Origin of the sequence: Klebsiella sp. HMSC25G12, from assembly GCF_001807705.1 — a bacterium.
GTDB lineage: Bacteria > Pseudomonadota > Gammaproteobacteria > Enterobacterales > Enterobacteriaceae > Klebsiella > Klebsiella variicola.
In genome coordinates this window covers 52,122-164,426 of record NZ_KV789876.1, presented here as the reverse complement: position 1 = coordinate 164,426, position 112,305 = coordinate 52,122, and the positions used below count along the sequence as shown (strand labels likewise).

The window sequence follows — 112,305 nt, the reverse complement described above, 5'->3', positions numbered from 1 at the left end:
AACCACGGCGTGCTGACCATCGGCCACGTTGGTGCGGATTTCATTACCCTCGCCGCCATGCTGCGCATTCCTGTCTGCATGCACAACGTGGAAGCGGAGAAAATCTACCGCCCCTCCGCCTGGGCTGCGCATGGCATGGATATCGAGGGCCAGGACTACCGCGCCTGCCAGAACTACGGGCCGCTGTATAAGCGTTAACAGGTTGGTTTCGACCGGTGGCGCAGGCTTACCTGGCCTACAGATGCGCGCGGTCTGTAGGCCGGATAAGCGCCGCGCCATCCGGCGAAGTTGTTTCGGGAGTCACTATGAAGCAAGACGTTATCCTGGTCCTCGACTGCGGCGCCACCAACGTGCGGGCGATGGCCGTTGACCGACAGGGAAACATTATCGCCCGCGCCGCAACGGCGAACGCCAGCGACATCGCGGCGGAGAACAGCGACTGGCACCAGTGGTCGCTGGAGGCCATTATGCAGCGCTTTGCCGACTGCTGTCGGCAGATCCATGACCAGCTGGCCTCCTGCACGGTGCGCGGCATCACCGTCACGACCTTTGGCGTCGATGGCGCGCTGGTGGATGAGCAGGGTGCCCTGCTGTATCCGATCATCAGCTGGAAATGCCCGCGCACCGCGGCGGTGATGGAGAATATCAGCCAGTATATGCCAGCACACCAGCTGCAGCAGATTGCCGGCGTCGGCGCCTTTGCGTTCAACACCCTGTATAAGCTGGTGTGGCTGAAAGAGAACCACCCGCAGCTGCTGACGCAGGCCCATGCCTGGCTGTTTATTTCGTCGCTGATCAACCACCGGCTGACCGGGGAGTTCACCACCGACCTCACCATGGCGGGTACCAGCCAGATGCTCGATCTCCGGCAGCGCGATTTCAGCGCGCCAATCCTGCAGGCGACCGGCCTGCCGCGCCGCCTGTTCCCGCGGCTGGTTGAAGCAGGCCAGCCGATCGGCGCCCTGCTGCCGGAGGCCGCTGCGCTGCTGGGCCTTCCCGTCGGGATCCCGGTTATCTCGGCCGGGCACGACACTCAGTTCGCTCTGTTTGGCGCCGGCGCCGGGCAGGATGAGCCGGTGCTCTCCTCCGGGACCTGGGAGATCCTGATGGTGCGCAGCGCCCAGGTCGACACTTCGCTGCTCTGCGACTACAGCGGCTCCACCTGCGAGCTGGACAGCCAGCCGGGCCGCTATAACCCGGGAATGCAGTGGCTGGCCTCCGGCGTGCTCGAATGGGTGCGCAAGCTGTTGTGGAGCGCTGATACGCCGTGGCAGACGCTGATTGCCGAAGCGCAGGCGATCCCGCCCGGCGCCCAGGGCGTCAGGATGCAGTGCGACCTGCTCGCCAGCCAGCACGCCGGCTGGCAGGGCGTCACGCTCAACACCACCCGCGGCCATTTTTACCGCGCCGCGCTGGAGGGGTTAAGCGACCAGCTGGCGCAGCATCTGCAAACCCTGGAAAACATCGGCGGCTTCAGGGCGAAAGAGCTGCTGCTGGTGGGCGGCGGCAGCCGCAACGCGCTGTGGAACCAGATCAAGGCCGACCGGCTTGGAATACCGATCAAAGTTCTCGATGATGCCGAAACCACGGTGGCCGGCGCGGCGATGTTTGGCTGGTATGGCGTGGGCGAGTTCTCTTCGCCGGAACAGGCCAGAGCGCAGGTCGCGTACCGCTACCGCTATTTTTGGCCGCAAACTGAACCTGAATTAACAGAGGAAGCCTGAGATGCTCAAAACCATTTCCCCGCTGATATCGCCGGAGCTGCTGAAAGTGCTGGCCGAAATGGGCCATGGGGATGAAATCATTTTTTCCGATGCCCATTTCCCGGCGCACAGCATGGGGCCACAGGTGATCCGCGCTGATGGCCTGCGGGTCAGCGATCTGCTGCAGGCGATTATCCCGCTGTTCGAGTTAGACAGCTACGCGCCGCCGCTGGTGATGATGGCCGCCGTCGAAGGCGATGCGCTGGACCCGACGGTGGAACAGCGCTATCGGCAGGCGCTCTCGGCGCAGGCCCCCTGCCCGGATATCGTGCGGATTGACCGCTTTGCCTTCTACGACCGGGCGCAAAAAGCCTTTGCGATCGTTATCACAGGAGAGCGAGCTAAGTACGGAAATATCCTTTTAAAAAAAGGAGTCACGCCGTAATCTCATGCCGGAGCGTCTGCCTGATGCAGACGCTCAATCAATGATGGGATGAGAATAAATGAAAGCAGCCCGCCAGCAGGCGATCGTCGATCTCCTGATCAACCACAGCAGCCTGACCACCGAAACCTTGTCAAAACAGCTCAACGTCAGCAGGGAAACCATTCGCCGCGATCTGAGCGAGCTGCAGGCGCAGGGCAAAGTGCTGCGCAACCACGGCCGGGCCAAAGTGATCCATCAGCGCAGCCAGGACAGCGGCGACCCTTTTCACATGCGGCTGAAAAGCCATTACGCGCATAAAGCCGATATCGCCCGCGAAGCGCTGGCCTGGATTGACGAAGGGATGGTGATCGCCCTCGATGCCAGCTCCACTTGCTGGTATCTCGCCCGCCAGCTGCCGGACCGCCCGCTGCACGTCTTTACCAACAGCCAGCCCATCTGCCAGGAGCTGGCCAAACGCGACCAAATCACGCTCACCTGCTCCGGCGGCACTCTGCAGCGGAAATATGGCTGCTACGTGAACCCGGCGCTGATTTCCCAGCTGAAATCGCTGGAGATCGATCTGTTTATTTTTTCCTGCGAAGGCATCGACCCGCAGGGCGCGCTATGGGACTCCAATGCGTTCAATGCCGACTTTAAATCGATCCTGCTTAAGCGCGCGGCGCAGTCGCTACTGCTGATCGACAAAAGCAAGTTCAACCGTTCCGGCGAGGCGAGAATTGGTCATCTGGATGACGTGACGCATATTGTGTCGGATGCGCCGCAGCCTTAAGGGGAAGGCCGGAGGACGCGCACGCGTCTCCGGCCTGAGGGGGAAGGATTAACGCTCGTCGCGACGTCCGCCGACGGCGGCCCACAGGCGACGCACGTGAACGGTCACCTCTTCACGATCGTGATACAGCTGACGCGCCTGGATCTGGGCGTTGATGCCGTGCTCGTCCAGCTGGGCCTGAATATAGGCCAGATTCTGCGACACCTCTTCATAGCGCTTTTTCATCGGCAGCTTGAGGTTGAAGATGGTCTCCCGGCACCAGCCGTTGACCAGCCACTGCGCCATCAGCGCCGCCACCTTCGCCGGTTTCTCCACCATATCGCAGACCATCCACGAGATGTTGTTGCGGTTCGGACGATAGCGGAAGCCATCTTCGCGCAGCCAGGTCACCTGGCCGGTATCCATCAGGCTCTGGGCCATCGGACCGTTATCGACCGAAGAGACCCACATGTTGCGCTTCACCAGCTGATAGGTCCAGCCGCCCGGGCAGGCGCCGAGATCGACGGCATACATGCCGTTCGCCAGGCGCTCGTCCCACTCGTCTGCCGGAATAAAGACGTGGAACGCCTCTTCCAGCTTGAGGGTGGAACGGCTCGGGGCATCGGACGGAAACTTCAGCCGCGGAATGCCCATATAGAACGGTGAGTTGTTGTTGCTGTACGAGTAGCCGGTATAGCAGCAGCCGGGGGCGATAAAGAACACATGCACCACCGGTCGCTTTGGCGTTTCATAGTTGGTCAGCACGCCCGCCTCGCGCAGCGCCGCGCGTAACGGCACCGTGAACTTGCGGCAGAACTTCATCAGCTCTTTGCTTTCGTTGGTATCCGCCACTTCCACACGCAGCTCGCCACCCTTCTCCACCACGCCCTGCAGCATGCCGACGATCGGGGTAATGCGATCCTCCGGCGGCAGGTCGCGCAGCAGTTCGCCGACCACGAACATCTGGCGGGCGAAGATCAGCGAGCTGAACGGCAGATCGCGTACCAGCTTCTCACCGTCGTCTTGCTGATAACCTTCAAAAATCACATAACCAGAGTCTTCTTTGACCCGGGCAAAACCAAACACCTCAAGGCGGGCGGCCTTATCGGTAATTTCTGCTGCGCACTCTTTCTCAAACCCAGGGCGACAATAGAGGACAACCTTATTCATGAACAACGCCCTTACGTTTCAGACGAATTGCACCAATTAACATTAAAACCCAACCGGCGAGGAAGCTTACGCCGCCCACCGGGGTCACGAACGCCCACAGACGTAAATGAGACAGCGCCAGACAATAGAGGCTGCCGCTGAACAGCACGGTCCCTAACGCCAGAAACACGCTGCTCCAGTAGAACCAGATACTGATCCGACGCTGCATCGCCACCGCCAGACCAAAAATCGCCAGGGTATGGAAGGCCTGATACTCCAGGCCGGTATGGATCCAGGCCATCTCCGCCGCGCCGAGCGATTGACTTAATACATGCGCGCCAAAGGCACCCAGAGCCACAAAGATAAAGCCGCTAATCGCGGCGAATATCAGCATAAAACGGCTGGTCATGTTTTTACCCTACAAGTATTTATTGTTCATAACGAAAGCGGAATTTTTCTTGCTCACTTGCCGCTTTCGCCAGGATCCATTGCCGGAAAGCGGCTATTTTACCCAGTTCTGCCTGACTGTCATGGCAAACAAGGTAAAACGCATTCTTACTGACCAGAACATCATTAAACGGACACACCAGACGACCGGCTTCAATTTCGGACTGCGCCATCACGTTGTTGGCCAGCGCCACACCCTGCCCGTGAATGGCCGCCTGCAGCACCATCGCGCTATGGCTGAAAATCGGCCCCTGTTGCACATTAATATGGCTTAGACCAAGCTGGCGGGTATAAGTTTGCCAGTCGCGGCGGGACGCATCGTGAAGCAGCGTATGTTGCGCCAGATCGGCAGGCGTTTTCAATGCTTTGTCGCCGGTGAGCAAGAGCGGGGAACAGACCGGCAGCAGATACTCGGCGTACAATTTTTCCACACGCAGGCCCGGCCAGTTGCCGCGGCCGTAAAAAATCGCCACATCGACATCGTCCGCCAGCTTATCCTCCTGGCGGTCCACCGCCTGGATCCTGACGTCGATTCCCGGATAAGCTGAGTTAAAGCTTGTCAGTCTCGGCACCAGCCACTGGATGGCAAAACTTGGCAATAAACTGACCGTTAATGCCCCTTTGGCGCTGCGCGCCTGCAGTTTACGCGTCGCTTCCGTCAGTTGCGAAAAAATCTCTTTAATATCCTGAAAATAGCTCTGCCCTTCTTCCGTTAACAGCAGCGAACGATTGCGCCGCCGGAACAGCTTAAGGCCCAGAAAATCCTCGAGAGACTTGATTTGATGGCTGACTGCGGCCTGCGTCACAAAAAGCTCATCGGCTGCCCGAGTGAAGCTGAGATGACGTGCGGCTGCATCAAAAACACGTAATGCATTCAGAGGTGGTAATCGCTTCGACATGGTTATTCTGGCTTAGACGTTAACTCAATTTAACAAATAGGAAACAATGATTAACCTATTAGTTTTTTTTATCTGAGCCATTATAAATTGTCCGTTGAGGTTCTACCAGCAAATACCTATAGTGGCGGCACTTCCTGAGCCGGAACGAGAAGCTTTTTTTGGAATGCGTGTTCCATCAAGCTTTTGGCTTACGGTTGTGATGTTGTGTTGTTGTGTTTGCAATTGGTCTGTCTTTGCAGACCCTGGTAGCAAAGCTACCCCTTTTCACTTCCTGTACATTTACCCTGTCTGTCCATAGTGATTTAATGTAGCACCGCAACGCGCGGTGCTTTTTTTTGCCTTTTTACTGCCTTACTCGTCCAGCTCACCCAGCTGTTTCACGTCAGAGCGATTGATCTGCTGTTTGTTGCCCCACGCGTCCTTATACGAGATCATGCCAGTATCATTATCGGTTTGCGGTTTCCCGTCGGTAACGATGGTTCGCCCATCATTGGTATGCATCACATAGTTAGAGGAACAGGCGCTCAGGCCTAAAGTCAGCATACAGGCAGAGATAATCGCAGCGGCCTTAGTCATTTTCATTTTTCTCTCCTTACGGCTATTTATACTATTCGTGACTCGTTAAGTAATAGGTTAAAACACAAACCCAACACTTTTCAGCATAACCCTCTTTGACCCACCTGAAGTCACATTCGGACAATTCCACAGGGCGCAGAGGCCTTGTCACGCCCGGCAAATTGCGCGACGATCGCGGGATTGATACGAGGAATTCCATGAACGCATTCAACCCGGCGCACTTTCGCGCGCAGTTTCCGGCTCTGGCCGATGCCGGCGTCTATCTCGACAGCGCGGCGACCGCGCTCAAACCGCAGGCGGTGATCGACGCCAGCGACCAGTTTTATCGCCTGAGCGCCGGCAACGTCCATCGCAGCCAGTTCGCCGCCGCCCAGCGGCTGACCGAGCGCTATGAGGCGGCCCGCGAACGCGTCGCGGCGTGGCTTAACGCCCCGTCCGGCAAAGATATCGTCTGGACGCGGGGAACCACCGAGGCCATCAATATGGTGGCGCAGAGCTACGTCCGGCCGCGACTGCAGCCTGGCGATGAAATTATCGTTAGCGAAGCCGAGCATCATGCCAACCTCGTGCCCTGGCTGATGGTGGCCGGGCAGACCGGCGCCAGAGTGGTCAAACTGCCGCTTGGCGCCGACCGCCTGCCGGATATCGCCAGCCTCAGCGCGCTCATCACCCCGCGCAGCCGGGTGCTGGCCATCGGCCAGATGTCCAACGTCACCGGCGGCTGCCCGGACCTGGCGCAGGCTATCCGCCTTGCTCACGCCGCCGGGATGGTAGTGATGGTCGATGGCGCCCAGGGCGCGGTGCATTTCCCCGCTGACGTGCAGGCGCTGGATATCGATTTTTACGCCTTTTCCGGCCATAAGCTGTATGGCCCGACCGGGATCGGCGCCCTGTACGGCAAAAGCGAGCTGCTGGCGGCGATGTCGCCCTGGCTCGGCGGCGGGAAAATGATCGCCGAGGTCAGCTTTGACGGCTTTACGCCGCAGCCGGCCCCTTATGGTCTCGAGGCCGGCACGCCGAATGTCGCCGGGGTTATCGGTCTTAGCGCCGCCCTGGAGTGGCTGGCGCAGAGCGATATCGGCCAGGCGGAAAACTGGAGCCGCAGTCTGGCGAGCCTGGCGGAAGAGGCGCTGGCGAAACGGCCGGGCTTCCGCTCTTTCCGCTGCCAGCAATCAAGCCTGCTGGCCTTTGAGTTCGACGGTGTTCATCACAGCGATCTGGTGACGCTGCTGGCGGAGTCCGGCATTGCTCTGCGCGCCGGGCAACACTGCGCCCAACCGCTGCTGGCGGCCTTAGGGGTCAGCGGCACGCTGCGGGCCTCTTTCGCCCCCTACAATACCCAAGACGATGTTGCGGCGCTGGTCCACGCGGTGGATCGCGCTCTGGAAATTCTGGTGGATTAATGACAACTCTGCACCCCTTCGGCACAACCATTACCGACGCCACGCTGCGCCAGACCTTCGCCCCGCTGAACCAGTGGGAGGATAAATATCGTCAGCTGATTTTATTGGGCAAAAAGCTGCCGACGCTGACCGATGAGCGCAAAGCGCAGGCCCGGGAGATTGCCGGGTGTGAAAACCGCGTCTGGCTGGGCTATGAGGAGGATGCCGAGGGCAGGCTGCACTTCTTTGGCGACAGCGAAGGCCGGATTGTGCGCGGTCTGCTGGCGGTGCTGTTGACCGCCGTGGAAGGAAAAACCCGCGCCGGGATCCTGGCGCAGGATCCGCTGGCGCTGTTCGACGAGCTGGGGCTACGCGGCCAGCTCAGCGCCTCGCGCAGCCAGGGCCTCAGCGCCCTCAGCGAGGCGGTGCTCGCCGCCGCCCGCGAGGTTGAGGTTTAAGCTCATCCCGGGGGCGGCGCTTGACGCGCCTTGCCCGGGCTACGGGCTCATGCAGTTTTGTCGCCCGGACAGGTGCGCAGCGCCGCCTCCGGGGAATTGTCCTGTAGACCGGGTAAGGCGCCTGCGCCGCGGCCCGGGATTTACGTCGTCTGCCGCTCCGCCTTCGCCAGCATCTTCTTCAGAGCATGCGATACCGCGACGAAGCCAAAGGTCGCGGTCACCATGGTGGCCGCGCCAAAGCCGGAAGCGCAGTCCATCCGTTTCGGCCCTTCCGCCGTGCTCTTCATCGCGCAGACGCTGCCGTCCGCTTGCGGGTAGACCAGCGCTTCCGTAGAGAAGACGCAGTCCACGCCGAGCTTGCCTTTGCTGTTTTTCACCACCCCAAACTGGCTTTTCAGCCGCTCGCGCAGTTTAGCCGCCAGCGGATCCTGGATGGTCTTCGCCAGGTCAGCGACCTGGATCTGCGTTGGGTCAATCTGACCGCCCGCCCCGCCGGTGGTGACCAGCGGCACTTTGTAGCGGCGACACCAGGCGATAAGCGCCGCTTTCGGCCGGACGCTATCGATCGCGTCGATAACATAGCTAAAGCCGACGCCAAGATATTCCGCCACGTTTTCCGGGGTCACGAAATCATCCACCACCGTCACCCGACACTCCGGGTTGATGAGACGAATACGCTCTGCCATCACTTCCGCTTTCGCCAGCCCGACGTTGCCGCTCAGGGCGTGGATCTGACGATTGGTGTTGGTGACGCAGACATCGTCCATATCGATAAGGGTGATCGCCCCGATGCCGGTTCGCGCCAGCGCTTCCGCCGCCCAGGAACCGACCCCGCCGATCCCGACCACGCAGACGTGGGCCTCGGCAAAACATTGCAGCGCTTTTTCACCATATAAACGTGCCGTACCGCCAAAACGCTGGCGCCAGGCATCGCTGATAACAACAGACATAGAACCTCAGAACAAAATGACAGCGCCCGGAGGCCGCCGTAAACGGCGTCATCCGGGCGCCCTGGTCAACAGGCATGGCCAGGGGAGTTAGCCGCTAAAAACATTCCCCGCGCCCGGGGCGTTTTTCAGCACCCATACGCGGCCATAGTGGTTATACCAGCCGGCACGGTGGCCTGCGTCAGGCCCAATGCCCTGATAGATGTCGAAATGCTGGCCTTTGATGGCCCCGCCGACGTCGAGAGCGACCATCAGGCGCAGTTCGTACTGGCCGTTAAACTTGCCGTTATTATCCAGCAGAGGCACCTCGGCCAGCAAGGTGGTTCCCGGCGGAATAATCGACCGGTCAGAGGCCACCGAGGCGCGGCCGATCAGCGGCACAGCGCTGGCCCCTTTCACCGGCGCGAAAGACTGCGGTTTAAAGAACACGAACGACGGGTTCTGCTCCAGCAGCTCGCGCACTTCCGCTTCGCTGTGCTTTTCACCCCACTCGCGGATCGCCTGCATCGACATATCTTCTTTCTTCACTTCCCCGCGGTCGATCAGCACTTTGCCGATGCTGCGATAGGGCCAGCCGTTTTTCCCGGCATAGCTAAAGAAGTTGAGCGGCGAACCATCGCCAAAGTCGATATAGCCGCTGCCCTGCACGTCCATGATGAAGTTATCCATCAGCGAATTGCTGTACGCCAGCACATAGTTATCGCTCAGCGCGCCGGCATAGATGCTGGCGCGGGACGGCAGCTTACCGCGTTTCGGCGGCATCCGGTAAATGGGGTACTGGAATTCGCCCTGACGGGTGTGGCGCGCCTGCACTACCGGCGTGTAATAGCCGGTAAACTGGACGTTGCCATAGTTGTCGGTGCCCTGCATCTGCCAGGCGTCGATGCCGAACTGGCGCAGCGTGCGGGTGTCGCCGCCGGCGCGCAGCCACTCCTGCAGCGCGTTATAGACGTTGCTCTGGCTATTATAGAGGCGCGGCGAGGCGTTACGAATTTGATTAACCTGCTCGGAGAAGTCGCCAGCGTTGATCGGCGCCCCGACGGCATCCGGCTGGTTTACCAGTGAAAACGGCTGGGTGAACTTGCCATCGCTATATTGCTGACCGCGGTCGGTCGGTTTTGAGGAACAGGCGGCGAGCATAGCCAGCATTGCCCCCGTCGCTACATATTTTGCCCAACGTCCTTTCATGGTGTCTCATCTTTTGCTGCGAAGCCTTAGTGCGTGTTGAAGATAACAAAGCGCCGGGGCTATTGAAATGCGCGATCTCATCGATGGCACAGATTTGTGTAAAAAAACACCACAACGTGGCGTTTTATAAGCCAATTCTTACAAAAATGTCGATTTGGTCGAAAAAAGGTTGCATCATCTCGCTAGCGGAGTATAGTGCGCTTCCACGGACGCGGGGTGGAGCAGCCTGGTAGCTCGTCGGGCTCATAACCCGAAGGTCGTCGGTTCAAATCCGGCCCCCGCAACCAACATCATAAACACCCTCAAGGGTGTTTTTTTGTTTCTGCCGCCGGCAAACCTCTGCCGAAAACGGGAACGGCCATTGCCGCCCCCTCGCCGGCTTACCCCTTCGGTAACACAATATTGCTTGCCGCCAGCATGCCCATGCGATGGTACATCGCGCAGGCTGCCTCGACGATCGGCATCGCCAGCGCCGCGCCGCTGCCTTCTCCCAGACGCATGCCCATATTGAGATACGGTTCGAGGCCCAGGTGCGCCAGCGCGATACGCGCCCCCTTCTCCGCCGAATAGTGGGACGGGATCAGATACGGTTTTACCTCCGGCGCTATCTGGCACGCCGCCAGCGCTGCGGCGTAGGAAAGAAAGCCATCCAGCACCACCGGCAGCCCACAGGCCGCCGCCCCCAGCATCACCCCCGCCATCCCCAGCAGATCGAAACCACCGACTTTGCTCAGCACATCGAGGCCATCCTGCGGGTCGGGCTGATTGACGGCGATAGCCCGCCGCACCACCTCCACCTTGTTGCCAACCTTCGCCAACGGCAGATTGGCGCCAATCCCGACCACCTCCTGCGCATCGCTGCCGGTCAGAACGCTGACGATCGCCGCCGCCGGCGTGGTATTGGCCATCCCCAGCTCGCCGACACCAAACAGAGTAACGCCCTCCTGGGCCAGCGCGCGGGTGTAGCGCATCACCTCCAGCAGCAATTCCTGCCCCTGCTCACGGCTCATCGCCGGGCCGCGGGCAATATTGCCGCAGCCCCGCGCCACCCGCATATTCACCATCCCGGGGAGCGGTTCGCTATCGATACCGACATCAATCACATGCACTTGCGCCCCGGCCTGGGCGGCGAGCACGCAGACGCCGGTGGTGCCGCGGGTCATATTGGCTGCCTGGATGGCGGTGACCGCTTTCGGCGAAATCGCCACCCCTTCGTCCCACACCCCATGGTCGGCGCACATCACCAGCAGCGCCTTTTTCGCCACCTGCGGCTGGCCGCCCAGGCCGGGCATTCCCGCCAGCTGAACCGCCAGCGCCTCCAGACGGCCGAGGCTGCCGGGGGGCTTAAGCAAGCCGTCGATATGGTGTTGTGCCCGCACCATGGCGTCAGCGTCCGGCGCGGGGATCGCCCGCAGAACCGTGTTTAAATTTTCCATACAGAATCCCTGCCAGGGCTGGCCCGGTCAGCCAGCGATTGAGTTATTTGATTTTGACGCCGATGCCGGAGACCACCAGCCAGACCGCATCCGCCGCGGCCGCCAGGCGCTGATTGACCCGCCCGGCGATATCGCGAAAATGCCGCGCCAGGCGGTTCTCCGGCACAATGCCCATCCCCACCTCGTTGGTCACCAGCACGACGTGCGCCGGGCAGCGCTGACAGGCGGCAATCAGCACACCAATTTCGTCATCAATAGCCCGCTCCATGGCGGCGTAATCCCAGCCGTCGGGGTCGCTGTCGCCGCCGAGCGCGAACAGCAGGTTGGTGACCATGGTGGTGATACACTCCAGCAGAATCGCCTCCGCTGGGGCGATATCCGGGGTGATCAGTTCATCAAGCTGCTGCCAGCGCTCGGCGGTGCGCCAGTGGGCGGGCCTGCCGTCGCGATGGTGCTGGATCCTTGCGGCCATCTCGTCGTCAAAGATTTGCGAGGTGGCGATATATAACACCTGCGGCGCATCGGCAATCAGCGCCTCGGCATGGCGGCTTTTGCCGCTGCGCGCGCCGCCGGTAACCAGAGTCAGCATAGGGGCTCCTGATGTTGGCGCATGATGGCGTAAATTTTATCGATGGCGATATGTTCGCGCATGGCGTCCGCCAGCCGATCAAACTGCCGGGTTTTATAGCGGGCATACTCCAGGGCGCTATCCAGCGGCGCCAGCCCTTTGCGCTGGCGCAGGCCGTTGAGCAGCGCCCGGGTAAAGGCATCGCTGTCGAACAGGCCATGGAGATAGGTGCCGAATGCCAGGCCGTCGTCGCTTATCGCCCCGTCCTCTACTGACTGTCCCGCTTTATGCAGTTGCAGCAGCGGCGGGCAGCCTGCCTCGCGGCGCGTCTCGCCCATATGAATTTCGTAGCCACTGACGCGCAGACCTGCCGCGTCGGCTAACCATTCCGGGAGGTTAGTTCCCAGGGTCGCCTGCACCTGGGTGGTGGTTTTGTGCTGGGCGAAGTGGGTCACGGTCTTCAACACCCCCAGTCCGGGCTGGGTGCCAAGGCCAGACTCCACCTCATCGATAATGGTTTCGCCGAGCATCTGATAGCCGCCGCAGATCCCCAACAGCGGCACCTTGCGCTGCCGGGCCTGCTCGACTGCATGCGCCATGCCGCTCTCGCGCAGCCAGCACAGATCGCCGAGGGTATTTTTACTGCCCGGGAGAATGACCAGGTCGGCGTCGGCCAGCGCCTGCGGGTCGCGGACATAGCGCACCCGGACGTCTGGCTGCGCCGCCAGGGCGTTAAAGTCGGTAAAATTGGCGATATGCGGCAGGTGAACCACGGCGATGTCGATGTCGCGCCGGTCGGTGCGATGGTATTTCCCGGCCTGCAGCGCGACGCCGTCCTCATCCTCGAGATCCACGTCAAGCCACGGCATAACGCCCAACACCGGCACCCCGGTCAACGCCTCGATCTGCTCTATCCCGGAGCGCAGGAGCGCCACATCGCCGCGGAATTTATTGATAATCACCCCTTTCACCCGCGCCCGCTCCTGAGGCTGCAGTAGCGCCAGCGTACCGTAAATCGCGGCAAACACCCCGCCGCGGTCGATATCGGCCACCAGGATCACCGGACATTGCGCCATCTCGGCCATGCCCATATTGACGATATCGCGGTCGCGCAGGTTAATCTCCGCCGGACTGCCGGCCCCTTCCAGCACCAGCGCCTCATACTCTCCGGCCAGGCTCTGGTAGACCGCGAGGATCTGCTCGCGCAGGCGCGGCTTGTACTGGTGATAGCTCACCGCGTCCATGCTGGTCGCCACCTGCCCCATCAGGACCACCTGCGCCTGACGGTCGCTGGTGGGCTTGAGCAAAATCGGGTTCATGCGGACATCCGGCGCGATCCCTGCCGCTTCGGCCTGGAAAATCTGCGCCCGGCCCATCTCTTTGCCATCCGGCGTAATGCCGGAGTTCAACGCCATATTCTGTGATTTAAACGGCGCGGTACGCAGCCCATCCTGATGAAAAATGCGGCACAGTCCCGCCACCAGTACGCTTTTCCCCACGTCGGAAGCCGTGCCCTGTAACATCACTGCCAGCGTCATGACGCCTCCTTTATCGCGCCTATCGCGTTGTTGTGCATCCGCTGAAAAAACTCCGCTTCGGTTTTACACAGCGGCAATCCCAGTTCGCTATGAAGTTTCACCAGCCACGGCTGCGTCAATCCCGCCTGGGCCATGATCGCCGCGCAGGCAAATACCTCGCCGGGATCCCCCGCGGCCAGCACTTCGCCGTGACGCAGAACGTAAACGGCGTCGCTCACCTCATAGATCAGATCGATATCGTGGCTGGAGATCACCACGCGCCGCCCCTGCCCGACAATGCGCCGGATGATGGCGATCATCTGCGCCCGCCCCCGGGGATCGAGGCCCGCGGTGGGCTCGTCAAGCAGCAGGTAGCGGGCCTGCAGCACCAGCGCCCCGGCGATCGCCACCCGTTTTTTCTGCCCATGGCTGAGGCACTGGATCGGCTGCTGGCGAAACCCCTGGGCATCGACGAGGGTCAACGCTTCATCCACCCGGCGGGCGATCTCCTCTTCCGCCACCCCGAGGTTGCGCAGACTAAAAGCGATATCGCTGTCGATATCGGTATAGAAGATCTGCTGGTCCGGATCCTGAAACACCGTCGCCACCTGCTGGCGCAACGCCAGCAGACCGCGCTTGCTGTAATTCAGCGCCTCTCCCTGCCACAGCACCGCCCCCTGCTGCGGGCGCAGCAGGCCGCTCAGGTTCATAAACAGCGTCGACTTTCCGCAGCCGTTGGCCCCCACCAGGCCGGTCACCGCGTGGCGGGAAAAATCCAGCGTCAGCCCTTTGAGTACCGGCTCATCCTGATAGCGAAACCAGAGATCGGTTGTGGCAAGCATACTTATCCTTAGAGGTGAAAATCACCCTGGTACAATTTGATATCCAGCGCGGTGCTCATCTGCTGATAGCGCAGGAGGACGCGAGTGAACAGCAGTCCCACCAGCATCGCCAGCGAGCGATAGCCCTGCGGCACGCTACCATAGCCAAAACGCAAAGTTTGCGCGCGGTGAATCGCCATCGCCTCGTCCAACAGAATAAAAATGAAGCGCCAGGTCAGCAGGATCTGCTCCGTCAACAGTCGCGGTACGCGACCGCGCTTGAGCAAGATAATCAGCTGTGGGAAAGGCAGATTAAGCACCAGCCAGAGCGTGGCCGCCATCGCTGCCAGGCTGCGCCAGAAGGTCTCCCCGGCCACGACCAGCCCCGGAGTGGACACTCCTATAGAGAAAGCGCCCAGCCGGATGCTGGCTAACAGCATCTGCGGGTCGCGGCTGACGCTGAACACAATGGTCAGCACGCCGACCAGCAAAAAGCCAAAGGGTAGCGCCATCCAGCGGCACCAGCGCCAGAATGAGACCCGCAGCAGCCAGCAGGTCAGCGCGGCGGTCAGCGCCAGCGTCAGCGCCTGGCCCCACGCCGGCAGCGTAAAGGCCAGCACCATCAGCAGCAGCCAGAGCAGAAACTTACGCTCTGGCGCCACGTGCAACCAGCGGCTCTGGTAGCTGAGTCGGTCAAACCCGGTCATCACGGCGCTGCCTGCCCCTCGCATAGCCGAGAATGTAAAAAATCACCGCCGCGCCCAGCGAGCCCTGCAGGGTAAACAGCAGGCTCTCAATCTCGCCGCTCGCCGGTTCGTACAGCGGCTGGAACCAGGGTTGATAATCCGGCGCCACCACCTGGATCTGGCTCTCCGCTTCGCCGTCCGAACCGCCAAACTCACCGCCATGATTAATAAAAAAGGGCAGGATCATCAGGGCAACCACCATTGCCAACAAGATCAGGGGCTTTTTCATATTAATGTCCCTCCGCGGCGATCAGCCGCCGTTTGGTCAGTTGATCGTAGATCATCACGGTAAGCAATCCTTCCGCGATGGCGATCGGGATCTGCGTCAGGCAGAAGATCCCCATAAACTTCAGGATCGATCCACCTGCCCCGGTGGCCGGATCGGGAAAGGCCACCCCGAGCTGGACGGAGGTGACAAAATAGGTCATCAGATCCGCCAGCATGGCGCAGAGAAAGACCCCGACATCGCGACGGATCCCCGCCCGGCAGGCCAGCTTCCACACCAGATAGCCGACCATCGGGCCGATCACCGCCATCGACATCCCGTTAGCGCCAAGGGTGGTCAGGCCGCCATGCGCCAGCAGCAGCGCCTGGAACAGCAGAACGATCGCCCCCAGCACCGCCACCACGCCCGGCCCGAAGAGGATCACCGCCAGACCAACGCCGGTCGGGTGCGAGCAACTGCCGGTCACCGACGGGATCTTCAGCGCCGAAAGAACAAAAATAAACGCCCCGCACAGGGCCAGGAGCACCTTCTGATTGCTCTCCTCCTGGACGATACGCCGCAGGCGCACCAGGCCGTACCACAGGCAGGGTAAAAACAGCAGCCACCACGCCAGCGCCCACATCGGCGGTAAAAAACCCTCCATGATATGCATGGCGAACGCCTCCTGCGGGACGATGATCAGCAGAACAGCCGCTGCCAGCCCCCCGTACGAAAGCTGCTTCAGCGATTTCACCTGATTCATTACGCCTCCTCCCACTGTTTGTTAACCAGGATGGTCGAGAAATAGGGCAGCGGCTGGTCATCGCTGACCTCGCGCAGACGGCGCCAGCACTGCTCGCCCGGCAGGGTGGCCTCTGACATCATCAGCGCCGCATCCAGCAGCCCCGCCTGCGCCAGCAGCGCCTTAATGCGGGCGAAGCGGCCGTAGACTTTCATCAGCACCAGACTGTCATGCTGGCGCAGCGCCGCGGCAATGTCCGTTTCCGGCGCGGTACAGGAGATCACCGCCAGCGACTGCTGCTCCATAGCCAGCGGGGTTTTCGCCCGCGCGGCAATGGCGGCGAAGGAGGTAACGCCAGGGACAATCTCCAGCCAGTCCGGGCAGCCAATCCGCTGCAGCAGAAAGACCCAGGTGCTGAACAACATGGCGTCGCCGAGGGTGATAAATCCGACCTGCCTGCCCGCCGCCACCTCCTGGGCCAGCGCCGCGGCAACGTCGTTCCACACCGCCTCTTTTTCCGCGCTGTCGGCGCTCATCGGAAAATGGCAGCAGCGGACCTCCGTGTGTGCGCCAAGGTACTCGCGCACGATGGAGAGCGCGAGGCTGTCGCCGCCTTTGCGGCCGGCTGGCGCATACAGCACATCCAGCTGGCCGAGGATCCGCGCCGCACGCACGGTGATCAGATCGGCCGCCCCCGGCCCGGTGCTCAGGGCGTAGAGTTTGCCGCTCATGCTGCTTTCTCCATCGCGTTATTCAGCGCCTGCTGCAGATGGGCAACAAACATTGCCCGCACCGCCGGATTTTCCCCTAACCCGTTCAGCCACGGCGTGGCAGGAATACCGGCGGCATTAAAGCGGGTTTTCCACGAATCGTCTTCGTCGGAGGCCATATCATTAATGGCATGATCGCCGGCCACCAGCATCAGGGGCATCAGATGCACGCCGGTCACGCCCTGGCGGGAGAGTTCGTTAATGACGATGTCCACTTCGGGATAGCTTTCCACCGCCCCCACCCGCGCCGGAAAACCCTGCACCGCCATCATATGATCCAGACAAGCGTAGGCCGCGAAGGCGTGGTGGCTGGCGCCGTGCCCCATAAACACCACTCGCTCCGTCGCCGCCAGCGGCGGCATCTGCTGGCGCAGGGCCTGCATCAGCTGAACATAATCGCCATGACCGCTCAGCAGCGGCACGCCCAGCGTCAGGCGCTGAAAGCGCGGGCGCAGGCTCTGCACTTCGCGAACGATCTTCTCGTACTCGTCGCCGTTGATAATGTGCAGGGACTGGATCGCCACATCCTGGTACCCCTGCTCAGCCAGCTTTTGCAGGGCCTGCAGCGGGGTATCGATATGGATACCGTCGCGCTGCCGCAGTTTGCGAATAATCATCCCCGAGGTGAAGGCGCGGAACAGCGTGCGATCCGGACAGCTGGCGGCAAGATCGCGCTCGCAGGCGGTAATGTTCTTCTCGCGGGTGTCGTGATAGCTGGTGCCGAAGCTCACCACCAGAAGTGCTTTTTTCATATCCTGTTCCTCAAGTCGCCGACAGCCAGCGCGTCAGCCGCGTAGCGAAATCGGCCTGGCTTTCCAGTAATTCATCGCCCTTCACCAGCGGCGCCGGGCGGGTAATGACGATGCAGGGGATCCCCGCATCAAGACAGGGTTGTACTTTTTCCTGATAGCCCCCTTCCGCGCCCGAGGCTTTCGTGACCACAACATCAGCCCGGCACTGGCGATAAAAGGCGGCGTTAAATTCGGCGCTGAACGGCCCGCAGAGGGCAAAGATTTCCCCGACGCCAAACCCCAGATCGCTACAGTGCTGAACCACCTCCGGCACCGGCAGCACCCGGGCGAGCAGCGTTTTCTCCGCCAGTCCCGCCCGCCAGGCCGCCAGATCTTTGCTGCCGGTGGTCAGCAGGATCCGCTCCCCGAGGCGACGAGCCACCGCGCAGGCCTCGTTCAGATCGCCGACCACGTGAAGTAGCGGATGGCGCAGATCGCTCAGCTGCTCCGGCCTTTGATAGCGGCTGAGCAGGACCCCGACGCTGGCGCAGGCGCGCACAATATTCTGGCTGACCACTTCGGCGTAGGGGTGAGAGGCGTCAATCACCCAGCGGGTGCGCTGCGCCCTGAGCCACTCCGCCATCTGCTGCCACTCCATGCGCCCGCAGCGTATCCGCCCGCGGATATCGCCGGCCAGCCGCTCGCCGGTGGGGGTCGCCACCGACAGGGTGTAGCGCACGCCGGCGGCGTCCAGCTGCTGGCAGATCGCCCGCGCATCGCTGGTGCCCCCGATAACCAGCACGTCGCCGTGGTTCACAGCGCGTAGCCTCGCGGGGTGATCATCAGACCGTTGTCGATGTAAGTCGCTTTGTTGCCGACGATGACCAGACTGGTCATATCCACCGGGGCAAAATCCATCTCTCCGAGGGTGGTCAGCCATTTCTCCTGCTTTTTGCGCCCGGCGGATTTGACTACGCCGACCGGCGTGTCCGGGCTTTTGCTGGCCGCCAGCAACGCAAAGGCGCGCGCCAGATGCCCTTCGCGGCCGCGGCTGCGGGGGTTGTAAAAACAGATAACGAAGTCTGCTTCCCCTGCGGCGACAATGCGTTTTTCAATCACCGGCCACGGCGTCAGCAGATCGCTGAGGCTGATATGGCAGAAATCATGCATCAGCGGCGCGCCGAGCAGCGAGGCGGCGGCGATACTCGCCGTCATCCCTGGGATCAGACGGACCTCAATGTCCAGCTGCTGCTTATTGACCAGCTCCAGCACCAGCCCCGCCATGCCGTAGATGCCGGCGTCGCCGCTGCTGATCAGCGCAACGTTGTTCCCGGCCTGCGCCAGCTCAATGGCGGCCTGGCAGCGTTCAATCTCTTTGCACATGCCGGTTTTGATCACCTGCTTGTCACCGGTAAAGGCTTTTACCAGGTGGGTGTAGGTCTTGTAGCCCACCACAATCTCTGCCGCCTGCAGGGCCTCCACGGCTTCCATGGTCATCATCGCCTGCGAGCCAGGGCCAATTCCGATTACGCTTAACATCAGTGTGTTACTCCCAAAGTAATGGTCACGCCCTGCTCGCGCAGGGTTTCGCCGGACAGGTTTCCCTGACTCAGCAGCCAGGCCACCGGACCGGAGACGCTGCCGACGCCGACCGTCTCCCGGACAAAAGACGAGGCCGGAAAGCGGTGCTCGTGCTCGCGCAGCGCCTCGGCGCTGAAGGTTTCGAACGGCACCCGGCAGCGGTGAGCCAACTGGCGCAACCCCGGCTCGTTTGCCTTCAGGCTCACGCTGCCGATCGCTTTCAGCGCCAGCGGGTCAAGACGCTGAGCGGCAAGCTGGCGATCCAGCAACGTACAGAGCAAGGAACAGGGGGTGTCGCGCCGACAGCCGATGCCCGCCACCACCCGCTGGGGCACCAGCTTCCAGTGAGGTACCAGCAGCGGCAGCAGCGACCGGCGCAGGGTGACGCAGATCAGCGCGTCGAGCGCCGGCAAGCGCGCCAGGTCGCTTACCGGGATAAAGCCGCGTTGGTCGCACCGGCTTAGCGCCTCGGTAAATTCAGCGTCGCACCACAGCCCCACCCGCTTGCCGCTCACCAGCATCTGGTTGACGGTTTTCACCGCCGCGCGAAAATCGGTCATCCGGGCGTTCAGCTGGAAGGCCAACGTGTCGAGGGCGGCCAGCTCGTTGACATCGGTGGCGGTGGTGATCACCGGGTCGGCGTCGAGCATCCCGGCCAGATAGCGGGTCAGCGCATTCGCCCCCCCGGCATGGCCGGAGAGCAGGCTGATGACGTGCCGGGCGCGCTCATCAATCACCACCACCGCCGGGTCGCTGAACTTGTCATTCACCAGCGGGGCCAGCACCCGCACGGCAATCCCGGTGGCGCCGATAAAAATCAGCGCCGAGAAACTGCTGAATGCCTCGCGGGCTGCGCTGGCAAAGCCGCCGTTGAAGGGGATAAACCCCTCTTCCTGCAGCGCTTCGCTGGTGTAGCAGGTGAGCGGCAGCATGGCCGCCAGCCGTTTTGCCAGCCGCACGCCGCCGGGCGTCAGGCAAAACAGGGCAATGGATTCAGGCTTTACGGTATTCATGGCTAAAATCCGCTGCGTACAGTTTTGAGTAGTGATACTCATCGCCGAGGAAGGGACCGACCAGGATCAGCGCCGTTTTGCGGATCCCGGCGTCGCGTACTTTGTCGCCGATGTCCGCGAGGGTACCGCGGACGGTCTGGCTTTCCGGCCAGGTGGCCTTGTAAATCACCGCGACCGGGGTGGTCGCGGGGTAGCCGCCCTCCACCAGCCGCTCCGCCACCCGGTGAATACGTTGCACCGACAGGTAAATCGCCATCGAGGTTTGATGGCTGGCAAAGGCCTCCAGCTGTTCGCGCGCAGGAACCGGCGTGCGCCCTTCCAGACGGGTAATAATCAGACTTTGCGATACCTCAGGCACCGTGTACTCCACCCCCAGCTCGGCCGCCGCGCCGAGGAAAGCGCTGACGCCCGGCACCACCTGCCAGCGGATCCCGCGGCGGGTCAACTCTTCGCCCTGCTCGCGCACCGAGCCGTACAGCGAAACATCGCCCGTCTGCAGACGCACCACCGTTTTTCCCGCCTTCACCCCCGCCTCCATCAGGTCGAGGATCTGCTCCAGATGCAGCGCGGCGCTGTCGTGGCACTCCGCCTGTGGCGGACAGTAGGCCAGCAGCTCGGTGTTGATCAGCGACCCGGCGTAGATCACCACCTGCGCCTGCTGCAGCAGACGGTAGCCTTTGAGAGTAATCAGTTCGCGATCGCCAGGACCGGCGCCGACGAACCACACGCAATGGGGATCAAAAGTCTCAGCCATGGTTTTCTTCCTTCTGACAGGCGATGACAAAAACGGGATTATGGGGTTTGAAATAGTGGCCGCTGCCCAGCGTGGCCAGAGTGGAGACCGCCAGCTGCTGACAGTCCACCTCGCGAATGCGGCACTGCTGCAGGTGCCCCAGGGCGCTATGAAGGTTTTCCTGCAAAATAAAAGTCATCACCAGCCGGCCGCCAGGATGCAGCTGCGCCAGCGACCAGTCGATCAGCGCCGTCAGGTGGCCGCCGCTGCCGCCCATAAAGATCGCGTCGGCTTTGTCGGCGACCGCCAGCGGCGCAACGCCCGCCACGATAGCGATATTGTCGCAGCCAAAGCGCTGCCGGTTGTCCGCCAGCAGGCGCAGCGCGTCGGCCTGACGCTCAATCGCCGTCACCCGCAGCACCGGGTTCTGCAGGGCGGCCTCAATGCTGACGCTGCCGGTGCCCGCGCCGATATCAATCAGGTGGCGCGCCCGGTGCAGCTCCAGCTTCGCCAGCGCCAGCGCGCGCACGGCCTCTTTGGTCATCGGCACCTGGGCGCCGCGCAAAAACAGCTCATCTTTCATCGAGGATCACCACCGCATTCATCTCATATTCGTCCTCCACGGCGCTGACCGGCAGCCAGTGGATCCGCTCGTTTTCCATCGCCAGATTTTCGCCGATCACCATCCAGCGGTGGCCTTTGCCGCGGGCCGTCAGCTGGGCGGCAATCTCCCGCGGACCACAGCGGCCGTCGGTCACCATGGCGACTTTCCGGTGGGCGGCCAGCGCATCGAAGCTCACCGCCCGGCCATGGCTGCTGGTCAGCCACATGTCGTTCATGTCGATGCCCGCCCGGGCGCAGAGGTACTGCACCGCGCTGATGCCGGGGATCACCTGCACCCGTTCCCGGCCAAAGTGGGCAATCAGCCGGGTGCCAATGCCATAGAACAGCGGATCGCCGGAGGCCAGCACCACGACGCGGCGCCCGGCGCGGGCCTCGATCCACGCCAGCAGCGCCGGCATATCAGCCCCCAGCGCAAAGCGCTCGCCGGCGAAGGCGGGAAACTGCCGGAGATGGCGGCTGCCGCCCACCAGCGCCTCGGCGGCGGCGATCGCCTCGCGCGCGGCCGGGGTCAGCCACTGCAGCCCCGCCGGGCCCATCCCCACGACCGTCAACATGCCAGCTCCCGGGCAATCGCCGCCAGCGGACGGCTGCTGCCCAGCACCTGGTTATCAAAAGAAAACAGAACCGCGTCGCAGGCAGGCGGTTGCTGAGTGAAGCGCAGCATCTCAAGAACGCGCTGGCAGATACGCTCAGCCAGATGGTTATAGAGGCGCTGGTATCCCCAGGCGTCGATATGCTCCATTGCCGCTTCGGTGGTGTCGCACTCGCTGACCAGCGTCAGCAGCGGCAGCGGCGCGCCAAGCAGCGCCAGATGGGCGACGAGGGTTTCCATCCGCGCATCGGCGATATGGCTGTGGGTATGAAAGATCCCGGCGGCGATTTTGATCAGTTTGCCGGGGTGGCCGATGAGCACAATCTGGCGGAAACCAAGCCGGACCGCCTCTTCAATCATGTAGCCGACGAAGTTGCTCATGGTGACCACCACCTGCGGGTCGATGCCCATCTGCTCGCGGACAAAGCGCTCGCCGTGGTTGCCCGGCACCAGCACCACGCGCTCCAGCCCGGCGGCGCGTTTTATCTCCAGCTCGAGGGAGAGCGAGCGCTTCCAGCTCTCTTCCGACATCGGGGTGACGATCCCGGTGGTGCCGATAATCGAGATGCCGCCGAGGATCCCCAGCCGCGCGTTATAGGTTTTTTGCGCGCGAAGTACACCTTCCGGGGCAAAGATCTCCACCTGCGCGCCACGGGAAGGGCCAATCGCTTCGCGAACGGCGGTCTCGATGGTGTGCCGCGGAGTACGGTTTATCGCCGGGCTGCCTGTCGGCAGACCGATCCCTTTGCGGGTCACCGTGCCGATGCCCTCGCCGCCCTGCAGGCTAATCTCTCCGCTGTCATTGAGGGTCACCCGGGCAAAAATCAGCATGCCGTGGGTGGCGTCGACATCATCGCCGCCGTCTTTACGGATCGCGGCGACCGCCTGCTGCCCTTCGACGTGCGGAGACTCGACGTTCAGGCACAGGGTGACGCCGGAGGGGGTGACGATCGAGACCTGGTGGATCAGATGCTGGCGCATCACCATCAGCGCCGCCACTTTTGCCGCCGCCGTGGCGCAGGAGCCGGTGGTGTAGCCCTTGCGCAGCGCTTTGCCGTGATGCCACACCGGGGCGTCAAAGGTCTGATCGCTCATTGCGCCTCCCGCAGGTGGTAAAGCAGAGCGTTCACAATCGCTGCCGCCACGTTGCTTCCCCCCTTGCGGCCGAGCGCGGCGATGGCCGGCAGGCCGCTCTCGCTGAGCGCCGCTTTCGACTCCGCGGCGCCGACGAACCCGACCGGCACCCCCACCACGCCGCCGATGGCCGTCTCGCGATGTTCCAGCAGGCGAAACAGTGCGGTTGGCGCATTGCCGAAGACGAACACTTTCTCCCCGGGCTCCTGCACCGCAATATCCACCGCCGCCATCGAGCGGGTCATCCCCCGGCTTTGCGCCTCGCGCACCACCCGTGGGTCGCTGATATAGCAGCGGCATTCGCCGCCAAAGCGGGCCAGCAGGGTTTTGTTGATCCCGGACAACGCCATGGTGGTATCGGTATACAGCGTGCAGGGCCGGCTCAACGCCTCGCTCAGCGCGATCAGGGCATCCGGAGAAAACCACAGAATATCCAGCCAGTCGAAGTCAGCGGTGGTGTGGATCACCCGCTTGATAATCGCCTCGTGCAGCGGGCTGGCGAAACGGTAGTCCGGTCGCGTTTCGGCGATGATCTCGCTGATGATGTCGAAGCTTTTCGCCTCGATCGCCTGCGGTTGTTGGATGTACTGCATCAGGTTCTCCTCAGGCCGCGCCGACCAGCCAGTAGCGCACGCCGATAAATAGCGCCAGCGCCAGGCTTGACGCCACCCACATTAATCGAATGGTTCGGGAAATATCGTCCACCGCGATGTCGCGGACGGCGTCGCCTATCCAGGGCTTTTCAACGCGCTGGCCGAAGTAATCGTTCGGGCCGCCAAGGCGGATCCCCAGCGCGCCGGCGACGGTCGCTTCCGGCCAGGCGCAGTTAGGACTGCTGTGCTGATAACGATCGCGCCAGCCCGTACGCAGCGCCCGGGCGCCATCTTCCCGGCATAGCACTGCGGCAAGGCTGAGCAGCAGCCAGCTCAGCCGGGCGGGAAGGAAGTTGGCTACATCATCAAGACGGGCGCTGACCATGCCGATCGCCCGGTATTTTTCGTGTTTATAGCCGACCATGGAATCGAGGGTGTTGACCGCTTTATAGGCCATGGCCAGCGGCGCGCCGCCCAGCAGCAGGAAAAAGAGCGGCGCGATAATGCCATCCACCGTGTTTTCCGCCACGGTCTCCACCACCGCACGGTTGATCTGCGCTGGCTGGAGCTGAGAGGTATCGCGCCCGACAATCCAGGAGAGCTTATGCCGGCTTTCGGCGAGATCCCCGGCCTGCAGCGGCCGGGCCACCGCCATCGCCGACTGTGCCAGACAGCGTCCCGCCAGCACGGTGAAGATCATCCACACCTCCACCAGCCATCCCAGCCAGGGATGGAGCCTGTGCGCCAGCGCCAGTGCGCCCCAGGCCACGCCCCATGTCAGGCCGGTCACCACCAGCCACATTACCCCGCCGCCGATGCGCAGCGCCCGGTCGCTATGGCAGACGCGCCGCACCACACGCTGGCTGACGGTGATCAGGCGACCTATCCAGCGCACCGGATGCGGCCAGTGCGGCGGATCGCCAATGAGCACATCAAGTATCCAGGCCACACACCAGGCGAGAAGAGTCATTGCGCCCTCCTTGCCGCTCGCAGCCAGTGGTTGAGCATGGTGGGGCGCTGGGCAAAGTGGACATGGAGATAGCTGGCAAAGGCGCTGCCGGACTGCCATCCTCCCGGCCACTGCTGGAGCGTCTTACCGTCTCGCTGTTTACGGCAGGCCAGTACGGCAGGGGTGGCGGGCGAAAAATCGGAGTAATGAAATTCATGGCCGCGCAGCCACTCGCCAGGAGCGGCCAGCAGCGTCTGCTGCTGCGCCTGCGCTTCGCAGTAGCCGAACCGGGTCAGACGCGTCCCCATTCGGCTGTGTCCAGGAATAATATCCACCATGGCGTAGCGCTCGCCGCCGGTGACTTCCAGGGTCGTGCCCAGATACATCAGGCCGCCGCACTCGGCGTAGATCGCCACCCCGCGCCGGTGCGCCGCGCGAAGCTGCGCCAGCATCTCATGGTTGGCGGACAGCCCGGCCGCATGCAGCTCCGGGTAGCCGCCGCCGAGCCAGATCATCTGGCAGGCCGGCAGCTGGCGATCGCGCAGCGGGCTAAAGCGCACCATCTTCACGCCGCAGCGCGCCAGCAGCGCCAGGTTATCGGGGTAATAAAAATTGAAGGCCTCATCGTCGGCGAGGGCCAGCGTCAGTCCTTCGCCGGCGTCGGCGGCAAGCTGTTCCCCCCACTCGCCGGCCGGCATGGCGGCCAGTTCGCTGAGGGCCAGTAGCCGGTCTATGTCGAGGGTGCGCCCCAGCAGGCTGGCAAAATCCCGCCATGCCTGCTGATTGACCACCGACTCGCGGGCGGTCACCAGCCCCAGATGCCGTTCGGGCAGCGCCACGCCTTCCACGCGCGGCACATAGCCGAGCACTGGCACCTGACAGTAGCGCTCAATGGCGCTTTTCAGCAGCTGGAAGTGCGCGTCGCTGTTAACCCGATTGACGATAACGCCAGCGATGTTGAGGGCCGGATCAAAGTGTTGAAAGCCCATCACCGTGGCGGCGACGGAAGTCGACACCGCTTTGCCATCCACCAGCAAAATCACCGGGCAGCCAAGCTGTTTGGCCATGGCCGCGCTGCTGCAGTAGTTGGGGTCGATGCCGTAGCCGTCATACAGGCCCATCACCCCTTCGATAACCGCGATGTCGGCCTGCTGCAGTTGTTCGGCAAACAGCGCGTTGAGTATCGGGGCGGGAAGCATAAAGCTGTCGAGATTGCGGGAGGCGATGCCGCTGATGGCGGTGTGCCAGGCGGTGTCCAGGTAGTCTGGCCCCACTTTACAGGGTTGCACCCGCAAACCGCGCTGTTGGAGCAAGCTGAGCAGGCCAAGCGTAACGGTGGTTTTGCCACAACCGCTGCCGGTACCCGCAAGAATAAACGCACGCCTGGTTGCCATACCCTGTCCTGTTCAGGTGGTCGGGGTATAGCTGCGCGCATGCCTGGTCCTGCGACCACGCACCGCTAAGCCACCCACTTCCCACCGAAGTTGTTGGTCAGTTACCGGCAGGCAGGTCTTCTGGCTTAGCCTCGTTCTCGCCCGCCCTTCCCAATCTTTCGATCAGTGGTTTTTGCGGGGTCGTCAGCATCACAGCAGCGGGGGCTGCGGGGGATTTACACCCCCTTCCCTGACACCAAACTGGTGTCGAACCTGTCGGTTGTATTCGCCGATGCGCCATGCATCCGCGGTTAATGTTTCAAGCTTACTTTTACCGCCTCATCGCCTGCAAAATGACGTCCGCGAGGTGAAGCGGTGTTGTGATATTCATCAGTCTCGTATTAACGGACACTCTATCCCATCACAAAAATAAAAACTGGTGTAGTTTATCCCTCGAATATCACTATTTTGTTGCGCTATGACAATTTATTGCTCTACTGTCGTTTTTTTCATTTTATAATGATGAAGATACTCCGGGATATCAAAAATCGGCAATAGCAAAATATTGTCATTTAAAAAGACTCAGTTTGTGATCCGGCATTAATTTGCTGACGAAATGCCTGCGGCGTTACCTGATAGGTCTGGCGAAACACTTTGCAAAAATAGCTGGTTTGCGAAAAACCTAAATTCCGCGCGATGCTGGCAATGCTCCAGTCGCTGTGGCATAGCAGCTCTTTTGCGCTCGCCATCCGCTGCTGATTGACCCAGGCGTTAAAGCCGATCCCCTGATACTTTTTAAACAGTTTGCTGAAGTAGTACGGGCTGAGATAGACGTGCGCCGCCACGTCCTCCAGACGCAGCTCATCGGAGAGATGCGCGTCGATATAGCGCAGCGCCTTCTTCATTTTGCCATCGTGCGGCGAGGCCGCCCGGCAGGCCTGCGCCGGGTCGTTCTGCGGCGGGTTATCTTTGATAACCACAAAGTTGAGCTGTTTTTTCAGGCAATTCTCGACGATCAGCTTCAGCAGATCCGCCGAAGCGATAACCCGCGAATAGTCCATCTCAGGCACATCGCGAAACGCCTGGACCAGCGCCGGATCGTCCTGCCAGCGGTCATCCACGTTCAGAATATCAACCAGTTCAATATCATTGCTCAGACGCACCTGGCCGCACAGCACGAAGCCAACGAGGTGGCCGGCGATCACCAGCGGGATGGAAAAATCAGTTAACCCCGCGTGACAGCGGTAGATACACAGCTGGTCATTTTTCGAGGCTTCCAGCCCGCCGCAGCGGTCGCTCATGCGACAGCGTCCGCTGTGCTCCGGGTGCTGACGCATGAGTTGGCAAAACGGCGTGAAATTAAACAGTTCAGAAATCTCATCACCGTGAATATTGACGACCACAACCGCCAGACTGGTGGCTTGCGCAAAATCCTGTGCGATTTTATTGATGAGTTCTGAGTTCAGGGTACTCGCAGAAATCATGATAAAACCCCTCAGTTAATTTTTTGTTATAAATAAAACATATTATTCATATTTCCCTTTTTTAGCATCAGATCCCGTCGACGATAAAAAAGTGCATTGACAATAACAAAAGTCTCCCACCCCGGGGAGACTTTTTGAGCGGTTCGTGATATCGGTTCATGAAATAGTTTTGCTATTTCAGTAATACATTTTTCACTGGATGCTAACGCGTATTTTTCTCCTCAACGCAGGTATGGCAGGGAAGATTATTGGCGATGAGAAAACGATAAATTGCGGCGCCGAGGCAGGCGCCCAGCAATGGCGCGATGATGGGCACGATAAAATAGGGAATATCCCTTCCGCCAGTCATCGCGATGTCGCCCCACCCGGCGAGCCAGGCAAATAATTTCGGGCCAAAATCGCGCGCCGGGTTCATCGCAAAACCGGTAAGCGGCCCGGTCGAGGCGCCGATCACCGCTACCAGAATGCCAATCAACAGCGGCGCCAGCGGGCCCTTGGGTACGCCATTGCCATCATCGGTGAGCGCCATGATCATCCCCATCAACATCGAGGTGATCACCACCTCCACCAGCGCCGCATGCCAGATGCTGAGCTCAGGCGCCGGGTAGGTACTGAAGATACTGGCCAGCTGCAGGCTTTCCAGGCTGCCACGCACCATATGATGTACCGTTTCAAATTGTGTAAACAGGGTGCTGTAAAGTATCCAGGCCAACACGGCGCCGCCAAACGCGCCGGCGACCTGGGCCACGATATAGGGCAACACTTTTCTGCCCGGGAAGCAGGCAAACAGCCACAGGGCGACGGTGACGGCGGGGTTCAGATGCCCCCCCGAAATGCCGGCCGTCAGGTACACCGCCAGAGAAATACCCAGTCCCCAGATAATACAGATCTCCCACAGCCCCAGGCTGGCGCCAGCCAGCTTCAGAGCACTCAGGCAGCAGATACCAAAAAACAGAAACAGCCCGGTGCCTAAAAACTCGGCGATACATTGCGCACGTAAAGAACCATTCATTGTGACACCTCTTGACGAAGTTCGTGTCCAGGCCAGCCAACCATCCGCTGGCGCCTTGGGTACGGCGAGGCCCACTATAGAAACCGGCGGCAGCAAAGTGTTGGCATCCTGCGGAAAACGGGCGGCGTAAAGTCGCTGAAGAAGAGCAATTTATTGCTATTTGCTCGCGAATTCATGCAGCAATGGCGGGCGTTCAGGGGATATTTTTATTTCCAACTCAATAATAAAAAATTGCAAAAGCGCAGTGCTTATTTTCCAACAAATATCACACCATGCAAAATCTCGCATAGCAAAAATAATTTAAAAAATCACGCCTGAAAATGTAAATACGGAACAGCATCCGCAAGATAATCACATTAATAACAAAAATAAAAACCAATAAAAACAACAATATAAAACAAATTATGACTATTTATTATTATATAAAAACCACTATTTTTTCGCTCTACACTATCAACTCAGCCATTCTTTTTCGCCGCCCCGCCATATAGTTCCCTCACTGGAACATACCCTGCGAGGTCTTTATGCAACAAGAAGCATTAGGAATGGTAGAAACCAAAGGCTTAACCGCAGCCATAGAGGCCGCTGACGCAATGGTTAAGTCGGCCAATGTTTTATTAGTGGGCTACGAAAGGATCGGTTCAGGCCTGGTGACCGTCATCGTGCGCGGCGACGTGGGAGCCGTAAAAGCCGCCACCGACGCCGGTGCCGCCGCAGCCCGCCACGTGGGTGAGGTGAAAGCCGTACACGTCATTCCCCGCCCCCATACCGATGTTGAAAAAATCTTACCGAAGGGGAATAGCCAATGAGCAGCAATGAGCTGGTTGAACAGATCATGGCGCAAGTCATAGCCCGTGTGGCGACGCCAGAGCAGCAGGCGCTTCCCGATACCCCCCATCCCACAGGAGAAACGGCTATGGCAGAGAAAAGCTGCAGCTTAACGGAATTTGTCGGGACCGCCATTGGCGACACCCTCGGGCTGGTCATCGCCAACGTGGATGCCGCATTGCTGGAAGCCATGAAGCTTGAAAAACGCTATCGCTCTATCGGCATCCTCGGCGCTCGCACCGGCGCCGGGCCGCACATTATGGCCGCCGATGAAGCGGTCAAAGCCACCAACACCGAAGTGGTCAGCATTGAGCTTCCTCGCGACACCAAAGGCGGCGCAGGCCATGGCTCACTGATTGTGCTGGGCGGGAACGATGTTTCCGACGTCAAACGCGGGATTGAGGTCGCGCTGAAAGAGCTGGACCGTACTTTCGGCGATGTCTACGGCAACGAGGCGGGTCATATCGAGCTGCAGTATACCGCGCGCGCCAGCTACGCCCTGGAAAAAGCCTTCGGCGCTCCGCTGGGCCGCGCCTGCGGGATTATCGTCGGCGCGCCGGCGTCCGTTGGCGTGCTGATGGCCGATACCGCGCTGAAATCAGCCAACGTCGAAGTGGTGGCTTACAGCTCACCGGCCCACGGCACCAGCTTCAGCAACGAAGCCATCCTGGTGATTTCCGGCGACTCCGGCGCGGTGCGCCAGGCGGTGATCTCCGCCCGGGAGATCGGCAAAACCGTACTGGGGACGCTGGGCGCCGAACCGAAAAACGATCGCCCCTCCTACATTTAATACCCGCGAGGCTGATTCATGAGATCGAAAAGATTTGAAGCACTGGCGAAACGCCCTGTGAATCAGGATGGTTTCGTTAAGGAGTGGATCGAAGAGGGCTTTATCGCGATGGAAAGCCCTAACGATCCCAAACCCTCTATCCGCATCGTCAACGGCGCGGTGACCGAACTCGACGGCAAACCGGTTGACCAGTTCGACCTGATTGACCACTTTATCGCGCGCTACGGTATTAATCTGGCACGTGCCGAAGAAGTGATGGCCATGGATTCGGTCAAGCTCGCCAATATGCTCTGCGACCCGAACGTTAAACGCAGCGACATCGTGCCGCTCACTACCGCGATGACCCCGGCGAAAATCGTCGAAGTGGTGTCGCATATGAACGTGGTCGAGATGATGATGGCGATGCAAAAAATGCGCGCCCGCCGCACGCCATCCCAGCAGGCGCATGTCACCAATATCAAAGATAACCCGGTACAGATTGCCGCCGACGCCGCTGAAGGCGCATGGCGCGGCTTTGACGAGCAGGAGACCACCGTCGCCGTGGCGCGCTACGCGCCGTTCAACGCCATCGCCCTGCTGGTCGGTTCACAGGTGGGCCGCCCCGGCGTCCTCACCCAGTGTTCGCTGGAAGAAGCCACCGAGCTGAAACTGGGCATGCTGGGCCATACCTGCTATGCCGAAACCATTTCGGTCTACGGTACGGAACCGGTGTTTACCGATGGCGATGACACCCCATGGTCGAAAGGCTTCCTCGCCTCCTCCTACGCCTCGCGCGGCCTGAAAATGCGCTTTACCTCCGGCTCCGGCTCTGAAGTGCAGATGGGTTATGCCGAAGGCAAATCGATGCTGTATCTCGAAGCGCGCTGCATCTACATCACCAAAGCCGCCGGGGTGCAAGGCCTGCAGAATGGCTCCGTCAGCTGTATCGGCGTGCCGTCCGCCGTACCGTCGGGTATCCGCGCCGTACTGGCGGAAAACCTGATTTGCTCAGCGCTGGATCTGGAGTGCGCCTCAAGTAACGATCAAACCTTTACCCACTCGGATATGCGGCGTACCGCGCGCCTGCTGATGCAGTTCCTGCCAGGCACCGACTTTATCTCCTCCGGTTACTCGGCGGTGCCGAACTACGACAACATGTTCGCCGGTTCCAACGAAGATGCCGAAGACTTCGACGACTACAACGTGATCCAGCGCGATCTGAAGGTCGATGGCGGCCTGCGGCCGGTGCGTGAAGAGGACGTGATCGCCATTCGTAATAAAGCCGCCCGCGCGCTGCAAGCGGTATTTGCCGGCATGGGTTTGCCGCCAATTACGGATGAAGAGGTGGAGGCCGCCACTTACGCCCACGGTTCAAAAGATATGCCTGAGCGCAACATCGTTGAGGACATCAAGTTTGCCCAGGAGATCATCAACAAGAACCGCAACGGCCTGGAGGTGGTGAAAGCCCTGGCGAAAGGCGGCTTCCCCGATGTCGCCCAGGACATGCTCAATATTCAGAAAGCCAAGCTCACCGGCGACTACCTGCACACCTCCGCCATCATCGTCGGCGAAGGCCAGGTGCTCTCGGCCGTGAATGACGTGAACGATTATGCCGGTCCGGCAACAGGCTACCGCCTGCAAGGCGAGCGCTGGGAAGAGATTAAAAATATCCCGGGCGCGCTCGATCCCAATGAACTTGGCTAAGGGGTGAAAAATGGAAATTAACGAAACGCTGCTGCGCCAGATTATCGAAGAGGTGCTGTCGGAGATGAAATCAGGCGCAGATAAGCCGGTCTCCTTTAGCGCGCCTGCCGCTTCCGTCGCGTCGGCCGCTGTTGCGCCTGTGTCCAGCGACAGCTTCCTGACGGAAATCGGCGAAGCCAAACCCGGCACGCAGCAGGATGAAGTCATCATTGCCGTCGGGCCCGCCTTTGGCCTGGCGCAAACCGCCAATATCGTCGGCATTCCGCATAAAAATATCCTGCGCGAAGTGATCGCCGGCATTGAGGAAGAAGGCATCAAAGCCCGGGTGATCCGCTGCTTTAAATCTTCTGACGTCGCCTTCGTGGCGGTGGAAGGCAACCGCCTGAGCGGCTCCGGCATCTCGATCGGTATTCAGTCGAAAGGCACCACCGTCATCCACCAGCGGGGCCTGCCGCCGCTTTCCAATCTGGAACTCTTCCCGCAGGCGCCGCTGCTGACCCTGGAAACCTACCGCCAGATTGGCAAAAACGCCGCGCGCTACGCCAAACGCGAGTCGCCACAGCCAGTGCCGACGCTCAACGATCAGATGGCTCGTCCCAAATACCAGGCGAAGTCGGCCATTTTGCACATTAAAGAGACCAAATACGTAGTGACCGGCAAAAACCCGCAGGAACTGCGCATGGCGCTTTAACAAAGGATATCCCGATGAATACCGACGCAATTGAATCCATGGTACGCGACGTGCTGAGCCGGATGAACAGCCTACAGGACGGGGCAACGCCCGCGCCAGCCGCATCGACAAACGACACCGCTCGCCAGCCTAAAGTCAGCGACTACCCGTTAGCCACCCGCCATCCGGAGTGGGTCAAAACCGCTACCAATAAAACGCTCGATGACCTGACGCTGGAGAACGTATTAAGCGATCGCGTTACGGCGCAGGACATGCGCATTACCCCGGAAACGCTGCGGATGCAGGCGGCGATCGCCCAGGATGCCGGACGCGATCGGCTGGCGATGAACTTTGAGCGGGCCGCCGAGCTCACCGCGGTTCCCGACGACCGGATCCTTGAGATCTACAACGCCCTGCGCCCATACCGTTCCACCCAGGCGGAGCTACTGGCGATCGCTGACGACCTGGAGCATCGCTACCAGGCCCGGATCTGTGCCGCCTTTGTTCGGGAAGCGGCCGGGCTGTACGTCGAGCGTAAGAAACTGAAAGGCGACGATTAACAGGGGGCAAGCATGCGCTATATCGCTGGCATTGATATTGGCAACTCATCGACAGAGGTCGCCCTGGCGACGGTCGATGACGCAGGTGTGCTGAACATCCGCCACAGCGCGCTGGCTGAAACCACCGGTATTAAAGGCACATTACGTAATGTGTTCGGTATTCAGGAGGCGCTAACACAGGCGGCAAAAGCGGCAGGCATTCAGGTCAGCGATATCTCGCTTATTCGCATTAACGAAGCCACGCCGGTCATTGGCGATGTGGCGATGGAGACCATCACGGAAACCATCATCACCGAGTCCACCATGATCGGCCACAACCCGAAGACACCCGGCGGCGTCGGACTGGGGGTCGGCATCACCATCACACCGGAGGCGCTGCTGTCCTGCGCTGCGGACGCCCCCTATATTCTGGTGGTCTCCTCAGCCTTTGACTTTGCCGATGTCGCTGCGATGGTCAATGCGGCGACGGCAGCGGGCTATCAGATTTCCGGCATTATTTTGCAGCAGGATGACGGCGTGCTGGTCAATAACCGGCTACAGCAACCGCTGCCGGTGATCGATGAAGTTCAGCATATCGACCGTATTCCACTTGGCATGCTGGCGGCGGTCGAGGTCGCTTTACCCGGCAAGATTATCGAAACGCTCTCCAACCCCTATGGTATTGCCACCGTTTTCAATCTCAACGCCGAAGAGACCAAAAATATCGTGCCAATGGCGCGGGCGCTGATTGGCAATCGTTCGGCCGTAGTGGTGAAAACCCCCTCCGGCGACGTCAAGGCACGGACTATTCCGGCGGGGAATCTGCTGCTCATCGCTCAGGGGCGCAGCGTACAGGTTGATGTGGCCGCCGGGGCGGAAGCCATCATGAAGGCGGTTGACGGCTGCGGCAAACTGGACAACGTCGCGGGAGAAGCGGGCACCAATATCGGCGGCATGCTTGAGCATGTGCGCCAGACCATGGCTGAGCTTACCAATAAGCCAGCTCAGGAGATCCGCATTCAGGATCTGCTGGCCGTTGATACGGCGGTGCCGGTCAGCGTGACCGGTGGCCTGGCGGGGGAGTTCTCGCTGGAGCAGGCGGTGGGTATCGCCTCGATGGTCAAGTCGGATCGCCTGCAGATGGCCCTGATCGCCCGTGAAATTGAGCACAAACTGCAGATTGCGGTTCAGGTGGGTGGCGCTGAGGCGGAAGCGGCCATTCTCGGGGCGCTCACCACTCCCGGCACCACGCGCCCGCTGGCGATCCTCGATCTGGGCGCCGGGTCGACCGACGCCTCCATTATCAATGCGCAAGGAGAGATCAGCGCCACTCACCTGGCCGGCGCCGGCGATATGGTCACGATGATCATCGCCCGCGAGCTGGGGCTTGAGGACCGCTACCTGGCGGAAGAGATCAAAAAATACCCGCTGGCGAAAGTCGAAAGCCTGTTTCATCTGCGTCATGAAGACGGCAGCGTCCAGTTTTTTCCGTCGGCCTTACCACCGGCGGTATTTGCCCGCGTCTGCGTGGTGAAACCGGATGAACTGGTTCCCCTGCCCGGCGATCTGCCGCTGGAGAAAGTGCGCGCCATTCGCCGTAGCGCCAAATCACGCGTCTTTGTCACCAACGCCCTGCGGGCGTTACGCCAGGTGAGCCCTACCGGCAACATTCGCGACATCCCGTTCGTAGTGCTGGTGGGCGGCTCGTCCCTCGATTTCGAGATCCCCCAGCTGGTCACCGACGCGCTGGCGCACTACCGGCTGGTTGCCGGGCGCGGCAACATCCGCGGCAGTGAAGGCCCGCGCAATGCGGTCGCCAGCGGATTACTCCTTGCCTGGCAAAAAGGAGGTACGCATGGAGAGTAGCCTCGTCACCCCCGCCATCGTCATTGCGGTCACTGACGAATGCAGCGAACAGTGGCGCGATGTCCTGCTGGGCATTGAAGAGGAAGGCATTCCTTTCGTTCTGCAACCGCGGACCGGCGGCGATCTTGTCCATCACGCCTGGCAGGCGGCGCAGCGTTCGCCGCTGCTGGTGGGCATCGCCTGCGACCGGGAACAGCTCATCGTGCACTACAAAAATTTACCCGCATCAACTCCGCTGTTTTCGCTGAGGTATCACCAGGACAGGCTGGCCCGGCGAAACACTGGCAACAATGCGGCTCGTCTCGTCAAAGGGATCCCATTTCGGGATCGCAATGCTTAATCCACAGGAGAACACAATATGAATAACGCACTAGGACTGGTTGAAACGAAAGGCCTGGTTGGCGCCATTGAAGCCGCTGATGCAATGGTGAAATCCGCCAACGTGCAGTTGATTGGTTACGAAAAAATTGGCTCCGGGCTGATTACCGTGATGGTCCGCGGAGACGTCGGCGCGGTCAAAGCCGCCGTTGACGCCGGGAGCGCGGCGGCCAGCGTGGTCGGCGAGGTCAAGTCCAGCCATGTGATCCCACGCCCGCACAGCGATGTCGAGGCCATTCTGCCGAAATCCGTCTGACCTTGAAACAAGGAGCACTGCGTGAAGCAATCACTGGGATTACTTGAGGTCAGCGGCCTGGCCCTGGCCATCACCTGCGCCGACGCCATGGCGAAAGCGGCCGCCATCACGCTGCTCGCCCTGGAAAAGACCAACGGCTCCGGCTGGATGGTGGTGAAGATCGCCGGTGATGTGGCCTCTGTCCAGGCGGCGGTGATGACCGGGGCCGAACTCGCCGACCGGCAGCAGGGGCTGGTGGCGCAGAAGGTTATCGCCAGGCCCGGCGCAGGCCTGCTGCCAGCCCGCGTCGAAGCGCCTTCACCAGCGCCTGACGCTGCTCTGGAAGAGGAGAACGCCACCGTAATGGATGAGCGCAGAGATCCCGCAGACACCCTCCCCCGCCCTGCGGAGCAGGTGACCTGCAACCTGTGCCTGGACCCGCACTGTCCACGGCAAAAAGGCGAACCTCGCTCGCAGTGCCTGCACGCCGGTAAACGAGGTGACGCGTAATGGATAAACAACAGCTGGCTTCAACAGTCAACAAAGTGCTGGATGAGATGCGCCAGCGTCCCATCCCAATCGGTATCTCCAGTCGCCATATCCATTTAGCGGCGGAGGACTATGCCAGGCTCTTTCCCGCTCAGCCCATCCAGCCGAAAAAAGCGCTGCTGCAGCCCGGGCAGTATGCCGCAGAGCAGACGGTGACTCTGGTTGGCCCCAAAGGACGATTAAATAACGTGCGCCTGCTCGGCCCTTTGCGCCAGACCAGTCAGGTGGAAATCTCACGCACCGACGCCCGGACCCTCGGTATCGCCGCGCCGCTGCGCATGTCCGGCAATCTGCAGGACACGCCGGGGATCCGCCTGATAAGCCCCTTTGCCGAACTGGAGCTGAGCAGCGGGACGATCGTCGCTCAACGACATATTCATATGTCCCCGCTCGATGCCCTGATCCTGCGCGTCGCCCATGGCGATAGCGTCGCGGTGGCGATCGAAGGCAGCGACAGGCGGCTTATCTTCGACAATGTAGCGGTCCGCGTAGCCCCGGATATGCGTCTTGAGATGCACATCGATACTGACGAAGCCAATGCGGCAGGCGCTGACGCTGCGCAGGCCTGGGCTACGCTGGTGACGAAGCCATGAACCACGCGATGCTGCAGCGTATCGTCGAAGAGGTCGCCGCCCGTCTGCGTCGTCGCGCCCGGAGTACGGCCACGCTCAGCGTGGCCCAGCTCGGCGAAGCGGATATCCACAGCCTGCTGTGCCAGCACGCTTCGCTGCGCATCGTGCAGGTGGATTTACCGCTGCTGGAGCAGCTTACCGGCCAGCGCGCGCTGACGGCCGCCGGTTGCGCGTTGCATGAGGCGATGGCCTGGGGCGTTCGGGTACAGCTAACGCTGCTTCCCACCCTGCTCCCCGCGCTGGCGGTAAAAAAACTCGCCCGTTTGCCGCTGACGTTCAGCGACCCGCCTGGCCAGCCCGTCAGGCTTCACGCCGCGTCGGTGCTCACCTACGCCGATGTAGCCCGCCTCCACGGAGGTTATCTGGTGCTGCGCCGCCGCCCCATTATCACCGCCCTCGCCCGCGAAGCGGCCGTCGCGCGGCATGTTCAATTGATTACGCAGGAGTGAACTATGCATCTGGCACGCGTGACCGGCGCCGTCGTCTCGACGCAAAAATCGCCCTCTCTGAACGGCAAAAAACTGCTGCTGGTGCGCCGGGTAAGCACAGACGACGAACATCCATTTCCGCCCGCGAGCGGCGATGAAGTGGCGGTAGATTCGGTTGGCGCTGGCGTCGGCGAACTGGTGCTGCTCTGCAGCGGCTCGAGCGCACGCCACGTCTTTAGCGGCCCGAATGAGGCCATCGATCTTGCCGTTGTGGGCATTGTTGACTCACTTTCACGCTAAGGGGGCGCCTGTGGCTATCTATACCCGAACCGGCGATGCCGGCAGTACATCACTCTTTACCGGCCAGCGGGTCAGCAAGACGCATCCGCGCGTCGAAGCCTACGGTACCCTGGATGAACTGAACGCGGTGCTGAGCCTGTGCGTCTGCGCCGTTGCTGAAGAGGAACATCGCGTCCTGCTCGAAGCCCTGCAGCAGCATATTTTCTGGTTCAGCGCGGAGCTCGCCAGCGACAGCGAACAGCCATCACCGGGTAAGCGCTATATCAGCAGCGAAGAGATTGCCCTGCTGGAGCAGACCATCGATCGCGAGATGGCCCGCGTGCCGGCGCTGCACCAGTTTGTGTTGCCCGGACGGTGCGAAGCCGCCAGTCGCCTGCACCTGGCCCGCACCGTTGCCCGTCGGGCGGAGCGTCGGCTGGTCGAGCTGGCGGCAGAGGTCACTCTCCGTCAGATACTGCTGCGTTATCTGAACCGCTTATCTGACTGTCTGTATGCCCTGGCGCGCAGCGAGGATCATGCCGATCACCAGCGCCGGCTCGTGGCGGAGATCGCGGCCCGCTACCTGGCCGCCAGCGGGTCGCCTGCGCCCGACGCGCCCAAAGCCCAGGCCGGGTCGCTCTCCTTTCACGAGCTGCATCAGCTTACCCGTCAGGCCATCGAACACGCCCGCCTGCTGCAGGTGCCGGTGGTGGTGAGCATCGTTGACGCACACGGTACCGAAACCGTGACCTGGCGAATGCCCGATGCGCTGCTGGTCAGCAGCGAGCTGGCGCCGAAAAAAGCCTGGACCGCCGTCGCCATGAAAACCGCCACCCACGAGCTCGCGACGACCGTACAGCCAGGCGCTGCGCTGTACGGTCTGGAGAGCCATCTGCAGGGCAAAGTCGTCACCTTTGGCGGTGGATATCCGCTGTGGCGCGATGGCCAGCTAATAGCCGGCCTCGGGATTAGCGGCGGCAGCATCGAGCAGGATATGGCTATTGCACAGGCTGCTATGGCGGCCATTAACGTGAGAACACATCAATGAATACAGCAGAACTGGAAACCCTTATCCGCACCATTCTCAGCGAAAAGCTCGCGCCCGCCCCCGTTTCTCAGGAACAGCAGGGCATTTTCCGCGACGTCGGCAGCGCCATCGACGCCGCCCATCAGGCTTTTCTCCGCTATCAGCAGTGTCCGCTAAAAACCCGCAGCGCCATTATCAGCGCGCTGCGGGAGACGCTGGCCCCCGAGCTGGCGACGCTGGCGGAGGAGAGCGCCACGGAAACCGGCATGGGCAACAAAGAAGATAAATATCTGAAAAATAAAGCTGCCCTTGAGAACACACCGGGCATTGAGGATCTCACTACCAGCGCCCTCACCGGCGATGGCGGGATGGTGCTGTTTGAGTACTCACCGTTCGGGGTTATTGGCGCCGTGGCGCCCAGCACCAACCCAACGGAAACCATTATCAACAACAGTATCAGCATGCTGGCGGCGGGTAACAGCGTCTATTTCAGCCCCCATCCCGGCGCGAAAAAGGTCTCGTTAACGCTTATCGCCAGGATCGAAGAGATCGCCTACCGCTGCAGCGGGATCCGTAACCTGGTGGTGACCGTTGCCGAGCCGACCTTTGAAGCCACCCAGCAAATGATGGCCCACCCGCTGATTGCCGTTCTGGCTATCACCGGCGGCCCTGGCATTGTGGCGATGGGCATGAAAAGCGGTAAAAAAGTGATCGGCGCTGGCGCCGGCAATCCGCCGTGCATCGTTGATGAAACGGCCGATCTCGTCAAAGCCGCCGAAGATATCATCAGCGGCGCCGCCTTCGATTACAACCTGCCCTGTATCGCCGAAAAAAGCCTGATCGTCGTCGCCTCCGTCGCTGACCGCCTGATCCAGCAGATGCAGGATTTTGACGCGCTGCTGTTGAGCCCGCAGGAGACCGATACCCTGCGCGCCGTCTGCCTGCCCGACGGCGCGGCGAATAAAAAACTGGTCGGTAAAAGTCCGGCTGCGCTGCTGGCGGCCGCCGGTCTCGCCGTCCCTTCCCGCCCCCCTCGCCTGCTGATAGCCGAGGTGCAGGCGAACGACCCCTGGGTGACCTGCGAGCAACTGATGCCGGTGCTGCCGATCGTCCGGGTCGCCGATTTTGATAGCGCCCTGGCGCTGGCCCTGCGCGTTGAGGAGGGTCTGCACCACACCGCCATTATGCACTCGCAGAATGTCTCGCGGCTCAATCTGGCGGCACGCACGCTGCAGACCTCCATCTTTGTCAAAAATGGTCCGTCTTACGCGGGAATCGGCGTCGGCGGCGAAGGGTTTACCACCTTCACCATCGCCACGCCAACCGGGGAAGGCACCACCTCCGCGCGGACGTTCGCCCGCCTGCGGCGCTGCGTGTTGACCAACGGTTTTTCCATTCGCTAACCGGGGGCGCCATGCACACCTTTTCTTTGCAAACGCGCCTCTACAGCGGCCCGGGGAGCCTGGCCGCGCTGCAGCGCTTTAGCCATCAGCACATCTGGATCGTCTGCGACGGCTTCCTGGCGCGTTCGCCGCTGTTCGAGCGGCTGCGCGCCGCGCTGCCCGCCAGCAACCGCGTCAGCGTGTTCAGCGATATTACACCGGATCCGACCATTCACACCGTGGCGAAAGGGATAGCGCAGATGCAGGCCCTGCGTCCGCAGGTGGTGATCGGCTTCGGCGGCGGCTCGGCGATGGACGCCGCCAAGGCGATCGTCTGGTTCAGCCAGCAGGGCGGGCTGCCTGTCGACACCTGCGTGGCGATCCCCACCACCAGCGGTACCGGGTCGGAAGTGACCAGCGCCTGCGTCATCAGCGACCCGGAAAAAGGGATCAAGTACCCGCTGTTCCATGAGGCGCTCTGTCCCGACATGGCGATCCTCGACCCAACGCTGGTGATCAGCGTACCGCCCACCATCACAGCCCATACCGGACTGGACGTCCTGACCCACGCCCTTGAGGCATGGGTATCGCCGCAGGCCACCGATTTTACCGATGCGCTGGCGGAAAAGGCCGCCAGGCTGGTGTTTCGCGCCCTACCCGTTGCGGTTCGCCAGGGCGACTGCGTTGCGACCCGCAGCAAAATGCACAATGCTTCAACCCTCGCCGGTATGGCCTTTAGCCAGGCTGGCCTTGGGCTCAATCATGCTATCGCCCATCAGCTTGGCGGCCAGTTTCACCTCCCCCATGGCCTGGCCAACGCGCTGCTGCTGACCGTGGTGATCCGCTTTAACGCCGGCGAGCCGCGAGCGGCGAAGCGCTATGCGCGCCTGGCCAGGGCCTGCCGGTTCTGCCCGCCGGAAGCTGGCGAACAGGAGGCTCTCCAGGCGCTGCTTGCCGCGGTGGAAACACTGAAACAGCAGTGCGCCATTCCCACCCTCAAGGGCGCCTTGCAGGAAAAATATCCCCTTTTCTTATCGCGAATTCCCGCCATGGTGCCGGCCGCGCTGGCCGACGCCACCCTGCGCACCAACCCGCGTCCGGCCGATGGCGCGGCCATCGCGCAACTGCTGGAGAGCCTGCAATGAGTGAAGCGATAGTGCCACTACCAGACATGGACGCGGCGGAGATCCGCGAGCGCGTCCGGGCCGCCGGCGTGGTGGGCGCCGGTGGGGCGGGCTTTCCGACCCACATCAAACTGCAGGCCAGGGTGGATACCGTGCTGGTGAACGCCGCTGAATGCGAACCGATGCTGAAGGTTGATCAACAGCTGATGGCGCAGCAGGCTGACCGGCTGATTCGCGGCCTGGGTTACGCAATGACCGCCACCGGCGCCCGGGAAGGGATCATTGCCCTGAAGGCGAAATATACTCCGGCGATTGCGGCGTTAACCCCGCGACTACCGGAATGGGCCCGGCTGCATATTCTGCCTGATGTCTATCCGGCCGGGGATGAGGTGCTCACTATCTGGCTGGCGACGGGTCGTCGCGTGCCGCCTGCCGCGCTGCCGGTCAGCGTCGGCGTAGTGGTCAATAACGTTCAGACGGTACTCAATATCGCCAGAGCCGTGGAGCAGGGCTATCCGGTGACCCGCCGGACGTTGACCGTCAACGGCGCCGTCGTCCGTCCTCTGACGCTGACCGTACCGCTGGGCATGTCGTTGCGCGAGGTGTTGGATCTGGCCTGCGGCGCGACGGTTGACGATCCGGGCTTTATCAACGGCGGTCCGATGATGGGCTCGCTTATGACCTCCCTGGAGACACCGGTCACCAAAACCACCGGCGGCCTGCTGGTGCTCCCGGGCAACCATCCATTGATCCAGCGACGGCGGCAGGATGAACGCACCCTGCTCGCCATCGCCCGCACCGTCTGCGAACAGTGCCGTTTATGCACAGATTTATGCCCCCGGCACCTGATCGGCCATGAGCTTTCTCCCCACCTGCTGGTGCGGGCGGTGAACTATCGCCAGGCGGCCACCCCGTCGCTGCTGCTCAGCGCCCTGACCTGCTCGGAGTGCAACGTTTGCGAGAGCGTCGCCTGCCCGGTGGGGATTTCCCCTATGCGCATCAACCGTCTGCTGAAACGTGAGCTGAGAGCGAAAAATCTGCGCTACGAAGGACCGCTGCGTCCGGCGGACGAGATGGCGAAGCACCGCCTGGTGCCGGTCAACCGGCTCATCAGCAAACTGGGGCTTGATCCCTGGTATCAGGAGGCGCCGCTGACGGCGGTGGAGCCGGAGGTGGGCTGCGTCACCCTGCCGCTGCGCCAGCATATCGGCATCAGCGCCGTCCCCTGCGTCGCGCCGGGAGAGCGAGTAACGCGCGGCCAGCTGCTGGCAGACATCCCTGCCGACGCCCTCGGTGCGCCGGTACACGCCAGTATTGACGGCCAGGTCTCCGCCATCACGGAGCAGGCCATTACGCTTGTAAGAGGTTAATCATGACCCAGGCTATCGGAATTTTAGAACTGACCAGTATCGCCAGGGGAATGGAGCTGGGCGACGTCATGCTGAAAAGCGCGAACGTACAGCTCCTGCTCTGCAGAACCCTTTGTCCCGGGAAATTCCTGCTGATGCTCGGCGGCGACGTCGGCGCCGTGCAACAGGCAATCGCCGCCGGCACGGCGCGCGCCGGGGAGATGCTGGTGGACAGCCTGGTGCTGGCCAACATTCACCCCAGCGTACTGCCGGCGATCAGCGGACTCAACGTGGTCGAGCAGCGGCAGGCGGCGGGGATCGTCGAAACCTGGAGCGTGGCAGCGTGCATCAGCGCCGCCGACCGCGCGGTGAAAGCGGCCAACGTCACCCTGGTGCGCATCCATATGGCGTTTGGTATCGGCGGCAAGTGTTACATGGTGGTGGCGGGTGATATCGCCGATGTCGACAACGCCGTCACGGTGGCCAGCGACAGCGCAGGCGAGAAAGGATTACTGGTTTACCGGGCAGTGATCCCGCGACCGCACGACGCGCTGTGGCAACAGCTGATGGAGGGATAATGGAACCGCAAACCCCTACCGAACGCATGATCCAGGAGTATGTCCCGGGTAAACAGGTCACTCTGGCGCATCTCATCGCCAATCCGGGCAAAGATCTGTTCAAAAAGCTGGGTCTGCCGGACGCGGTCTCCGCCATCGGCATTCTCACCATTACCCCCAGTGAGGCGTCAATCATCGCCTGCGACATCGCCACCAAGTCTGGCGCGGTGGAGATCGGCTTTCTCGATCGCTTCACCGGCGCGGTGGTGTTGACCGGCGATGTCTCCGCGGTGGAGTACGCGCTCAGGCAGGTCACACGCACCCTTGGTGAGCTGATGCGCTTCACCGCCTGTCCAATTACCCGGACCTGAGCCCATGAAACGCCTGATGCTTATCGGACCCAGCCAGTGCGGCAAAACCTCGCTGACCCAGGTATTGCGTGGCGAAACCCTGCGTTATCAAAAAACGCAGGCCATCGTCTGGACGCCGGCCGCCATCGACACCCCGGGGGAATATCTGGAAAACCGCTGCCTGTACAGCGCACTGCTCACCAGCGCCTGCGAGGCCGATGTCATCGCGCTGGTACTGAATGCCGATGCGCCCTGGTCACCCTTTTCTCCGGGGCTTACCGCTCCGATGAACCGCCCGGTCATCGGGGTGATCACCAAAGCCGATTTAGCCGCCCCGCCCCGTCTGCAACAGGTCCGGGCATGGCTCGAGGCGGCAGGCGCCGAACATATCTTTATCACCAGCGCGTTAACCGGCGACGGGCTTGATGACCTGCTCGCCTGCCTGAACGCAGAGGAATATCAATGACCTATAAAATCATGGCGATCAACGCCGGCAGCTCCTCCCTGAAGTTTCAGCTGCTTAACATGCCGCAGGGAGCGTTGCTCTGCCAGGGGCTGATCGAACGTATTGGCTTGCCCGAGGCTCGCTTCATGCTGAAAACGTCGGCACAGAAATGGCAGGAGACGCTGCCCATCGCCGATCACCATGAGGCAGTGACCCTGCTGCTGGAGGCGCTGACCGGCCGCGGGATCCTGAGCAGCCTGCAGGAGATAGACGGCGTTGGCCACCGCGTCGCCCACGGCGGCGAACGCTTCAAAGACGCCGCGCTGGTCTGCGACGACACCCTGCGGGAGATCGAACGCCTGGCGGAGCTGGCGCCGCTGCATAACCCGGTCAATGCGCTGGGCATTCGCCTCTTTCGCCAGCGGCTGCCGGCGGTACCGGCGGTAGCGGTCTTTGATACCGCCTTTCACCAGACCCTGGCGCCGGAGGCCTGGCTCTATCCCCTGCCCTGGCGCTATTACGCCGAGCTGGGCATTCGCCGCTACGGTTTTCACGGCACCAGCCATCACTATGTCAGCAGCGCGCTGGCGGAAAAGCTGGGCGTACCGCTGAGCGCCCTGCGGGTAGTGAGCTGCCACCTGGGCAATGGCTGTAGCGTCTGCGCCATCAAAGGCGGGCAGTCGGTGAATACCTCAATGGGCTTTACTCCCCAGTCCGGGGTGATGATGGGCACCCGCAGCGGCGATATCGATCCGTCGATTCTTCCCTGGCTGGTGGAGAAAGAGGGGAAATCCGCCCTGCAGCTCAGCCAGCTGCTGAATAATGAATCCGGGCTGCTGGGCGTCTCCGGCGTGTCTTCTGATTACCGCGACGTCGAACAGGCAGCCGACGCCGGCAACGAAAGGGCGGCTCTGGCGCTGTCGCTGTTTGCCGAACGCATTCGCGCGACTATCGGCAGCTATATCATGCAGATGGGAGGTCTGGACGCGCTGATCTTTACCGGCGGCATAGGCGAGCATTCCGCCCGGGCGCGGGCGACGATCTGCCGCAATTTGCATTTTCTCGGCCTCGCACTGGACGACGAGAAAAACCAGCGGAGCGCGACCTTTATTCAGGCGGATAATGCGCTGGTCAAAGTGGCGGTGATCAACACCAATGAAGAGCTGATGATTGCCCGCGACGTCATGCGTCTTGCCTTGCCGCAGGCGCGCGAGCTTGCGGTGTCGGCCTAAACGACGTACCTCCTCTTGCGGAGAATCATGGTAACCGGCGGGTCGCCATGCCACTATGCGCCCTGGCGAAGGTAAGCGGAAAGGTGAAAACGTGGCTGTTGCACAATGTCCCGCCTCGTGCGGAGAACTTATCCAGGGCTGGATCCTCGGCAGCGAGAAACTGGTCTCCTGCCCGGTGGACTGGTACAGCACCGTCGAGGTCGAGACCGGGGTGCCGCGAAAAGATGAGCGGCCGCTGTCACGGGCGATGGTCGACCAGCTGCTGGCCCACTGGGGCTACCCCCCAGCGCTGAGCCAGCAGATCCGCATCACCCTGCACTCAACGATCCCGGTGGCCAAAGGGATGGCCAGCAGCACCGCCGATATCGCTGCCACCGCCGTCGCCACCGCCCATCATCTGGGCCATCTACTGGATGAGCCGACGCTGGCGCGCCTGTGCGTCGCGCTGGAGCCTACCGACAGCACCCTGTTTCGCCAGCTGACGCTGTTCGACCATAATACCGCCGCCACGCAAATCGCCTGTCCCCCTCCGCCAGCGCTCGACCTGTTAGTACTGGAGAGCCCGCTGACGCTGCGCACCACCGACTACCACCAGCTGCCGCGCGAGGCGGGTCTGTTGGCTAACGCCTCCCGGCTGCAGCTGGCGTGGGAGAAAGTACAGCAGGCCTGCCATTGCGGCAGCCCACAGCTGCTGGGCGAAGCGGCGACCATCAGCGCCATCGCCAGCCAGCAGCTGTTGCCCAAACCGGGGTTTGACGCGCTACTGCAACTGGTGGAAAGCGCAGGATTGTATGGCCTTAATGTAGCGCACAGCGGCAGCGTCGTCGGCCTGCTGCTGGACCGCCGTCGTCATGACGTCGAATTTCTGCAATGGCGGCTGGCAGAGAGCGACATCGCCGCCCACTGGCCGCAGCAGCATCTGCTGGCGATGGTGCCCGGGGGCGTCACCCTGCAGTAGGCCTCAGGCCAGCGCCCGGCGCAGCGCCGCCAGCAGCTGGTCGTTTTCGCTGGCGCTACGGATCGCCACCCGGAAATAACGGCTATCCAACCCCGGGTAGTTGGCGCAGCTGCGGATCAGCACATGCTGGCGCAACAGGGCGTATTGCAGGTCAAGCCCTTGCCTGTCGCAGCGCAAGAACAGGTAGTTAGCACGCCCGGGCCACACGGTCAGCCCGGTAATCTCTTTCAGTCGTGAACAGAAACGCACCCCCTCCTCCTGCAGCCACTGCCAGGTGGCTCGCTGATACGCCCGGTCCTGGAGGATGATCTCTCCGGCCAGGGCGGCATAGGCATTGATGGACCACGGCATTTGTCGCTCGCGCAGCCGGGCCACTGCCTGGGCGTCAGCGTTGAGCAGGTAGCCGAGACGCAGCCCCGGAATAGCATAAAATTTGGTGAGCGAGCGCAGAACCCAGACGTGCGGGTGCTGCGCCAGCAGGGGAATAAATCCCGGCTGGTCGGGGATAAAGTCGAGGAAGGCCTCGTCAAGGATCAGGCTGATGTTCAGCGCCCGACAGCGCTGCGCAATGGCTTCCAGCAGGCCCCGCTCCGGCAGCAGGCCGGTGGGGTTATTCGGGGTGCAAAGAAACAGGCAGTCCAGCGCCGGAGTCAGGGCATCGAGGATGGCGTCAGTCAGCTGCCAGCCATCGCACTCCCGGAGGGCATACTCCACCACCTCGCAGTCCACCGTCTGCAGCGCCCGCCGGTACTCCGCGAAACCAGGAATGACGATCATCGCCCGCCGCGGCTTAAGGCCGTGGACGAGGGTGAAGATCGATTCAGTTTCGCCGTTGCCGGCAAGGATATGCGCCGCCGGCAGCTGATGGTGGGCAGCCAGCGCCTGATGCAGCTGTTGATATTCAACGTCAGGGTAGCGCTCGGCGCAGCCTGGGTTGTCGACGATCGCCTGCCTGAGCGAAGCTGGCATCCCCAGCGGATTGATGTTGGCGCTAAAATCCAGCAGCTCGCCGGGCGCAATACCCAGCAGGGCGGCGGCCTCGCGGATGTTACCGCCATGGGCGCTTTTCAGTAAGGCCATATCCCTTTCCTGTGTGGTTATCCGCGACGGGCCAGCGTCGCGCCGTCGGCGAAGTAGGCTTTAATCCCGGCGAGGATCGACTCGGCTACCTCCTGCTGGAATTTGGCCGTTTTCAGCTTCCGCTCTTCTTCCACGTTACTGATAAACGCCGTCTCCACCAGAATGGAGGGGATATCCGGCGCCTTCAGCACCGCAAAGCCCGCCTGCTCTACCCGATTCTTGTGCAGGTTATTGATATTGCCCATTTTCTCCAGCACCGCCTTGCCAAATTTGAGGCTGTCGGCGATGGTCAGGGACTGCACCATATCGAACATGGTGTGGTCGACATAGCGGTCGCCGCTCTTGCTGACCCCACCGATCAGATCCGAGGCATTCTGCGTCTGGGCGAGATATTTTGCCGCGGTACTGGTGGCCCCCCTGGTAGAGAGGGCAAACACTGAGGAACCGCTGGGCTGGCGGCTGGTAAAGGCGTCGGCGTGAATCGACACGAACAGGTCGGCGCGCTGCTTCTGCGCCTTGGCGACACGCACCTTCAACGGGATAAACACGTCTTCGTTGCGGGTCATATAGGCCTTCATATTGCCTTCTTTGTCGATCAGCGCCCGGAGGCGGCGGGCAATCTGCAGCACCACATCTTTCTCGCGGGTGCGATACTTCCCCACGGCGCCGGAGTCTTCGCCGCCGTGTCCGGGATCGAGCATAATGACAATCGGCCGGTCACGCCCGGCTTTGCCCGGCTGCGGTCCGCTTTGCGCCGGCGGCACCTGACGCTCCAGATCGCCTTTGTTGTAATCCTCGAGCAGCGCCAGCAGCGGATCCTGAACATCGGTGGCGTTGGCGGGGTAGAGATCCATCACCAGACGCTCTTTAAAGCCGGCCACCGGCGCGAGGGCAAACAGCTGCGGCTTAACGTTCTGCTTGAGCTCAAAAACCATGCGCACGGTTTGCGGATCAAACTGGCCCACGCGGGCGGACTGAATAAAGGGGTCGTCATCGCGGATCTGCCCCCCCATGCCCTTCAGCACAGAGTTCAGGTTAACCCCTTCCAGATCCACCACCACCCGCTCCGGGTTACTGAGGGCAAACTGCCGGTATTTCAGCACATGATTCGATTCTACCGTGACGCGCGTGTAGGTCGATGCTGGCCAGACGCGAACAGCGACCACCCGCGCATCGGCAGCCAGCCCCACAGGGCTCACGCTCATTAACCACATGGCGCCCGCGCCCTGCAGCAGACGGCGACGGCTTAATCCAGAGTTGTTTCCCGACATGCCACTCCCAAGCAATAAAAACGCATTTGTACCCAAAACAAACAGATTGACCAGAAACTTTAACGAAAGGCATATAACCTGTCATCTATAAAAGGGTAAACATTCATTGACACCCTGCGCCGGGTCACATGTTTTTCGTGGCTTAGCCTAAAATTGGCACTTGCGTTTAACAGCAAAACAGAATAAAAATACAATAATTACGAATAATCATGCATTGAGGGTTTGTCATGGTGAAGGAACGTCGCACTGAACTGGTAGAAGGATTCCGCCATTCTGTTCCCTATATTAATGCCCATCGGGGAAAAACGTTTGTCATCATGCTGGGCGGCGAAGCCATTGAGCATGAAAATTTCTCAAATATTGTCAATGACATAGGATTATTGCATAGCCTGGGCATTCGCCTGGTCGTGGTCTATGGCGCCCGCCCGCAGATTGACGCTAACCTCGCCGAGCACCACCACGAGCCGGTCTATCACAAGCAGACGCGAGTGACTGACGCTAAAACGCTTGAGCTGGTTAAGCAGGCGGCGGGGATGCTGCAGCTGGAGATCACCGCCCGCCTGTCGATGAGCCTCAACAACACCCCGCTGCAGGGGGCCCATATCAACGTTGTCAGCGGCAACTTTATCATCGCCCAGCCGCTGGGCGTCGATGACGGCGTCGATTATTGCCACAGCGGACGCATTCGCCGCATTGACGAAGAGGCGATTCATCGTCAGCTCGACAGCGGCGCCATTGTCCTGATGGGGCCGGTCGCGGTGTCGGTCACCGGCGAGAGCTTTAACCTGACTTCGGAAGAGATCGCCACCCAGCTGGCCATCAAGCTGAAGGCGGAGAAAATGATCGGCTTCTGTTCGTCGCAAGGGGTTTACAACCAGGCCGGGGAAATCGTCTCCGAACTGTTCCCTAATGAGGCGCAGGCCCGCGTCGAAGAGCTGGAAGCGGACGAAGATTATAACTCCGGCACCGTGCGCTTCCTGCGCGGGGCCGTGAAGGCCTGCCGCAGCGGCGTGCGGCGCTGCCACCTGATCAGCTATCAGGAAAATGGCGCGCTGCTGCAGGAGCTGTTCTCACGCGACGGCATCGGCACCCAGATCGTCATGGAGAGCGCGGAGCAGATCCGCCGGGCGACCATCAACGATATCGGCGGTATTCTTGAGCTGATAAGCCCGCTTGAGCAGCAGGGTATCCTGGTGCGCCGCTCCCGCGAGCAGCTGGAGATGGAGATCGACAAATTCACCATTATTCAGCGCGATAACACCACTATCGCCTGCGCTGCCCTCTATCCTTTCCCGGAAGAGAAGATCGGCGAAATGGCCTGCGTAGCGGTGCATCCGGATTACCGGAGCTCGTCGCGGGGAGAGGTGCTGCTGGAGCGTATTGCCGCCCAGGCCAGACAGATGGGGCTGAGCAAGCTGTTCGTGCTAACCACCCGCAGCATCCACTGGTTCCAGGAGCGCGGCTTCACGCCGGTGGATATCGACCTGCTGCCAGAGAGTAAAAAGCAGATGTATAACTATCAGCGCCGGTCGAAGGTGCTGATGGCCGACCTCGCTTAAGCCCTTCTTCACCCTTTCTAACGGCCCGGGATAACGCGACGCTTATTGCTTTATTCTGGGCCGGTCTCCCGCCACGCTTCGTGCCAGCGCTCGTCTGCGGTACGCGGGCTAAATTCCTGGTTTCCGCGCAGACCATTTCTTTCTCGCTGGCTCACCGATATGCTACTGGCTGTCGACAGGACGTCGACTGGCGCAACGGCCACCACCCGCCCTGCAAGGATCGCTGAAATAATGGAAACCAAACCGAACTGGCTGGTCAGACATATCAACCTCATTACCGCCACGGTCGCCCTCTATCCGTGGTTGCTGATGATACTGCTCCTCTGGGATAACCAGCGCCATCATCAGCATGGTTATGCCGCACTCGACGCCGCCATCGCGATATTATTCCTGCTGGCCCTGACATCCGGCCTTAATGTTCTCATCTCCTCGCTGGTGATTTTTTGTGCCCGCTGTTCCACCCCACCGCTGGCCAGCGGCGCGGCAGTCCGCTTTTGCGCCATGAACTCGATATCGGTGCTCTGGCTCATCCCCCTGGTCTTCAGCTACTGATTTTTCTGCCATTCCGGGCAACGGGCTGCAGCATTTTCCATCGCCCGGATGCGGCGTCTCAGGGGGCTTCGCGCCCGGCGAAAATCTCCGCCAGGCCGCTACGCCGCTCGGTTCGCGTCACAATGGCCTGGGAGAGCACCTGCTCGTCGGCATAGAGCGACAATCGCTGTTTCGCGCGGGTGATCGCCGTGTAGACCAGTTCGCGGGTCACCAGCGGGACGCTGCGCGCTGGCAGGATCAGCGCCGCATGTTCGAACTCGGAGCCCTGCGATTTATGCACGGTCATCGCCCAGGCGGTATCATGCTCCGGCAGGCGACTCGGTTGCACCGACTTGATGGTGCCGTCGGGCATCAGGAACCACACCCGCAGCTCGCCGTTGCGCTCCAGCGCTATGCCGATATCGCCGTTAAACAGCCCCAGCGCGCTGTCGTTGTGCGATATCATGATCGGTCGGCCGTCATACCAGCGGGAGTGGCGCGGCAGGGCGATCGCCCGCTGGCGGTTGAGCCGCTGCTCCAGCCGCTCATTGACGCCGCTCACGCCGTACGGCCCTTCACGCAGCGCGCACAGCAGCTGGAATTCGCTGAAAGCGGCCAGCATGGCCTGCGGTTCGGCCCGCTCGCGGCGCAGCTGCAGGTAGCGTTCATAGCCCTGCTGGGCCGCGCCGAGCATGGCCTCGTACTCTTCAGTCGTGCTGAGGGGATGAAGCGCGATATCGTCAAACGGCTGGCGCAGCGTGGCCTTCACCTCCGCGCGCGCGCCAGCATTCACCGCCCGCGCCAGGCTCCCGATGCCGGAGTGACTGCCGAAGCGATAGCTCTTTTGCAGCAGGCACAAGCTGTCTCTCAGCGCGCCAGCGATAGCCCCCTCGCCCGCCGGCACCGGCGAACCGGTCAGCCGGGTCAGCTCCTGCGCCCGCGCGGCAGTGTAGCCCGAGCTCGCCCAGGCGCAGATATCCCCCAGCACCGCCCCCGCTTCCACGGAGGCCAGCTGGTCGCGATCGCCGAGGAAAATCACCCGCCCGTGGGCCGGCAGCGCGTCGATAAGCCGCGACATCATCGGCAGGTCAATCATCGAGGCTTCATCCACGACCAGCACATCCAGATGCAGCGGGTTGCCGGCGTGATAGCGCATGCGCTGGCTGCCGGGCTGGGCGCCCAGCAGACGATGCAGCGTGCTGGCCTCGGTGGGAATTAACGCTTTCTGCGCATCGGTCAGCGGCAGCTTTCTCAGCGCCGCGCCCAGCGATTCGGTCAGGCGCGCCGCCGCTTTCCCCGTCGGTGCCGCCAGGCGAATACGACAGCGTGGACTGTCGTCAATCTGGATCAGCGCCGCCAGAAGCTTCGCCACGGTGGTGGTTTTCCCGGTCCCGGGACCACCGGAGATCACCGAGATACGGCGGGTCAGCGCCACCGCCGCGGCCACTTTTTGCCAGTCGGTTTCGCCAGTGGCGGGAAACAGCGCATTTAGCGTTGACGCCAGCCGCGCCTCATCCATCTCCAGCACCCGGTTGGCTTCGTTAAAGAAGCGGGCGACGGTCAGCTCGTTGCGCCACATCCGGTTCAGATAGAGCCGGTCGCCGCACAAAATCATCGGCGCCGGAGCATCGCCGCAGCTCACCGCCGACGAAGCGAGCAGCAGCGCGGGCCAGTCCTCCGGCGCGCCGGCTTCGGCCAGCAGCCGATCGCGGATCTCCCCCGCTTTTCCGCTCAGCGCCTCGTCGCCGCTCAACCGCGACAGCGGCAGGCAAACGTGCCCCTCGCCAGCATCCCGGCTCAGCAAGGCCGCCGCCAGCATGACCGCCGGCGGGTCGTTTTGCGCCACCATCAGGGCAAACTGGACGTCCAGCGGCCGCAGCAGACGCTGCTCCACCGCCGCCAGCAGTAATTGTTCGAAAGTCATGAGGCCTCCTCCTGAGTTTCTCCGGCAAAAAGCTGATCCAGACCGTCAATCAGCGGTCTCACCGGCCGGGTGGTGAAGATCCCCTGCCCCCCCTCCTGCCCGTCCATGCCGCGCAGGAAAAGATAAATCACGCCGCCGAAGTGGCGGTCATAGTCATAATCGGCCAGCCGGTGGCGCAGATAGCGGTGCAGCGCCAGGCTGTACAACTGATACTGCAGATCGTAGCGGTGGGCACGCATCGCCTGCTCCATTGCCGGCCGGGTGTAGGCCTCGCGGTCTTCCCCCAGCCAGTTGGATTTGTAATCCAGCAGGTAATAACGGCCTTCGTGGCGGAAGACCAGATCGATAAAGCCCTTCAGCATGCCACGCACCTGGCGGAAATCCAGCGGTGGCGTGTCGGCGGAGAGGGGATCGTACTGGCGGATAAGCGCGTCAAGGCGCTCCGCCGTCAGCAGCTGAGCGATAGGCAGATAAAACGCCATCTCCACCTGTTTATCCCGCGCCGCAAGCTGATTGAGCGCAATATCCGCTCCCGGCAGGCGAGTCTTCAGCACGCCCCCCAGCCAGTCGGTCAGCACCGGCGCCCACTGCGCGTCAAACCCGCTCAGCTGCAGCTTCTCCGCCATCCACCCGTCCGGCACCGGCTGGGTGAAGTCCAGCTCCTCAAACAGGCTGTGCAGGAAGGTCCCCGGCGCGGCGCCGCGCGGAAACTGGTGCGGAGTCAGCTGCGGCTCTTCCACGACTTCGCCGACGCCGGCGGCATCGACATCCAGACGCGGCAGCAGATCCTGCCCGCCGCTGAAACCATGCTGTTGCAGTCCGGAGTAGCTGGTCACCCGCCAGTCGTCGGCGATGCGGCGCTGCAGCTCGCGCGCCGACAGCGGGGGGATGGTCGCCGCGGGCGCCTGCCACGGGGTCAGATCCAGCTCGCCCGGTCTCTGTAATGCAATATCGCCATGACAGAAGTCCGCCAGCCGCGCGGCCAGCCCGGCGGCGTCCATGGCTTCGCCCGCCTGCAACAGCCGCCCCAGCGCGCTGAGGTGGAAATCGCTGTTGCCGGATTTCCGGCTGCTGAGCGGCGCCACGCCGAGGCTGCAGTGCCAGACCGCACGGGTCAGGGCGACGTATAGCAGGCGCAGATCTTCCGCCAGCCGTTCCGCCTCCGCCAGCTCGAGACTGGCCTCATCCTGGCCCAGATCCAGTACCGCCGCGAACGTCTCGCGATCGTGGTAGAACGCCTGGTCCTGTTTACGAAACCGGGCGATAAACGGCAGCCAGACCAGGGGGTACTCCAGCCCTTTTGACTTGTGAATGGTGACAATTTGCACGAGGTGCTTATCGCTTTCGAGACGCATCTGCTGGCTGGCGGCGTTGCTGTCCGGCTCGGCGATATGCTGCGCCAGCCAGCGCACCAGGGCATGCTCGCTTTCCAGCTGGCTGGCCGCCTCCTGCAGCAGTTCGCTGATATGCAGAATGTCGGTTAAGCGCCGCTCGCCGCCGCGGGTCGCCAGCAGATTCTCGGCGATATGCCGGGCCGTCATCAACGCCCGCAGCATCGGCATCACTCCGCGCTGACGCCAGATCTGGCGGTATTCGCTGAACTCTTCCACCAGCGCGTCCCACGCCTGCTCATCCTGGTTCAGGTTTTCAATATCCAGCGCGGTCAGGCCAAACATCGAGGTCGCCAGCGCGCTGCGCAGGGTATTTTCCCGCTCCGGGGCCAGCACCGCCTGCAGCAGCCAGAGCAGCTCCTGGGCCTCCAGCGTCTCAAAAACGCTGTCGCGGTTAGAGAGGTAGACCGAGGGGATGCCCAGCGTCTGCAGCGCTTCACGCACCTGCGCCGCCTCCAGCCGGTTGCGCACCAGCACGGTGATATCCGAGGCCTGCACCGGGCGCGAGGTTTCCCCGCGCCACAGCAGCGCGCGCCCCTGCTGCCCGGCGCTCAGCCAGTCGCGGATCTGCGTGGCGCAGAGCTGCGCCATAAACGTTTGATAATCGCCAGACCCGACGGTGTCGCCGGGCATCAGCCAGACGTTCATCGCCGGTACGTCCGCCGCGTCAACGGTAAAGCGCAGCCCCTGATTCTTTGCCGCCGCCTTCACCGGCAGAAACGGGATCTCGCGGAACATGAAGGGGTTATCGCTGAGGCTGAACAGCCGATTGACGCTGCCCACCATGCCCGGCGAGGAGCGCCAGTTGGTATCGAGGGTGTAGTGCGCGGCAACGTCGCCGCGCGCTTTCATATAGGTAAAGATATCGGCGCCGCGAAAGGCGTAGATGGCCTGCTTCGGATCGCCGATCAGCAGCAGCGCCGTCTCCGGCTGCTGGCGCCAGATGCGGCGAAAAATCCGGTACTGCTGGGGGTCGGTGTCCTGAAATTCGTCGATCATCGCCACCGGAAAACGCTGGCGAATGGCGCTGGCCAGCGCCTCGCCGCTGTCGCCGCGCAGCGCCTCGTCAAGCCGGCTGAGCATATCGTCAAACCCCAGCTCGCCGCGGCGGCACTTTTCGCGGGCGACCGCATCGCGGATCTCGACCATCGCTCTCGCCAGCACCAGATCGGTGAGCGTCAGCGAGGAGGCCAGCAGCGACTCCACGGCGCTAAACAGGGGATGCACCGGTGGTTCGCCACCGGCTTTGGTGCGCTCGAGCAGAAACGACTGGGCAAATTTCTCCAGCGCGTCGGGCAGCTGGTAGCTTAACGTCTCTTCCTGCGCCCAGGCGTTCACTTTCTCAAGCCATTTGCCCTGGTTGCCACGATTGTATTTCCGCCGGTCGAGCCCGGAATTTTCCAGCACGCCTTCGATCTCGCCCACCTGCTCGCGCCACTGCTGCTTGAGCGAGTCAATGCGGGCGATGATCTGCTGATGGCGTTCGGCCAGCGTCTCGTCGGGGGCCGGCGGCGACTTAAGCTGCGGCGCTTCGCCCTGCAGCCAGCGGTCAAGAGACTTCAGCAGATCGCGCGGCCCTTTCCAGACGTCGTGGATCACCGCCGCGATATCACGGGTCAGCGGATAGCAGTGGCGGCGCCAGAAGTCAGCGCAGGCCTGATAGCGCAGGCGGGATTCATCCTCGATCAGCTGCTGCTCGAACAGCATGCCCGACTCGAAGGCGTTAAGGCTCAGCATCCGTTGGCAAAAGCCGTGGATGGTGAATACCGCCGCCTCGTCCATCTGCCGTTCAGCCAGCAGCAGCGTCTTCGCGGCGTCGTCTTTATCATCGATCTCCGCCAGCAGCGCGCTGTAGAGCGGATTGTCGGATTCGCCGCGCAGGCAGGCGATGCGCAGTTCGTGGATGTTGCTGCGGATACGCCCGCGCAGCTCTTCGGTCGCCGCCTCGGTAAAGGTCACCACCAGCAGCTCTTCGACGCTGATAGCGCGGGAATAGGCGGACTCGCCGCCCAGCCCCAGCAGCAGCCGCAGATACAGCGCGGCGATGGTAAAGGTTTTTCCGGTGCCCGCAGAGGCTTCTATCAGGCGCTCGCCCCTCAGGGGCAAGCGCAGGGGATCCAAAGACTCAGCGGTGTCGGTCATTCATTCTCTCGCATCAGGGGTAAGGATTGCTGCAATGCGCTGACGTTTTCCCACACTTTGCCGCCTTTCGGCTGGGCATAGTCCGCTTTGCCATTCTGGCTACCGGAAATCTGGGACAATATCGTCATGCCCTGCGGATCCACCACCGTCTGATGGAAGAAGTCGGCAAGTTTTTGCGGCGTCAGCAGTTTAATCTGAGCCACTACTTTATCACGTGAATCAAAACGCATATTACCGCGATCGAAATCTTTGCTCAGTTTCGAGGCTTCATCGCCCAGCGTCTGCGGCGCCTGCAGCATCTGGCTTATCACCGCCTGCTGGAGCTGAGCAAACTCTTCCGGCTTCATCGCCCGCAGCTTCGCCTCCGCGGTGGGGAAGAAGGCCTGGAACCGCTGCCAGAGGAAGGCCGGCTGCTTATCGCTACTCTGCAGCAGGAAGCCCATGCCCCACTGGCGCCCCACGTTCATCGGGAAGGCAAAGACCGCGTAGCCGAGCTGCTCTTCGGTACGCAGCTGGTTGTAGAACCACGGCTGAATAATCTGCCCCAGCAGGGTGCTGGCGGCGGTGCTGCTGAACTCATCCACGTTGGGCGGCGCGAACACCGCGGCCAGCGCGGAGTCGGTGCTGTTGCCCGCTTTGTTGAAGATCGCCAGCTGCTGCCGGTTCACCACCACGTCTTTATTGCGGCACCATTCGTTGCCGTCAGCGCCCAGCTGCTGCTGGATCTGGCGGGCCAGCGTCGTGGCGGCATCGGCGGTCATATTGCCGATCACCATCAGTTCAGGACGCCCCTTGGTTTTCAGGTTGGCGCGGTAGTCGAGCACCTCTTTAAGAGTGATGGAGGGCAGCAGCGCCCGGCGCACTTCGCGCTGGAAGTACGGCACCTGGGAGACCATCTGGATCGGCATTATCGCCTGATCGTAGGCTTTGCCTTTCTCGGCGGAGTCCATCATCTGCGCATACCAGGATTTGGCCTGCTCCAGCTGCTCCTCGGTCGGCGTATAGCTGAAGTATCCCTGCAACAGATCGCTGAACAGTGCCGGAAGGTGCTGGGTATAGCCGTTGGCATTAACCATTAATCCGTTATTAGCGCCGGTGGAGAACGAAATGCCGCCGACCGCCGCCTGGTTACTGAGCTGATCGAGGGCGATGCCGGCGAGATAATCGTTGAGGGCAAACATCACCTGCCGGCGAGCGCTGTCCATCGCCTGGGGATTACGCAGCACCAGGGAGATATCCGCCTTCGGCTCGCTGGCAAAATACTGGCTCGGGGCATACACCACCCGCAGCGTCGGTTCATCAAGGATCAGCTGCGGATGCGGCCAGGCTTTATCGCTTTTGATGAGGGTGAAATCATCCGGAATATAGGGGTTGAGCACCGGCAGCTGCAGCTGGATGGCCTGCGATTTTTGCTGCCAGTCAGCGAACGTTTGCTCGCTAATCTTATCCACCTGATACGGCGCATCGACAAAATAGGCCGTCTTGTTATGCGGCTCCTGGGGGCTGATATACCAGATACGGGCGTTCTGTGGGGTCATCATCGCCAGCCGGTCTTTGATCGCCTGCGGGTCGTACTGGTCGGCAATATTCACCACGTCCAGCGCATGCTCGACCGGCACCCGGATCATGGTATCCGCCAGCCATTCCACGTAGTCCATGTCGCGGTTGATCGACGGATAGCGGAAATCCAGCGCCAGCACATGCGCCAGTTCATCGAAGTACCGTTTGTCGATGCCCTGAGTACGCAGGAGGTCGAGATAGCTGAAAATGGCCGCCGTCACTTCGTCGCGGTGCGCCAGGCCTTTATCGGTGAGGGTGGCAGAGATCGCCAGTACGCCGCTGTTGCCGTTTACCACCGGATCGGAATCGGCGCGGATACCTTCCGCCAGCCCCTGCTTTTGCAGCCAGTCGGAGAGCGTGCCCGGGCTGCGGTTGCCGATGAGATAGGTGACCAGCTCATCGGTTTTGCTGCGGAAGCGATCGCTGTTGTTGTCGATGCGAAACTCGACGCGCAGCACTTTGCGCGGCATCGCCGGCACATAGTGAATAATGATGCCTTTTTGCGCATCCGTTACCACCGGGACGGTAATTTCCGGCCTGCTGATCTGACGATTCGGCACGCGGCCAAAGGTGTCAGCAGCCATCCGCGCCAGCGCCGGCAACGGCTTGTTGCTGTAGATCACCGCTTTCATCAGGTTGGCGGAGTACCAGCTATCGCGGAAGGTATGCAGCGCATCAAGTACCGGGCTGCCGGGCTTATCGCTGAGCGTCTCGAGGTTACCACCGGAGAAGTGGGCCGCCGGGTGGGCCGGGTTGATGGTCTCCGCGCTGACCTGGGCCATGCGCATCCCGTCTCGCGTCCGGGCCATCGTCAGCTCGGCGTTGACCGCGTTACGTTCGCGGTCGGCATATTTTTTATCCAGCAGCGGCGCGGCGATGGCGTCGGCCAGGCGGTCTACGGCCCCGTCCAGCGCATCATTTTCCACTTCGAGATAAAACGCGGTGCGGTAAGGCGCGGTGCTGGCGTTATGGCTGCCGCCGTGCAGTTTAAGAAACTCTGCAAGGCTGTCAGGCTGGGGATATTTTTGCGACCCCATCAGCGTCATATGTTCCAGAAAATGCGCCAGCCCCTGATGATCGGCCGGATCCTGCAGGGATCCCACCGGCACCACCAGCGCCGACAGCGATTTCACCGCCTGCGGATCGGAAACCAGCAGCACGACCATGTCGTTATCAAGGCGGATCGCCTGATACTGACGCGTATCTTTTTCGCTTTTGCGGATCGTCTCCTGAATCGGCTGCCATCCGGTGTCGGCCTGACTAAACGGCGCCCAGAGGGCGGCCAGCACAACAAAAACCTTGAACCATAAACTGCGGGGCATTCACGAACCTCATCATTAACAAACTTGCGCTGCACAGCGTGCAGCCTTTTATGTCCATCAGTCCGTGATACGTTGCGCATAATAAATGAACCGCCATTCACTGCGCAATTTTTATACTATTTAAATTTGTGTGGACTGATGGTAACGATATAGCGGTAACAGATAACGCTGCGTCTGAGCAATAATTTCTTCGTAATGCGCCGGCTCCAGCGAACGCCACAGGCGTTGATACCAGATATCGGCGCCCTCCCCGCTGACCACCATATTACCTTCGTAGGTCTGCAGGAATTTGCTCCGCGCTTTCTGCTGCGTCTCTTCGTCCATTAAGATGACATCCTTTTCGGCGTCGTAACAGGCTTTCAGCCAGGCGCCACCGCTTTCCGGCAGCAGCAGCAGCGGCTGCGACATCCCCAGCAAATAGCCATCCACCAGCGCATTAAGGTACGCCTGCGCCTCGGCGGGCGCCAGCGCCGGGAAGCGCCACTCTCCCTCTTTCCGCACAAACAGCCGGCTCTCGCCGGTGCCGCCGCTGGCACAGTAGACAAGGTGTTCCAGCCAAAGTTGCATCCCCTGGGAGACGCTCAGCAGCGAAGGCCGCCAGCGCAGCAGACCGTCCGGCTGCACCTGCTGCAGCCAGCCGGTCAGGTTCACGCCGCCGCACTGCAGATCGATCTCCATACTCTGCGCCTGCTGGCGCTCGGCCATCACCCGCTCGGCCAGAGCCTGCATCTCCAGGCGCTGCGTCTCCCAGACCAGCTCGCCAAAGGCGCCATACGGCAGCTCGCCGGCGGCGCGGAAGCGGCGGAACATGGCTGAGTCGTCCTGCTCCTCGATAAGCGTATTGAGCAGTTGCTGATTCAGTTGATAACGGCTCAGCCCTTCAAGAGTGAAGGGCTCGTCGTCTGGAATATCGTCCTCTTCGGCGCGGAAATTGACCCGCAAACGCTGCTGAAAGAACGCGCGAACCGGGTGCTGCCAGAAGCGTAAGAGCTGCTCGAACGGCAGGCTGTCAATCGGCGGCGCGGTGAGCGGCTGTATAAAATCGCTATGCGCCTCTCCCTGCTGGCCGGCGGCGGCCAGCCATTCACGAGCGTAGCTCTTGTTCTCGTCTTCCTGGAAATTAGCGACGTCGAACGGCATGCGCGTATGCAGATGGGTGATATAGGCTTTGACCCGGGCTTCGCTGGCGTCGCAGTCAAGCTCTTCGTCGCCAGCAAGACAGTGGCTCTGGCCAATGTAATCCACCAGCTCCTGCACCAGCACCGAAGGAAAGCGCTCGCTGTTGTCCTGGATCGAACGTCCGATATAGCTGATATACAGCGTCTGTTCGGCGGACATCAGCGCTTCGAGGAACAGATAGCGGTCATCATCGCGCCGGCTGCGGTCGCCGCGCTGCGGCTTCTGGCTCATTAAATCAAAGCCCAGCGGCGGTAGCGTTCGCGGATAGACTCCGTCATTCATCCCCAGCAGGCACACCACCTTAAAGGGGATCGAACGCATCGGCATCAGGGTACAGATGTTGACCGGGCCAGCAAGAAAGCGCTGGCTGATCCGCTGCTGATCGAGACGCTGGGCCAGCTCATCGCGCAGTAGCGTCAGCGGCACCTGGTCGCCATACTGTGCTTCCAGACCGCTATCAATAACCGCCAGCCATTGTTGCTCAATCAGTGCCAGCGCCGCTTCGGTCTCGCTGTCCGGCAGGAAAAAGTCATTCAGCAGATCGCGACAGACCGGCAGCCACTCCGCCAGCGGCCGCTGCTGGGCAAGGCCGCGTCGCCACAGATTAAGCTGCATCAGCAGCGACGCGAGGTTGCCCACCAGTTCGGCGATCAAACCGCTGGATTCGTCATACGGCAGCACCGACTGCCACTCTCCCTCGCGGCTGTCCATCGCGTAGCCCAACAGCATGCGGGTGAGGCCGAACCGCCAGGTATGCTGCCCGGTCGCCGGCAGGTCCAGCTCGCGGACGTTGTCGTCATCCATTCCCCAGCGGACGCCGGACTCGTTCACCCACTGGCGCAGGTAGCGCAGCCCTTCTTCAGTGATATTAAAGCGCGCCGCCAGCACCGGCACGTCCAGCAGCGCCAGCACATCTTCGCTGGCGAAGCGGCTGTCCGGCAGCGAGAGCAGCGTGATAAACGCCTGCAGCACCGGGTGCGACTCGCGGGCGCGACGGTCGGAGATCGCCCACGGCAACCAGCGATCGCCGCTGGCCGCGCCAAACACCGCCTGAATATAGGGACTGTAGCTGTCGATATCCGCCACCATGACGATGATATCCCGCGGCGTGAGCGTCGGATCCGCCTCCAGCATCACCAGTAGCCGATCGTGCAGAACCTCCACTTCGCGCTGCGGACTGTGGCAGACGTGAATGCTCAGGCTGCGGTCATCCAGCGCCAGCGGACGTTTGTCGCGACTGTGAGCGAACGCCTCTGCGCTCTGCCCGGCCACCGCCGCGTTGCGCAGTTCGAGGATATCCGATTGCAGGTTATGCAACAGGTTATCGGGGGCAATATCGACAAAGGCGTCCAGCTCCTCATAGCGCTCCAGCCCCGCCAACAGGTAGATATAGTCGCGCCCCAGTTTGCCCCAGGAGGCGAGCAACGGGTTGCCGACATCCTGTTCCCCAGCGTCATTAAACAACCCCGGCGCCTGCTCGGTGTCGCGAAACAGGGGTAGCGCGCGCACCTCGCGGTGATGGCGCCGCTGGCGCGACAGCAGCTTCGCCAGGAACGCCGGATCCTTAATGTCTCCCCAGTAGTAGCGGCAGGGGTTGGTAAACAAGACATAGACATCGACATGCTTACCCAACGCCTGCAGCGCCTGAAGATAGACCGGCGGCAGCGCGGAAATCCCGCAGATGAAGACGCGCGACGGCAGCCCGGCGGGCGGTTCGTCCGCTTTTTCCAGGGTACTGATAAAGCGCTGGTAGAGATTGGCGCGGTGCCACTGCGGTTGCCCCAGCTCGGCGGTATAGCTCACCAGCGCCTGCCACAGCGGCGCCTGCCACTGCTGGGCATCGCCGAGACCTTCCACCCGCTGGCCGGCCTCCCAGCGCATCAGCCACTCCGGGCGATAGACGAGGTACTGGTCATAGAGGTCCGCCACCCGGGCGGCGAGTTGAAACAGTTTGCGCTTGTCGCCGTCATCGCTCAGATACTGGCGCAGCAAGATAAAATCGTCTTCCTCCAGGTGCTGCGGCAGGAGGGTCATCAGCTTCCAGCTCATGCTCTGCTTGCTGAAGGCGCTTTCGCCAGGAATATCTTTCAGGACGCGCACGAACATGTCCCAGATAAAGCTCGCCGGCAGCGGGAACTCGATATTGGCGGCAATTCCGAAGCGCGAGGCCAGGGTCATCTGCAGCCACTGCGCCATACCGGTACTCTGCACCAGCACCATTTCGGCCTGAAAAGGGTCATCCAGCCGCTGGCGCTCGACGATAAATTCCATCAACGCCTCGAGAACATCCAGCCGGTTTGAGTGGTATACCCTTAACATAATTGCTCCTGACTACTGACTGACCGGGCAATGCAGCCGGGTCATCTGCACCCGCTTGGCAACGGGCATACTGATCGTTACCGTGATGCTGACACATCTTTGCGTCGATGTCTGCATACGGCTTACCTGCCCGCGTGCCGGCGAGGGCGGCGCGGAGAGCTGGCTATAGCGCCACGCGTCGCGCCACAGCTGACGGGTCTGGTTCAACTGGACAATTCCTTGCGCCATTCCGCGCTGATAGCCGCCCAGCGCGGTGACCGTCAGCACCATCAGCGCCATCGCCAGCACGGTCTCCGGCAGGCTAAACCCCCGCTGATGCTTCAGGGCATTTGACATAAGCTCGCCTCCCTGAGCGGGCAAAAATCGCTCCAGCCGTGGGCGGAAAAACGCACCTGCCCGCCGCGCACCTCGCCGGACTGCCAGACCTGCACCTCGCCGCTGGCGCTGCTGAGCAACAGTGAACCGTCGCCGAAGATACGCAAGCAGGCGCGCCAGCCCTGCGGCGTCTGCTCCCGGCAGGCCAGCGGCAGCTGCGCCGACCAGGCCTGTTGTTTTCCCCACTGCAGCGCCGAATGGGCTATCGCCGTATCGCGGATCGCCTGCGTTTCGCTGGCGGTTTGCGCCAGCAGCGCCCGCTGCTGCAGGTTAAGCCCCTCGAGTAACAGGCTGCCGAGGGTCAGCAACAGGAGCACCATCAGCAGCGACGACATTCCACGCTGACGGCTCACAGGTTATACCCCGTCACCCGCTGCTCAACCTCGCTCGTCAGGCCCCTCTGTTGCGCGGAGCGCGCCGCCAGCGTCACGCTCAGCTCCGGCGCGAAGCCCGAGGTGACCTGACGTTGTACCGAGAAGCGCGTCACCACGATGGCGGCCGGGTTGGTGATTTTCTCCCATCCGCCCCCGCGGCAGTCGCTGGCCCCGCGCAAGGTCTCCAGCGCGCCGTCGCGCAGGCGAAAGCCGGTGCTCTCCGCCGCTGCCGCGGGGGAGGTTTCCCATCTCCCGTTGCTGTTCGCATCCCAGCGCACAATCAGACACTCGCCATCAGCGGCTAGCTCCAGCCCGGCTCCGCCGCACGCTCCCCGGCAGTACCCGGCGCGCTGGAGATGTTTTCCCACGGCATGCACGCGCTGCCACAGCTCGTTCTCCAGGGCCAGCTGTTCGCCCTGGCGCAGAATATGACGCTGCAGGGCAGGCAGAAAACGGCAGGCCCCCATCAGCAGCAGCGAGCCGATGGCCATGGCGATAAGCGCCTCCGCCAGGGAAAATCCTCGACTGTTCACTGACACCCTCCTGCGCTGTCGCTGCGGCATAAACGAATCCGCCCCCAGTGTGAGATCACAATGCTCCAGCTGCCGGCCGCGCTCTGCAGCCGCAGATTCCCCGCCCAGGCGGTGCTGCGCAGACCATAAAACCCCAGACCAGGCGTAACGCCAGCCAGCGTGATCCCCGGCCAGCGCGGGCGCAGCGTGAAGGATGTCCCCGAGGCGCATTCCGGCCCCTCCCCCTCCGCGCTCAGGCACCAGCCCACTTCGTCCTGGCCGACGCGAAGCACTCGGTCCCGGTTGTACGCGTTGGCGTCATCGCGCAGAAAGAGCAGAAAATCCCGCACCTGGACGGCGGTTTGCCACAGTTGTTGCTGCTGCTGCCAGCGCTGCCAGCCGTACAGGCCGCCGACGCTGAGGATCATCATCAGTGTCAGCGTTACCAGGGTTTCCATCAGGGTGTAGCCATGTTCTCTGTTCATGGCGTCGAGTATGCCGCGGCGGTTGACCCTGGCGCGACGACGGAAAATAGCTTTCCCGGCCAGATACGCAAAAAAGGTTTGCATACTCGACAGAGGAACATTTTTTTGCGAGCGTCTACCCAACTTCGCCCACCGCAACCGCCGGGGGGGCAGTGGGCAGGCTGAAGCGACCTTATCCCTGTGGCTATGGAGATAGCCTCCATTCTGATGGTGCAAAAGGCATAAAAAAACCGGAGCCATCGGGCGCCGGTTGATCATCTCTGCAGGGGGGGTTAAATCGCCACCGGCGCTTTAATGCCCGGGTGCGGATCGTAACCTTCAATCTCGAAGTCTTCAAAACGGTAGTCGAAAATCGACGCCGGTTTGCGTTTGATGACCAGCTTCGGCAGCGGACGCGGTTCGCGGCTCAACTGCAGGTTGGTCTGCTCAAGATGGTTGCTGTACAGATGGGTGTCGCCGCCGGTCCAGACGAAATCACCGACCTGCAGATCGCACTGCTGCGCCACCATATGCACCAGCAGCGCGTAGCTGGCGATATTGAACGGCAGGCCGAGGAATACGTCGCAGGAGCGCTGATACAGCTGGCAGGAGAGCTTGCCGTCAGCGACGTAGAACTGGAAGAAGGCGTGGCACGGCGCCAGCGCCATTTTATCCAGCTCGCCGACGTTCCACGCCGAGACGATGATCCGGCGGGAGTCCGGGTCGTTTTTCAGTTGGTTCATCACCGTGGTGATCTGGTCGATATGACGACCGTCCGGCGCAGGCCAGGAACGCCACTGTTTGCCGTAGACCGGCCCCAGGTCGCCATTTTCATCTGCCCACTCGTCCCAGATGGTGACGTTGTTGTCGTGCAGATAGGCGATGTTGGTGTCGCCCTGCATGAACCACAGCAGTTCATGGATGATGGAGCGTAAATGACAGCGCTTGGTGGTCACCAGCGGGAAGCCTTCCTGCAGGTTAAAACGCATCTGATGGCCGAAAATAGAGATCGTGCCAGTGCCGGTGCGGTCATTTTTTGGCGTGCCCTCGGTGAGCACTTTCTGCATCAAATCAAGATACTGTTTCATGGTTCCTCAAGAATTCTGTTGCTGCGGACGATGGCGGTAAGCCCAAACCATCATGATGATACCCGCAAGCACCATCGGGATCGAAAGAATCTGCCCCATGCTGATGTACTGCACCCAGCCGCCGGTGAACTGGGCGTCGGGCTGGCGGAAGAATTCCACGATGATGCGGAACAGGCCGTAGCCAATCAGGAACAGACCGGAAACGGAGCCGGTCGGGCGCGGTTTACGGATAAACAGGTTCAGGATCAGGAACAGCACCACGCCTTCCAGCGCCAGCTCGTACAGCTGCGACGCGTGACGCGGCAGCGCGCCGTAGGTATCGAACAGCGATTGCCATTCCGGATGCGTCGGCAGCAGCGCCAGGTCTTCGGCACGGGAGCCCGGGAAAATCATCGTGTAGTGGAAGCTCGGGTCCACGCGGCCCCACAGCTCACCGTTGATGAAGTTACCCAGACGCCCGGCGCCAAGGCCAAACGGGATCAGCGGCGCGATAAAATCGGAGACCTGGAAGAAGGTGCGTTTGGTGCGTCTGGCGAAGATAATCATCACCAGGATCACGCCGATCAGGCCGCCGTGGAACGACATGCCGCCGTCCCAGACGCGGAACAGATACAGCGGATCGGCAAGAAATACCGGCAGGTTGTAAAACAGCACGTAGCCGATACGGCCGCCCAGGAAGACGCCGAGGAAGCCCGCGTAGAGCAGGTTTTCCACTTCATTTTTCGTCCAGCCGCTGCCCGGACGATTCGCCCGACGGGTGGCCAGCCACATCGCAAAGACAAAGCCCACCAGGTACATCAAACCGTACCAGTGGAGGGAGACCGGGCCTAGAGAAAAAATGACCGGATCGAACTCCGGAAAATGCAGGTAGCCACTATTCATCTGTCACCATAAAGACTTGTTATTCCGCCGAAAGTGGACAGCGGTGATGATCTATGCCCGATAAAAACGGGCACGCCGAAGGAGGCGAATCATAGCATAAGCCTGGAGTGCGATCCGCGCCGAACGTGTAAAAGATATGTATACGGATGCTAACAGAATGCCGTTTTCCCGGCGGTACCCTATTTTGCCGGATGGTGCGAGCAGAGGATCCCCGGGTTACGGCTTACGCCTCACCCGGGCTACCGCTACCGCCCGCCGCGGATCAGGCCGCCGAGACCGCGACGCTCCATAAAGGCCGCCACCTGATGGCGCACCTCAGCGGTCATCTGGGCATCAAGGCTGCGACGCGACAGCTCCTGCGCCTCTTCGATATCAATGCGGCGCAGCAGATATTTCACCCTCGCCACCGAGCGGCCGTTCATCGACAGATGGCGATAACCGAGGCCGATAAGGATCGTCACGCACATCGGGTCGCCCGCCATCTCGCCGCACAGTCGCAGATCGATGCCAAAGCGCTCCGCGTCATGGGCGATCATCGCCAGCGCCCGCAATACCGCCGGATGCAGGCTGTCATACATGCTGGCGACCCGGGTATTGTTGCGGTCGACGGCCAGCAGGTACTGGGTCAGGTCGTTCGTCCCTACCGAGATAAAATCGATCCGACTGGCCAGCTGCGGCAGCATAAAGACCATCGACGGGACCTCCAGCATCACCCCCAGGCGCGGACGTGGGATGGCGTAGCCGATCATCTCTTCTACTTCCCGGCTGGCGCGGTCGATCAGCCGACGGGCCTCATCCACCTCCTCCAGACTGGTCACCATAGGCAGCAAAATGCTGAGGTTGCCGGTGGCGGCGTTGGCGCGCAGCATCGCTCGCACCTGGATCAAAAAGATCTCCGGCTGATCGAGGGTGATGCGGATCCCGCGCCAGCCGAGGCACGGGTTCTCTTCGCTGATCGGCATATACGGCAGCTGTTTATCCGCGCCGATGTCCAGGGTACGCAGGGTCACCGGTTTGCTGTTAAACATCTGCAGCATGCCCTGATACTGGGCGACCTGCTCCTCTTCAGAGGGGAAGCCGCTCTGCAGCATAAAGGGAATTTCGGTACGGTAGAGGCCAATGCCGTCAACAAAGCTGCCGAGCTTCTCTTCGTGCTCCGGGCTTAAGCCGGCGTTGAGCATGACTTTCACCCGCTCGCCGCTTTTCAGCTCCGACGCGCGCTGGAGATCGTCCTCCGCCAGGCGGCTGAGCTCGTTCTCTTCGCTAATAAGGCGCTGATATTCCTGCAACAGAACAGGTTCGGGATCCACCAGCAGCTCACCGCGATAGCCATCGACAATCAGCGTATGGCCATGCAGCAGAGAGGGCTGGATATCGGCGCCCATCACCGTCGGGATCCCGAGGGCGCGTACCATAATGGCGGCATGGGAGTTGGCGGCGCCATCGCGCACCACCACACCGACCAGACGATCCTGCGGCACTTCGGCAAGGGTGGTGGCCGACAGCTCGTCCGCCACGAGGATAATGCGCGCCGGCCAGGTGTTGGGCCCCTGAATGCTGTCGTCGAGATGGAACAGCAGACGCTGACCCAGGGTACGCAGATCGCCGGCCCGCTCTTTCAGATAACCGTCGCTGAGCGCGGCAAACTGTTCGGCGAACTTCTCAATGATCTTTTTGACCGCCCACTCGGCCACCGCGCCTTTGTCGACTTCGGCAAACAGCTCGCGACGCAGGCGGGCGTCGGAGAGGAGGTGCGAGTAGAGATCGAAGATCGCCGCCGTCTCTTTTTGCGCGCCGGCAGCATAGCGTTTGCTGTAGCGACGAAATTCGTTAGCCGCCTCTTCCAGCGCGCCGGTCAGGCGTTCGCGTTCCGAGGCGGTGTCCAGCGTCGAGGCTTCATACACCTGCTCCATCAGCGGCAGGCTGACGTCCATCCAGCCCTCGGCGATCGCCACCCCGGAAGAGGCCGGGAGGGCGCGAATGCGCGTCTGACGATACTGGCCGAACAGAGCGTTCAGCTGGGACTGGGAGAGGATCGCCGCCATCTGGGTGGCGAGGGTGACGAGGAAAGACTCTTCGCTTTCATCAAACTGACGCAGCTCGCGCTGCTGGACCACCAGCACGCCCAACAGCTGGCGGCGCTGAATGATCGGCACGCCAAGGAAGGCGCGGAAGCGGTCCTCTTTGACGGCAGGGATATATTTGAAGCTGGGGTGTTTTTGCGCATCGGCGAGGTTGATGGGCTCCGCCAGGCGGCCAACCAGACCCACCAGGCCTTCATCGAACGCCAGCGCAACGGTGCGCCCGCGAGGTTTTTTTAACCCGCGGGTGGCCATCAGGTAATAGCAGCGTCGGTCATTGTCAGCCAGGTAAACCGAGCAGACTTCCGTCTCCATCGCCTGGCAGACATCCGTCACCAGAATATCCAGCGCCTCGTTTAAACGCGGCGCACTCGCGACCTTCTCGACTATTTCTCGCAACCGAGTGAGCATAATGTGCGTGGCTTAACCTCTTTTACGTCGATAAGCAGGCGCGCTTTGCGGCTTAGGTGCACTCTCCGCCAGCGACATGGTCACGCTGGCGAACTCTTTCATCACCCGGCGGTAGACGTCGCGCTTGAACGACACCACCTGGCGAACCGGGTACCAGTAACTCACCCAGCGCCAACCATCAAATTCTGGTGTACTGCTGGTTTGCATATTGATGTCCGCATCGTTGCCGATCAACTGCAAAAGAAACCACTTTTGTTTCTGGCCGATACAAACCGGCTTTGTGTCCCAACGCACCAAACGTTTAGGCAACTTGTAACGCAGCCAGTTACGGGTTGAGGCAAGGATCCGCACATCTTTACGGCTTAACCCGACCTCTTCAAACAATTCCCGATACATCGCCTGCTCTGCGGATTCTCCTGGATTTATGCCCCCTTGCGGGAACTGCCACGAGTGCTGACCATAGCGCCGGGCCCACATGACCTGGCCCTGACGATTACAGATTACAATACCGACATTTGGGCGGTAGCCATCGTCATCAATCACCGGACTACCTCAAGATAAGCTTCAATGTGAATGATTGTTTCACACTCGCCGGAAACGGTAAACCACTCTGTTCGCACACTGAGAACGGATAACATTTGAATAACTCACAGTAATGGCCAGAGTTATAAACAACGAATGCGGCTTAGGCCCTATTTTATTCACTTTTTCTGTGGATAGAGTTGTGAAGAAGTACGGAATTACCCCGGGAAAACCCGGAGTAATCTGAACATCGCACCGCTAACACCTTAAAATAATGATAGCATATTCATCAAGTTAGAATATATTCCTTTCATTTATTACAACGTAACGTGACGATCATCACATATGCGATCCGCTGACTGATGAAAGATCGAGCAATGTCGATTTTATCCACAGATTACGCGCAGACCGCGGGCAGGTTTTCTCTAAAATTTCGATTTTCGTCGCACGTCAAGGCTGTAAATCGAACCAGTAGTGAGGCTTTTCCCCAGTTATCCCAATTTTCTGTGGATAACATGGTGTAAGATCCTGTTTATTGTCAGTGACCAGTTCTGGAAAACCTGTTTTCACGGTTTTCACCCGCGGCGCAATAAGTTTAAAAACTCATATAAATCATGAAATTGGTATAGTTACTCAGAAAACGGTAAACTCTATCCACAACGCGCAAAAATAGCGCTCATTTTTTAGCCAAAGGTAGCGCCCTATGCCCACTATCGCCCCTCTCTCCTCGCCGCCGCAAAGTCAGGAACAGTTGCTGGCCCAGGCCCGTCAGCTGGCTGGCTATTCGCTGGGCGAGCTGGCGGCGCTGGCCGGGATCCCCATTCCGCGCGATCTGAAACGCGATAAAGGCTGGACGGGCATTCTGCTGGAGCTATGGCTGGGCGCCAGCGCAGGCAGTAAACCCGAGCAGGATTTCGCCGCGCTGGGGGTCGAGCTCAAAACGATCCCCATTGACAGCCGGGGGCGTCCGCTGGAGACCACCTTCGTCTGTGTCGCCCCGTTAACCGGCAATAGCGGCGTCACCTGGGAGAGCAGCCATGTGCGGCATAAGCTGCAGCGCGTCCTGTGGATCCCGGTGGAGGGTGAGCGCACCATTCCGCTGGCGGCACGGCGCGTCGGCGCACCACTGCTCTGGAGTCCGGACGAAGACGAGGAGCGCCAGCTGCGCATGGACTGGGAGGAGCTGATGGATCTCATTGTTTTGGGCGAAGTTGAGCGCATTACCGCCCGCCATGGCGAGGTGCTGCAGTTAAGACCGAAAGCCGCCAACAGCAAGGCGCTGACCGAGGCCATCGGCGCGCACGGGGAGACGATCCTGACGCTGCCGCGCGGCTTTTACCTGAAAAAGAATTTTACCGCCGCCCTGCTCGCCCGCCATTTCTTGTTACAACACGATTAATTTTTTGTTCTGCGTTAGGGCTTGCATATAATTGCTGCTTTCTATTTTGCAGGACTTTGAACAATGTTATTTGCATGGATAACCGATCCTAACGCCTGGCTGGCGCTGGGCACGTTGACGCTGCTGGAGATCGTGCTCGGGATCGATAATATTATTTTTCTCTCTCTGGTCGTGGCCAAGCTCCCCACCGCCCAGCGCGCCCACGCGCGACGGATCGGTTTGATGGGCGCGATGGTCATGCGCCTGGCGCTGCTGGCCTCTATCGCCTGGGTAGTGAAACTGACCAACCCGCTCTTCACCGTCCTCGGTCAGGAGATTTCGTTTCGCGACCTGATCTTGCTGCTCGGTGGGCTATTCCTTATCTGGAAAGCCAGTAAAGAGATCCATGAATCTATCGAAGGTGAAGAAGAGGGGCTGAAGACCAACGTCCACTCCTTTCTCGGCGCTATCGTGCAGATCATGCTGCTGGATATCATCTTTAGCCTCGATTCAGTGATCACCGCCGTCGGCCTGTCGGATCATCTGTTCATCATGATGGCGGCGGTGGTGATTGCGGTGGGGGTGATGATGTTCGCCGCGCGACCTATCGGCGATTTTGTTGACCGCCATCCTTCGGTGAAAATGCTGGCGCTGTCGTTTCTGATCCTCGTCGGCTTTACCCTGATGCTGGAAAGTTTCGACGTTCATGTGCCGAAGGGATACATCTATTTCGCCATGTTCTTCTCTATTGCGGTGGAGAGCCTTAACCTGCTGCGTAATAAGAAAAACCCGCTGTAAACCACAAAATTGCAGCCTGGTCACAGGCTGCAACCCTTTTTCAGACTTTACTGCTTTTTATGTCTCACAAATCAGGCTATTAATAGACGGGTATGGGGTGCAGCTACTCAAGAGGTGATGACGATGAAAAAATGGGCAGTATTGATTTCCGCCGTAGGACTGGCGTTCTCGGTTTCCGGTTGCAGCAGCGATTACGTCATGGCGACCAAAGATGGGCGAATGATCCTGACCGACGGTAAACCTACCGTGGATGACGATACCGGTTTAATCAGTTACGAAGATCAGCAGGGTAATAAAATGCAGATCAATCGTGACGACGTTTCGCAAATCATTAAGCGTTAATCTTTCCCCGTCGGCCCCAGCCTCTGTTGACGCTGCGCTTACCGACAACCAGTCTTTTGAGAAGAGTCGGGACACACCAGGACGCCGCGGGTTCCACCCACCGCCCCTCCTCGTCACCCGGCTTTTTTGATTTTTTACTTCCTCTTTTTCTCACCCTCTGCCATGTTGATACTCCTTTGTCGGGGAATGCCTGACCTTATAAATAAAAAGGAAGCTGGCTATGCAGTATCACCGTATCCCACACAGTTCACTTGAAATCAGCACCCTCGGGCTGGGGACCATGACCTTTGGCGAGCAGAACAGCGAAGCTGATGCCCATCAGCAGCTCGACTATGCGGTTGCCAACGGCATCAATCTGATCGATGTCGCCGAAATGTACCCCGTCCCGCCGCGCCCGGAAACTCAGGGGCTGACTGAAACCTACGTCGGCAACTGGCTGGCGAAACGCGGCAATCGCGAAAAGCTGGTGCTGGCCTCCAAAGTTAGCGGGCCCGCGCGCAATAACGACAGCAGCATTCGGCCCAATCACGTCCTGGACCGCAAAAATATCCGCGAGGCGCTGCACGCCAGCCTGAAGCGGCTGCAGACCGATTACCTCGACCTGTACCAGGTACACTGGCCGCAGCGCCCAACCAACTGCTTTGGCAAGCTGGGTTATACCTGGGCTGATGCCGCGCCCGCCGTGACCCTGCTGGATACCCTCGAAGCGCTGACCGAGTTCCAGCGCGCCGGGAAGATCCGCTACATCGGCGTGTCGAACGAAACCGCCTTCGGCGTGATGCGTTATCTGCACCTGGCGGATAAGCACGACCTGCCGCGGATCGTGACGATTCAGAATCCTTACAGCCTGCTGAACCGCAGCTTTGAAGTCGGCCTCGCGGAAGTGAGTCAGTTCGAAGGCGTGGAGCTGCTGGCCTACTCCTGCCTGGCTTTCGGCACACTGACCGGGAAGTATCTCAACGGCGCGAAGCCGGCAGGGGCGCGTAACACGCTGTTCAGCCGCTTTACGCGCTACAGCAGCGAACAGTCGCAGAAAGCGGTAGCGGCCTATGTGGATATCGCCAAACGCCACGGCCTCGATCCGGCGCAAATGGCGCTGGCCTTTGTGCGTCGGCAGCCATTTGTCGCCAGCACCCTGCTGGGGGCGACGACCATGGCGCAGCTGCAGGCCAACGTGGAAAGTTTGCAGCTTGAGCTGAGTGAAGAGGTATTAGCGGAGATTGAGGCGGTGCATCAGGTTTATACCTACCCGGCACCGTAAGAAAGCAAAGCCCCGGGTAGCGGCGTATACGCCACCACCCGGGCTACCGAAGAGCAGACATTGATGAACCCGTCGCCCGGTTAAGCGCAGCGCAAGCCGGGAGGTTATTTACGCCGCCCCCAGACCCACAGCGCGGCGATGGCCACGGCAAAGACCGCGCCAAACCCTATCCCAACGGCGACCGGCGGAACGCCCACGCTCACCGCCAGGGAATAGAGCCCCAGCATCAGCAGCATCGCCACGTTTTCGCCCAGGTTCTGTACCGCAATGGCGTTACCTGCCCCGACCGAATGTTTCCCACGCTCCTGCAGCAGCGCGTTCAACGGTACGATAAAGAACCCGCCGAACACCCCGAGCAGTAACAGCAGACCGAACGCCGGCAGCAGCGACTGCTGCACCGCAAAGGCCATCACCGCGATACCGATCAATATTCCCGCCGGCATACAGCGCGATACCGTCTCCAGGGTCACCAGCTTCGCCGCCGCCCCGGCCCCCAACACAATCCCCACCGCCACCATCGCATTAAGATAGGTAGGCATGGCGTTGCTGGTAATGCCCAGCGCCACCGGCACCCAGATCACCAGCAGGAAGCGCAGGGTCACGCCAGCGCCCCAGAACAGGCTGGTCCCCATCAGCGAAAAGCGGGTTTCGCCGTTGCGCCACAGCGTGCGGCAGGCGCTTAAGAAGCTGTGCGTCATTGGCTTAAAACGCCACGACTGCCCCGGGCGCGCCGCCGGCAGCCTGGGTATCCACAGGTTAGCCACTACCGCCCCGCCGTAGACCAGCGCGCAGACGATCAGCGCCGCCAGCACGTGCCAGTCGGCGAGGATCCCGCCGGCCATGGAGCCCAGCAGGATCGCCGCGATGGTCGAGGACTCCATCAGTCCGTTAGCCTTCACCAACTTATCGCCGGTGGTCAGTTCGCCGAGAATGCCGTACTTGGCCGGCGAATAGGCGGCGGCGCCAATCCCCACCAGCGTATAGCCGATAAACGGATTAACACCGAAGCAGATGCAGCCGGCGCCGAGCAGCTTCAGACCGTTGGCCACCATCATCACCCGGCCTTTGGCAAAGCTATCGGCAAACTGGCCGACAAAAGGAGCAAAAAGAATGTAAGCGCCCACAAACAACATCTGCAGGACCGGCTGGCTCCACTCCGGATAATAGAGCTGCTTCATCAGCGCCAGGGTGGCGAAGAGAAGCGCATTGTCGCCGAAGGCCGACAGGAACTGGGCGCAGATCACCGCCAGCATCCCTTTCGAGTACAGCGAAGGGTTAGTATGTACTGACTCACTCATGGGTTGTTTCCGCCTCGTCGACCATGTTTTTCAGGGTGACATAGTCTGGCTTGCCGCTGCCCAGCACCGGCAGTTGCTTCAGCCAGCGTATATCTCGCGGTACCGCCAGCTCCGGTACTCCGTGCTGGCGAGCGTAGCGCAGCAGGGCTTCGCGAGTCAGTTCATTATCGGTGGTAAACAGCACCAGCGCCTCGCCTTTGCTGGCGTCCTGTTTAATCGCCGTGGCGTGCATTTTGTCCGGCGACGCGCCGAGGGCCACCTGCTCCACCATCTCGAGGGAGATCATCTCGCCGGCGATTTTGGCAAAGCGCTTCGCACGGCCCTGGATGCGAACATAGCCCTGCTCGTCGAAGGTGACGATATCGCCGGTGTCATACCAGCCCGCTTCCTTCTCGCCGTGCTGGTTTTCCGCCGCTGGCGCTTCCAGCACCCCGGGGTTTTCCACCCGCAGGTAGCCTTTCATGATGTTCGGCCCTTTTAGCTGCAGCCGCCCCCCTTGCTCAATGCCTGGCATCGCCAGCAGGCGGGCGTCCATCCCCGGCAGGATACGGCCCACGGTGCCGACCTTCGCCGCCATCGGTACGTTAATCGATACCACCGGCGCGCACTCGGTCACGCCATAGCCTTCGAGAATGCGCAGGCCGAATTTATCCTGCCACAGCTGTTTGGTGCTCTCCTGCAGCTTCTCCGCCCCGGCGACCACATAGCGCAGGCGGTAGAAATCATACGGATTAGCGAAGCGGGCATAGTTGGCGAGGAAGGTCGAGGTACCGAACAGCACCGTGCAGTTGCGATCGTAGACCAGCTCCGGCACCACACGATAGTGCAGCGGGCTGGGATAGAGAAACACTTCTGCCCCGGTAAACAGCGGCGTCAACAGGCCGACGGTGAGGCCAAAGGAGTGGAACAGCGGCAGCGCCGACATAAAGCGGTCGTTGGCGGTAAAGTCGGCGATGGTTTTGATCTGCTCGACGTTGGCCAGCAGACTCTTATGGCTGTGCACCACCCCTTTCGGATTGCCCTCCGAGCCGGAGGTGAAGAGGATCATCGCCGCGTCTTCCGGCTGCTGCTTAACCTGCGCCAGACGCGGCGCCAGCAGATGTCCGAAAATCCATAGTTTGTCAGCGAGGGTGATATCACCTTTAAGATCTTCGAGGAATACCCAGCGTACCTGAGTCAGCTGCTCCGGCAGATGCCAGAGTTTGCCTTTATCGAGGAAGGTGCGTGAGGTAAAAATAGTGTTGATTTCCGCGGCGGCTATCGCGCTGCTGAGCCCTTTCACCCCGGCGGTATAGTTCATCATCGCCGGAATACGCCCGCGGGCGATAGCGCCGAAAATCACCGCCGCGCTGATGCCGGCGTTAGGCAGCATCAGGCCAATCTTTTCGCCCCGCTGGCTGTATTTTTCCAGAATACGGGCGACAAACAGAGTCTTGGTCAGCAGCTTGCGATAGGTATCCGGCTGGAAGTTGATATCCTCCACGCAGGGTTTGCGCGCGCCGAAGCGGTCCTGTGCCGCCAGCAGCGACTCATACAGGGTTTCCCGCGGACGCACTGCCATCCGGGCTTCCATCATGATTTGATGCAGCATTTCCCCGGCGATTTTCCGCCGGTCGCGGGCGCGCGGCGCCTCGGGCATCGGCAGATGGGTGGGCGGCAGCAGATGCAGCTGAATACGCGGGAACAGGCGACGCTTCACCAGCCCCTTCAGCCGGCTGAAGGGCGTCAGTTCGGCGCCGTCAATGCGTAGCGGCACGATGGTCGCCTGCGATTTGGCGGCGACAAAGGCGGCGCCGTCATAAATTTTCATCAGCGAGCCGCTAACCGAAATTCGCCCTTCCGGGAAGATAACCACCGGCCGCCCCTGCTCAATCAGCCGCACCAGATGTTTGATCGACATCGGTTTGGTCGGGTCCAGCGGTACAAAATCGATAATCGGCGTCAGCGCGCGCATAAACCAGCGCTGGCTGATTGAGGTATAGACCGCAAAAACCGGTCGGACCGGCAAAAACAGCGCCAGCAGAATGCCGTCGAGGAAAGAGACGTGGTTCGGGGTAATTAAGACCTTTTGCTGGTATAAAGCCTGCGTGTCGCCGGTCAGTCTGACCCGGTATAACCCCTTGAACAGCAGTCTGAAAAATCCCAAAAGCATAACAACTCCATGTGACCGGTGATGAGTCAAAGCAGGTTACACGAGAAGGCATGGGAAAGCAGTGCAGCGGGGAGATTTTCGGAATAAAAAAAACCTGCGCATCCGCGCAGGTCGGTGTAAGACGTTCAGTACGAAGAGCGTACCTAAGAAACTCACCTATCAATACCTCTGGGATCTCGATTGTCGCGTTTTTCGACCGTAACGGGCCAGCGGGAAAACGCAAGGGAGTGAGCCTAAGTGCAACCAGGTATTACGATTTTCGCTATCTGTAACAACGCCGATGGCGGGCAAAAAAAAACCTGCGCATCTGCGCAGGCTGGTGTAAGTAAAGTGGTCAACGTGACGTTGACTCCACCTATCAATACCTCTGGGATAGCCAGAATATCAACCGGATCCGCGAACAAACCAGCGAACATTCGCAACAGCGCATCGCAAAGTGTAAGCAAAGGTTTGTATTTCCCTGCGTCGGTTTCAATTAGCGATGACGTCAATGTAAACAGGTTACCCATAAGCCCGGTCTGAATCACATTTGCGCCATTCCTTCGCCGCCGCGCCTTGAATCTGCCGCTCTTTCCCGTAACATAGCAGTATGTAAACGCTTACCCTATAAAAGGCATGGTATGGCGACAATTAAGGATGTAGCCCGACTCGCAGGAGTCTCCGTCGCTACCGTCTCCCGCGTCATCAATAACTCTCCCAAAGCCAGCGAAGCCTCGCGTCAGTCCGTGGGCGCGGCGATGGAAACCCTGAACTATCATCCCAACGCGAACGCCCGGGCCCTGGCCCAACAGTCAACGGAAACCGTCGGCCTGGTGGTGGGTGATGTCTCCGACCCCTTCTTCGGCGCGATGGTCAAAGCCGTCGAACAGGTGGCTTACCGCACCGGCAACTTTTTGCTGATTGGCAATGGCTACCACAACGTGCAGAAGGAACGCCAGGCGATAGAGCAGTTGATCCGCCACCGCTGCGCGGCGCTGGTGGTGCACGCCAAAATGATCCCTGATGAGGAACTGGCGGGGTTAATGAAGCAGATCCCCGGCATGGTGTTGATCAACCGCATCCTGCCCGGGTACGAAACCCGCTGCGTGGCGCTGGACGACCGCTATGGCGCCTGGCTGGCGACCCGTCATTTGATCCAGCAGGGGCACACGCGTATCGGCTATCTGTGCTCAAACCACCATATCTCCGATGCGGAAGATCGACTGCAGGGGTACTACGCGGCGCTGGAAGAGAGCGGCCTGCCGTGCAATGACCGGCTGGTCGCCTTTGCTGAACCGGATGAAAGCGGCGGCGAACTGGCAATGACCGAACTGCTTGGCCGCGGCCGCCACTTTAGCGCCGTCGCCTGCTATAACGACTCGATGGCCGCCGGCGCGATGGGCGTACTCAACGACAACGGCATCGACGTCCCGCGGGAAATTTCGCTGATTGGCTTCGACGATGTCCTGATTTCGCGCTATGTCCGTCCGCGGCTGACCACTGTCCGCTACCCGATCGTCACCATGGCGACCCAGGCGGCCGAGCTGGCCTTAGCCCTGGCGGAGTACCGCCCGGCCCCGGAGATCACCCACCTGTTCAGCCCGACGCTGGTGCGCCGTCACTCGGTGGTCGCCCCGCTGGAAGGCGATAAATCGTAGCGATAGAGATGCACGGCGGTGGCCGGGTAATCCAGCCCCTCGCCGATGTAGCGCCAGCCGAAGCGTTCATAGAAATCCCGGCAGGCGGAGTAGAGATAGAGCTCCCGAAAGCCCGCGCGGCGGGCATAATCGATCACATGCCGCTGCAGTTTTCCGGCCAGCCCCTGACCGCGGGCGGCGGGCGCGACGTACAGCGCCGCCAGCCAGGGAAACAGATCCTGGCGGCTGATCAAGTCGCAGCGCCAGAGGCCAATCGTGCCGAGCAACTGCTCGCCTTCCACGGCAATAAAGGTCAATGGCAGCGCCTCCGCCGTCTGGCTATGCTGCACAATGCTGGCGAAAAACTCCCGCGGCAGCGTCTCGCCGCCAAAGGCGTGCCACAGCCAGTCGGTTACCTGCGGGGCGTACTGCGGCGCAGCGTACAGCGGCAGGATCGTCATACCAGCTTCCCCTGAAAAATCGGCACCGAGTCGAACAGATAGCCGTCAAAGTCGGGGGCGTCTTCATCGGACAGCTCCAGCAGACTGTTTTTGACGTTTTCCAGATGCTGCCACATCGCCTGCCAGGCGCCCATCACATCGCGACGCCGCAGCGCGGCGAGCAGCGTCTGTCGGTCACCGAGCCACTTCAGCCGCCAGGCGCGGCTGGCAATATGCACATTGAACTGTTGCCACAGCGGGCTGCTGTCCATCTGCAGCCAGATCCGCTCCACCGTCGCCAGCAGCATCTGATTCTGCGTCGCCCCGGCCAGCACCAGATGGAACAGACGAGCGTTATCCTGCGCGGTGTCGTTGAGGGCGATAGCCCGCTGCTCCTGCTCGATAATCCGCTTCAGATTGTCGATATCGGCGCGGGTGGCCATTTTCGCGGCAAAGGCGGCGATATTGCTCTCCAGCAGCTGGCGCGCCTGCAGAATTTCAAACGGACCGACGTCGCTGCTGAGCAGTTGCTCCTCTTCGCTGTCGTTTTCATGGGGAATACGCATGACGTACACCCCGGATCCCTGACGAATATCCACCGTCCCCTGCAGCTCCAGCATCAGCAGCGCTTCGCGCACGATGGTCCGGCTGACGCCGTAGGTTTCGGCAATATGGCGTTCCGGCGGCAAACGCGACCCGACCGGGTAGCGCCCCTGCGCGATCTGGGCGCGTAAGTCATCACCAATCTCCTGATAGGGCTTCTTTTCCGGCGGAATTATCGCTTTTTCCACAAAATCACCTGTGCGTTACATGCCTGCGAGTCAAATACGCCGCTATCTTAGCAAATATTGCCCCCGGCTAGCGGTATTCATCATCGATATCCAGCACCAGTTCAAGCCGTTCGCCCAGTTGACGAAACCAGTGCGCCGAGGCTTTGGGTCGCCGGGCGCGATGGTTTTGCAGGTCGATTTCGATAAGCCCGTAGCGGTTTTTAAAAGCGTTCATCGGCGATACGTTGTCGGTAAACGCCCACAGCATATAGCCCTGGCAGTTGGCCCCTGCCTCGCGGGCGCGCAGGGTGTGCCACAGATGTTCGCTGATAAAACGGATGCGGTAACTGTCATCGATGGTGCCTTCGCGGTTACGGAACTGGTCTTCGTTTTCCACCCCCATCCCACTCTCCGCCACGAACCAGGGGATGTTGCGATAGTCATTTTTGATCCGCATCGCCATATCAAAGATGATTTGCGGGTAGATTTCCCAGCCGCGGGAGGCGTTCATTCGCCGGCCGGGCAGCTCAAACGGCTCATAATACCAGGCCGGATGAAACGGGGTATGCGGATGCCAGGCCCGCGACGGGGCTTTGACCCGGTGCGGGTAGTAAAGATTAATCCCCAGCTCATCGACGGTGTGCTCGCGAATAATCGCCAGATCCTCCTCGCTGGCGTCCCACGTCACCTGATGCTGTTCGAGCAGTGCAAGAAGCTCCGGCGGCCAGACCCCGTGCACCAGCGGGTCGAGGAACATGCGGTTGTAGAACAGATCGTAGATCTCCGCCGCGCGCAGGTCATGGGGGGCGCGTGAGCGTGGGTAGGTCACCTCCGGATTGAGGATGCAGCCGACGGTCCCGGGATAGCCGAGCTCGCGAAACCGCTTCACGACGCTGGCGGTCGCCAGCACCTTATGATAGTTCCACTGCATCCAGGTGCTGGTGTTCTGCTCATAGGGCCAGCGCAGGGCATCCAGATAGACCCGGGTCTGTACCACAATTGGCTCATTAAAGGTAAACCAGCGGGTCACCTTCGGGTGGTAGCGGGCAAAGACCTGCTCCGCGTAGCGCACAAACAGCTCGACCACCTTTTTCGCCCCCCAGCCGCCATACTTTTCCAGCAGATAGCCGGGCAATTCATAATGCTCAAGGCAGATCATCGGCGTGATGCCGTTGGCCAGCAGCGCATCGAACAGCTGGTCGTAATAGGCCGCATACTCCTCATCCACCGTGACGTTTTCATAGTCGGTCAGAAAGCGCGACCAGTTGATTGAGGTGCGGTAGTGGGTCAGCCCGGCCAGCTTCATCAACTGCACATCTTCCTGAAAGCGGTTGATAAAATCGGTGGCCACCGCCGGGCCATAGCCGTTATGCCAGACGTGGCGGTCGTTTTTGTACCAGAGATCGGGCCAGGAGTCCTGCCCCGGTTTTTTCCCGCTCCAGCCCTCGGTCTGCCAGGCGGAAGCCGCCGCGCCAAGGATAAAATCATCGGGAATGGTCATCCGTACGGTAGTCATAGGCTCCTCAGACAGGGTTGGCGGTCTGTTGATTGTCGGCCTGACGCTGTGCGGCATCGGCACGGCGGGAGGCGATTTTGACGAAAGGCAGATAGATAAGCACCGCGGTCACGATACAGATAAGCTGGGTCACCACCGCCCCCATCGAGCCGGCGGTGGAGAGCCAGGCGTTGATCAGCGGCGGCGTGGTCCAGGGCACCATCACTACCGCCTTGCCGGCGAAGCCGGTCAGGGTGGCGAAATAGCCGATGCTGCCGGTCACCAGCGGGGTGATGATAAACGGGATAGCGAGGATCGGGTTGAGCATGATCGGCATCCCGAAGATCACCGGCTCGTTAATATTGAACAGCCCCGGGCCTATCGACAGCTTGGCGATCTCTTTCATCTCTTTACGCTTCGTGGCGATCATCACCGCAATCAGCAGGCCGATGGTCAGCCCCGAGCCGCCGATGCTCATGTAGACGTCCCAGAAGGGCATCGTGATAATGTTCGGTACCTCTTTTCCCTGCTCAAAAGCGCTCATATTGACGGTGATCGCCCCCAGAAGCAGCGGCTCGCGGATCGGCTTGATCATCTGGTTGCCGTGAATGCCGATCACCCAGAACAGCTGGGCGACGAACATCAGCAGCAGGATCCCCGGCAGGCTCTGCACCACCCGCTCCAGCGGCTGCTGCACCACCTGGTAGACCGCATCGTACAGATACATTCCCGTCAGTTGGTGAAAGAGAAAACCCAGGGTGGCGATCGCGGTGGTGGTGATGATCGCCGGGATCAGTGCCGAAAAAGAGGCGGAAACGTTCGGCGGCACGGTATCCGGCATTTTAATTTTCAGTCCCTTGCGCCCCTCCAGCCAGCAGTAAATCTCCACTGACAGAATGGCGATGAACATCCCGAGGAACAGGCTGCGGGTATCGGAGAACTGGCGCAGCAGGACATCTTTCACCACGTGCATCTGGCCATCGACCATCATCTCCACCGTCGTCGGCGTGACGCAGATAAAGCAGATCACCGCCAGCAGGCCGGGAAACAGGCTTTTGATGCCGTTGATCCGCCCCAGCTCAATACCGATCAGAAACACGGCGCCGATATTGAGGAAGTTGAGCGTGGCGTAGTTAAGCGCGCTGGTGATCGGCTTCAGCGCCGCAAGAAAGGAGAGCGAGGAAAAGCTGGCGAGCCCATTCTTCGGATCCAGCACCATATTGGAGATCAGTACCGAAAAGGCCCCGACGATGATCACCGGCATCAGAGTAATAAACGCCGATTTGATCGCCATAATGTAGCGATAGCTGTTGAATGTCGTCGCGAAACGCCCCAGCGCGTCGATCAGTTTGTCCTGTAATGCCATAAAAGAGTACCTCAGAGTAAAGGGCTTATTGCGGCCAGGTGAACAGCCAGAGACTTTTGGCATACCAAAACATAGTCGCCAGGCAAAAATAGTTCTGTGACAGCGCTCGCAACGCGCACTGTGGTATCCCAAATATCCGATAGAATCGACATTGGCATACCAGACTATGCCGGCTCGTCAGTTCCTGCCAAAAGCGTGATCGCGATGGTTTTTCCGCCCCGCCCCGTCGATATGTCCCTTTTCGGTCTGTGATAAACTGCGCTTTACCACGTGAAATCAGGAATCGATGAATGGCTACAATGCTGGATGTCTCAATTCGCGCAGGCGTCTCGAAAGCGACGGTTTCCCGCGTGTTGAACGGCACAGGTCAGGTGAAAGAGAGCACCCGCCAACAGGTCTTTAAAGCGATGGAAGAGCTGGGCTACCGGCCGAATTTTCTCGCACGCTCGCTGGCCAATCAGACCAGCAATAGTATCGGGCTGGTCGTCTCCACCTTCGACGGCTTCTACTTTGGCCGTCTGCTGCAGCAGGCTTCACGCCAGACGGAAGCCTGGGGAAAGCAGCTTATCGTCACTGACGGTCATGATACGCCGGAGCGCGAAGAGGAAGCGGTGCAGATGCTCGCCGACCGGCAATGCGATGCGATCATCCTCTATACCCGGCACATGAGCGAAAAGGCGATCATGTCGCTGATTAATTCGATCGCCATGCCGCTGGTGGTGATTAACCGCGATGTGGCGCAGGCCCGCGAACGCTGCGTGTTCTTCGAGCAGCAGGAAGCCGCCTTTCAGGCCGTTGAGTATCTGATTACCCAGGGCCACCGCGATATCGCCTGCATGACCGTCCCGATGCACACCCCTACCGGCCAGGCTCGCCTGCAGGGCTACCGCAACGCGCTGATAAAACATGGTATTGAGTGGGATCCGAGCCGGGTGAAGTACGGGGACTCGACGATGACCCGCGGCTACGAACTGTGCCGGGAACTGCTGGACGAGAAAGCCCGCTTCAGCGCGCTGTTTTCCTGTAACGATGATATGGCGCTGGGGGCGTCAAAGGCGCTGCATCAGGCGGGGCTGCGTATTCCGCAGGATGTGTCGCTGTTTGGCTTCGACGATGCGCCAAGCGCGAAATGGCTGGAGCCGGGGCTGTCGACGGTCTATCTGCCGATCGACAACATGATCACCACGGCTATCGATCAGGCGATCAAGCTTGCTAACCAGCAGCCGATAGAAACGATCCCGCCGTTTACCGGCACGCTGGTGTTGCGCGAGTCGGTAACGACGGGACCTTTTTTTAAATAAGCTCTAAGGCCAGCAGCTCCTGAATGGTCTGGCGACGGCGGATCAGCCGCGCCTTGCCGCCATCAAACAGCACCTCCGGCAGCAGCGGACGGCTGTTATAGTTGGATGACATCGAAGCCCCGTAGGCGCCGGTGTCATGGAGCACCAGATAGTCCCCAGGCACCACCGCCGGCAGCAGGCGGGTCTCGACTTTGCCCCCTTCCTGCTGGGTAAAGACGTCCCCGGATTCGCACAGCGGCCCGGCCACCACGGTTTCCACCTGCGGCGCGGCGCTGAGATCGCGACCATCCGCCGCCAGAGCGGTGATATGGTGATAGCTACCGTACATTGCCGGGCGCATCAGGTCGTTAAAGCCGGCGTCAATCAGCACAAAGTGACGGCTGCCCATCTCTTTCACGCTGCGCACCTGCGACACCAGCACGCCGGACTCGGCCACCAGGAAGCGTCCGGGTTCAATCTCCAGTTTCACCGGGTGCCCTAGATGGGCCGCGATCTGCTCCCTGGCGCGGTTCCACAGGCCATAATAGTGGGCGGTGTCGATGGCCTCTTCGCCTTCGCGGTAAGGAATCGACAGACCGCCGCCGGCGGAGATGGCCTGCAGATCCTGGCCAAAGTCGACGACCTGACGCACCATCGCGCCGCACACCTGCTCCAGGTGACCGTAGTCAACGCCAGAGCCAATATGCATATGGATCCCGACCAGCTGCAGCTGATAGCGACGCATCACTTCCAGCGCCGCCGGCAGGTGGCTGTACCAGATACCATGCTTGCTGTTCTCCCCGCCGGTATTGGTTTTCTGGCTGTGGCCGTGACCAAAGCCCGGGTTGACGCGCAGCCAGACGCGATGGCCCGGCGACACCTCGCCCAGCTGGCTCAGCATGTCGATCGAGCCGGCGTTCACCGGGATCTGTAACGCTTTCACCCGATCGAGGGTGGCGTCGTCGATCAGATCGGCGGTAAAGACGATATCCTCTGGATTCTGCTGCGGATCGTAGCCCGCCGCCAGCGCCCGCTCGATCTCCCCCAGCGACACCGAGTCCACCTTCACCCCCTGCTCACGCATCAGACGCAGAATATGAATGTTAGAGCAGGCTTTTTGCGCAAAACGTACCACGTCAAACTGGCTGAGCTGGGCAATCTGGCGGCGAATAATCTGCGCATCATAGACCCAGACTGGACAGCCAAATTCCGCGGGCAGGCGCAGCAGGTTATCCGCGGTCAGGTCAGTATCGGTGGCGTAAAGCGAGTGTGGCATAAGAACTCCGGTGCAGTGCGTGTGTTGGTCGCTGTTTTTTTTCGATTACGCCACAGTGGCGGACGAATAAAAAATATCGTTTTATCGCGACTCTATGCAAAAATGATATGGTTACAGCCGAGCCTCATGGAGACCGCATGCCAGCCGTTAATTTGCGTCATATCGAAATCTTTCACGCGGTGATGACCACCGGCAATCTGACCGAAGCGGCGCGGATGCTGCACACCTCGCAACCCACGGTCAGCCGCGAGCTGGCGCGCTTTGAGAAAGTGCTCGGCCTGAAGCTGTTTGAACGGACCCGCGGTCGCCTGCAGCCGACGGTGCAGGGCCTGCGTTTGTTTGAGGAGGTTCAGCGTTCCTGGTACGGCCTGGACCGCATCGTCAGCGCCGCCGAGAGCCTGCGCGAGTTCCGCCAGGGCGAGCTGTCGATCGCCTGCCTGCCGGTCTTTTCCCAGTCCTTTCTGCCGCTGCTGTTGCCGCCGTTTCTCGCTCGCTACCCGGAGGTCAGCCTGCAGATCGTCCCCCAGGAGTCGCCGCTGCTGGAGGAGTGGCTCTCCGCCCAGCGCCATGACCTCGGCCTGACGGAGACCCTGCATACCCCGGCGGGCACCGAACGCACCCCACTGCTGACGCTGAATGAAGTCTGCGTGCTGCCTGCCGGCCATCCGCTGGCGGTGCAGACGACGCTGACCCCCGCCGATTTTCAGGGCGAAAACTACATCAGCCTGTCGCGCACCGACAGCTATCGCCAGCTGCTTGACGCCCTGTTCCTTGAGCATCAGGTTAAACGGCGGATGGTGGTCGAAACCCACAGCGCGGCCTCGATCTGCGCCATGGTGCGCGCCGGCGCCGGGATCTCGGTGGTGAATCCCTTGACCGCTCTGGACTATGCCGATAGCGGCGTGGTGGTGCGCCGCTTTAGCGTCGAGGTGCCGTTTACCGTCAGCCTGATCCGCCCCCTCCACCGCCCGCGATCGGCGCTGGTCGACGCCTTTGTTGCACACCTGCAGGAGAGTCTGCCGCAGATCCTCACGCCGCTGGCGTCGGTCCTGCAGAGAGCATAAAGTTGACCGCGTCTTCTGCGTGGATCGCCGCAGTGTCAAAGACCGGCAGCGGGCTGAGCTCGGCAGGCACCAGCAGGCCAATTTCCGTACAGCCGAAAATAACCCCTTCCGCCCCCTGCTCCGCCAGGGCGGCGATCACCTGCAGATAATAATCCCGCGACGCCTCGCTGAAAGTGCCGAGACAGAGTTCGTCGAAGATGATCTGATTGATCCGCGCCCGATCGTCAGCCTCGGGGATCAACGTCTCGATGGCAAACTGCCCCAGCAGACGACCGCGGTAAAAGGTCTGCTCCATGGTATAGCGGGTGCCCAGCAGCGCGACCCGGCGCTGGCCTTTGGCGGCAATCGCCCGCCCGGTGGCATCGGCAATATGCAGGAAGGGAACCTGGCAGCGGGCGGCGATGGCATCCGCGACTTTATGCATAGTGTTGGTGCACAGGACAATGCCTTCGGCCCCCGCCTGCTGCAGCCCAACCGCGGCTTCAGCAAGGATCTCCCCGGCGCGATCCCAGTCGCCGGCGGACTGGCAGGCTTCGATGTCGTGAAAATCGACGCTGTGCAGCATCAGGCTGGCAGAGTGCAGGCCGCCCAGTCGCGCCTTAACGCCCTCATTGATCAACCGATAATAGGGGATCGTGGACTCCCAGCTCATGCCGCCTAACAGGCCAATGGTTTTCATCTTCTGCTCCTTATGTCGTTTCTGCCAGTGAAGCAAACTTGTGATCAACTTTCCACTTCTCTGGCCGCGTATTTCTTTTTCATGAAGAGTGGGATAAGTTAAATGAAACAATGTTTCACTTTAACAACAGGACCGCCCGATGTTTATTTTCCATAAAGACACCACCCTTGAAGACCTCGGCAATGGCGTAACCCGCCGCATTCTGGCCCACGACGGAAAAATGATGGCCGTGGAGGTGAATTTTGCCGCCGGCGCCGTCGGCCCGATTCATAACCATCCCCACGAACAGCTCACCTATGTGCTCTCCGGTGAGTTTGAATTCACCATCGGCGAGGAGACGCGCGTCGTCAGTGCCGGCGATACGTTGTATAAGCAGCCAGGGATCATGCACGGCTGCGTCTGCCTGCAGCCAGGCACGCTGCTCGATACCTTCACGCCGGTCCGCGAAGATTTTCTCTCACGCTGATCCATGATGGGGGCGTTCACCGCCCCCGGTTTACGTGTTGCCACAGGCATTAAAAAAGATGCCGTCGCAATCATTATCCTGGTAATAATATTTTTCGCTCAGTTAACGCTGAACCTTCATTCTTTTCAGGCTCCCTCAGCCCCCTAAAATGCTTACCACCTCACCTTTTTGAAACATCGTTTCGACTTTGATCACATTTCCATCCTGATCTGCATGACGCAGAAATAAATCGCAATAAAATGAAATTAAAACGGTGTTTTATAAAAAATAGAGCAGCATAAAAGCGAGCCTGACAGCACGCCACTTGCTGGCTCACTTAAATACTAACCCATTCATTAACAAGGACATGTTAATCAGAGGAAGCGTTCAGACATTTTTGCGTTGTCAGGCGAAAAGGCCGACAGCGCCGCGTCACCGAATCCGTATTACAACTCGTAAGCCAGGTAGGTATGTATGAATGAAAACAAGCTGCTGGGATTGGCATGGATATCACCCTATATCATCGGGCTGATCGTCTTTACCGCTTTTCCCTTTGTTTCATCTTTCTTTCTCAGTTTTACTGAGTACGACTTGATGAGCCCGCCGGTATTTAACGGCATCGAAAACTATCGCTATATGTTGACCGAGGACAGCCTGTTCTGGAAATCGATGGGCGTGACCTTCGCCTACGTTTTTTTAACTATTCCCTTAAAACTGGCTTTCGCCCTCGGCATTGCTTTTGTGCTCAATTTCAAACTGCGCGGCATCGGCTTTTTCCGTACCGCCTACTACATTCCGTCGATTCTCGGCAGCTCGGTGGCTATTGCGGTACTGTGGCGCGCCCTGTTCGCCATTGACGGCCTGCTGAATAGCTTCCTCGCCGTCTTTGGCATCGATGCCGTCAACTGGCTGGGGGAGCCTTCGCTGGCGCTGATGTCGGTCACCCTGCTGCGCGTCTGGCAGTTTGGTTCCGCGATGGTCATCTTCCTCGCCGCGCTGCAGAACGTTCCGCAGTCGCAGTATGAGGCGGCGATGATCGACGGCGCCTCAAAGTGGCAGATGTTCATGAAGGTCACCGTGCCGCTGATTACCCCGGTCATTTTCTTCAACTTTATTATGCAGACCACCCAGGCGTTCCAGGAGTTTACCGGCCCGTACGTGATAACCGGCGGCGGCCCGACCTATTACACCTACCTGTTCTCACTCTATATCTACGATACCGCCTTTAAGTACTTCGACATGGGCTATGGCGCCGCGCTGGCATGGGTGCTGTTCCTCGTCGTCGCGGTCTTTGCATCGATAGCCTTTAAGTCATCGAAATACTGGGTCTTCTACTCCGCCGATAAGGGAGGCAAAAATGGCTGATATTCAACAGATGGCGCCGGTAATGAGCAACGCCGATCGTGAGGTCGCTCGTACGCTGCGTCGGGAAAAGGTGAGTCGGGTGGTACGCTACGTCGTGTTGATATTCGTCGGCCTGCTGATGCTCTACCCGCTGGCGTGGATGTTCTCCGCCTCGTTCAAGCCGAACCATGAGATCTTCACCACCCTCGGACTGTGGCCTGCCCACGCGACCTGGGACGGGTTTATCAATGGCTGGAAGACCGGCACCGAATACCATTTCGGCCACTATATGCTTAACACCTTTAAGTATGTGATCCCGAAGGTGATGTTAACGATCATCTCCTCCACCATCGTGGCGTACGGCTTTGCACGCTTTGAGATCCCGTGGAAGAAGTTCTGGTTCGCGACGCTCATCACCACCATGCTGCTGCCGAGCACCGTCCTGCTGATCCCGCAGTACCTGATGTTCCGTGAAATGGGGATGCTGAACAGCTATCTGCCGCTGTACCTGCCGCTGGCCTTCGCCACCCAGGGATTCTTTGTCTTCATGCTGATCCAGTTTCTGCGCGGCGTCCCACGCGATATGGAAGAGGCGGCGCAGATCGACGGCTGCAACTCCATCCAGGTGCTGTGGTACGTGGTCGTGCCGATCCTCAAGCCGGCCATTATCTCGGTGGCGCTGTTCCAGTTCATGTGGTCGATGAACGACTTTATCGGCCCGCTGATCTACGTCTACAGCGTCGATAAGTATCCCATCGCGCTGGCGCTAAAAATGTCCATCGACGTCACGGAAGGCGCGCCGTGGAACGAAATTCTAGCAATGGCGAGTATCTCCATTCTGCCGTCCATCATTGTCTTCTTCCTGGCTCAACGCTACTTCGTGCAGGGCGTGACCAGCAGCGGAATCAAAGGTTAAGAGGGAAATATCATGGCTGAAGTCATTTTCAACAAACTGGAAAAAGTTTACTCCAACGGGTTTAAAGCGGTGCATGGTATCGACCTGAAGATTGCCGATGGCGAATTTATGGTGATCGTCGGCCCCTCCGGCTGCGCCAAATCGACCACCCTGCGCATGCTGGCGGGTCTGGAAACCATCAGCGGCGGCGAGGTGCGGATTGGGGACAAAATCGTCAACAACCTGGCGCCAAAATCACGTGGCATCGCGATGGTGTTCCAGAACTACGCCCTCTATCCGCATATGACGGTGCGCGAAAACCTCGCCTTCGGCCTGAAGCTGAGCAAGCTGCCGAAGGCGCAAATCGACAGACAGGTGGAAGAAGCGGCGAAAATTCTCGAACTGGAAGAACTGCTCGATCGCCTGCCGCGCCAGCTCTCCGGCGGCCAGGCGCAGCGCGTGGCGGTGGGTCGGGCGATCGTCAAAAAACCGGACGTTTTCCTGTTCGACGAACCGCTCTCCAACCTTGACGCCAAACTGCGCGCCTCGATGCGGATCCGCATTTCCGATCTGCATAAGCAGTTGAAAAAATCCGGCAAACCGGCGACCACCGTCTACGTCACCCACGATCAGACGGAAGCGATGACCATGGGCGACCGCATCTGCGTGATGAAGCTCGGCCACATTATGCAGGTTGATACGCCAGACAATCTCTACCACCAGCCGAAAAATATGTTTGTCGCCGGGTTCATCGGCGCGCCGGAGATGAATATTCGCCCCAGCCAGCTGGTTGAGCACGACGGTCGCCTGCATCTGACGCTGGGCGATCAGCGACTGCCGCTCAATGACCTGCTGCAAAGCAAAGTTGAGACCCATAAGAATCAGCAGGTTTTCTTTGGCGTGCGCCCGGAGTTTGTCTCTCTCTCCGATGAACCCTTTGCCGAGGGTTCCTGCACGGGTGAAATGGTACGTGTGGAAAACATGGGACATGAATTCTTTGTTTATCTGAAGGTTGCTGATTATGAGCTGACCGCCCGCGTGCCGTCCGATGAAGCGAAACCCATGCTCGAGAAGGGCCTTCATCGCAAGGTGTATTTCAAATTTGATCTCAATAAGTGTCACATCTTTGACGCGAAAACCGAACAGAACCTCTCTCTGTGAACACTGGAGTATTAAAATGAAAAACGTGCTTTTAAGCGCCGTCATCTCCGCCACTCTGGGCCTTACCGCATTACCGTCAATGGCGAAGGATGTCGACCTTCGTATGTCCTGGTGGGGGGGCAACGGCCGCCATCAGGTCACCCTCAAGGCGCTGGAGGAATTCCACAAACAACATCCCGACATTAACGTCAAAGCAGAATACACCGGCTGGGACGGCCATCTTTCGCGCCTGACCACCCAGATTGCCGGCGGCACTGAGCCTGACGTGATGCAGACCAACTGGAACTGGTTGCCGATCTTTTCGAAAAATGGCGAGGGCTTTTACGATCTCAATACCCTGAAAGACGAGATCGACCTCAGCCAGTTCGATGCCAAAGAGCTGCAGTCCACCACGGTCAACGGCAAGCTTAACGGTATTCCCATTTCCGTCACCGCCCGCGTCTTCTACTTTAACGACGAAACGTGGAAAAAGGCGGGCATCGCCTTCCCGAAAACCTGGGATGAGCTTATGGCGGCGGGCAAAACCTTCGAAAGCAAGCTCGGGAAACAGTACTACCCGGTCGTGCTCGAACACCAGGACGTGCTGGCGCTGCTCAACTCTTATATGGTGCAAAAATACAATCAGCCGGCCATCGATGAGAAGGGGCGCAAATTCTCCTACAGCAAAGCGCAGTGGGCAGATTTCTTCGGTATGTATAAGAAGCTTATCGACAACCATGTGATGCCGGACACCCGCTACTATGCCTCGTTCGGCAAGAGCAACATGTACGAGATGAAGCCGTGGATCCAGGGTGAATGGGGCGGCACCTACATGTGGAACTCCACCATCAACAAATATTCCGATAACCTGAAGCCGCCGGCGAAGCTGGTGCTGGGGGAATACCCGATGCTGCCGGGCGCCACCGACGCCGGACTGTTCTTCAAGCCCGCGCAAATGTTGTCGATTGGCAAATCGACGAAAAACCCGCAGGCGGCGGCGAAAGTGATTAACTTCCTGCTGAACAGTAAAGAAGGGGTGGATATTCTCGGACTGGAGCGTGGAGTACCACTGAGTAAAGCGGCGGTCAACTACCTGACCGAGGACGGGATCATCAAAGCCGACGATCCGGCGGTGTCTGGCCTGAAACTGGCGCAATCCCTGCCCACGACCCTGCCGGTCTCCCCGTACTTCGACGACCCGCAGATTGTCGCCCAGTTCGGCACTACCCTGCAGTACATCGACTACGGTAAAAAGTCGGTGGAAGAAGCGGCCGAGGACTTCCAGCGCCAGACCGACCGCATTCTGCGCCGCGCGATGCGCTAACCTGCCCGTCTGAACTCTCCCGCGGCATCCGCCGCGGGAGAGCCTGCCTGAGTATCCTGTCAGAAAAAATATTTAAAACGCACCCGAGCGCCGTAGCGTTCATCGGGATTCCCGCTCTTCGCTGCCGTGGAATCGAGCCACGAAGCATAGGCGCCAAGGTAAATATTGAAGTTCGGCATCGCCATAATATTCGGCAACTGCCAGGAGGTGTGCAGGGTATGGATGTCATAGCGCCCCGGCGCGAGAATTGCGCAGTCGCCATCACATTCGCTGGTCACCCCGGCCATATTGAACTGGTCGATTTTGTTATGCGCGTAGATATAGCCCAGCTCCACGCGATGCCACAGGGCGTTAATTCCGGCGCTGAAGTCGGTTTCGTCCGCCGCGTCCAGCAGGGCGGTACTCAGATTGACCACCGCCCCATCCTGCGGGTCGCTTTTCAGGGTGTTCCAGCTCATGGTCAGCCCGTAGCCGGTGCGATTTGACTGGTCGACCCAGCGTCCGCTCTGGTTCTGATAGCCGTAAGCATTGTTGACGAGATTGCTCTCTATCGCCGCGGCCGCCGACCAGGCGCCGGACTGCCACACCGCCACCGGCCGCACGTACACCACATTTTTGCGGTTTTCCAGCGCGTTACCATGATAGTTCTGATCGACAAACAGCGAACTGCCGTCCTCCACCAGGGTGTTAACCTCGAAATACCAGTTATCCACCGTTTTGCTGAACAGAAGGTTGCCGCCGCTGCTGCTGCGCCCGCGCCCCTCTTTCATCATGTAAATATAGCCATAGCCGTCGGAATAGAGATCGTTGGCGGTATTGCCTGAATATTCAATAAAGGTGTCCTGATTCAGGGGGAACATATCCCAGGCTTCAAAGCGGCCTATTTTTATTTTCCAGTCATCCTGCTGACCAAAGAAAAATACCGCATCGTCGAGATTCATTTTGCCATCCATATCCGCCAGCGGCTGCACGCTGAATCCGGCATATTTCCCGTCAGCGCCATTACGCCTGCCGTCAATCCCCAGCAGAATACGACCATTAATATCCCAGCGTTCTTTATCGCCCGGCGCCCAGCTTTTATTCGCGCTAGTTTTGACCGACGTCAGACTGCCGGTGCGGCTGGCGCCATCGAGGTTAAATTCGACGTCGCCATAAAATTTTAATTCGCCATTGTCGTTTAGCTGCAGGCGCGGCGTAGCCGGCGCCGCGCGGGCGACCGTCGTGGCCTGCTGCTGGCCTTTTAGCGTCTTAATTTCCGCCTCTGCGCTGGCGGCGCGCGCCTCCGTTGCCTTTAGCCGCTGCTCCATTTGCGCCAGTCGGTCCTCCAGCGATAACGGCGCCTGCGCCATAACGGATGGCAGATACAGAGACGTGAGAAAACACCCGACCCAGATTTTATTCATCGGTAAACCCTTTTATTATGGAATGAACTGAATTTGTTATTAATGGGTAACGCACGACGATGCAGGCAATAATAACCCGCCCATCGTCAAAGACGGGTTATTAACGACAACAGCCTTATTATTATTCGAGCTGCCAGGCGCCGGCTTCAGTTAATGCAGCTGAGCCGCTCCAGGCAAATAACGCTAATTCACGGCAAGGGACCTGCGGATAGATACGGCTGCTCAGGCAGGCTTCGCCATCATTGACGAAAACCTCGACCGAAGAGCTATCGAAAAATATCCGCAGGTTGAGATCCGCCCCGGCGATCAACGGCACGCTGCGCGTCCCGCACAGGCCAAACTGCGGATAATGCCGCTCCAGCACCAGACGCTGCTGTTGGGCATCCACGTAGATGCGCAGGCCCTCGCCAAAGCGCAGACCATACTGCTCAGCGCTGCTGCGGGCGCAGTCCCAGTGCAGGTGCACCTCCATCGCCTCGCAGTTGTCGACCATCGTCGTCTGCTGGTTGTTCAGGGTGCTGACCGGCCACGGGAACCAGGCGCCACGCAGGCTCTCCACTTCTTTCGCCGGGCGCATCTGCAGGCGGTTATCCGCGCTCAGGCTCAGCTCGCGCGGCAGGGAGAGCATGCCCGCCCAGCCGTCCTGCTGCTCCGGCAGCGGCGATTCCCACATATCCAGCCAGCCAATCACGATCCGCCGGCCATCGGGGGTGGCGAAGCTTTGCGGGGCATAGAAATCGTGGCCGTGGTCCATCTCCCGGAAGTCGCCGTGGCGAATAAAACGCTGCCCCGGCTGCCACTCGCCGATCAGATAGCCGCTCTGGAACAGGTTGCGGTTGCGGAACCCTTCGGCCTGCATCCCCTGTGGGGAAAACATCAGGACGCGCTTACCGTTGAGGGTGAAGAAGTCCGGACACTCCCACATGTAACCCATGGTGCTTTCCGCTTCATCCAGCACGCCCGCATCCTGCCACTGGCGCAGATCGGTTGAACGGTACAGCCGTACCTGGCCGGTATCGCCTTCACGCGCGCCGACGATCATGTACCAGCTATCCCCTTCCCGCCAGACCTTCGGATCGCGGAAGTGGTGCATGCCTGGAGGGGTGTCGACCACCATCCCCTGGCGCTCAAAGTGGATCCCGTCGCGGCTGGTGGCCAGACACTGCACCTGATACAGATTGGCTTCGTCGCCAGGATCGCCGTGGAACTTATGCCCGGTGTAAATCAGCGCCAGGGTATCACCATCGACCACGGCCGAACCGGAGAAGCAGCCGTCTTTATCTTCCGGCCCCTCCGGCGCCAGCGCCACCGGCAGGTGCTCCCAGTGCACCAGATCCTTACTGCGCGCGTGCCCCCAGTGCATCGGCCCCCACTGGGTGGAATACGGGTGATGCTGATAAAAGGCATGGTACCAGCCGTCGAACCACACCAGACCGTTAGGGTCGTTGATCCACCCGGCGCGGGCCGCCAGGTGATAGTGTGGATACCAGCGCAGATTGAGCGCCTGGCGTTGTGTCTGCAGTACCTGTTCAGCCCGGGAGATTGTGTAAGTCATCATTTTCACTCTTTTTGATTCAGATAGCGGTAGGTTGCGACACCAGCGGATCGGCCGAGGATTTACCGGAGCGCAACAAGAAGATGGAGATAAAGGTGGTGCAGAACACCAGCAGGCCCATGATCAGATAGGACTGGGCGAAGCCATATTTTTCATAGCTGTAGCCCGCCAGCGGCGACAAGACGCTGGCAATGATCGAGCTGGTGCAGGCGAAACCCACCAGATAGAGGGTGGAGGAGAGGCGTTTATCAAAGTTGATGCTGTTGTACTTAAAGATAGCCACCAGCAGTATCGGCAGCTCCACCGCGTGCAGCAGTTTGGTAATGGAGATCAGCAGCGGCCCCTCCACCAGGCCAGAGGCCACCATGCGCATCGCCATCACCATGCCGGCGAAAATCAGACCGTTCTTGGCGCCGATACGGTTCACCAGCCACGGCGCGCAGAACATGCCGGCCGCCTCGAGGAACACCTGGAAGGAGTTGAGATAACCATACATCTCGTTGCCTTCCTGCAGGGTCGCGAACTGCGATGAGAAATAGACCGGGAACTGCTGGTCATAGACACCGTAGATGCAGGTGCCGATGACGAAAAAGACCAGCGCCCAGAACCGCGGCAGCGTCAGCAGGCGCAGTGCATCTTCCAGCGTCACTTTACCGCCCGATACCGCCTCCTGCATCGCATGCGGCGCCGAGGAGACCCGCAGCCGCGCCAGCAGGATAAAGAACACCAGCCCTGAGCAACTGGCGACGAGGAAGTTAAGCTGCGGATTGATATTAAACAGCAGGCCGGCGAAGAAGGTGGCCACCGCCCAGCCGAGCGAGCCCCACATCCGTGCCCTGCCGAATTCAAACTGGCTCTGACGCGCCACGCGCTCGGTGTAGGATTCCAGCACGCCAATGCCGCCGTTAAAGGTCAGGCCGATGTAGATCCCGCCGAAGATGCTGCCCAACAGGACGTTAATCTTCAGCAAGTGGCCGAACAGCAGATACGCCGGACCGGAGAGGATCAGCAGCGCGGTGATATACCAGAGCAGATGTTTGCGCAGCCCCAGTTTGTCCTGAATGAAGCCATAGCAAACTTGCGCAAACAGCGCGGAAACCGACAGTACGGCATAGATAATACCGGTATCGCCAGCCTTTAACCCAACCTCCTGGTGAAGCCAGATAGAGAGCAAGGAGCCGGATGACGACCAGGTCACGAAAAAGAAAAACAGTAAGGCACTGAGCAACGGGTAGCTGTGTGAGTGATGCGCTTTCATCATGACATTCTCGTGTTAGAGGAATGCAGTTATGGTAACGTTAACAAAAAACAAAACGCAGGGGGATTCGCTGCGATACATGATGTTAATCACAAAAGTTAACGTTAACATAATGAAGATGCGATCGCGATCAAATATTAACCGCGGCAGCGTTCAGGACGGCGATAGCAGAAAATCGTTTCACTCTTTTACATCAGCGACTTAGTTGTATAGCCTGTACTCTGCAGCCACGGCGGAGGAAAAAATGGCGTCCCTGAAAGATGTAGCAAAACTGGCGAATGTATCTCTGATGACCGTCTCGCGGGCGCTGAACACCCCTGAGCGGCTCAAGCCGGAGACCCTGGCCCGCGTGCAGGCCGCCATCGCCGAGACCAACTACGTCCCCGACCTGTCGGCGAAGAAGATCCGCGGGGCGCGCGCCACCCCCAGCACCATCGGCGTGCTGGCGCTGGATACCGTCACCACGCCCTTTTCGGTGGAGATCACCCTCTCGATCGAAGAGACCGCCCGCGCCCACGGCTGGAACAGCTTTGTGGTCAACATGTTTTCGGACGATAGTCCGGAAGCGGTGGTCGACCTGCTCCTCTCCCACCGTCCGGACGGCATTATCTTTACCACCATGGGGCTGCGCCAGGTGCCGCTGCCGGACAAACTGCTGACTCTGCCCTGCGTGCTGGCCAACTGCGAAAGCCTCAGCCAGCCGGTGGCCAGCTATATCCCGGACGATGAACAGGGCCAGTACGACGCGGTGAAAGCCCTGCTTGCCGCTGGCTATCGTCATCCGCTGTGCCTGCACTTACCCGCCAGCCAGCTGGCGACGATCCGCCGCCGCCAGGGGCTGGAGCGCGCCTGCCGGGAGGCGGGTATCGAACCGGACCATCTGATCCATTCGTATATGGGCCAGGGCGATGAGCATTACCACGATATCCCGGCGGTGGTGCTGGCGCATATCCGCGAGGGTAAACCTGGCTTTGACTCGGTGATCTGCGGCAACGATCGCATCGCGTTTATGGTCTATCAGACGCTGCTGGGTCAGGGGTTACGCATTCCCCAGGACGTGGCGGTGGTGGGATACGACAATATGGTGGGCATTGGCGATCTGTTTCTGCCGCCGCTTTCCACGGTGCAGCTGCCGCACTACGACATCGGGCGCCTGAGCGCCCTGCATATCATTCACGGCGACAACCATCGGGAGACGCGCAAAGTCGCCAGCCCGTGGTTGCCGCGCGCCTCACATTAACGGTTACCGATGTTGCGCAGCTTCTCGCCCGCCATCAGGTTGCGCTCAATGTGCTCGAGGGTGACATTCTTGGTTTCCGGGATCAGCCAGAAGGTGACGCCGATAAAGGCCACGTTGAGCACCGTGTAGAGCCAGAAGGTACCGGCGGCGCCAATCGCGTCAAGCAGCGTCAGGAAGGTGGCGCCGATGATCATGTTCGACACCCAGTTGGTGGTGGTCGAGCAGGTGATACCGAAATCGCGGCATTTCAGCGGCTGGATCTCGGAGCAGAGGATCCACACCACCGGCGCCGCGCTCATCGCATACCCGGCAATACACATCATGGTCATGCCGACGGAAAGCCAGGAGAGACCGCTGGAGGCGGTGCCATTGTCGAACTGCATCAGGCAGTAACCCAGCACCAGGGTGCCCAGCGCCATCACGCTAAAGCCGATTTTTAGCGCCGGCTTACGACCCGCTTTATCCACCGTGAACACCGCAATAAAGGTGGCAAACATAAAGGTTAGGCCCACCACCAGGGTGGCGATCATCTGCTGTTCGGTAGTGGTAAAGCCCGCCATTTTAAAGATACGCGGCGCGTAGTACATGATGATGTTCATGCCGGTGAACTGCTGCATCGCCTGCAGCAGCATGCCAAGGAACACCGCCCGGCGCACGTTACGATTGACCTTAAACAACGCCCAGCCGCCCTGCTTCAGCTTCAGGCTCTCACGGATCTCGTTAAGCTCGTCGCGCGCCTTTTCCGAGGTATCGCGCAGCATCCGCAGCACCTCTTCCGCTTCGATATGGCGTCCTTTCTCCGCCAGCCAGCGCGGGCTGTTCGGCAAAAAGACGACCAGAATAATCAGGATCACCGCCGGCAGCGCCAGCACGCCTAACATGGCGCGCCAGTTACCGCTGTAGCTAAAGGCGGTATCGGAAAGAAACGCCAGCACAATGCCGAGGGTCACCATCAGCTGGTACATACTGATCATTTTCCCGCGCACGTTCTCACTGGCCATCTCGGAGAGGTACAACGGCGCGGTATAGGAAGCGATCCCGACGGCCACCCCCAACACCACGCGGGCTATCAGCAGCACCTCCACGCTGGCGGCAAAAGCGGAGCCGATAGAGCCGGCAACAAAGAGCACAGCCCCCGCCATCAGGCTGTATTTACGGCCGAGGCGGAACGACAGCCAGCCGTTAAACAGCGCACCGATCGCCGCCCCCAACATCATACTGCTGACCACCCACTCCTGAAGCTGGCTGGATAAGGTGAAGTGGTCGGTAATAAAGGGCAGCGCCCCGGATATCACGCCGATATCCAGGCCAAAGAGCAACCCCGCTACCGCCGCAGCGATAGAAACAAACCAGTTCATCCGCCGGGTGTCACGTTGTGTCCGCGGCGTTAATGCAGAGTCGTTACTGATTGAAGTCATTTTTATTCCTGCCACACAGAGAAAGACATAGGACGAAAGTACGTGACTGGCGGAGGAGTTTGTCAGGCTGGATAAGCCAAAGATATGGACTATTTTGCTGGCAGGAGAGGTTTTGTGATGGACATTAAACTTTCTAAGGAACAAAAAATGCGTTTGTCATAGTGAATAACCCTGTCCATACAGGGCAGTAACATTAATCAGGCGATATAGAATATGGACGATTATCACTTATTGATATGGACAATAATTGCTCACTCGGCCGGTGCGATACTCACCGCCCCGGCCTCGCGGAGGGGGTTAGCGCGCCAGCCAGCCGCCGTCCACCGCCACCGTATAACCATTGATGTAATCGGAGGCTGAGGAGGCGAGGAATACCACCGGCCCCATCAGATCGGCCGGCAGGCCCCAGCGTCCGGCGGGAATGCGGTCGAGAATTTCGCTGCTACGCTGTTCGTCAGCGCGCAGCTGCTGGGTGTTATTGGTCGCCATATACCCCGGAGCGATGGCGTTGACGTTGATATTGTGTTTGGCCCATTCGTTCGCCAGCAGGCGGGTCACGCCCATCACCGCGCTTTTGGACGCCGTATACGATGGCACACGGATCCCGCCCTGGAAAGACAGCATGGAGGCGATGTTAATGATCTTCCCGCCGCTGCCCTGGGCGATAAAGTGCTTCGCCGCCGCCTGGGACATGAAAAATACGCTCTTGATGTTCAGGTTCATGACGTCGTCCCAGTCCTTTTCGCTGAACGCCAGCGCGTCCTCGCGGCGGATCAGCCCGGCGTTATTGACCAGAATATCAATATGGCCGAACTCCGCCACCGCACGCTCCAGCAGCTGGGGGATACCGTCGATCTGGCGCAGGTCGGCGGTCAGGCTGAGAAAGCGGCGTCCCAGCGCCGTCACCCGTTCGATGGTTTCCACTGGCTCGACGATATTGATACCAACAATATCGCAACCTGCTTCCGCCAGCCCGAGGGCCATTCCCTGACCTAAACCGGTATCGCATCCGCTCACGACGGCTACTTTTCCCTGCAGGGAGAATGCATCAAGAATCATAATGTGTTCCTTAATCGTTCAGAGCCTGCTGCGTGCAGGCAAGGTTCTCTCGGCCCTGCCCACGCCGATGGCGGAGCTGAGCGTGGGGTGAACTCTCGGGCATAGCCCACCATAATGAAAATAAAACAGAGTTCCGTTTTTGCTGATGAGTGCCATCTTAGCCCTGCCCCCTGTCATTTTCAATAATATTTAAAACGATGTTTCATTTTTTATGATGGCGATTACAAAAAAAGAAAAAGCGAAGGCACCCGGCGGCACGCGCCGGGCGGGAGAGGTGTTAAAAGGACGATGATTCAACCGGTTGTCTGGAGAGGCGAACAAAGAGAGGCCAGCAGGCCGCTGAAAATGCGGGAATTACGCTGAACTGCGTGAGGCATCACAAATAATGAAACGACGTTTTGATAAATTAACACTCATCTTTTAAAACACATCACACAGCGACACGCCTCTGGTCCAGCGGCATCGCAGGAAAGAAAGGAGCACTACATGGCTAAAGGCATGCGGGTCAAACTGAATTATCACGTCAGCCACGATCCGGATACCGGGGCGGAAGTTACCCGCTTAACCCCTCCGGAGGTCACCTGTCATCGCAACTACTTCTATCAGAAGTGTTTTTTTAACGATGGCAGCCATTTACTGTTCGCCGGCGAGTTTGACGGCCACTGGAACTACTATCTGCTGGATATCGCCAGCGCCGAGGCCATCCAGCTGACGGAAGGCGCCGGGGATAACACCTTCGGCGGCTTCCTCTCCCCGGACGATAAGTCGCTTTATTACGTGAAAAATGACCGCACCCTGCTGGAGGTGAATCTGACCACCCTCGTTGAGCGCGAAGTTTATCGCGTCAGCGATGACTGGGTCGGCTACGGCACCTGGGTGGCAAACAGCGATTGCAGCAAACTGGTGGGCATTGAGATTGCGAAAAGCGACTGGACGCCGCTCAACGACTGGCAGATTTTTCATGACTTCTTTCACAAAGGACCACACTGCCGCCTGCTGCGCGTCGATCTGCACAGCGGTGAGAGCCAGGTGATCCATGAGGAAAAAATCTGGCTGGGACACCCGATCTATCGTCCCTTCGACGACCACACCATCGCCTTCTGCCATGAAGGGCCGCACGATCTGGTGGACGCCCGCATGTGGCTGGTCAATGAAGATGGCAGCCACGTCCGCAAAGTGAAAACGCATGCCCCGGGCGAAAGCTGCACCCATGAATTCTGGGTACCGGACGGTTCGGCGCTGATCTACGTCTCCTATCTGAAAGGTCAGCAGGGGCGGACTATCTATCGCTTTGATCCCGAAAGCGGCGTCAACGAGGCCCTGATGACGATGCCGGCCTGCTCGCATCTGATGAGCAATTTCGACGGCACGCTGCTGGTGGGCGATGGCTCAGGGACCCCGGTGGATGTCAAAGATACCGGCGGCTACTCCATTGATAACGATCCTTATCTGTATGTCTTTAACGTGGCGCAAAAACGCTACTTCCGCGTCGCGCGTCATGATACCTCGTGGGCGACGGTGGCCAACAGCCGTCAGGTGACTCACCCACACCCCTCGTTTACCCCTGACGACAGCGCCATTCTGTTCAGCTCCGATAAAGACGGTAAACCGGCCATCTATATCGCGAAATTACCCGAGCATCCGCCAATGCTGAGCGCCTGATCCACGCCACACTTCTTTCTGTCACTGGCCTTGCCCTCCTTCGCGGAGGGCTTTTTTGTCCCTTCTCTTTCCCCCATAAAAAACCCCGGCTGACGGCGCCGGGGAAAACAAACGATGAGGGCTGAATGGTCTGTCAGAACGAGTAGGCCACCCCAACACGGAAGCGGGTCTGACGATCGCTGCGGTCGTTCACCCCGACGTTGCCAATTTCACCATACGGTGACCAGTTGTTATCCAGCTTATAAGCCACCTTCACGTTATATTCCTGCGAGTAGGGTTTGTTGTCGTTGCGGCTGACCCCTTCGGAACTGCGGGCATAGACATAGTTCAGCTCTGTACGCCAGTCACCAAGCGCAAACCCGGCCCACGCGTCGCCGCGGTTAACTTTGTCATCATCTTTACCGGCGTTGTTCGGATAACGGGTGTATTCATAGCGATAGCGAGCGGCGACATAGAAGCCGTTGTCGAAGCTGTATTGCACGTGGAGGTGCGGCTTGTAGATGGAGCGGCTGTCGTTGCTCTCAATGGTAAACCCGGGGGTGAGGAAAAAGTTCGACGTTGCTTTCCAGCGCCAGCTGATGGTGTCTTCATGTCCATTACCCACCACGTCTGAATAGGGCTGCGAACCGTTGTCGCCACCCGAGCGCCATTTGGCCTCGACGGTAAAGCCTAGCCCGTTGGCAAAACGGTGGGAAACGGAGACGCGGTCGGCGTTACTTTTATCGCTCTTGCCGCCATCTATAAATTCATGACGTAAATCTATCGTTACCGCAGTCGCCGCAAAAGACATACCACAGAGGGCGGCCAGAACCAGAGATCGTTTTAACATAGGGTACCCCTTATAATAAATAAAATGTCATTTCGTTTTTATGAAACGTTATTTTATTTTTTAAGCACCTTAGTTTTAGTGACCAGGATCGTAGTTATTTGTTTCAAAAAATGTGGCACAACAAGACGTGACGGAGCTCAATAAATTCGCCAGGGGGGAAGTGAAATACGCGAGAAAAAGCAGGGTTCGGCAAAGTGCGGCGCATAAAAAAGGCCTCCCGCAGGAGGCCATGTAGATCGAGACAGAGTGTCAGGCGCGCTCTACCGCCAGCGCCACGCCCTGACCGCCGCCGATGCACAGCGTCGCCAGCCCTTTACGGGCATCACGCTTGATCATTTCATGCACCAGCGATACCAGGATCCGGCAGCCGGAGGCGCCGATGGGGTGACCGAGGGCGATAGCGCCGCCGTTGACGTTGACCCGCCGTTCATCCCACTCCAGTACCCGGCCAACCGAGATCGCCTGAGCGGCAAAGGCCTCATTGGCTTCGATCAGATCGACGTCGTCCAGCCGCCAGCCGGCCCGCTCCAGACAGCGACGGGTGGCGTGCACCGGGGCAATGCCCATCAGCGCCGGATCGACCCCGACGCTGGCGAAGGCGCGGATCCGCGCGAGGATCGGCAGCCCCAGTTCAAGGGCTTTGGCTTCACTCATCATCATCACCGCCGCCGCGCCGTCGTTGATGCTGGAGGCGTTGCCGGCGGTCACCGACCCGAGGCGGTCGAAGGTGGGCTGCAGGCTGGCCAACCCTTCCGCGCTGGCATCCACCCGCGGTTGTTCATCGGTATCCACGGTGCGCGCCGCGCCGTTATGCTCGGTAATAACCGGGACAATCTCGTCGCGAAAGCGGCCGGAATCAATCGCCTTGCGCGCCTTATGCTGTGAGCTGAGCGCCCAGGCGTCCTGCAACTCGCGGCTGATGCCGTATTCCCGGGCGAGGTTTTCCGCCGTAACGCCCATATGATAATCGTTGAAGGCATCCCACAGTCCGTCATGCACCAGGCTGTCAATCAGCTGGCTGTTGCCCAACTGGGCGCCGGTGCGGCTGTCGGTGAGTACATGCGGAGCGCGGCTCATATTCTCCTGGCCGCCGGCGATCACCACATCCGCTTCCCCACACTGAATCGCCTGGGTGGCGAGGTGCAAAGCCTTCAGGCCGGAGCCGCAGACGTCGTTTATGGTAATGGCCGATACAGTGTTAGGCAGCCCGCCGCGAATTGCGGACTGCCGCGCGGGGTTTTGCCCGGTACCGGCGGTCAGCACCTGGCCGAGGATCACCTCATCCACACTCTGCGGATCGATCCCTGTCTGCTCAACCAGCGCTTTCAATACCACGCTCCCCAGCTCGACGGCTGAATGGCGCGATAAGGCGCCCTGAAAGCAGCCAATCGGCGTTCGCAGCGCCCCGACGATCACGACATCCTTCATCCTCTACCCCTGCCCGTGCTTTTGCGCAAAGAAACAGCGATATACTAGATAATTGTTATCAAAAAACTTTGTAATTGTTTAAAAAAAGTGAAGCCAATCACAAAGAAACCGCTTTTTATTAACGTTCACGCCGCTGCAGATGCTCACGCAGCCAGCTGCCGGCCGCCCCCGGCGGCGCTTTCTTATTCCACAGCAGATCGACCGAAATCGCCCGCGGCCAGCCGGGAATATCAAGCGCCACCAGCCCGCCCTGCGGCGCAAACTCCGCCACCAGCGCACAGGGCAGAATGCACCAGCCGAATCCCTGCACTGCCATGCTGAGCAGCAGCAGGTAGTTTGGCGCCGACCAGACCTGACCTGCGGCAGGTTCGGTGGCGCTGGCCAGAAAGGTGCTCAACCGCAGCTCACGCCAGCTGCGCAGCTCATCCCAGACGACCTTGCCCTGCGCCGCCAGCGGATGGTCAGGCGCCACGTAAATGCCCATCGCCGTCTGCAGCGGCAGGCGGGTGCTGCCGATGTCGGTCGGGTAGCGATCTCTGGCCTCAATCAGCCCCACCTGGGCGCGGGCTTTTTGCAGGAGATCGATCACATCCTCGTCTTCGCCAATCAAACACTCAAACTCGGTATGGGGAAAGCGGCGGTCAAACTGCACCAGCAGATCTTCCAGCACGTCCGGGTGCAGGGTGTCCGAGAGCACGAAGGTCAGTCGCGGTTCCGTCTCACCGGCGAGCGACACCGCCAGCTCATCCAACCGCTCGCTGGCGGCGAGGATCGCTTTGACGTAGCTCAGCACCTGCTCCCCCTGCGGCGTCAGCGTCGGCTGCCGCGTTGCCCTGTCAAAGAGGGTCACGCCGAGATCGGCCTCCAGGTTGGCGATAGCGGTACTGATCGTCGACTGGCTTTTACGCAGGCGACGGGCGGCAGCGGAAAACGATCCGCAGTCAACCGCCTCCACAAAGGCGGTTAACGCTTCCGGGGAATAACGCATAATCTATCTACTTTATCGATGTTTTCTATCTTTTGTTTATCATATTTTTCCATAAAATGCCGGGTAATTTCCTGTTCAGGCTAAAACTGGAGGTCGCTCGCCATGCAACAGATCCCTCATCAGCGCAAGACGCTTACGGAACGCGTTATCCACGCCATCACCTTCGAAGGACTGGCGACGCTGATCCTCGCCCCTACCGCCGCCTGGCTGATGCAGCGCTCGGTCGTGGAGATGGGCGGGCTGAGTATTCTGCTCGCCACCCTGGCGATGGTATGGAACATCATCTATAACGCGATGTTCGATCGCCTGTGGCCGGTCTCCCGCTTTCCCCGCCAGCTGAAAGTGCGTGCGCTGCACGCGCTGGGCTTTGAGACCGGATTCATCATCATTGGCGTCACCATGGTGGCGATCGTGCTGGGCGTATCGCTCTTGCAGGCGTTTATGCTGGAGATCGGCTTCATGCTCTTCTTCCTGCCCTACACCATGGCGTTTAACTGGGCATGGGACACCCTGCGCGAGCGCGTTATCCGCCGCCGCCGCCCACGCCAGCCGGCGCGCGGGTAGTGCCCCGGGCGGATCCTCCACGATCCGCCGCGACTTTATCACCAAAAACTATCGCAACAGACGAACCATAAATATGGTAAATTGCACTCCTTTTTTTTGGTTTACCGGTTGATAAAGTCGCATAATGTCTAAAATTTGGTCTAAAGAAGAAACTCTATGGAGTTTTGCCTTATATGGCACTGCAGTAGGCGCTGGGACGCTATTTCTACCGATCCAGCTGGGTTCGGCTGGCGCCATTGTCCTGTTCATCACCGCGCTGGTCGCCTGGCCGCTCACCTACTGGCCTCACAAAGCGCTAAGCCAGTTTATTCTCTCGGCCAATATCGCGCCGGGAACCGGGATCACCGGCGCAGTCAATCACTACTATGGTAAGAAAATCGGCAACCTGATCACCGGCCTCTATTTCCTCGCCTTCTTCGTCGTGGTGCTCATCTATGCCGTGGCCATCACCAACTCGCTGGCCGAGCAGGTGGCGCATCGTACGCCGGTGACCCCCACGCTGCGCGCGCTGCTGAGCCTGGGCGTTGTGCTGGTCCTCAACCTGATCTTTCTCATGGGGCGGCAGGTCACCATCAAGGTGATGGGCTTTCTGGTCTTCCCGCTTATCGCCTGCTTCCTGTTTCTCTCCCTCTATTTAATCCGCGACTGGCATCCTGAGCACCTCACCAGCCAGATGCAGTTCAGCACGCACACGCTCCATCAGATCTGGATCTCCATTCCCGTGATGGTTTTCGCTTTTAGCCATACGCCGATCATTTCTACTTTTGCTATCGACCAGCAGGAGAAACATGGCGACCTGGCCATGGGTAAATGCAAAAAAATCATGAAGGTGGCCTACACCATCATCTGCGCCAGCGTGCTGTTTTTCGTCTTCAGCTGTCTGCTGGCGATCCCGGCGACCTATATTGAAAGCGCCCGCGATCAGGGGGTGACCATCCTTTCCGCCCTGTCGATGGTGCCGGGCGCGCCCGGCTGGCTGGCGGTAACCGGCATCATCGTTGCCGTGGTCGCCATGTCGAAATCCTTCCTTGGCACCTACTTCGGGGTGATTGAAGGCGCCAGTGAAATCGTCAAGAGTTCGCTGGGGCTGGTCGGGGTGCGTAAGAGCCGCGCCTTCAACCGGGCGATGTCGATCCTGCTGGTCTCCGCCTTCACCTTTGCGGTGTGCTTTATCAACCCGAATGCCATTTCGATGATCTACGCCATCAGCGGGCCGCTTATCGCCATGATCCTGTTTATCATGCCCACGCTGTCCACCTGGCTTATTCCGGCGCTTAAACCGTACCGCTCGGTGGGTAACGCCATTACGCTGGTGGTCGGCCTGCTCTGCGTTTCAGTGATGTTCTTTGGCTAATCGCCTCTGGCGGCAGCGGCTTACCTGAGCCGCTGCCGCACATTCTGACAACATTCTCGCCCTTCCCTTTCCCCTGAGCGGATTACACTTACGGCTTAGCCACCGTAAGGAGAGTTCGTATGTCCAGTGTCACCTTATCCGGTCGCGGCACGCTCGGCGATCGCCAGGTTTATCGGTTGGGTTATGGCGCGATGCAGCTGGCCGGCCCCGGCGTCTTCGGCCCGCCGAAAGATCCCGAAGAGGCGGTGCGCGTCCTGCAGGCCGCCGTCGAGGCCGGGGTAAACCATATCGATACCTCTGATTTTTACGGTCCGCATGTGACCAATCAATTGATCCGCAAAGCGCTCCATCCCTATCCTGACGACCTGTGTATTGTCACCAAGGTTAGCGCCCGCCGCGACGAGAAGGGCAACTGGCTGCCGGCCATGTCGCCTGCCGAACTGACCCAGGCCGTCGAGGATAATTTGCGTAACCTGGGGCTCGACGTGCTGGAGGTGGTGAACCTGCGCAGTATGCTCAGCCCTCACGGCCCGGTGGAAGGCTCGCTGGAGGCGCCGCTCACTACCCTGCTGGAGCTCAAAGCGCGGGGATTGATCCGCCATATCGGCCTCAGCAACGTGACGGCAAAACAGGTCGCGGATGCGCAGAAAATGACGCCCATCGTCTGCGTGCAAAACCTCTATAACATTGCCCATCGCGCCGACGACGCGCTGGTCGATGCGCTCGCCGCGCAGCACATCGCGTGGGTGCCCTTCTTCCCGTTGGGTGGTTTTACGCCACTCCAGGCGCAGGAGCTGAACGAGGTCGCGGCCTCGCTTGAGGCGACGCCGATGCAGGTCGCCCTGGCCTGGCTGCTTCAGCGTTCGCCGAATATTCTGCTGATCCCCGGCACGTCTTCCCGCACGCATCTGGCGGAAAATATTGCCGCCGCGCAGCTGGCCCTGCCGGGCGACGCCCTGCGCATCCTCGATAATATCGCCACCCGCGCACGCCCCTGACCCGTGGGGAGAAATGGGGGGAACGACAGCTATCCTTAATATTTGCCTGGAAAAACCTCAACACTGCTGGCACTATAGATCTTACAAATGGGGTGTGATCGACGATCGTTTTCTCATTATCCCCGTTAATCAAACTACTGTTTTTATCCTTCGACCGGTCTCCAGCATGGAGGCCGTTGTCGTTTTTGTCATGACCAAAATTTGAAACTCTTGATTACAGGAAACACAATATCGAATTCCAAGTTTATACATATCAATCTGGCTGCAAAGATAGTCAATAACATCAAACGCTCATAAAAACATCTGATTAACCCAATCAGAATGTTGCTATTGCTATAAGAAAAATCAAACGCCTCACGACAACTATTTACAAGGGAAGCACATGACAGAGGGAACGATAAAGACCAGTAAGTATGAAATTATTGCTATTTTCAGAGAGGAGTTGCGCAAACGTACTGAAATTGAAATATTTTTTAACAACACGAGTATCGTAACCCAACTGACACGTGTGGATTTTGCCGAGTTCCATATTCAGACTCACCGCAAAATCCCGCCGGGGCATAAAATTCGCTTTCTCCTGCATAGTGATTCAGGGAAAATAGAGTTTAATGCACCCCTGACAAAACATGACAATAGCGGTGTGGATAAAGGTATCCGCTACGCCTTTTCTTTGCCTGAATGTCTGCAGGTCGTACAGCGCCGCCGCGATCCCCGTTTTCGTTTACGCCACGAACATGATTTTTATTGCCGCGGTCGCCATAAAAATGGCGAAAACTATCTTTTCGACATCAAAGACATTTCAGATGGCGGTTGCGCATTGATGACCAGGACGCCGAACCTGAAATTTCTCAGCCATAACGCCTTACTGAAAAATGCTGTACTGATGCTCGCGGAATATGGTGAGATCACCATTGACCTGGTGGTAAAGAATGTCATTGTTATCACCCTTGATGACGCCAATGAAGAGAGTGAAAGCTACTATCAGATATCCTGCCAGTTTAAGTTCCGCCATCTCGATGACCAGCGCAGAATAGAGAAGATACTGCTGGACCTGATCTTAGAAGCCAAGCGCAAAAAGAGAATCTGATACCCTTGGACAGTATATTGCTGTACACCAATGATAATCTCATTGGTCACTCAATCTATCACTACCTTATTGATAGCCATGAAAATATCATCCGTCTTGGTTATGGCGACGTTATCCATGGGAAACATCTACCACTGGCTCAGACGGTTATTTTCAATTTAATTAATAAGGATATTTCTGCCATCAGAATCGTCGACCTGCTGAACGCGCTTCGCCTTTCTCTGCAGCGCTGCCAACAGCCGGTACTGGTGGTGAAAAGCGACATTGTCGCCCTGTGCAGAGAGTTGATAACTATTGATAATGCTATGATTATTAGCGAAAAATCTCCATTATCTCTTTTTTCCTCTATCGTCAAGCGCGCAGAGGGCGCCAGCGAACTGCCACCGCGAAGGTTGCGCAAACAGCTGTCGCCACGGGAGTGCCAGATCCTCGAACTGCTGATTGCCAACAATAATAACAAGCGTATTGCCGCCCTGCTCGGCATTGCCCATAAAACGGTTCACAGCCATCGTATCCATATCATGCAAAAGCTGGGCATTGATAATTCCCGCGCCATGAACCAGCGTATTGCCGCACTCCATCAATGTTAAATTATGCTCCAGTAAATCAATAGCGGATAAAGCGTACTTATTCGCTGTTGATTTACATTTCCTGCCATTCCCATTAACCATCAGGTAGCCTATAATTAGTGTATCCTCTGCCTATTGTCTGACTAACCTCGTGATGAGGGATAATGAACACTAAAATAACCGAAGACAACATTTTATCTCGTAATGATATCGCTGTACGCTACGTCTTTCAGAAAATGTTTTCCCCACAAGGTACCTTAGTCGCGGTTGAATGCCTGAGCCGCTTCGATAATCTTACCGTCTCTCCTGAGTATTTTTTTCGTCATGCTACCGCGGCGGTTCGTGAGCGTATTTTTCTCGAGCAACTGGCATTGATTGAAAAACATAAAGAATGGTTTTTACACAACAACATTTCCGCCACGATTAACGTCGACGACCATATCCTGAATCTGCTGCGTCAGAAGGAAATAAAAGATAAAATTGCCGCACTCACCTGCGTCCATTTCGAAGTGACCGAAAACGCTGAGAATCTTCTCAATAATTCCCTGGCCGCCTGGCAAAACCCGCAAGATACCTCGCTGTGGCTCGATGACTTCGGCTCAGGCTATGCGGGGATTAACGCCATCAGAGGGTATCATTTTGACTATGTCAAAATTGATAAAGATTTTTTCTGGCATCTGATGCGCAAAGAGTCAGGCCGCCAGTTAATGGATGCCCTGGTGACCTTTTTATCCCGCAATCATCACAACGTGATTATTGAGGGGGTGGAAAGCGAAGACCATAAAAAATGGTTGCAGGGAATGGAATGGTTTGCCATTCAGGGCCATTACTGGCAGGAAGTCAGTATTGAACAACTGGTTGCTGACGATATTACCCGATAAAAAAAGCCGGGGATTCTCCGGCTTTTTTGCATTGCTTAATTATAAACTAATTCCCACGTTGCCCAACTGGTAATCGGCCCACTGGTGGCGCTTTTTGGCGTTGGCGAAACGTAGCCCACGTAATAGGTGAACAGCCCACCGCTGACCGCGTTTTCCTGCAAATGCACCTGATTTTGCTGCGGGTCCGCCGGGACAATTTTATTACTTTTATCCAGCGTATTATTATCATTGGTCGACAGCGCCAGATAAATATTCTGCGCCCCATCTGGCAAGGTATTGGCCAGATAGCCCGCATTCTCATTCCCGACCGCCGTCAGTAAAAAACCGTCAATCCAGCGAACGCTGACCCGTCGCACTTCGTCCTGCAAGGCGGCCCCACCGTCATGGCGCAACTGACAGTTTGACAGCGCCAGGGTAAATGGCTGCGGCTTCATAAACGCCCCGGCCCCGCGATCGTGCACTTCCGCCAGGCTGACCGGCGCCAGCCAGACGTTGCCATTGCCGGCATGCTGACCGCCATTCAGCGCGACGCTGCAGGAAATATCCGTCACCCGCCCGGCAAATTCGACCCGTCCGCGGTCATAATTGGTCTCGAAACCCCACGCCGAGGGGGCGGCGAGGCTGCCGCAGAATAGCAGCCACGCGATAGTGTGTTTCGGCAATCCCTTCATTCCCCCTCCCGTATTAATCGTACGTCAGGTTAAAGATCATATGCGACTCCACCTCGCCGGTGCTGGTCGTCGGGCCATACTGATAAAAGCGCGCGTGCAGCGGTATGGTGATGTAGCGGATCTCCTGATTATTCAAGCGGCCAACGGTGTATTTCTTATTAAACTGCAGCGGCGATCCATCCTTCAGTACCTGAATACCGACGCCTTTTGCCATACCGCTACCGGCCTTTTCATTGAGCAACGCGCCCATAGTCGCCGTCGTGCTGGTAGCCAACGTTCCGGAAAACGAGGTGCTGATGTTGGCATACCCGGTTTCGCTCAGGCCGCCGCTGCACTGCAGATCGATATTAAAATCTTTCCCGCCCGCGGTAGTGCCCACCCCTTTCAGGTCACTGCGCCGGATGGAGCCCACATCGACATTCATATTCTTCCCGCTCATCACCGTACAGGAGGGCGAGACCACGGTGATGGCGTTGGCGCTCAGATAGGTTTCGAGGATCGGGTTGCCGCCGCTCTCCCAGTCATAGGAGGTGTATTTCCCTGTTGCCAGGGTGCCGCTGCCGGTGGTTGCCGCGGTTTTGATTATCTCCAGGGTAAAGCGCGATCCCTCCAGCGAATAGTTGGTGGTACCCGATACCCGAGACGAAAAGACGTCGGGATAGACGATATTGACCGTCGCGCCGCCGCGGCTGAAACGCATGCCGATACCCGGCACGTTGGTGGAATAGATTTTATTCCCGAGATCAGTGGCCCCTGGCGCAACAATCTTCGCCGCGAAGCGGTTGGTGCCGGAGGTACAGCGATAGCTCGCGCCGCCGGGGGCGCTCATCGTCCAGTCGCGGGTGAGGATCACCGACCCCACCGGCAGATCCGGAGGCACCACCACCCTGCCCACCACCATGTCCAGCATCACCGTTGGCGAAGAAAGGCGCGTACAGACGGCCCAGGACGAGGTGGTTCCCAGCGCCATTAAGACGATAAAAAGCGTTAGTAATTTCCTCAGCGACATACGCTATCCTTTGTTGTTTGCGGTCCCAGATCCACCGAACACTGCCCGCCGCTCCACTTCACAATCGCGCGTTTGGCATTCGCATCGCTGATAAACATCATGCTGCCCTGGCCGACAACGCCGATCTCCTTACCATCAGGAGAGAAAATACTCGCCGCAAACGGCAGCGGCTCATGGTTCGCCTGGCGCACCTGCAGCGTGAGGTTGTTCTGCACCGTGGTGCCGAACGCCACCTTAACCACGCTGCCTTCCCACGGCACAACCTGCGCCACGGTGCGATCGAAGGCGACATCGTCAAGGCTACCTTTCGGGTCGATCTCGACGGCGTTAATCCGGTACGGGCGCAGATACGGCAGGATGGCGTAACCATTGCTGTCCACACGGGTGCCCGGCGACCCCGGGAGCATGGCGCCGGCAGCGTCTTTGGCTTCAATCAGCGCCATCGTCGAGCCGCTTTCCGGCGAGAGCACCACGCCGCCGCTATGGGCGATCATCGTCCCGCTGGCGCCCAGGCCGCTCTGACGATAGCCTTCGCCCTGGCTGTAGCTGCCGTTGAGCGTGGTCCATGGCGTACGGTAGCTGCCGTTGAGCGCCACGTCGTGCTGGCCTCCGGTGGCCGTGGTGGTCGACACGCCGTAGTTAAGGTTGTTTTCACTGTCCAGCGAACCGTTGATACCAATCTGCGAGCTGGCAAAGCGCGAGTTGTTGAACGAGGTGTTCGACGTCAGGTTGGCGGTGCGGTTATCGCCAAACCACAGCGGGTAGCTGAAGTTAAGTGAAATGCGATCGTCGCGGCGATGACCGGAGCTGTCTGGCGTGTAAACGCGCTGCGCGCTCGCCGACCAGGAGAGACGACCAAATGAGTTGTTGTAGCTGACCTGATACTGCTTCTCGGTCCCGGAACGGTTCCAGTAATCGGAGATACGGCCACTCAGATAAAACCCGCCCCAGCCGTCCGGCAGGTTCTGGTTCACGGTGAAGGTCATGCCGTTTTTCTGCCGCCACAGGGTGTAGTTGCTGCGGCTGTTTTTTTCCTGATCGACGGCATACAGCGCGTCGTTGAGGTTGTAATAACCTTTCGTCGAGTAGCGATACGCCGCCAGCACGATGCTGGT

At 59.8% G+C, this 112,305-nt stretch carries 110 protein-coding genes, 1 tRNA gene, 1 pseudogene and 1 riboswitch (1 of these 113 cut by a window edge); of the genes and pseudogenes, 51 read left to right on the top strand and 61 right to left on the bottom strand.

Annotated elements, in window-relative coordinates; translation table 11 throughout:
- The 4 genes from fucI to fucR all read left to right on the top strand — a co-directional run.
- Positions 1-198 carry the 3' portion of an L-fucose isomerase gene (gene fucI, locus HMPREF3096_RS11450; RefSeq protein ID WP_032731176.1) on the top strand. It extends 1,578 nt beyond the left edge of the window, so the window shows 198 of its 1,776 coding nt (coding positions 1,579-1,776); its start codon lies beyond the left edge, outside the window; it ends in the stop codon at positions 196-198.
- Between the two features lie 107 nt (positions 199-305).
- Positions 306-1,724 (top strand): L-fuculokinase, encoded by a 1,419-nt coding sequence (gene fucK, locus HMPREF3096_RS11445; RefSeq protein WP_008806273.1) that lies wholly within the window; start codon positions 306-308, stop codon positions 1,722-1,724.
- A 1-nt stretch (position 1,725) separates the two neighbouring features.
- Positions 1,726-2,148 (top strand): L-fucose mutarotase, encoded by a 423-nt coding sequence (gene fucU / locus HMPREF3096_RS11440; protein WP_008806274.1) that lies wholly within the window; start codon positions 1,726-1,728, stop codon positions 2,146-2,148.
- Between the two features lie 58 nt (positions 2,149-2,206).
- Positions 2,207-2,917 carry an L-fucose operon activator gene (fucR, locus tag HMPREF3096_RS11435; protein ID WP_012540709.1) on the top strand — a complete coding sequence of 237 codons (711 nt, stop codon included), beginning with the start codon at positions 2,207-2,209 and terminating at the stop codon, positions 2,915-2,917.
- A 48-nt stretch (positions 2,918-2,965) separates the two neighbouring features.
- Here fucR and rlmM read toward each other — a convergent pair whose 3' ends face one another.
- From rlmM to HMPREF3096_RS11415, 4 genes are all read right to left on the bottom strand, one after another.
- Positions 2,966-4,066 (bottom strand): 23S rRNA (cytidine(2498)-2'-O)-methyltransferase RlmM, encoded by a 1,101-nt coding sequence (gene rlmM, locus HMPREF3096_RS11430; RefSeq protein WP_008806275.1) that lies wholly within the window; start codon positions 4,064-4,066, stop codon positions 2,966-2,968.
- A complete protein-coding gene (locus HMPREF3096_RS11425; RefSeq protein ID WP_002915543.1) occupies positions 4,059-4,454 on the bottom strand; it encodes a DUF423 domain-containing protein in 396 nt (131 codons plus the stop codon). Before HMPREF3096_RS11425 ends, rlmM begins: the two co-directional genes overlap by 8 nt.
- Before the next feature lie 19 nt (positions 4,455-4,473).
- Positions 4,474-5,391 (bottom strand): glycine cleavage system transcriptional regulator GcvA, encoded by a 918-nt coding sequence (gcvA, locus tag HMPREF3096_RS11420; RefSeq protein WP_002915545.1) that lies wholly within the window; start codon positions 5,389-5,391, stop codon positions 4,474-4,476.
- Positions 5,392-5,742: 351 nt separating this feature from the next.
- A complete protein-coding gene (locus HMPREF3096_RS11415; RefSeq protein WP_002915549.1) occupies positions 5,743-5,967 on the bottom strand; it encodes a YgdI/YgdR family lipoprotein in 225 nt (74 codons plus the stop codon).
- Between the two features lie 197 nt (positions 5,968-6,164).
- On the opposite strand from HMPREF3096_RS11415, the gene csdA reads away from it, so the two are divergent.
- Together csdA and csdE are read left to right on the top strand one after the other, a co-directional pair.
- Positions 6,165-7,370 (top strand): cysteine desulfurase CsdA, encoded by a 1,206-nt coding sequence (csdA, locus tag HMPREF3096_RS11410; protein ID WP_008806276.1) that lies wholly within the window; start codon positions 6,165-6,167, stop codon positions 7,368-7,370.
- Complete coding sequence (csdE, locus tag HMPREF3096_RS11405; RefSeq protein WP_012967316.1) at positions 7,370-7,807, top strand: cysteine desulfurase sulfur acceptor subunit CsdE; 438 nt, start codon at positions 7,370-7,372, stop codon at positions 7,805-7,807. The genes csdA and csdE overlap by 1 nt, the downstream gene beginning before the upstream one ends.
- Positions 7,808-7,947: 140 nt before the next feature.
- Here the strand turns inward: csdE and tcdA are convergent, their stop codons facing one another.
- Complete coding sequence (gene tcdA, locus HMPREF3096_RS11400) at positions 7,948-8,757, bottom strand: tRNA cyclic N6-threonylcarbamoyladenosine(37) synthase TcdA (RefSeq protein WP_032731177.1); 810 nt, start codon at positions 8,755-8,757, stop codon at positions 7,948-7,950.
- Between the two features lie 87 nt (positions 8,758-8,844).
- Complete coding sequence (mltA, locus tag HMPREF3096_RS11395; protein ID WP_008806279.1) at positions 8,845-9,942, bottom strand: murein transglycosylase A; 1,098 nt, start codon at positions 9,940-9,942, stop codon at positions 8,845-8,847.
- A gap of 210 nt (positions 9,943-10,152) precedes the next feature.
- Here mltA and HMPREF3096_RS11390 point away from each other — a divergent pair.
- Positions 10,153-10,229 (top strand) — tRNA-Met (locus HMPREF3096_RS11390).
- Between the two features lie 93 nt (positions 10,230-10,322).
- On the opposite strand, the gene cobT is transcribed toward HMPREF3096_RS11390, so the two are convergent.
- From cobT to pduF, 21 genes are all read right to left on the bottom strand, one after another.
- Positions 10,323-11,378 (bottom strand): nicotinate-nucleotide--dimethylbenzimidazole phosphoribosyltransferase, encoded by a 1,056-nt coding sequence (gene cobT / locus HMPREF3096_RS11385; RefSeq protein WP_032731178.1) that lies wholly within the window; start codon positions 11,376-11,378, stop codon positions 10,323-10,325.
- 43 nt (positions 11,379-11,421) lie between these two features.
- A complete protein-coding gene (gene cobU / locus HMPREF3096_RS11380) occupies positions 11,422-11,967 on the bottom strand; it encodes a bifunctional adenosylcobinamide kinase/adenosylcobinamide-phosphate guanylyltransferase (protein ID WP_016161746.1) in 546 nt (181 codons plus the stop codon).
- Positions 11,961-13,484, bottom strand: coding sequence for a cobyric acid synthase (locus HMPREF3096_RS11375; protein WP_032731179.1), 1,524 nt, complete (start codon positions 13,482-13,484; stop codon positions 11,961-11,963). The genes cobU and HMPREF3096_RS11375 overlap by 7 nt, the downstream gene beginning before the upstream one ends.
- Positions 13,481-14,305, bottom strand: coding sequence for an energy-coupling factor ABC transporter ATP-binding protein (locus HMPREF3096_RS11370; protein ID WP_012540691.1), 825 nt, complete (start codon positions 14,303-14,305; stop codon positions 13,481-13,483). The genes HMPREF3096_RS11375 and HMPREF3096_RS11370 overlap by 4 nt, the downstream gene beginning before the upstream one ends.
- 8 nt (positions 14,306-14,313) lie before the next feature.
- Positions 14,314-14,991: an energy-coupling factor ABC transporter transmembrane protein gene (locus HMPREF3096_RS11365; RefSeq protein WP_023287951.1), complete on the bottom strand. Its 678-nt coding sequence runs from the start codon at positions 14,989-14,991 to the stop codon at positions 14,314-14,316.
- Positions 14,978-15,259, bottom strand: coding sequence for an energy-coupling factor ABC transporter substrate-binding protein (locus tag HMPREF3096_RS11360; protein ID WP_008806285.1), 282 nt, complete (start codon positions 15,257-15,259; stop codon positions 14,978-14,980). The genes HMPREF3096_RS11365 and HMPREF3096_RS11360 overlap by 14 nt, the downstream gene beginning before the upstream one ends.
- Position 15,260: 1 nt before the next feature.
- Positions 15,261-15,998: a cobalt ECF transporter S component CbiM gene (gene cbiM, locus HMPREF3096_RS11355; protein ID WP_008806286.1), complete on the bottom strand. Its 738-nt coding sequence runs from the start codon at positions 15,996-15,998 to the stop codon at positions 15,261-15,263.
- Entirely contained in the window at positions 15,998-16,708 is a 711-nt protein-coding gene (locus tag HMPREF3096_RS11350) for a cobalt-factor II C(20)-methyltransferase (RefSeq protein ID WP_008806287.1), read from the bottom strand. Before HMPREF3096_RS11350 ends, cbiM begins: the two co-directional genes overlap by 1 nt.
- A complete protein-coding gene (cbiK, locus tag HMPREF3096_RS11345) occupies positions 16,705-17,499 on the bottom strand; it encodes a sirohydrochlorin cobaltochelatase (protein ID WP_008806288.1) in 795 nt (264 codons plus the stop codon). Before cbiK ends, HMPREF3096_RS11350 begins: the two co-directional genes overlap by 4 nt.
- A gap of 10 nt (positions 17,500-17,509) precedes the next feature.
- Positions 17,510-18,295: a cobalt-precorrin-6A reductase gene (locus tag HMPREF3096_RS11340; RefSeq protein ID WP_032731181.1), complete on the bottom strand. Its 786-nt coding sequence runs from the start codon at positions 18,293-18,295 to the stop codon at positions 17,510-17,512.
- The gene (locus HMPREF3096_RS11335; protein WP_008806290.1) at positions 18,292-19,017 is read right to left on the bottom strand and encodes a precorrin-3B C(17)-methyltransferase; all 726 of its coding nucleotides are present in this window, start codon (positions 19,015-19,017) and stop codon (positions 18,292-18,294) included. Before HMPREF3096_RS11335 ends, HMPREF3096_RS11340 begins: the two co-directional genes overlap by 4 nt.
- Complete coding sequence (gene cbiG / locus HMPREF3096_RS11330; protein ID WP_032731182.1) at positions 19,017-20,072, bottom strand: cobalt-precorrin 5A hydrolase; 1,056 nt, start codon at positions 20,070-20,072, stop codon at positions 19,017-19,019. Before cbiG ends, HMPREF3096_RS11335 begins: the two co-directional genes overlap by 1 nt.
- Positions 20,053-20,826 (bottom strand): cobalt-precorrin-4 methyltransferase, encoded by a 774-nt coding sequence (locus HMPREF3096_RS11325; protein WP_004149602.1) that lies wholly within the window; start codon positions 20,824-20,826, stop codon positions 20,053-20,055. Before HMPREF3096_RS11325 ends, cbiG begins: the two co-directional genes overlap by 20 nt.
- Positions 20,819-21,388, bottom strand: a complete 570-nt coding sequence (locus HMPREF3096_RS11320; RefSeq protein WP_012540685.1) for a decarboxylating cobalt-precorrin-6B (C(15))-methyltransferase — start codon at positions 21,386-21,388, stop codon at positions 20,819-20,821. The genes HMPREF3096_RS11325 and HMPREF3096_RS11320 overlap by 8 nt, the downstream gene beginning before the upstream one ends.
- Complete coding sequence (locus HMPREF3096_RS11315) at positions 21,378-21,983, bottom strand: cobalt-precorrin-7 (C(5))-methyltransferase (protein ID WP_032731184.1); 606 nt, start codon at positions 21,981-21,983, stop codon at positions 21,378-21,380. Before HMPREF3096_RS11315 ends, HMPREF3096_RS11320 begins: the two co-directional genes overlap by 11 nt.
- Complete coding sequence (gene cbiD, locus HMPREF3096_RS11310; RefSeq protein WP_032731187.1) at positions 21,977-23,116, bottom strand: cobalt-precorrin-5B (C(1))-methyltransferase CbiD; 1,140 nt, start codon at positions 23,114-23,116, stop codon at positions 21,977-21,979. Before cbiD ends, HMPREF3096_RS11315 begins: the two co-directional genes overlap by 7 nt.
- On the bottom strand, positions 23,113-23,748 hold the full coding sequence (locus tag HMPREF3096_RS11305) for a cobalt-precorrin-8 methylmutase (RefSeq protein WP_002915711.1): 636 nt from the start codon (positions 23,746-23,748) through the stop codon (positions 23,113-23,115). Before HMPREF3096_RS11305 ends, cbiD begins: the two co-directional genes overlap by 4 nt.
- Before the next feature lie 10 nt (positions 23,749-23,758).
- Entirely contained in the window at positions 23,759-24,718 is a 960-nt protein-coding gene (cbiB, locus tag HMPREF3096_RS11300) for an adenosylcobinamide-phosphate synthase CbiB (RefSeq protein ID WP_012967306.1), read from the bottom strand.
- A complete protein-coding gene (locus HMPREF3096_RS11295) occupies positions 24,715-26,091 on the bottom strand; it encodes a cobyrinate a,c-diamide synthase (RefSeq protein ID WP_032731189.1) in 1,377 nt (458 codons plus the stop codon). Before HMPREF3096_RS11295 ends, cbiB begins: the two co-directional genes overlap by 4 nt.
- Before the next feature lie 92 nt (positions 26,092-26,183).
- A riboswitch (cobalamin riboswitch) is annotated at positions 26,184-26,362 on the bottom strand.
- A gap of 280 nt (positions 26,363-26,642) precedes the next feature.
- On the bottom strand, positions 26,643-27,554 hold the full coding sequence (gene pocR / locus HMPREF3096_RS11290) for a transcriptional regulator PocR (RefSeq protein ID WP_012967304.1): 912 nt from the start codon (positions 27,552-27,554) through the stop codon (positions 26,643-26,645).
- A 202-nt stretch (positions 27,555-27,756) separates the two neighbouring features.
- The gene (gene pduF / locus HMPREF3096_RS11285; protein ID WP_012967303.1) at positions 27,757-28,566 is read right to left on the bottom strand and encodes a propanediol diffusion facilitator PduF; all 810 of its coding nucleotides are present in this window, start codon (positions 28,564-28,566) and stop codon (positions 27,757-27,759) included.
- A gap of 524 nt (positions 28,567-29,090) precedes the next feature.
- Here pduF and pduA point away from each other — a divergent pair.
- From pduA to HMPREF3096_RS11180, 21 genes are all read left to right on the top strand, one after another.
- Positions 29,091-29,375 carry a propanediol utilization microcompartment protein PduA gene (gene pduA / locus HMPREF3096_RS11280; protein ID WP_002915737.1) on the top strand — a complete coding sequence of 95 codons (285 nt, stop codon included), beginning with the start codon at positions 29,091-29,093 and terminating at the stop codon, positions 29,373-29,375.
- Positions 29,372-30,184, top strand: coding sequence for a propanediol utilization microcompartment protein PduB (gene pduB, locus HMPREF3096_RS11275; RefSeq protein WP_008806300.1), 813 nt, complete (start codon positions 29,372-29,374; stop codon positions 30,182-30,184). Before pduA ends, pduB begins: the two co-directional genes overlap by 4 nt.
- A gap of 18 nt (positions 30,185-30,202) precedes the next feature.
- Positions 30,203-31,867, top strand: coding sequence for a propanediol dehydratase large subunit PduC (gene pduC / locus HMPREF3096_RS11270; protein ID WP_032731191.1), 1,665 nt, complete (start codon positions 30,203-30,205; stop codon positions 31,865-31,867).
- A 10-nt stretch (positions 31,868-31,877) separates the two neighbouring features.
- Positions 31,878-32,558, top strand: coding sequence for a propanediol dehydratase medium subunit PduD (gene pduD / locus HMPREF3096_RS11265; protein ID WP_016161755.1), 681 nt, complete (start codon positions 31,878-31,880; stop codon positions 32,556-32,558).
- 14 nt (positions 32,559-32,572) lie between these two features.
- Entirely contained in the window at positions 32,573-33,097 is a 525-nt protein-coding gene (pduE, locus tag HMPREF3096_RS11260; protein ID WP_032731193.1) for a propanediol dehydratase small subunit PduE, read from the top strand.
- A 12-nt stretch (positions 33,098-33,109) separates the two neighbouring features.
- Entirely contained in the window at positions 33,110-34,942 is a 1,833-nt protein-coding gene (locus HMPREF3096_RS11255) for a diol dehydratase reactivase subunit alpha (RefSeq protein WP_016161756.1), read from the top strand.
- Entirely contained in the window at positions 34,932-35,282 is a 351-nt protein-coding gene (locus HMPREF3096_RS11250) for a glycerol dehydratase reactivase beta/small subunit family protein (RefSeq protein ID WP_012540672.1), read from the top strand. Before HMPREF3096_RS11255 ends, HMPREF3096_RS11250 begins: the two co-directional genes overlap by 11 nt.
- A gap of 18 nt (positions 35,283-35,300) precedes the next feature.
- A complete protein-coding gene (pduJ, locus tag HMPREF3096_RS11245) occupies positions 35,301-35,576 on the top strand; it encodes a propanediol utilization microcompartment protein PduJ (RefSeq protein ID WP_002915806.1) in 276 nt (91 codons plus the stop codon).
- 21 nt (positions 35,577-35,597) lie between these two features.
- Positions 35,598-36,065: a BMC domain-containing protein gene (locus tag HMPREF3096_RS11240; RefSeq protein ID WP_012967299.1), complete on the top strand. Its 468-nt coding sequence runs from the start codon at positions 35,598-35,600 to the stop codon at positions 36,063-36,065.
- Entirely contained in the window at positions 36,065-36,697 is a 633-nt protein-coding gene (locus tag HMPREF3096_RS11235; protein ID WP_012540670.1) for a phosphate propanoyltransferase, read from the top strand. Before HMPREF3096_RS11240 ends, HMPREF3096_RS11235 begins: the two co-directional genes overlap by 1 nt.
- A complete protein-coding gene (pduM, locus tag HMPREF3096_RS11230) occupies positions 36,694-37,185 on the top strand; it encodes a microcompartment protein PduM (RefSeq protein ID WP_032731194.1) in 492 nt (163 codons plus the stop codon). The genes HMPREF3096_RS11235 and pduM overlap by 4 nt, the downstream gene beginning before the upstream one ends.
- 3 nt (positions 37,186-37,188) lie before the next feature.
- Complete coding sequence (locus HMPREF3096_RS11225; protein ID WP_008806309.1) at positions 37,189-37,464, top strand: EutN/CcmL family microcompartment protein; 276 nt, start codon at positions 37,189-37,191, stop codon at positions 37,462-37,464.
- Positions 37,465-37,474: 10 nt separating this feature from the next.
- A complete protein-coding gene (pduO, locus tag HMPREF3096_RS11220; RefSeq protein ID WP_032731195.1) occupies positions 37,475-38,491 on the top strand; it encodes a two-domain cob(I)yrinic acid a,c-diamide adenosyltransferase PduO in 1,017 nt (338 codons plus the stop codon).
- Positions 38,488-39,873, top strand: coding sequence for a CoA-acylating propionaldehyde dehydrogenase PduP (gene pduP / locus HMPREF3096_RS11215; protein WP_023298165.1), 1,386 nt, complete (start codon positions 38,488-38,490; stop codon positions 39,871-39,873). Before pduO ends, pduP begins: the two co-directional genes overlap by 4 nt.
- Before the next feature lie 11 nt (positions 39,874-39,884).
- Positions 39,885-40,997 (top strand): 1-propanol dehydrogenase PduQ, encoded by a 1,113-nt coding sequence (pduQ, locus tag HMPREF3096_RS11210; RefSeq protein ID WP_032731196.1) that lies wholly within the window; start codon positions 39,885-39,887, stop codon positions 40,995-40,997.
- Complete coding sequence (locus HMPREF3096_RS11205) at positions 40,994-42,346, top strand: 4Fe-4S dicluster domain-containing protein (RefSeq protein WP_032731197.1); 1,353 nt, start codon at positions 40,994-40,996, stop codon at positions 42,344-42,346. Before pduQ ends, HMPREF3096_RS11205 begins: the two co-directional genes overlap by 4 nt.
- A gap of 2 nt (positions 42,347-42,348) precedes the next feature.
- The gene (pduT, locus tag HMPREF3096_RS11200) at positions 42,349-42,903 is read left to right on the top strand and encodes a propanediol utilization microcompartment protein PduT (protein ID WP_023298168.1); all 555 of its coding nucleotides are present in this window, start codon (positions 42,349-42,351) and stop codon (positions 42,901-42,903) included.
- Positions 42,903-43,253, top strand: coding sequence for a propanediol utilization microcompartment protein PduU (pduU, locus tag HMPREF3096_RS11195; protein ID WP_002915850.1), 351 nt, complete (start codon positions 42,903-42,905; stop codon positions 43,251-43,253). Before pduT ends, pduU begins: the two co-directional genes overlap by 1 nt.
- Positions 43,254-43,257: 4 nt before the next feature.
- Entirely contained in the window at positions 43,258-43,698 is a 441-nt protein-coding gene (pduV, locus tag HMPREF3096_RS11190; RefSeq protein ID WP_008806315.1) for a propanediol utilization protein PduV, read from the top strand.
- Positions 43,695-44,909, top strand: coding sequence for an acetate/propionate family kinase (locus HMPREF3096_RS11185; protein ID WP_023323228.1), 1,215 nt, complete (start codon positions 43,695-43,697; stop codon positions 44,907-44,909). Before pduV ends, HMPREF3096_RS11185 begins: the two co-directional genes overlap by 4 nt.
- 91 nt (positions 44,910-45,000) lie before the next feature.
- Positions 45,001-45,867, top strand: a complete 867-nt coding sequence (locus HMPREF3096_RS11180) for a GHMP family kinase ATP-binding protein (protein ID WP_032691454.1) — start codon at positions 45,001-45,003, stop codon at positions 45,865-45,867.
- A gap of 3 nt (positions 45,868-45,870) precedes the next feature.
- Here the strand turns inward: HMPREF3096_RS11180 and cobD are convergent, their stop codons facing one another.
- Positions 45,871-46,947, bottom strand: a complete 1,077-nt coding sequence (gene cobD, locus HMPREF3096_RS11175; protein WP_032731198.1) for a threonine-phosphate decarboxylase CobD — start codon at positions 46,945-46,947, stop codon at positions 45,871-45,873.
- A gap of 17 nt (positions 46,948-46,964) precedes the next feature.
- Positions 46,965-48,218: an N-acetylmuramoyl-L-alanine amidase AmiC gene (gene amiC / locus HMPREF3096_RS11170; protein ID WP_008806319.1), complete on the bottom strand. Its 1,254-nt coding sequence runs from the start codon at positions 48,216-48,218 to the stop codon at positions 46,965-46,967.
- Between the two features lie 227 nt (positions 48,219-48,445).
- On the opposite strand from amiC, the gene argA reads away from it, so the two are divergent.
- Both argA and HMPREF3096_RS11160 read left to right on the top strand, forming a co-directional pair.
- Positions 48,446-49,777: an amino-acid N-acetyltransferase gene (gene argA, locus HMPREF3096_RS11165; RefSeq protein WP_004149616.1), complete on the top strand. Its 1,332-nt coding sequence runs from the start codon at positions 48,446-48,448 to the stop codon at positions 49,775-49,777.
- Between the two features lie 231 nt (positions 49,778-50,008).
- Entirely contained in the window at positions 50,009-50,329 is a 321-nt protein-coding gene (locus HMPREF3096_RS11160) for a hypothetical protein (RefSeq protein ID WP_032731199.1), read from the top strand.
- A gap of 58 nt (positions 50,330-50,387) precedes the next feature.
- Here the strand turns inward: HMPREF3096_RS11160 and recD are convergent, their stop codons facing one another.
- From recD to rppH, 12 genes are all read right to left on the bottom strand, one after another.
- Positions 50,388-52,232, bottom strand: a complete 1,845-nt coding sequence (recD, locus tag HMPREF3096_RS11155) for an exodeoxyribonuclease V subunit alpha (RefSeq protein ID WP_032731200.1) — start codon at positions 52,230-52,232, stop codon at positions 50,388-50,390.
- The gene (gene recB / locus HMPREF3096_RS11150) at positions 52,229-55,765 is read right to left on the bottom strand and encodes an exodeoxyribonuclease V subunit beta (protein WP_032731201.1); all 3,537 of its coding nucleotides are present in this window, start codon (positions 55,763-55,765) and stop codon (positions 52,229-52,231) included. The genes recD and recB overlap by 4 nt, the downstream gene beginning before the upstream one ends.
- On the bottom strand, positions 55,762-58,647 hold the full coding sequence (ptrA, locus tag HMPREF3096_RS11145; protein WP_008806323.1) for a pitrilysin: 2,886 nt from the start codon (positions 58,645-58,647) through the stop codon (positions 55,762-55,764). Before ptrA ends, recB begins: the two co-directional genes overlap by 4 nt.
- 120 nt (positions 58,648-58,767) lie before the next feature.
- Positions 58,768-62,145 carry an exodeoxyribonuclease V subunit gamma gene (gene recC / locus HMPREF3096_RS11140; protein ID WP_032731202.1) on the bottom strand — a complete coding sequence of 1,126 codons (3,378 nt, stop codon included), beginning with the start codon at positions 62,143-62,145 and terminating at the stop codon, positions 58,768-58,770.
- 12 nt (positions 62,146-62,157) lie between these two features.
- Positions 62,158-62,481 carry a prepilin-type N-terminal cleavage/methylation domain-containing protein gene (locus HMPREF3096_RS11135; RefSeq protein WP_008806325.1) on the bottom strand — a complete coding sequence of 108 codons (324 nt, stop codon included), beginning with the start codon at positions 62,479-62,481 and terminating at the stop codon, positions 62,158-62,160.
- Positions 62,466-62,873, bottom strand: a complete 408-nt coding sequence (locus HMPREF3096_RS11130; RefSeq protein ID WP_032691242.1) for a DUF2509 family protein — start codon at positions 62,871-62,873, stop codon at positions 62,466-62,468. Before HMPREF3096_RS11130 ends, HMPREF3096_RS11135 begins: the two co-directional genes overlap by 16 nt.
- On the bottom strand, positions 62,870-63,427 hold the full coding sequence (locus HMPREF3096_RS11125) for a prepilin peptidase-dependent protein (protein ID WP_023298179.1): 558 nt from the start codon (positions 63,425-63,427) through the stop codon (positions 62,870-62,872). Before HMPREF3096_RS11125 ends, HMPREF3096_RS11130 begins: the two co-directional genes overlap by 4 nt.
- Positions 63,424-63,975, bottom strand: a complete 552-nt coding sequence (locus tag HMPREF3096_RS11120) for a prepilin peptidase-dependent protein (RefSeq protein WP_016161770.1) — start codon at positions 63,973-63,975, stop codon at positions 63,424-63,426. Before HMPREF3096_RS11120 ends, HMPREF3096_RS11125 begins: the two co-directional genes overlap by 4 nt.
- A gap of 188 nt (positions 63,976-64,163) precedes the next feature.
- The gene (thyA, locus tag HMPREF3096_RS11115) at positions 64,164-64,958 is read right to left on the bottom strand and encodes a thymidylate synthase (protein WP_032731204.1); all 795 of its coding nucleotides are present in this window, start codon (positions 64,956-64,958) and stop codon (positions 64,164-64,166) included.
- 6 nt (positions 64,959-64,964) lie between these two features.
- The gene (gene lgt / locus HMPREF3096_RS11110; RefSeq protein WP_002915934.1) at positions 64,965-65,840 is read right to left on the bottom strand and encodes a prolipoprotein diacylglyceryl transferase; all 876 of its coding nucleotides are present in this window, start codon (positions 65,838-65,840) and stop codon (positions 64,965-64,967) included.
- A gap of 245 nt (positions 65,841-66,085) precedes the next feature.
- Positions 66,086-68,332 (bottom strand): phosphoenolpyruvate--protein phosphotransferase, encoded by a 2,247-nt coding sequence (gene ptsP, locus HMPREF3096_RS11105; RefSeq protein WP_008806330.1) that lies wholly within the window; start codon positions 68,330-68,332, stop codon positions 66,086-66,088.
- Between the two features lie 12 nt (positions 68,333-68,344).
- Positions 68,345-68,875, bottom strand: a complete 531-nt coding sequence (rppH, locus tag HMPREF3096_RS11100; RefSeq protein WP_004205443.1) for an RNA pyrophosphohydrolase — start codon at positions 68,873-68,875, stop codon at positions 68,345-68,347.
- 453 nt (positions 68,876-69,328) lie between these two features.
- Between rppH and HMPREF3096_RS31775 the strand changes: the two genes are divergently transcribed.
- The 5 genes from HMPREF3096_RS31775 (at position 69,329) to HMPREF3096_RS11080 (ending at position 72,633) form a co-directional block, all read left to right on the top strand.
- Positions 69,329-69,472, top strand: a complete 144-nt coding sequence (locus HMPREF3096_RS31775) for a hypothetical protein (protein WP_012540652.1) — start codon at positions 69,329-69,331, stop codon at positions 69,470-69,472.
- A gap of 85 nt (positions 69,473-69,557) precedes the next feature.
- Entirely contained in the window at positions 69,558-70,253 is a 696-nt protein-coding gene (mutH, locus tag HMPREF3096_RS11095; RefSeq protein ID WP_008806331.1) for a DNA mismatch repair endonuclease MutH, read from the top strand.
- A gap of 63 nt (positions 70,254-70,316) precedes the next feature.
- The gene (locus tag HMPREF3096_RS11090) at positions 70,317-71,030 is read left to right on the top strand and encodes a TerC family protein (protein ID WP_004205441.1); all 714 of its coding nucleotides are present in this window, start codon (positions 70,317-70,319) and stop codon (positions 71,028-71,030) included.
- A gap of 123 nt (positions 71,031-71,153) precedes the next feature.
- Positions 71,154-71,372: a YgdI/YgdR family lipoprotein gene (locus HMPREF3096_RS11085; protein WP_002915974.1), complete on the top strand. Its 219-nt coding sequence runs from the start codon at positions 71,154-71,156 to the stop codon at positions 71,370-71,372.
- 220 nt (positions 71,373-71,592) lie between these two features.
- A complete protein-coding gene (locus HMPREF3096_RS11080) occupies positions 71,593-72,633 on the top strand; it encodes an NADP(H)-dependent aldo-keto reductase (protein WP_008806332.1) in 1,041 nt (346 codons plus the stop codon).
- Between the two features lie 104 nt (positions 72,634-72,737).
- On the opposite strand, the gene lplT is transcribed toward HMPREF3096_RS11080, so the two are convergent.
- Entirely contained in the window at positions 72,738-73,931 is a 1,194-nt protein-coding gene (gene lplT, locus HMPREF3096_RS11075) for a lysophospholipid transporter LplT (protein WP_032731205.1), read from the bottom strand.
- The gene (gene aas / locus HMPREF3096_RS11070) at positions 73,924-76,083 is read right to left on the bottom strand and encodes a bifunctional acyl-ACP--phospholipid O-acyltransferase/long-chain-fatty-acid--ACP ligase (protein WP_012540651.1); all 2,160 of its coding nucleotides are present in this window, start codon (positions 76,081-76,083) and stop codon (positions 73,924-73,926) included. The genes lplT and aas overlap by 8 nt, the downstream gene beginning before the upstream one ends.
- 620 nt (positions 76,084-76,703) lie before the next feature.
- Here aas and galR point away from each other — a divergent pair.
- Positions 76,704-77,720 carry an HTH-type transcriptional regulator GalR gene (galR, locus tag HMPREF3096_RS11060; RefSeq protein ID WP_008806335.1) on the top strand — a complete coding sequence of 339 codons (1,017 nt, stop codon included), beginning with the start codon at positions 76,704-76,706 and terminating at the stop codon, positions 77,718-77,720.
- Here galR and HMPREF3096_RS11055 read toward each other — a convergent pair.
- From HMPREF3096_RS11055 to HMPREF3096_RS11040, 4 genes are all read right to left on the bottom strand, one after another.
- The gene (locus HMPREF3096_RS11055) at positions 77,681-78,160 is read right to left on the bottom strand and encodes a GNAT family N-acetyltransferase (protein WP_012540650.1); all 480 of its coding nucleotides are present in this window, start codon (positions 78,158-78,160) and stop codon (positions 77,681-77,683) included. The two genes, galR and HMPREF3096_RS11055, sit on opposite strands and share 40 nt — an antisense overlap.
- Positions 78,157-78,930 (bottom strand): GntR family transcriptional regulator, encoded by a 774-nt coding sequence (locus tag HMPREF3096_RS11050; protein WP_004205433.1) that lies wholly within the window; start codon positions 78,928-78,930, stop codon positions 78,157-78,159. The genes HMPREF3096_RS11055 and HMPREF3096_RS11050 overlap by 4 nt, the downstream gene beginning before the upstream one ends.
- 67 nt (positions 78,931-78,997) lie before the next feature.
- Positions 78,998-80,425: a glycoside hydrolase family 1 protein gene (locus HMPREF3096_RS11045; RefSeq protein WP_070544425.1), complete on the bottom strand. Its 1,428-nt coding sequence runs from the start codon at positions 80,423-80,425 to the stop codon at positions 78,998-79,000.
- Positions 80,426-80,432: 7 nt separating this feature from the next.
- Positions 80,433-81,770 (bottom strand): PTS sugar transporter subunit IIC, encoded by a 1,338-nt coding sequence (locus HMPREF3096_RS11040; protein WP_008806339.1) that lies wholly within the window; start codon positions 81,768-81,770, stop codon positions 80,433-80,435.
- A 299-nt stretch (positions 81,771-82,069) separates the two neighbouring features.
- On the opposite strand from HMPREF3096_RS11040, the gene HMPREF3096_RS11035 reads away from it, so the two are divergent.
- Positions 82,070-83,071 (top strand): LacI family DNA-binding transcriptional regulator, encoded by a 1,002-nt coding sequence (locus tag HMPREF3096_RS11035; RefSeq protein WP_162493303.1) that lies wholly within the window; start codon positions 82,070-82,072, stop codon positions 83,069-83,071.
- Here the strand turns inward: HMPREF3096_RS11035 and lysA are convergent.
- Positions 83,064-84,326: a diaminopimelate decarboxylase gene (lysA, locus tag HMPREF3096_RS11030; protein WP_008806341.1), complete on the bottom strand. Its 1,263-nt coding sequence runs from the start codon at positions 84,324-84,326 to the stop codon at positions 83,064-83,066. The two genes, HMPREF3096_RS11035 and lysA, sit on opposite strands and share 8 nt — an antisense overlap.
- Before the next feature lie 137 nt (positions 84,327-84,463).
- Between lysA and HMPREF3096_RS11025 the strand changes: the two genes are divergently transcribed.
- Positions 84,464-85,390 (top strand): LysR family transcriptional regulator, encoded by a 927-nt coding sequence (locus HMPREF3096_RS11025; protein WP_008806342.1) that lies wholly within the window; start codon positions 84,464-84,466, stop codon positions 85,388-85,390.
- Here HMPREF3096_RS11025 and HMPREF3096_RS11020 read toward each other — a convergent pair.
- On the bottom strand, positions 85,356-86,069 hold the full coding sequence (locus HMPREF3096_RS11020; protein WP_070544424.1) for an aspartate/glutamate racemase: 714 nt from the start codon (positions 86,067-86,069) through the stop codon (positions 85,356-85,358). The genes HMPREF3096_RS11025 and HMPREF3096_RS11020 overlap by 35 nt on opposite strands.
- Before the next feature lie 139 nt (positions 86,070-86,208).
- On the opposite strand from HMPREF3096_RS11020, the gene HMPREF3096_RS11015 reads away from it, so the two are divergent.
- From HMPREF3096_RS11015 to HMPREF3096_RS10995, 5 genes are all read left to right on the top strand, one after another.
- Entirely contained in the window at positions 86,209-86,535 is a 327-nt protein-coding gene (locus HMPREF3096_RS11015) for a cupin domain-containing protein (protein WP_008806344.1), read from the top strand.
- Between the two features lie 453 nt (positions 86,536-86,988).
- Positions 86,989-87,879, top strand: coding sequence for a carbohydrate ABC transporter permease (locus HMPREF3096_RS11010; RefSeq protein WP_004205419.1), 891 nt, complete (start codon positions 86,989-86,991; stop codon positions 87,877-87,879).
- The gene (locus HMPREF3096_RS11005; RefSeq protein ID WP_032731210.1) at positions 87,872-88,774 is read left to right on the top strand and encodes a carbohydrate ABC transporter permease; all 903 of its coding nucleotides are present in this window, start codon (positions 87,872-87,874) and stop codon (positions 88,772-88,774) included. Before HMPREF3096_RS11010 ends, HMPREF3096_RS11005 begins: the two co-directional genes overlap by 8 nt.
- Before the next feature lie 12 nt (positions 88,775-88,786).
- Positions 88,787-89,914, top strand: coding sequence for an ABC transporter ATP-binding protein (locus HMPREF3096_RS11000; RefSeq protein WP_008806347.1), 1,128 nt, complete (start codon positions 88,787-88,789; stop codon positions 89,912-89,914).
- 16 nt (positions 89,915-89,930) lie between these two features.
- Entirely contained in the window at positions 89,931-91,217 is a 1,287-nt protein-coding gene (locus tag HMPREF3096_RS10995) for an ABC transporter substrate-binding protein (RefSeq protein ID WP_032731211.1), read from the top strand.
- Between the two features lie 59 nt (positions 91,218-91,276).
- On the opposite strand, the gene HMPREF3096_RS10990 is transcribed toward HMPREF3096_RS10995, so the two are convergent.
- The 4 genes from HMPREF3096_RS10990 to HMPREF3096_RS30880 all read right to left on the bottom strand — a co-directional run bounded on the left by HMPREF3096_RS10990 (position 91,277) and on the right by HMPREF3096_RS30880 (position 95,583).
- Positions 91,277-92,620, bottom strand: coding sequence for a carbohydrate porin (locus HMPREF3096_RS10990; protein ID WP_012540642.1), 1,344 nt, complete (start codon positions 92,618-92,620; stop codon positions 91,277-91,279).
- Between the two features lie 121 nt (positions 92,621-92,741).
- Positions 92,742-94,175, bottom strand: coding sequence for a glycoside hydrolase family 32 protein (locus HMPREF3096_RS10985; protein ID WP_032731559.1), 1,434 nt, complete (start codon positions 94,173-94,175; stop codon positions 92,742-92,744).
- 19 nt (positions 94,176-94,194) lie between these two features.
- On the bottom strand, positions 94,195-95,436 hold the full coding sequence (locus tag HMPREF3096_RS10980) for an MFS transporter (RefSeq protein WP_012540640.1): 1,242 nt from the start codon (positions 95,434-95,436) through the stop codon (positions 94,195-94,197).
- Between the two features lie 12 nt (positions 95,437-95,448).
- Positions 95,449-95,583 carry a hypothetical protein gene (locus tag HMPREF3096_RS30880; protein ID WP_048293565.1) on the bottom strand — a complete coding sequence of 45 codons (135 nt, stop codon included), beginning with the start codon at positions 95,581-95,583 and terminating at the stop codon, positions 95,449-95,451.
- 94 nt (positions 95,584-95,677) lie between these two features.
- Between HMPREF3096_RS30880 and HMPREF3096_RS10975 the strand changes: the two genes are divergently transcribed.
- Positions 95,678-96,673, top strand: coding sequence for a LacI family DNA-binding transcriptional regulator (locus tag HMPREF3096_RS10975; RefSeq protein ID WP_008806352.1), 996 nt, complete (start codon positions 95,678-95,680; stop codon positions 96,671-96,673).
- On the opposite strand, the gene HMPREF3096_RS10970 is transcribed toward HMPREF3096_RS10975, so the two are convergent.
- Positions 96,670-98,091, bottom strand: coding sequence for an arabinose-proton symporter AraE (locus HMPREF3096_RS10970; RefSeq protein ID WP_008806353.1), 1,422 nt, complete (start codon positions 98,089-98,091; stop codon positions 96,670-96,672). The genes HMPREF3096_RS10975 and HMPREF3096_RS10970 overlap by 4 nt on opposite strands.
- A gap of 297 nt (positions 98,092-98,388) precedes the next feature.
- Positions 98,389-99,150, bottom strand: coding sequence for a 2-dehydro-3-deoxy-D-gluconate 5-dehydrogenase KduD (gene kduD, locus HMPREF3096_RS10965; RefSeq protein ID WP_002916003.1), 762 nt, complete (start codon positions 99,148-99,150; stop codon positions 98,389-98,391).
- Between the two features lie 486 nt (positions 99,151-99,636).
- Between kduD and HMPREF3096_RS10960 the strand changes: the two genes are divergently transcribed.
- Positions 99,637-100,812, top strand: a complete 1,176-nt coding sequence (locus HMPREF3096_RS10960; protein WP_032731212.1) for an oligogalacturonate lyase family protein — start codon at positions 99,637-99,639, stop codon at positions 100,810-100,812.
- Between the two features lie 133 nt (positions 100,813-100,945).
- Here HMPREF3096_RS10960 and ompK26 read toward each other — a convergent pair whose 3' ends face one another.
- From ompK26 to HMPREF3096_RS10945, 3 genes are all read right to left on the bottom strand, one after another.
- Positions 100,946-101,641 carry a KdgM family porin OmpK26 gene (ompK26, locus tag HMPREF3096_RS10955; RefSeq protein ID WP_012967271.1) on the bottom strand — a complete coding sequence of 232 codons (696 nt, stop codon included), beginning with the start codon at positions 101,639-101,641 and terminating at the stop codon, positions 100,946-100,948.
- Positions 101,642-101,890: 249 nt separating this feature from the next.
- Positions 101,891-103,069 carry an acetyl-CoA C-acetyltransferase gene (locus tag HMPREF3096_RS10950; RefSeq protein WP_008806357.1) on the bottom strand — a complete coding sequence of 393 codons (1,179 nt, stop codon included), beginning with the start codon at positions 103,067-103,069 and terminating at the stop codon, positions 101,891-101,893.
- Between the two features lie 118 nt (positions 103,070-103,187).
- Positions 103,188-104,057, bottom strand: coding sequence for a LysR family transcriptional regulator (locus HMPREF3096_RS10945; RefSeq protein ID WP_008806358.1), 870 nt, complete (start codon positions 104,055-104,057; stop codon positions 103,188-103,190).
- Between the two features lie 102 nt (positions 104,058-104,159).
- Here HMPREF3096_RS10945 and HMPREF3096_RS10940 point away from each other — a divergent pair, with 102 nt between their 5' ends.
- The 6 genes from HMPREF3096_RS10940 (at position 104,160) to mkrJ (ending at position 109,510) form a co-directional block, all read left to right on the top strand.
- A complete protein-coding gene (locus HMPREF3096_RS10940) occupies positions 104,160-104,621 on the top strand; it encodes a multidrug/biocide efflux PACE transporter (protein WP_008806359.1) in 462 nt (153 codons plus the stop codon).
- Between the two features lie 124 nt (positions 104,622-104,745).
- Entirely contained in the window at positions 104,746-105,975 is a 1,230-nt protein-coding gene (locus HMPREF3096_RS10935) for an amino acid permease (RefSeq protein WP_008806360.1), read from the top strand.
- A 119-nt stretch (positions 105,976-106,094) separates the two neighbouring features.
- Entirely contained in the window at positions 106,095-106,973 is an 879-nt protein-coding gene (locus tag HMPREF3096_RS10930; RefSeq protein WP_012540635.1) for an aldo/keto reductase family oxidoreductase, read from the top strand.
- Between the two features lie 382 nt (positions 106,974-107,355).
- The gene (mrkH, locus tag HMPREF3096_RS10925) at positions 107,356-108,060 is read left to right on the top strand and encodes a transcriptional activator MrkH (protein ID WP_008806362.1); all 705 of its coding nucleotides are present in this window, start codon (positions 107,356-107,358) and stop codon (positions 108,058-108,060) included.
- 17 nt (positions 108,061-108,077) lie between these two features.
- Positions 108,078-108,650 (top strand): transcriptional regulator MrkI, encoded by a 573-nt coding sequence (locus HMPREF3096_RS10920; protein WP_162822758.1) that lies wholly within the window; start codon positions 108,078-108,080, stop codon positions 108,648-108,650.
- A 143-nt stretch (positions 108,651-108,793) separates the two neighbouring features.
- Complete coding sequence (gene mkrJ, locus HMPREF3096_RS10915; protein ID WP_032731214.1) at positions 108,794-109,510, top strand: cyclic-di-GMP phosphodiesterase MrkJ; 717 nt, start codon at positions 108,794-108,796, stop codon at positions 109,508-109,510.
- A gap of 35 nt (positions 109,511-109,545) precedes the next feature.
- Here mkrJ and mrkF read toward each other — a convergent pair whose 3' ends face one another.
- The 3 genes and pseudogenes from mrkF to mrkC form a co-directional block, all read right to left on the bottom strand.
- Positions 109,546-110,181 carry a type 3 fimbria minor subunit MrkF gene (gene mrkF / locus HMPREF3096_RS10910; RefSeq protein WP_032731215.1) on the bottom strand — a complete coding sequence of 212 codons (636 nt, stop codon included), beginning with the start codon at positions 110,179-110,181 and terminating at the stop codon, positions 109,546-109,548.
- Positions 110,182-110,194: 13 nt separating this feature from the next.
- Positions 110,195-111,190, bottom strand: coding sequence for a type 3 fimbria adhesin subunit MrkD (gene mrkD, locus HMPREF3096_RS10905; protein ID WP_012540632.1), 996 nt, complete (start codon positions 111,188-111,190; stop codon positions 110,195-110,197).
- Positions 111,181-112,305 (bottom strand): annotated as a pseudogene (mrkC, locus tag HMPREF3096_RS31425) (type 3 fimbria usher protein MrkC); the annotation flags it as partial. The pseudogene mrkC and the gene mrkD, both read right to left, overlap by 10 nt.

What these genes read in the sequence shown, in the direction of transcription:
- lgt (WP_002915934.1), bottom strand. Translation starts at nt 65,840, where the DNA reads ATGAATAGTGGCTACCTGCATTTTCCGGAGTTCGATCCGGTCATTTTT.
- HMPREF3096_RS11085 (WP_002915974.1), top strand. Translation starts at nt 71,154, where the DNA reads ATGAAAAAATGGGCAGTATTGATTTCCGCCGTAGGACTGGCGTTCTCG.
- HMPREF3096_RS11365 (WP_023287951.1), bottom strand. Translation starts at nt 14,991, where the DNA reads ATGACCGGGTTTGACCGACTCAGCTACCAGAGCCGCTGGTTGCACGTG.
- pduC (WP_032731191.1), top strand. Translation starts at nt 30,203, where the DNA reads ATGAGATCGAAAAGATTTGAAGCACTGGCGAAACGCCCTGTGAATCAG.
- mrkF (WP_032731215.1), bottom strand. Translation starts at nt 110,181, where the DNA reads ATGAAGGGATTGCCGAAACACACTATCGCGTGGCTGCTATTCTGCGGC.
- ptsP (WP_008806330.1), bottom strand. Translation starts at nt 68,332, where the DNA reads ATGCTCACTCGGTTGCGAGAAATAGTCGAGAAGGTCGCGAGTGCGCCG.
- cbiK (WP_008806288.1), bottom strand. Translation starts at nt 17,499, where the DNA reads ATGAAAAAAGCACTTCTGGTGGTGAGCTTCGGCACCAGCTATCACGAC.
- HMPREF3096_RS11160 (WP_032731199.1), top strand. Translation starts at nt 50,009, where the DNA reads ATGGAAACCAAACCGAACTGGCTGGTCAGACATATCAACCTCATTACC.
- HMPREF3096_RS10950 (WP_008806357.1), bottom strand. Translation starts at nt 103,069, where the DNA reads ATGAAGGATGTCGTGATCGTCGGGGCGCTGCGAACGCCGATTGGCTGC.
- HMPREF3096_RS11320 (WP_012540685.1), bottom strand. Translation starts at nt 21,388, where the DNA reads ATGAAAGATGAGCTGTTTTTGCGCGGCGCCCAGGTGCCGATGACCAAA.
- HMPREF3096_RS11120 (WP_016161770.1), bottom strand. Translation starts at nt 63,975, where the DNA reads ATGCAAACCTTTTTTGCGTATCTGGCCGGGAAAGCTATTTTCCGTCGT.
- cobD (WP_032731198.1), bottom strand. Translation starts at nt 46,947, where the DNA reads ATGGCCTTACTGAAAAGCGCCCATGGCGGTAACATCCGCGAGGCCGCC.
- pduV (WP_008806315.1), top strand. Translation starts at nt 43,258, where the DNA reads ATGAAACGCCTGATGCTTATCGGACCCAGCCAGTGCGGCAAAACCTCG.
- pduA (WP_002915737.1), top strand. Translation starts at nt 29,091, where the DNA reads ATGCAACAAGAAGCATTAGGAATGGTAGAAACCAAAGGCTTAACCGCA.
- HMPREF3096_RS11090 (WP_004205441.1), top strand. Translation starts at nt 70,317, where the DNA reads ATGTTATTTGCATGGATAACCGATCCTAACGCCTGGCTGGCGCTGGGC.
- HMPREF3096_RS10975 (WP_008806352.1), top strand. Translation starts at nt 95,678, where the DNA reads ATGGCGTCCCTGAAAGATGTAGCAAAACTGGCGAATGTATCTCTGATG.
- ptrA (WP_008806323.1), bottom strand. Translation starts at nt 58,647, where the DNA reads ATGCCCCGCAGTTTATGGTTCAAGGTTTTTGTTGTGCTGGCCGCCCTC.
- cbiM (WP_008806286.1), bottom strand. Translation starts at nt 15,998, where the DNA reads ATGAATCAGGTGAAATCGCTGAAGCAGCTTTCGTACGGGGGGCTGGCA.
- pduJ (WP_002915806.1), top strand. Translation starts at nt 35,301, where the DNA reads ATGAATAACGCACTAGGACTGGTTGAAACGAAAGGCCTGGTTGGCGCC.
- mutH (WP_008806331.1), top strand. Translation starts at nt 69,558, where the DNA reads ATGCCCACTATCGCCCCTCTCTCCTCGCCGCCGCAAAGTCAGGAACAG.
- amiC (WP_008806319.1), bottom strand. Translation starts at nt 48,218, where the DNA reads ATGTCGGGAAACAACTCTGGATTAAGCCGTCGCCGTCTGCTGCAGGGC.
- recD (WP_032731200.1), bottom strand. Translation starts at nt 52,232, where the DNA reads ATGACTTTCGAACAATTACTGCTGGCGGCGGTGGAGCAGCGTCTGCTG.
- HMPREF3096_RS11350 (WP_008806287.1), bottom strand. Translation starts at nt 16,708, where the DNA reads ATGAGCGGCAAACTCTACGCCCTGAGCACCGGGCCGGGGGCGGCCGAT.
- HMPREF3096_RS11250 (WP_012540672.1), top strand. Translation starts at nt 34,932, where the DNA reads ATGGAGAGTAGCCTCGTCACCCCCGCCATCGTCATTGCGGTCACTGAC.
- HMPREF3096_RS11185 (WP_023323228.1), top strand. Translation starts at nt 43,695, where the DNA reads ATGACCTATAAAATCATGGCGATCAACGCCGGCAGCTCCTCCCTGAAG.
- cobU (WP_016161746.1), bottom strand. Translation starts at nt 11,967, where the DNA reads ATGCTGACTCTGGTTACCGGCGGCGCGCGCAGCGGCAAAAGCCGCCAT.
- HMPREF3096_RS10930 (WP_012540635.1), top strand. Translation starts at nt 106,095, where the DNA reads ATGTCCAGTGTCACCTTATCCGGTCGCGGCACGCTCGGCGATCGCCAG.
- pduU (WP_002915850.1), top strand. Translation starts at nt 42,903, where the DNA reads ATGGAACCGCAAACCCCTACCGAACGCATGATCCAGGAGTATGTCCCG.
- HMPREF3096_RS10970 (WP_008806353.1), bottom strand. Translation starts at nt 98,091, where the DNA reads ATGACTTCAATCAGTAACGACTCTGCATTAACGCCGCGGACACAACGT.
- HMPREF3096_RS10940 (WP_008806359.1), top strand. Translation starts at nt 104,160, where the DNA reads ATGCAACAGATCCCTCATCAGCGCAAGACGCTTACGGAACGCGTTATC.
- lysA (WP_008806341.1), bottom strand. Translation starts at nt 84,326, where the DNA reads ATGCCACACTCGCTTTACGCCACCGATACTGACCTGACCGCGGATAAC.
- cbiG (WP_032731182.1), bottom strand. Translation starts at nt 20,072, where the DNA reads ATGAATACCGTAAAGCCTGAATCCATTGCCCTGTTTTGCCTGACGCCC.
- HMPREF3096_RS11000 (WP_008806347.1), top strand. Translation starts at nt 88,787, where the DNA reads ATGGCTGAAGTCATTTTCAACAAACTGGAAAAAGTTTACTCCAACGGG.
- aas (WP_012540651.1), bottom strand. Translation starts at nt 76,083, where the DNA reads ATGCTTTTGGGATTTTTCAGACTGCTGTTCAAGGGGTTATACCGGGTC.
- pduP (WP_023298165.1), top strand. Translation starts at nt 38,488, where the DNA reads ATGAATACAGCAGAACTGGAAACCCTTATCCGCACCATTCTCAGCGAA.
- HMPREF3096_RS11255 (WP_016161756.1), top strand. Translation starts at nt 33,110, where the DNA reads ATGCGCTATATCGCTGGCATTGATATTGGCAACTCATCGACAGAGGTC.
- mkrJ (WP_032731214.1), top strand. Translation starts at nt 108,794, where the DNA reads ATGAACACTAAAATAACCGAAGACAACATTTTATCTCGTAATGATATC.
- argA (WP_004149616.1), top strand. Translation starts at nt 48,446, where the DNA reads ATGGTGAAGGAACGTCGCACTGAACTGGTAGAAGGATTCCGCCATTCT.
- HMPREF3096_RS10960 (WP_032731212.1), top strand. Translation starts at nt 99,637, where the DNA reads ATGGCTAAAGGCATGCGGGTCAAACTGAATTATCACGTCAGCCACGAT.
- HMPREF3096_RS11375 (WP_032731179.1), bottom strand. Translation starts at nt 13,484, where the DNA reads ATGACGCTGGCAGTGATGTTACAGGGCACGGCTTCCGACGTGGGGAAA.
- HMPREF3096_RS11035 (WP_162493303.1), top strand. Translation starts at nt 82,070, where the DNA reads ATGCTGGATGTCTCAATTCGCGCAGGCGTCTCGAAAGCGACGGTTTCC.
- HMPREF3096_RS11205 (WP_032731197.1), top strand. Translation starts at nt 40,994, where the DNA reads ATGAGTGAAGCGATAGTGCCACTACCAGACATGGACGCGGCGGAGATC.
- fucR (WP_012540709.1), top strand. Translation starts at nt 2,207, where the DNA reads ATGAAAGCAGCCCGCCAGCAGGCGATCGTCGATCTCCTGATCAACCAC.
- cobT (WP_032731178.1), bottom strand. Translation starts at nt 11,378, where the DNA reads ATGGAAAATTTAAACACGGTTCTGCGGGCGATCCCCGCGCCGGACGCT.
- HMPREF3096_RS11055 (WP_012540650.1), bottom strand. Translation starts at nt 78,160, where the DNA reads ATGACGATCCTGCCGCTGTACGCTGCGCCGCAGTACGCCCCGCAGGTA.
- cbiB (WP_012967306.1), bottom strand. Translation starts at nt 24,718, where the DNA reads ATGACTCTTCTCGCCTGGTGTGTGGCCTGGATACTTGATGTGCTCATT.
- pduM (WP_032731194.1), top strand. Translation starts at nt 36,694, where the DNA reads ATGAACCACGCGATGCTGCAGCGTATCGTCGAAGAGGTCGCCGCCCGT.
- pduF (WP_012967303.1), bottom strand. Translation starts at nt 28,566, where the DNA reads ATGAATGGTTCTTTACGTGCGCAATGTATCGCCGAGTTTTTAGGCACC.
- pduB (WP_008806300.1), top strand. Translation starts at nt 29,372, where the DNA reads ATGAGCAGCAATGAGCTGGTTGAACAGATCATGGCGCAAGTCATAGCC.
- lplT (WP_032731205.1), bottom strand. Translation starts at nt 73,931, where the DNA reads ATGAGTGAGTCAGTACATACTAACCCTTCGCTGTACTCGAAAGGGATG.
- HMPREF3096_RS11305 (WP_002915711.1), bottom strand. Translation starts at nt 23,748, where the DNA reads ATGCAGTACATCCAACAACCGCAGGCGATCGAGGCGAAAAGCTTCGAC.
- thyA (WP_032731204.1), bottom strand. Translation starts at nt 64,958, where the DNA reads ATGAAACAGTATCTTGATTTGATGCAGAAAGTGCTCACCGAGGGCACG.
- cbiD (WP_032731187.1), bottom strand. Translation starts at nt 23,116, where the DNA reads ATGAGCGATCAGACCTTTGACGCCCCGGTGTGGCATCACGGCAAAGCG.
- HMPREF3096_RS10990 (WP_012540642.1), bottom strand. Translation starts at nt 92,620, where the DNA reads ATGAATAAAATCTGGGTCGGGTGTTTTCTCACGTCTCTGTATCTGCCA.
- HMPREF3096_RS10980 (WP_012540640.1), bottom strand. Translation starts at nt 95,436, where the DNA reads ATGATGAAAGCGCATCACTCACACAGCTACCCGTTGCTCAGTGCCTTA.
- HMPREF3096_RS11010 (WP_004205419.1), top strand. Translation starts at nt 86,989, where the DNA reads ATGAATGAAAACAAGCTGCTGGGATTGGCATGGATATCACCCTATATC.
- HMPREF3096_RS10985 (WP_032731559.1), bottom strand. Translation starts at nt 94,175, where the DNA reads ATGACTTACACAATCTCCCGGGCTGAACAGGTACTGCAGACACAACGC.
- HMPREF3096_RS11370 (WP_012540691.1), bottom strand. Translation starts at nt 14,305, where the DNA reads ATGCTTGCCACAACCGATCTCTGGTTTCGCTATCAGGATGAGCCGGTA.
- recC (WP_032731202.1), bottom strand. Translation starts at nt 62,145, where the DNA reads ATGTTAAGGGTATACCACTCAAACCGGCTGGATGTTCTCGAGGCGTTG.
- HMPREF3096_RS11040 (WP_008806339.1), bottom strand. Translation starts at nt 81,770, where the DNA reads ATGGCATTACAGGACAAACTGATCGACGCGCTGGGGCGTTTCGCGACG.
- HMPREF3096_RS10995 (WP_032731211.1), top strand. Translation starts at nt 89,931, where the DNA reads ATGAAAAACGTGCTTTTAAGCGCCGTCATCTCCGCCACTCTGGGCCTT.
- pduD (WP_016161755.1), top strand. Translation starts at nt 31,878, where the DNA reads ATGGAAATTAACGAAACGCTGCTGCGCCAGATTATCGAAGAGGTGCTG.
- HMPREF3096_RS11425 (WP_002915543.1), bottom strand. Translation starts at nt 4,454, where the DNA reads ATGACCAGCCGTTTTATGCTGATATTCGCCGCGATTAGCGGCTTTATC.
- HMPREF3096_RS11015 (WP_008806344.1), top strand. Translation starts at nt 86,209, where the DNA reads ATGTTTATTTTCCATAAAGACACCACCCTTGAAGACCTCGGCAATGGC.
- tcdA (WP_032731177.1), bottom strand. Translation starts at nt 8,757, where the DNA reads ATGTCTGTTGTTATCAGCGATGCCTGGCGCCAGCGTTTTGGCGGTACG.
- HMPREF3096_RS10945 (WP_008806358.1), bottom strand. Translation starts at nt 104,057, where the DNA reads ATGCGTTATTCCCCGGAAGCGTTAACCGCCTTTGTGGAGGCGGTTGAC.
- HMPREF3096_RS11295 (WP_032731189.1), bottom strand. Translation starts at nt 26,091, where the DNA reads ATGGCAACCAGGCGTGCGTTTATTCTTGCGGGTACCGGCAGCGGTTGT.
- csdA (WP_008806276.1), top strand. Translation starts at nt 6,165, where the DNA reads ATGAACGCATTCAACCCGGCGCACTTTCGCGCGCAGTTTCCGGCTCTG.
- HMPREF3096_RS11045 (WP_070544425.1), bottom strand. Translation starts at nt 80,425, where the DNA reads ATGACTACCGTACGGATGACCATTCCCGATGATTTTATCCTTGGCGCG.
- HMPREF3096_RS11360 (WP_008806285.1), bottom strand. Translation starts at nt 15,259, where the DNA reads ATGAAAAAGCCCCTGATCTTGTTGGCAATGGTGGTTGCCCTGATGATC.
- fucU (WP_008806274.1), top strand. Translation starts at nt 1,726, where the DNA reads ATGCTCAAAACCATTTCCCCGCTGATATCGCCGGAGCTGCTGAAAGTG.
- mrkD (WP_012540632.1), bottom strand. Translation starts at nt 111,190, where the DNA reads ATGTCGCTGAGGAAATTACTAACGCTTTTTATCGTCTTAATGGCGCTG.
- HMPREF3096_RS11080 (WP_008806332.1), top strand. Translation starts at nt 71,593, where the DNA reads ATGCAGTATCACCGTATCCCACACAGTTCACTTGAAATCAGCACCCTC.
- ompK26 (WP_012967271.1), bottom strand. Translation starts at nt 101,641, where the DNA reads ATGTTAAAACGATCTCTGGTTCTGGCCGCCCTCTGTGGTATGTCTTTT.
- mrkH (WP_008806362.1), top strand. Translation starts at nt 107,356, where the DNA reads ATGACAGAGGGAACGATAAAGACCAGTAAGTATGAAATTATTGCTATT.
- HMPREF3096_RS11335 (WP_008806290.1), bottom strand. Translation starts at nt 19,017, where the DNA reads ATGTTAAGCGTAATCGGAATTGGCCCTGGCTCGCAGGCGATGATGACC.
- HMPREF3096_RS11315 (WP_032731184.1), bottom strand. Translation starts at nt 21,983, where the DNA reads ATGTTGACGGTCGTGGGGATGGGCCCGGCGGGGCTGCAGTGGCTGACC.
- fucK (WP_008806273.1), top strand. Translation starts at nt 306, where the DNA reads ATGAAGCAAGACGTTATCCTGGTCCTCGACTGCGGCGCCACCAACGTG.
- kduD (WP_002916003.1), bottom strand. Translation starts at nt 99,150, where the DNA reads ATGATTCTTGATGCATTCTCCCTGCAGGGAAAAGTAGCCGTCGTGAGC.
- mltA (WP_008806279.1), bottom strand. Translation starts at nt 9,942, where the DNA reads ATGAAAGGACGTTGGGCAAAATATGTAGCGACGGGGGCAATGCTGGCT.
- HMPREF3096_RS11415 (WP_002915549.1), bottom strand. Translation starts at nt 5,967, where the DNA reads ATGACTAAGGCCGCTGCGATTATCTCTGCCTGTATGCTGACTTTAGGC.
- HMPREF3096_RS10935 (WP_008806360.1), top strand. Translation starts at nt 104,746, where the DNA reads ATGTCTAAAATTTGGTCTAAAGAAGAAACTCTATGGAGTTTTGCCTTA.
- HMPREF3096_RS11005 (WP_032731210.1), top strand. Translation starts at nt 87,872, where the DNA reads ATGGCTGATATTCAACAGATGGCGCCGGTAATGAGCAACGCCGATCGT.
- HMPREF3096_RS11325 (WP_004149602.1), bottom strand. Translation starts at nt 20,826, where the DNA reads ATGGCTGAGACTTTTGATCCCCATTGCGTGTGGTTCGTCGGCGCCGGT.
- HMPREF3096_RS11025 (WP_008806342.1), top strand. Translation starts at nt 84,464, where the DNA reads ATGCCAGCCGTTAATTTGCGTCATATCGAAATCTTTCACGCGGTGATG.
- HMPREF3096_RS11225 (WP_008806309.1), top strand. Translation starts at nt 37,189, where the DNA reads ATGCATCTGGCACGCGTGACCGGCGCCGTCGTCTCGACGCAAAAATCG.
- pocR (WP_012967304.1), bottom strand. Translation starts at nt 27,554, where the DNA reads ATGATTTCTGCGAGTACCCTGAACTCAGAACTCATCAATAAAATCGCA.
- pduE (WP_032731193.1), top strand. Translation starts at nt 32,573, where the DNA reads ATGAATACCGACGCAATTGAATCCATGGTACGCGACGTGCTGAGCCGG.
- recB (WP_032731201.1), bottom strand. Translation starts at nt 55,765, where the DNA reads ATGACCGACACCGCTGAGTCTTTGGATCCCCTGCGCTTGCCCCTGAGG.
- pduT (WP_023298168.1), top strand. Translation starts at nt 42,349, where the DNA reads ATGACCCAGGCTATCGGAATTTTAGAACTGACCAGTATCGCCAGGGGA.
- galR (WP_008806335.1), top strand. Translation starts at nt 76,704, where the DNA reads ATGGCGACAATTAAGGATGTAGCCCGACTCGCAGGAGTCTCCGTCGCT.
- HMPREF3096_RS11020 (WP_070544424.1), bottom strand. Translation starts at nt 86,069, where the DNA reads ATGAAAACCATTGGCCTGTTAGGCGGCATGAGCTGGGAGTCCACGATC.
- csdE (WP_012967316.1), top strand. Translation starts at nt 7,370, where the DNA reads ATGACAACTCTGCACCCCTTCGGCACAACCATTACCGACGCCACGCTG.
- pduQ (WP_032731196.1), top strand. Translation starts at nt 39,885, where the DNA reads ATGCACACCTTTTCTTTGCAAACGCGCCTCTACAGCGGCCCGGGGAGC.
- gcvA (WP_002915545.1), bottom strand. Translation starts at nt 5,391, where the DNA reads ATGTCGAAGCGATTACCACCTCTGAATGCATTACGTGTTTTTGATGCA.
- rlmM (WP_008806275.1), bottom strand. Translation starts at nt 4,066, where the DNA reads ATGAATAAGGTTGTCCTCTATTGTCGCCCTGGGTTTGAGAAAGAGTGC.
- HMPREF3096_RS11235 (WP_012540670.1), top strand. Translation starts at nt 36,065, where the DNA reads ATGGATAAACAACAGCTGGCTTCAACAGTCAACAAAGTGCTGGATGAG.
- HMPREF3096_RS11135 (WP_008806325.1), bottom strand. Translation starts at nt 62,481, where the DNA reads ATGTCAAATGCCCTGAAGCATCAGCGGGGGTTTAGCCTGCCGGAGACC.